General features: G+C 65.0%; 97 protein-coding genes, 1 tRNA gene and 2 pseudogenes (2 of these 100 running past the window's edge). 54 read left to right on the top strand and 46 right to left on the bottom strand.

What is annotated here, in order from left to right; genetic code table 11:
- The 3 genes in view from ACQ5BL_RS10940 to ACQ5BL_RS10930 are tightly spaced (at most 13 nt apart) and all read left to right on the top strand, a layout consistent with a single transcriptional unit that may run on beyond the window.
- Positions 1-155, top strand: partial view of an FUSC family protein gene (locus ACQ5BL_RS10940; protein ID WP_243806339.1) — the 3' end only. The gene continues 2,038 nt to the left of window position 1, outside the view; 155 of the gene's 2,193 nt are visible here — the last part of the coding sequence; the start codon falls outside the window, past its left edge; it ends in the stop codon at positions 153-155.
- Position 156: 1 nt separating this feature from the next.
- A complete protein-coding gene (locus ACQ5BL_RS10935) occupies positions 157-357 on the top strand; it encodes a DUF1656 domain-containing protein (RefSeq protein WP_207886088.1) in 201 nt (66 codons plus the stop codon).
- A gap of 13 nt (positions 358-370) precedes the next feature.
- Entirely contained in the window at positions 371-1,276 is a 906-nt protein-coding gene (locus ACQ5BL_RS10930; protein ID WP_243806338.1) for an efflux RND transporter periplasmic adaptor subunit, read from the top strand.
- A gap of 370 nt (positions 1,277-1,646) precedes the next feature.
- Here ACQ5BL_RS10930 and ACQ5BL_RS10925 read toward each other — a convergent pair whose 3' ends face one another.
- From ACQ5BL_RS10925 to yaaA, 19 genes are all read right to left on the bottom strand, one after another.
- Positions 1,647-1,859: a hypothetical protein gene (locus ACQ5BL_RS10925; RefSeq protein ID WP_243806707.1), complete on the bottom strand. Its 213-nt coding sequence runs from the start codon at positions 1,857-1,859 to the stop codon at positions 1,647-1,649.
- Positions 1,860-1,927: 68 nt separating this feature from the next.
- Positions 1,928-2,815 (bottom strand): TIGR01459 family HAD-type hydrolase, encoded by an 888-nt coding sequence (locus ACQ5BL_RS10920; protein ID WP_243806336.1) that lies wholly within the window; start codon positions 2,813-2,815, stop codon positions 1,928-1,930.
- 104 nt (positions 2,816-2,919) lie between these two features.
- On the bottom strand, positions 2,920-3,543 hold the full coding sequence (locus tag ACQ5BL_RS10915; protein WP_243806334.1) for a tyrosine-protein phosphatase: 624 nt from the start codon (positions 3,541-3,543) through the stop codon (positions 2,920-2,922).
- Between the two features lie 86 nt (positions 3,544-3,629).
- Positions 3,630-4,016, bottom strand: a complete 387-nt coding sequence (locus ACQ5BL_RS10910; protein WP_243806332.1) for a hypothetical protein — start codon at positions 4,014-4,016, stop codon at positions 3,630-3,632.
- On the bottom strand, positions 4,016-4,846 hold the full coding sequence (locus ACQ5BL_RS10905; RefSeq protein WP_243806330.1) for an SDR family oxidoreductase: 831 nt from the start codon (positions 4,844-4,846) through the stop codon (positions 4,016-4,018). Before ACQ5BL_RS10905 ends, ACQ5BL_RS10910 begins: the two co-directional genes overlap by 1 nt.
- 59 nt (positions 4,847-4,905) lie before the next feature.
- Complete coding sequence (locus tag ACQ5BL_RS10900; protein WP_207885893.1) at positions 4,906-5,370, bottom strand: multidrug transporter; 465 nt, start codon at positions 5,368-5,370, stop codon at positions 4,906-4,908.
- 1,332 nt (positions 5,371-6,702) lie between these two features.
- Positions 6,703-8,148, bottom strand: coding sequence for a mannose-1-phosphate guanylyltransferase/mannose-6-phosphate isomerase (locus ACQ5BL_RS10895; protein WP_207887667.1), 1,446 nt, complete (start codon positions 8,146-8,148; stop codon positions 6,703-6,705).
- 287 nt (positions 8,149-8,435) lie between these two features.
- Complete coding sequence (algF, locus tag ACQ5BL_RS10890; protein ID WP_243806328.1) at positions 8,436-9,086, bottom strand: alginate O-acetyltransferase AlgF; 651 nt, start codon at positions 9,084-9,086, stop codon at positions 8,436-8,438.
- 58 nt (positions 9,087-9,144) lie between these two features.
- Positions 9,145-10,344 carry an alginate O-acetyltransferase gene (locus ACQ5BL_RS10885; RefSeq protein WP_243806325.1) on the bottom strand — a complete coding sequence of 400 codons (1,200 nt, stop codon included), beginning with the start codon at positions 10,342-10,344 and terminating at the stop codon, positions 9,145-9,147.
- A 13-nt stretch (positions 10,345-10,357) separates the two neighbouring features.
- Complete coding sequence (locus tag ACQ5BL_RS10880; protein WP_243806323.1) at positions 10,358-11,920, bottom strand: MBOAT family O-acyltransferase; 1,563 nt, start codon at positions 11,918-11,920, stop codon at positions 10,358-10,360.
- A 456-nt stretch (positions 11,921-12,376) separates the two neighbouring features.
- Complete coding sequence (locus ACQ5BL_RS10875) at positions 12,377-13,489, bottom strand: mannuronate-specific alginate lyase (protein ID WP_207887772.1); 1,113 nt, start codon at positions 13,487-13,489, stop codon at positions 12,377-12,379.
- Positions 13,490-13,525: 36 nt separating this feature from the next.
- On the bottom strand, positions 13,526-14,944 hold the full coding sequence (locus tag ACQ5BL_RS10870; protein WP_207887675.1) for an alginate O-acetyltransferase: 1,419 nt from the start codon (positions 14,942-14,944) through the stop codon (positions 13,526-13,528).
- Between the two features lie 13 nt (positions 14,945-14,957).
- Complete coding sequence (gene algG, locus ACQ5BL_RS10865; RefSeq protein ID WP_243806322.1) at positions 14,958-16,637, bottom strand: mannuronan 5-epimerase AlgG; 1,680 nt, start codon at positions 16,635-16,637, stop codon at positions 14,958-14,960.
- Between the two features lie 161 nt (positions 16,638-16,798).
- Positions 16,799-18,229: an alginate export family protein gene (locus ACQ5BL_RS10860; RefSeq protein ID WP_243806704.1), complete on the bottom strand. Its 1,431-nt coding sequence runs from the start codon at positions 18,227-18,229 to the stop codon at positions 16,799-16,801.
- Positions 18,230-18,330: 101 nt separating this feature from the next.
- Positions 18,331-19,740 carry an alginate biosynthesis TPR repeat lipoprotein AlgK gene (algK, locus tag ACQ5BL_RS10855; protein ID WP_243806319.1) on the bottom strand — a complete coding sequence of 470 codons (1,410 nt, stop codon included), beginning with the start codon at positions 19,738-19,740 and terminating at the stop codon, positions 18,331-18,333.
- Between the two features lie 13 nt (positions 19,741-19,753).
- The gene (locus ACQ5BL_RS10850; RefSeq protein ID WP_243806317.1) at positions 19,754-20,923 is read right to left on the bottom strand and encodes a PilZ domain-containing protein; all 1,170 of its coding nucleotides are present in this window, start codon (positions 20,921-20,923) and stop codon (positions 19,754-19,756) included.
- A 33-nt stretch (positions 20,924-20,956) separates the two neighbouring features.
- Positions 20,957-22,441 (bottom strand): mannuronan synthase, encoded by a 1,485-nt coding sequence (gene alg8 / locus ACQ5BL_RS10845; RefSeq protein ID WP_243806702.1) that lies wholly within the window; start codon positions 22,439-22,441, stop codon positions 20,957-20,959.
- A 132-nt stretch (positions 22,442-22,573) separates the two neighbouring features.
- A complete protein-coding gene (algD, locus tag ACQ5BL_RS10840) occupies positions 22,574-23,884 on the bottom strand; it encodes a GDP-mannose 6-dehydrogenase (RefSeq protein ID WP_207887685.1) in 1,311 nt (436 codons plus the stop codon).
- Between the two features lie 990 nt (positions 23,885-24,874).
- Positions 24,875-25,654, bottom strand: a complete 780-nt coding sequence (gene yaaA, locus ACQ5BL_RS10835; RefSeq protein WP_243806315.1) for a peroxide stress protein YaaA — start codon at positions 25,652-25,654, stop codon at positions 24,875-24,877.
- A gap of 441 nt (positions 25,655-26,095) precedes the next feature.
- On the opposite strand from yaaA, the gene ACQ5BL_RS10830 reads away from it, so the two are divergent.
- The 6 genes from ACQ5BL_RS10830 to ACQ5BL_RS10805 all read left to right on the top strand — a co-directional run bounded on the left by ACQ5BL_RS10830 (position 26,096) and on the right by ACQ5BL_RS10805 (position 31,009).
- On the top strand, positions 26,096-27,487 hold the full coding sequence (locus tag ACQ5BL_RS10830; RefSeq protein WP_207887689.1) for a PhoH family protein: 1,392 nt from the start codon (positions 26,096-26,098) through the stop codon (positions 27,485-27,487).
- 206 nt (positions 27,488-27,693) lie between these two features.
- Complete coding sequence (gene moaC, locus ACQ5BL_RS10825; RefSeq protein WP_243806313.1) at positions 27,694-28,185, top strand: cyclic pyranopterin monophosphate synthase MoaC; 492 nt, start codon at positions 27,694-27,696, stop codon at positions 28,183-28,185.
- Positions 28,182-28,430: a MoaD/ThiS family protein gene (locus ACQ5BL_RS10820; protein ID WP_243806311.1), complete on the top strand. Its 249-nt coding sequence runs from the start codon at positions 28,182-28,184 to the stop codon at positions 28,428-28,430. Before moaC ends, ACQ5BL_RS10820 begins: the two co-directional genes overlap by 4 nt.
- 4 nt (positions 28,431-28,434) lie before the next feature.
- Positions 28,435-28,887, top strand: coding sequence for a molybdopterin synthase catalytic subunit MoaE (gene moaE, locus ACQ5BL_RS10815; RefSeq protein WP_243806309.1), 453 nt, complete (start codon positions 28,435-28,437; stop codon positions 28,885-28,887).
- A gap of 335 nt (positions 28,888-29,222) precedes the next feature.
- The gene (gene moaB, locus ACQ5BL_RS10810; RefSeq protein ID WP_243806308.1) at positions 29,223-29,777 is read left to right on the top strand and encodes a molybdenum cofactor biosynthesis protein B; all 555 of its coding nucleotides are present in this window, start codon (positions 29,223-29,225) and stop codon (positions 29,775-29,777) included.
- Positions 29,774-31,009: a molybdopterin molybdotransferase MoeA gene (locus ACQ5BL_RS10805; protein ID WP_243806306.1), complete on the top strand. Its 1,236-nt coding sequence runs from the start codon at positions 29,774-29,776 to the stop codon at positions 31,007-31,009. The genes moaB and ACQ5BL_RS10805 overlap by 4 nt, the downstream gene beginning before the upstream one ends.
- A gap of 122 nt (positions 31,010-31,131) precedes the next feature.
- Here ACQ5BL_RS10805 and narL read toward each other — a convergent pair whose 3' ends face one another.
- A complete protein-coding gene (gene narL, locus ACQ5BL_RS10800; protein ID WP_243806304.1) occupies positions 31,132-31,785 on the bottom strand; it encodes a two-component system response regulator NarL in 654 nt (217 codons plus the stop codon).
- A complete protein-coding gene (locus ACQ5BL_RS10795; RefSeq protein ID WP_430293121.1) occupies positions 31,782-33,644 on the bottom strand; it encodes a histidine kinase in 1,863 nt (620 codons plus the stop codon). Before ACQ5BL_RS10795 ends, narL begins: the two co-directional genes overlap by 4 nt.
- A gap of 173 nt (positions 33,645-33,817) precedes the next feature.
- Between ACQ5BL_RS10795 and ACQ5BL_RS10790 the strand changes: the two are divergent.
- The 9 genes and pseudogenes from ACQ5BL_RS10790 (at position 33,818) to ACQ5BL_RS10750 (ending at position 46,958) form a co-directional block, all read left to right on the top strand.
- Positions 33,818-35,141 (top strand): annotated as a pseudogene (locus tag ACQ5BL_RS10790) (nitrate/nitrite transporter).
- Entirely contained in the window at positions 35,132-36,535 is a 1,404-nt protein-coding gene (locus ACQ5BL_RS10785) for a NarK family nitrate/nitrite MFS transporter (protein ID WP_243806297.1), read from the top strand. The pseudogene ACQ5BL_RS10790 and the gene ACQ5BL_RS10785 overlap by 10 nt, the downstream one beginning before the upstream one ends.
- 68 nt (positions 36,536-36,603) lie before the next feature.
- Entirely contained in the window at positions 36,604-40,383 is a 3,780-nt protein-coding gene (locus ACQ5BL_RS10780) for a nitrate reductase subunit alpha (RefSeq protein WP_243806295.1), read from the top strand.
- 11 nt (positions 40,384-40,394) lie between these two features.
- Complete coding sequence (narH, locus tag ACQ5BL_RS10775) at positions 40,395-41,930, top strand: nitrate reductase subunit beta (protein ID WP_243806293.1); 1,536 nt, start codon at positions 40,395-40,397, stop codon at positions 41,928-41,930.
- A 5-nt stretch (positions 41,931-41,935) separates the two neighbouring features.
- The gene (narJ, locus tag ACQ5BL_RS10770) at positions 41,936-42,676 is read left to right on the top strand and encodes a nitrate reductase molybdenum cofactor assembly chaperone (protein WP_243806291.1); all 741 of its coding nucleotides are present in this window, start codon (positions 41,936-41,938) and stop codon (positions 42,674-42,676) included.
- Positions 42,677-42,678: 2 nt separating this feature from the next.
- Positions 42,679-43,365 carry a respiratory nitrate reductase subunit gamma gene (gene narI, locus ACQ5BL_RS10765; RefSeq protein ID WP_045210685.1) on the top strand — a complete coding sequence of 229 codons (687 nt, stop codon included), beginning with the start codon at positions 42,679-42,681 and terminating at the stop codon, positions 43,363-43,365.
- 96 nt (positions 43,366-43,461) lie between these two features.
- Entirely contained in the window at positions 43,462-44,280 is an 819-nt protein-coding gene (locus ACQ5BL_RS10760; protein ID WP_243806289.1) for a peptidylprolyl isomerase, read from the top strand.
- Positions 44,281-44,396: 116 nt separating this feature from the next.
- On the top strand, positions 44,397-45,383 hold the full coding sequence (gene moaA, locus ACQ5BL_RS10755; RefSeq protein WP_243806288.1) for a GTP 3',8-cyclase MoaA: 987 nt from the start codon (positions 44,397-44,399) through the stop codon (positions 45,381-45,383).
- A gap of 798 nt (positions 45,384-46,181) precedes the next feature.
- Entirely contained in the window at positions 46,182-46,958 is a 777-nt protein-coding gene (locus tag ACQ5BL_RS10750; RefSeq protein WP_243806286.1) for an ABC transporter substrate-binding protein, read from the top strand.
- A 590-nt stretch (positions 46,959-47,548) separates the two neighbouring features.
- Here the strand turns inward: ACQ5BL_RS10750 and ACQ5BL_RS10745 are convergent.
- The 8 genes and pseudogenes from ACQ5BL_RS10745 to ACQ5BL_RS10710 all read right to left on the bottom strand — a co-directional run bounded on the left by ACQ5BL_RS10745 (position 47,549) and on the right by ACQ5BL_RS10710 (position 57,737).
- Complete coding sequence (locus ACQ5BL_RS10745) at positions 47,549-48,172, bottom strand: helix-turn-helix transcriptional regulator (RefSeq protein WP_243806284.1); 624 nt, start codon at positions 48,170-48,172, stop codon at positions 47,549-47,551.
- Between the two features lie 70 nt (positions 48,173-48,242).
- On the bottom strand, positions 48,243-49,373 hold the full coding sequence (locus tag ACQ5BL_RS10740) for an NAD(P)/FAD-dependent oxidoreductase (RefSeq protein ID WP_243806282.1): 1,131 nt from the start codon (positions 49,371-49,373) through the stop codon (positions 48,243-48,245).
- Positions 49,374-49,386: 13 nt separating this feature from the next.
- Positions 49,387-50,334 (bottom strand): ornithine cyclodeaminase family protein, encoded by a 948-nt coding sequence (locus ACQ5BL_RS10735; protein ID WP_243806280.1) that lies wholly within the window; start codon positions 50,332-50,334, stop codon positions 49,387-49,389.
- 420 nt (positions 50,335-50,754) lie between these two features.
- Entirely contained in the window at positions 50,755-52,713 is a 1,959-nt protein-coding gene (locus ACQ5BL_RS10730; RefSeq protein WP_430293120.1) for a methyl-accepting chemotaxis protein, read from the bottom strand.
- Positions 52,714-53,027: 314 nt separating this feature from the next.
- Positions 53,028-54,554: an ATP-dependent RNA helicase RhlB gene (gene rhlB, locus ACQ5BL_RS10725; protein ID WP_243806276.1), complete on the bottom strand. Its 1,527-nt coding sequence runs from the start codon at positions 54,552-54,554 to the stop codon at positions 53,028-53,030.
- Positions 54,555-54,685: 131 nt separating this feature from the next.
- Complete coding sequence (locus ACQ5BL_RS10720) at positions 54,686-55,843, bottom strand: dipeptidase (RefSeq protein WP_430293119.1); 1,158 nt, start codon at positions 55,841-55,843, stop codon at positions 54,686-54,688.
- A gap of 79 nt (positions 55,844-55,922) precedes the next feature.
- Positions 55,923-56,861, bottom strand: coding sequence for a GGDEF domain-containing protein (locus tag ACQ5BL_RS10715; RefSeq protein WP_243806272.1), 939 nt, complete (start codon positions 56,859-56,861; stop codon positions 55,923-55,925).
- A 224-nt stretch (positions 56,862-57,085) separates the two neighbouring features.
- Positions 57,086-57,737 (bottom strand): annotated as a pseudogene (locus ACQ5BL_RS10710) (alpha/beta hydrolase).
- A gap of 516 nt (positions 57,738-58,253) precedes the next feature.
- Between ACQ5BL_RS10710 and ACQ5BL_RS10705 the strand changes: the two are divergent.
- From ACQ5BL_RS10705 to pcsA, 5 genes are all read left to right on the top strand, one after another.
- Positions 58,254-59,282 carry an amino acid ABC transporter substrate-binding protein gene (locus tag ACQ5BL_RS10705; RefSeq protein ID WP_243806267.1) on the top strand — a complete coding sequence of 343 codons (1,029 nt, stop codon included), beginning with the start codon at positions 58,254-58,256 and terminating at the stop codon, positions 59,280-59,282.
- A gap of 124 nt (positions 59,283-59,406) precedes the next feature.
- Positions 59,407-60,591 carry an amino acid ABC transporter permease gene (locus ACQ5BL_RS10700; protein WP_430293118.1) on the top strand — a complete coding sequence of 395 codons (1,185 nt, stop codon included), beginning with the start codon at positions 59,407-59,409 and terminating at the stop codon, positions 60,589-60,591.
- 10 nt (positions 60,592-60,601) lie between these two features.
- Positions 60,602-61,699 (top strand): amino acid ABC transporter permease, encoded by a 1,098-nt coding sequence (locus ACQ5BL_RS10695; RefSeq protein WP_243806265.1) that lies wholly within the window; start codon positions 60,602-60,604, stop codon positions 61,697-61,699.
- Positions 61,700-61,708: 9 nt separating this feature from the next.
- Entirely contained in the window at positions 61,709-62,485 is a 777-nt protein-coding gene (locus ACQ5BL_RS10690) for an amino acid ABC transporter ATP-binding protein (RefSeq protein ID WP_243806263.1), read from the top strand.
- A 278-nt stretch (positions 62,486-62,763) separates the two neighbouring features.
- On the top strand, positions 62,764-63,507 hold the full coding sequence (gene pcsA, locus ACQ5BL_RS10685) for a phosphatidylcholine synthase (protein WP_430293138.1): 744 nt from the start codon (positions 62,764-62,766) through the stop codon (positions 63,505-63,507).
- Between the two features lie 95 nt (positions 63,508-63,602).
- On the opposite strand, the gene ACQ5BL_RS10680 is transcribed toward pcsA, so the two are convergent.
- Positions 63,603-64,559 carry a GlxA family transcriptional regulator gene (locus ACQ5BL_RS10680; protein WP_430293117.1) on the bottom strand — a complete coding sequence of 319 codons (957 nt, stop codon included), beginning with the start codon at positions 64,557-64,559 and terminating at the stop codon, positions 63,603-63,605.
- A 112-nt stretch (positions 64,560-64,671) separates the two neighbouring features.
- On the opposite strand from ACQ5BL_RS10680, the gene ACQ5BL_RS10675 reads away from it, so the two are divergent.
- The 4 genes from ACQ5BL_RS10675 to ACQ5BL_RS10660 all read left to right on the top strand — a co-directional run bounded on the left by ACQ5BL_RS10675 (position 64,672) and on the right by ACQ5BL_RS10660 (position 67,227).
- The gene (locus tag ACQ5BL_RS10675) at positions 64,672-65,154 is read left to right on the top strand and encodes a nuclear transport factor 2 family protein (RefSeq protein WP_243806257.1); all 483 of its coding nucleotides are present in this window, start codon (positions 64,672-64,674) and stop codon (positions 65,152-65,154) included.
- A 72-nt stretch (positions 65,155-65,226) separates the two neighbouring features.
- On the top strand, positions 65,227-65,928 hold the full coding sequence (locus tag ACQ5BL_RS10670) for a glutathione S-transferase C-terminal domain-containing protein (RefSeq protein ID WP_243806255.1): 702 nt from the start codon (positions 65,227-65,229) through the stop codon (positions 65,926-65,928).
- Entirely contained in the window at positions 65,925-66,227 is a 303-nt protein-coding gene (locus ACQ5BL_RS10665) for a GIY-YIG nuclease family protein (protein ID WP_243806253.1), read from the top strand. Before ACQ5BL_RS10670 ends, ACQ5BL_RS10665 begins: the two co-directional genes overlap by 4 nt.
- 64 nt (positions 66,228-66,291) lie before the next feature.
- The gene (locus tag ACQ5BL_RS10660) at positions 66,292-67,227 is read left to right on the top strand and encodes a glutathione S-transferase family protein (RefSeq protein WP_243806251.1); all 936 of its coding nucleotides are present in this window, start codon (positions 66,292-66,294) and stop codon (positions 67,225-67,227) included.
- Here the strand turns inward: ACQ5BL_RS10660 and ACQ5BL_RS10655 are convergent.
- Complete coding sequence (locus ACQ5BL_RS10655) at positions 67,208-68,038, bottom strand: DUF4344 domain-containing metallopeptidase (RefSeq protein ID WP_243806250.1); 831 nt, start codon at positions 68,036-68,038, stop codon at positions 67,208-67,210. The two genes, ACQ5BL_RS10660 and ACQ5BL_RS10655, sit on opposite strands and share 20 nt — an antisense overlap.
- A gap of 474 nt (positions 68,039-68,512) precedes the next feature.
- Here ACQ5BL_RS10655 and ACQ5BL_RS10650 point away from each other — a divergent pair, with 474 nt between their 5' ends.
- Positions 68,513-70,384 (top strand): sulfatase-like hydrolase/transferase, encoded by a 1,872-nt coding sequence (locus ACQ5BL_RS10650; RefSeq protein WP_243806249.1) that lies wholly within the window; start codon positions 68,513-68,515, stop codon positions 70,382-70,384.
- Positions 70,385-70,531: 147 nt separating this feature from the next.
- On the opposite strand, the gene yejK is transcribed toward ACQ5BL_RS10650, so the two are convergent.
- Positions 70,532-71,539 carry a nucleoid-associated protein YejK gene (yejK, locus tag ACQ5BL_RS10645; protein WP_243806248.1) on the bottom strand — a complete coding sequence of 336 codons (1,008 nt, stop codon included), beginning with the start codon at positions 71,537-71,539 and terminating at the stop codon, positions 70,532-70,534.
- A 115-nt stretch (positions 71,540-71,654) separates the two neighbouring features.
- Positions 71,655-73,016 (bottom strand): TAXI family TRAP transporter solute-binding subunit, encoded by a 1,362-nt coding sequence (locus tag ACQ5BL_RS10640; protein ID WP_243806246.1) that lies wholly within the window; start codon positions 73,014-73,016, stop codon positions 71,655-71,657.
- Between the two features lie 133 nt (positions 73,017-73,149).
- Between ACQ5BL_RS10640 and sbcD the strand changes: the two genes are divergently transcribed.
- The 3 genes from sbcD (at position 73,150) to ACQ5BL_RS10625 (ending at position 78,633) form a co-directional block, all read left to right on the top strand.
- A complete protein-coding gene (sbcD, locus tag ACQ5BL_RS10635) occupies positions 73,150-74,370 on the top strand; it encodes an exonuclease subunit SbcD (protein WP_243806244.1) in 1,221 nt (406 codons plus the stop codon).
- Entirely contained in the window at positions 74,367-77,816 is a 3,450-nt protein-coding gene (locus tag ACQ5BL_RS10630) for an AAA family ATPase (RefSeq protein ID WP_243806242.1), read from the top strand. Before sbcD ends, ACQ5BL_RS10630 begins: the two co-directional genes overlap by 4 nt.
- Before the next feature lie 166 nt (positions 77,817-77,982).
- Positions 77,983-78,633: a Dps family protein gene (locus ACQ5BL_RS10625; protein WP_243806240.1), complete on the top strand. Its 651-nt coding sequence runs from the start codon at positions 77,983-77,985 to the stop codon at positions 78,631-78,633.
- Between the two features lie 65 nt (positions 78,634-78,698).
- Here ACQ5BL_RS10625 and ACQ5BL_RS10620 read toward each other — a convergent pair whose 3' ends face one another.
- Positions 78,699-78,968: a YheV family putative zinc ribbon protein gene (locus ACQ5BL_RS10620; RefSeq protein WP_207887765.1), complete on the bottom strand. Its 270-nt coding sequence runs from the start codon at positions 78,966-78,968 to the stop codon at positions 78,699-78,701.
- Entirely contained in the window at positions 78,968-81,013 is a 2,046-nt protein-coding gene (prlC, locus tag ACQ5BL_RS10615; protein ID WP_243806238.1) for an oligopeptidase A, read from the bottom strand. The genes ACQ5BL_RS10620 and prlC overlap by 1 nt, the downstream gene beginning before the upstream one ends.
- Before the next feature lie 76 nt (positions 81,014-81,089).
- On the opposite strand from prlC, the gene ACQ5BL_RS10610 reads away from it, so the two are divergent.
- On the top strand, positions 81,090-81,632 hold the full coding sequence (locus tag ACQ5BL_RS10610; protein WP_207887768.1) for a gamma carbonic anhydrase family protein: 543 nt from the start codon (positions 81,090-81,092) through the stop codon (positions 81,630-81,632).
- A gap of 31 nt (positions 81,633-81,663) precedes the next feature.
- Positions 81,664-82,206: a hydrolase gene (locus tag ACQ5BL_RS10605; protein ID WP_243806236.1), complete on the top strand. Its 543-nt coding sequence runs from the start codon at positions 81,664-81,666 to the stop codon at positions 82,204-82,206.
- A gap of 260 nt (positions 82,207-82,466) precedes the next feature.
- Here the strand turns inward: ACQ5BL_RS10605 and rlmF are convergent, their stop codons facing one another.
- From rlmF to ACQ5BL_RS10565, 8 genes are all read right to left on the bottom strand, one after another.
- Positions 82,467-83,477, bottom strand: coding sequence for a 23S rRNA (adenine(1618)-N(6))-methyltransferase RlmF (gene rlmF / locus ACQ5BL_RS10600; protein ID WP_430293116.1), 1,011 nt, complete (start codon positions 83,475-83,477; stop codon positions 82,467-82,469).
- Between the two features lie 63 nt (positions 83,478-83,540).
- Positions 83,541-83,837, bottom strand: coding sequence for a winged helix-turn-helix domain-containing protein (locus ACQ5BL_RS10595; RefSeq protein ID WP_207887515.1), 297 nt, complete (start codon positions 83,835-83,837; stop codon positions 83,541-83,543).
- 32 nt (positions 83,838-83,869) lie between these two features.
- Entirely contained in the window at positions 83,870-85,699 is a 1,830-nt protein-coding gene (locus ACQ5BL_RS10590) for an SLC13 family permease (RefSeq protein WP_243806232.1), read from the bottom strand.
- Between the two features lie 104 nt (positions 85,700-85,803).
- Complete coding sequence (locus ACQ5BL_RS10585; RefSeq protein ID WP_243806230.1) at positions 85,804-87,459, bottom strand: thiamine pyrophosphate-binding protein; 1,656 nt, start codon at positions 87,457-87,459, stop codon at positions 85,804-85,806.
- 331 nt (positions 87,460-87,790) lie between these two features.
- Positions 87,791-90,640, bottom strand: a complete 2,850-nt coding sequence (locus tag ACQ5BL_RS10580) for a valine--tRNA ligase (protein WP_243806228.1) — start codon at positions 90,638-90,640, stop codon at positions 87,791-87,793.
- Between the two features lie 278 nt (positions 90,641-90,918).
- Positions 90,919-91,317, bottom strand: a complete 399-nt coding sequence (locus tag ACQ5BL_RS10575; RefSeq protein ID WP_243806226.1) for a DNA polymerase III subunit chi — start codon at positions 91,315-91,317, stop codon at positions 90,919-90,921.
- A 19-nt stretch (positions 91,318-91,336) separates the two neighbouring features.
- Entirely contained in the window at positions 91,337-91,765 is a 429-nt protein-coding gene (locus ACQ5BL_RS10570) for a DNA polymerase III subunit chi (RefSeq protein ID WP_207887510.1), read from the bottom strand.
- Positions 91,766-91,925: 160 nt separating this feature from the next.
- Entirely contained in the window at positions 91,926-93,416 is a 1,491-nt protein-coding gene (locus ACQ5BL_RS10565) for a leucyl aminopeptidase (protein ID WP_243806224.1), read from the bottom strand.
- Positions 93,417-93,617: 201 nt separating this feature from the next.
- Between ACQ5BL_RS10565 and lptF the strand changes: the two genes are divergently transcribed.
- Together lptF and lptG are read left to right on the top strand one after the other, a co-directional pair.
- The gene (gene lptF / locus ACQ5BL_RS10560) at positions 93,618-94,742 is read left to right on the top strand and encodes an LPS export ABC transporter permease LptF (protein WP_207887508.1); all 1,125 of its coding nucleotides are present in this window, start codon (positions 93,618-93,620) and stop codon (positions 94,740-94,742) included.
- A complete protein-coding gene (gene lptG, locus ACQ5BL_RS10555; protein ID WP_243806222.1) occupies positions 94,735-95,802 on the top strand; it encodes an LPS export ABC transporter permease LptG in 1,068 nt (355 codons plus the stop codon). Before lptF ends, lptG begins: the two co-directional genes overlap by 8 nt.
- An 80-nt stretch (positions 95,803-95,882) precedes the next feature.
- Here lptG and ACQ5BL_RS10550 read toward each other — a convergent pair whose 3' ends face one another.
- Entirely contained in the window at positions 95,883-96,395 is a 513-nt protein-coding gene (locus tag ACQ5BL_RS10550) for an RDD family protein (RefSeq protein ID WP_243806220.1), read from the bottom strand.
- Positions 96,396-96,564: 169 nt separating this feature from the next.
- Here ACQ5BL_RS10550 and ACQ5BL_RS10545 point away from each other — a divergent pair, with 169 nt between their 5' ends.
- Positions 96,565-98,115, top strand: coding sequence for an EAL domain-containing protein (locus tag ACQ5BL_RS10545; protein WP_243806218.1), 1,551 nt, complete (start codon positions 96,565-96,567; stop codon positions 98,113-98,115).
- A gap of 153 nt (positions 98,116-98,268) precedes the next feature.
- Here ACQ5BL_RS10545 and ACQ5BL_RS10540 read toward each other — a convergent pair.
- Positions 98,269-98,355: transfer RNA gene (locus ACQ5BL_RS10540), tRNA-Leu, on the bottom strand.
- A gap of 106 nt (positions 98,356-98,461) precedes the next feature.
- On the opposite strand from ACQ5BL_RS10540, the gene queA reads away from it, so the two are divergent.
- From queA to ACQ5BL_RS10510, 6 genes are all read left to right on the top strand, one after another.
- Positions 98,462-99,505: a tRNA preQ1(34) S-adenosylmethionine ribosyltransferase-isomerase QueA gene (gene queA / locus ACQ5BL_RS10535; protein ID WP_243806216.1), complete on the top strand. Its 1,044-nt coding sequence runs from the start codon at positions 98,462-98,464 to the stop codon at positions 99,503-99,505.
- A 12-nt stretch (positions 99,506-99,517) separates the two neighbouring features.
- Positions 99,518-100,636 (top strand): tRNA guanosine(34) transglycosylase Tgt, encoded by a 1,119-nt coding sequence (gene tgt / locus ACQ5BL_RS10530; protein WP_430293137.1) that lies wholly within the window; start codon positions 99,518-99,520, stop codon positions 100,634-100,636.
- A 36-nt stretch (positions 100,637-100,672) separates the two neighbouring features.
- Positions 100,673-101,014 carry a preprotein translocase subunit YajC gene (gene yajC / locus ACQ5BL_RS10525; RefSeq protein ID WP_152225372.1) on the top strand — a complete coding sequence of 114 codons (342 nt, stop codon included), beginning with the start codon at positions 100,673-100,675 and terminating at the stop codon, positions 101,012-101,014.
- Positions 101,015-101,078: 64 nt separating this feature from the next.
- On the top strand, positions 101,079-102,941 hold the full coding sequence (gene secD / locus ACQ5BL_RS10520) for a protein translocase subunit SecD (RefSeq protein ID WP_207887498.1): 1,863 nt from the start codon (positions 101,079-101,081) through the stop codon (positions 102,939-102,941).
- Positions 102,942-102,951: 10 nt separating this feature from the next.
- The gene (gene secF / locus ACQ5BL_RS10515; protein ID WP_243806215.1) at positions 102,952-103,869 is read left to right on the top strand and encodes a protein translocase subunit SecF; all 918 of its coding nucleotides are present in this window, start codon (positions 102,952-102,954) and stop codon (positions 103,867-103,869) included.
- A 159-nt stretch (positions 103,870-104,028) separates the two neighbouring features.
- Complete coding sequence (locus tag ACQ5BL_RS10510) at positions 104,029-104,565, top strand: glycine zipper 2TM domain-containing protein (RefSeq protein WP_207887496.1); 537 nt, start codon at positions 104,029-104,031, stop codon at positions 104,563-104,565.
- A gap of 209 nt (positions 104,566-104,774) precedes the next feature.
- On the opposite strand, the gene suhB is transcribed toward ACQ5BL_RS10510, so the two are convergent.
- Positions 104,775-105,590 (bottom strand): type III secretion system regulator SuhB, encoded by an 816-nt coding sequence (gene suhB, locus ACQ5BL_RS10505; protein WP_207887495.1) that lies wholly within the window; start codon positions 105,588-105,590, stop codon positions 104,775-104,777.
- 148 nt (positions 105,591-105,738) lie between these two features.
- Here suhB and trmJ point away from each other — a divergent pair, with 148 nt between their 5' ends.
- The 12 genes from trmJ to rlmN all read left to right on the top strand — a co-directional run.
- Entirely contained in the window at positions 105,739-106,518 is a 780-nt protein-coding gene (gene trmJ, locus ACQ5BL_RS10500; protein ID WP_243806213.1) for a tRNA (cytosine(32)/uridine(32)-2'-O)-methyltransferase TrmJ, read from the top strand.
- Complete coding sequence (gene cysE, locus ACQ5BL_RS10495) at positions 106,511-107,290, top strand: serine O-acetyltransferase (protein ID WP_207887493.1); 780 nt, start codon at positions 106,511-106,513, stop codon at positions 107,288-107,290. Before trmJ ends, cysE begins: the two co-directional genes overlap by 8 nt.
- Positions 107,291-107,430: 140 nt before the next feature.
- Positions 107,431-107,925, top strand: a complete 495-nt coding sequence (gene iscR / locus ACQ5BL_RS10490) for a Fe-S cluster assembly transcriptional regulator IscR (RefSeq protein WP_152225360.1) — start codon at positions 107,431-107,433, stop codon at positions 107,923-107,925.
- Between the two features lie 28 nt (positions 107,926-107,953).
- The gene (locus ACQ5BL_RS10485) at positions 107,954-109,168 is read left to right on the top strand and encodes an IscS subfamily cysteine desulfurase (RefSeq protein ID WP_243806211.1); all 1,215 of its coding nucleotides are present in this window, start codon (positions 107,954-107,956) and stop codon (positions 109,166-109,168) included.
- 27 nt (positions 109,169-109,195) lie between these two features.
- Complete coding sequence (gene iscU / locus ACQ5BL_RS10480; RefSeq protein WP_015478505.1) at positions 109,196-109,582, top strand: Fe-S cluster assembly scaffold IscU; 387 nt, start codon at positions 109,196-109,198, stop codon at positions 109,580-109,582.
- Between the two features lie 27 nt (positions 109,583-109,609).
- Complete coding sequence (gene iscA / locus ACQ5BL_RS10475; RefSeq protein ID WP_207887490.1) at positions 109,610-109,933, top strand: iron-sulfur cluster assembly protein IscA; 324 nt, start codon at positions 109,610-109,612, stop codon at positions 109,931-109,933.
- A gap of 8 nt (positions 109,934-109,941) precedes the next feature.
- On the top strand, positions 109,942-110,463 hold the full coding sequence (hscB, locus tag ACQ5BL_RS10470) for a co-chaperone HscB (RefSeq protein WP_207887489.1): 522 nt from the start codon (positions 109,942-109,944) through the stop codon (positions 110,461-110,463).
- 45 nt (positions 110,464-110,508) lie between these two features.
- A complete protein-coding gene (gene hscA / locus ACQ5BL_RS10465; RefSeq protein WP_243806209.1) occupies positions 110,509-112,368 on the top strand; it encodes a Fe-S protein assembly chaperone HscA in 1,860 nt (619 codons plus the stop codon).
- Between the two features lie 6 nt (positions 112,369-112,374).
- Positions 112,375-112,713, top strand: coding sequence for an ISC system 2Fe-2S type ferredoxin (gene fdx / locus ACQ5BL_RS10460; RefSeq protein WP_015478501.1), 339 nt, complete (start codon positions 112,375-112,377; stop codon positions 112,711-112,713).
- Between the two features lie 14 nt (positions 112,714-112,727).
- On the top strand, positions 112,728-112,928 hold the full coding sequence (iscX, locus tag ACQ5BL_RS10455) for a Fe-S cluster assembly protein IscX (protein WP_207887487.1): 201 nt from the start codon (positions 112,728-112,730) through the stop codon (positions 112,926-112,928).
- Positions 112,929-113,178: 250 nt separating this feature from the next.
- On the top strand, positions 113,179-113,610 hold the full coding sequence (gene ndk / locus ACQ5BL_RS10450) for a nucleoside-diphosphate kinase (RefSeq protein WP_243806208.1): 432 nt from the start codon (positions 113,179-113,181) through the stop codon (positions 113,608-113,610).
- A gap of 27 nt (positions 113,611-113,637) precedes the next feature.
- Positions 113,638-113,673, top strand: the beginning of a protein-coding gene (gene rlmN, locus ACQ5BL_RS10445; protein ID WP_207887486.1) for a 23S rRNA (adenine(2503)-C(2))-methyltransferase RlmN. Its footprint extends 1,116 nt past the window's final position; 36 of the gene's 1,152 nt are visible here — the first part of the coding sequence; it begins with the start codon at positions 113,638-113,640; the stop codon falls past the right edge of the window.

Here is a 113,673-nt window from a genome sequence, read left to right as displayed (position 1 = left end):
AGAACACCGACGAGCCGCGCGCCCCGGACTTCGAGAGTTCGCCCCTGCGCCGCGTGCTCAGCTACCTGCACTTCATCCGCAGCAGCCTGCTCGATCCGCAGTCGCCGCTGCGCGACAGCAAAACCTCTTCGGGAAAGACCTTACATGCTGCCTGACCTGCCCCGCGAGATCGCGTTCCACGGGGTCTACATGCCGACCCTGACCCTGATGTTCATCGTCGCCGCGGTGATCTGCTGGGGCATCGACCGCGTCTTCGCCTCCATCGGCCTGTACCGCTTTACCTGGCACCCGGCGCTGTTCCGCGTGTGCCTGTTCGCCTGCCTGTTCGGCGGGCTGTCCTTGACCATCTACAAATAACGAGCGTGCATCCATGACCCTCAAATCCATCATCAGCCTGCTGGCGACCCTGATCATCCTGGCGGTCGCCGCGTTGATCGGCCGCGCCCTCTGGGTGAACTACATGGATACCCCCTGGACCCGCGACGGCCGGGTGCGCGCCGACATCATCAACGTCGCCGCCGACGTCTCCGGCGTGGTGGTCGACGTGCCGGTGCGCGATAACCAGCAGGTGAAGAAAGGCGACCTGCTGATGCAGATCGACCCGGACCACTACCGCATCGCGGTGAAGCAGGCCGAAGCGGCAGTCGCCTCGCGCAAGGCCACCCTGCAGATGCGCCAGAGCAACGCCAAGCGCCGCCGCGCCATGGACGAGGAAGTGGTATCGCGCGAGAGCCTGGACGACGCCAGCAACACCGCCGCCGCCGCCGAGGCCGACTACCAGCAGGCGCTGGCCGCGCTGGATGCCGCCAGGCTGAACCTGGAGCGCACCCAGGTGCGCGCCTCGGTGGACGGCTACGTGACCAACCTCAACGTGCACCGGGGCGACTACGCCCGCGTGGGCGAGGCGAAGATGGCCGTGGTGGACGAGAACTCCTACTGGATCTACGGCTACTTCGAAGAAACCAAGCTGCCGCATATCCGCCTGGGTGACCCGGCCGAACTGCAACTGATGAGCGGCGAGCGCCTGAAGGGCCACGTCGAAAGCATCGCCCGCGCCATCTACGACCGCGACAACCCGGAAAGCCGCGAGCTGGTGGCCGACGTCAACCCGACCTTCAACTGGGTGCGCCTGGCCCAGCGCGTGCCGGTGCGCATCCACATCGACGAAGTGCCGAACGGCGTGCTGCTGGCAGCGGGGATTACCGCCACCGTGATCGTCAATCCGCAGACGCGCGATGCGCAGCGCTCGGATGGGGCGGCGGCTGCGGTGCAGTGATTCGAGCTGGTCAATGAAAACGGGAGCTTTGGCTCCCGTTTTCATTTTGGGGTAGTCGCGCTCCGTGCCGGGATGCTCCCGTAGGAGCGGAGCTTCTCCGCGATCACCGCGATAGCGGTGTAATCCCGGAGCCACCGGCCTGTGGACCGGATTCGCGGACAAGGTCCGCTACTACGTATAGTCCAGCGCGAGGGCCTGCCCTCACCCTAGCCCTCTCCCAGGGGGAGAGGGGACCGTTCGGCACAGGATGAAACTTTGGTGTCAGACGGCACGATCAGCTCCCTCTCCCTGAGGGAGAGGGCTGGGGTGAGGGGGATGGCCCAGGCACGGATTTATCCGGAACAAGACAGTTGCTCCTACAGCAAGCCGGTCAGCCCTCGGCTTCGCGCTGCCGATTCTTGTAACTGCCGCGAACGTTCATCGCCGCCAGGCACAGCTGCAGCAGCACCAGCGCATAGGCCCCGGCCGGAAGCCCCCAGGCGATCCACAGCGCATTGCTGGCGAGGAATACCCAGAAGCCCACCTTGCGCCGCCGGCGGTCGCGGGAGCCCACCAGCCAGGCGGCGAGGACGGTGACCAGCATGGCTGGCCATTGCAGCAGGTCGATCAGTTCATTCACGGGTCAGTCGATTTCAGGCGATTGTCCTGATTTCAGACCAGCCCCGGCGCGGCAAAGTGCGGACGAACTGGATAGCCATCGAGCAGGGCGTTGGTCATCTCCGCGTCCAGCGCACCGTTGAACGGCACGCCCAGCGCCTGGCGGTGGATGCCGGTGGCGGCCAGCCAGAGGGTGTCGATGCGCGCCGCCAGCGCACCGGGCACGTCGGTCACCAGCGAATCGCCGACGAACAGGATGTGCTTCGCCCCGCGTGCTTCCAGCTGGCGCTGGGCGATGCGGAAGGCCGATGGATCGGGCTTGCCGTACCAGTGCACCTGGCCGCCTTCCTCAGCGAAGGCTTCGGCCAGGCGGCCGGCGCCGAACACGGTCTTGCCGCCGGAGACCACCACGCGGTCCGGGTTGGCGCAGAGGAAGGGTTTGTCGGTGGCGCTGCGCAGCGGGGCGAAGCGTGCCTCCAGTTCGTCCTGGGGAAAGCTGCCGACGCCGAGGATCAGCGCGGCGGCGTTCAGGTCGTCGCAGAAGCGCTCGCGGATTTCGCCGGGCCAGGTGACCAGCGAATCCACCACGCCGACGGTGTGGATGCCGCCGCGCTGGAGTTCGGGTTCGTGGGTGAGGGCGTCGATGGCCAACTGGCCGGAGGTGGTGATGCCGCAGTACAGGTCGCGGGGGACGCCAAGGCGCTCCAGGGTATCGGCCATCTCGTTGACGCTGCGCGAGGCGTTGCTCAGGAACCACACTGGCTTGCCTTCGGTCGCGCGTCGGCGGAGCCAGGCGAGGGCGCCGGGGAAGACATCGAGGCCGTCGATCAGCACGCCCCAGAGGTCGAGCAGGTAGCCGTCGTAGTCGGCGCAGAAGGCGTCCAGGCCGGCGTGGTCGATGTAGCGGGTGTGAGTGACGGCGCTGAAGCGGGAGGAAGTCATGGCGGGCCTGGCGAGCGGGTAGGAGTCTTTCCTAACCTACCGCACTCGCGGGCCTTTGGCGTGTGCCGAAGCGAATCAGTGGCAGGAGGGCTTGCTGAAGACGCTCACAGTAACTCCTTGAGGTGGCAGGTGGAGAAGGCGCTGGTGCTGCAGGCGCCGCTGGCCAAGGCCTGGCGCAGTTTGTCCACGTCGGCCTTCTGCACATAGGCGATGGCATCCTTCATGTCGTCTTCGGTGCCGAAGCCGCCATCGGTCATTTCCTTGAGCGCGTCTTCCTTGCTCCAGCCCTCGACCACGGTGCGGTACATGGCCGCGAACAAGCCGGTGCGGTCACGCCCGTGCTTGCAGTGCATCAGCACCGGGCCTTGCTGCTGGGCCTGCTGGAGGATGCGCAGGACCTTCAGCACGTCGGCGTCGTCGACGCGGTCGGCATGGGTGGGGAAGCTCACGACGTCGATCGGCTGGTTGCCGACCCAGGTCTTGTCGTCGTCCTTGATGAAGCTGACCACGGTCTTCACCTTCAGCTGCTGCAGTTCCGGCAGGTTCTGGCTGCCGGGCAGGGCGCTGCGGTAGAGGGTCGGCGACATCTGGTAGAGGTTGAACGACTTGTCCACCGGCTTAGCCCAGTCGGCCTGCGTTTCGCCGGCGGCGAGGGCGGGAAGGGTGGTCAGGCTGGCGATCAGGGCAACGACGCCAGCGGCGCCGCGCAGAATGTGGGGAAAGGACATGGGGACTCCTCGGAAGGTCCGCGCCACCTTAGGCCGGTGCGCGTTGTGCCCCCATGAAAGGTGCGTGAAAAATGCGTGAAGCGGCTTCAGCGTGAGCCGTTTTGCAGGAATCGGGCCATGACCTCCGGGCGGAAGAACCACCAGACGCACAGCGGATAGCACAGGTAGCTGAGGGCGAAGATCAGCAGTGCCGCCGGGCTGGGCGTGTTCTTCCAGGCGGCCATGGCCACCAGGATCAGGTAGAGCACCGCCAGGCCGCCGCCGTAGAGCGCGGTCAGTCGCCAGCGTTCGCCGGTCTCGGCCAGGCGCTTGTGCCGGCGGGCGAACCAGAAGGCCATGCCAGCTGCGATCAACGCCGCCACCAGCAGGGTCGCCGGCACGCCGCCGACCCGCAGCAGGCCACGGGCGACCACGTTGAGGAAGAAGGCGGCGAGGATGCCGGCCAGGGCGAGGTAGCGGACCGGGTAGGTCATCAGAGTTGCCCGTCGAGACCGAAGCGTTTCTTCAGCACCTTGTCCAGCAGCCCGGTGGGCAGGCAGCGGGCGATCAGCGGCAGGGCGCGGCTGCCGTGGCCGATGCGCACCAGGCGCGGGCGTGGCGAGCGCTGCACGGCGGCCAGCAGTTCGCGGGCGAAGTCGCTGGCCGGAGTGGGCTTGTCCTGGGATGCGGCGGCGCGCGCCTGGATGAAGGCGCGCAGCGGCCACCAGGCCGAATCCTCGCTGACCACCGTCGCCATCTCGCGGCTGGCATTGGCGCCGAAGTTGGAGGCAATGGCGCCGGGCTGCACTTCCAGCACCTCGATGCCGAAGGGCGCGAGTTCCAGGCGCAGCGCTTCGTTCAGCGCATGCACCGCCGCCTTAGACGCGCAGTACGCGCCGGCGAAGGGCGTGACCAGCACGCCGGACACGCTGCCGACGTTCACCACCAGCCCGCGCCGTGCGCGCAGGGCCGGGAACAGCGCGCGGGTGAGGCCGACCACGGCGAACACGTTGGTCTCGAACTGCTTGCGGAGCGCCTCGCTGCCGCCATCCAGCAGTGGTCCCATGGCGCCGTAGCCGGCGTTGTTGACCAGCACGTCGAGGCCGCCAGCTTCGCGCTGCAGCTGCTCGGCGAGCCGCGCCACGGCGGGTTCGTCGTTGACGTCCAGCCGTACCCCACGAAAACCCGCCTGGTCGAGGGCGGCGACGTCTTCGTCACGGCGCGCGGTGGCCCAGACCTGGTAGCCGGCGTTCTGGAAGGCGTCGGCGAGGGCGCGGCCGATGCCGCTGGAGCAACCGGTGATGAGGGCGACGGGGTGGGGCATGGCGGGCGGTCCTTGGCTGTGGGCGGGACTACCGTACCGGATTGTGCGGGGCAGGTGAATCAGTTGCCGAAGCGGCCGTTCACATGTTCCGCGCGAAACTCCAGGGTGCTGGCGCGGTAGCCGGGGCGCAGCGGCGGCAGCGGCAGGCAGTCGCTCCAGGCATCGCCGGCAAGCAGCGCGCCGGGGCCGCGGTAGCGTGGGGCTTCGTAGAGGTTTTCGGCGAGGTCCGTGGTGTCGCCGGGGCGGTAGGCGGCGACCTTCCAGCGCAGCTCCAGCAGCGGCCGCGAGGCGCCGTTCTTGAGGCTGACCGCCAGCGGGCGGCCGGGTGGGCACTGGTCGGGCTGGTAGGCGATGCGCAGTTCCAGGTGCTGCAGCTGGCGGGTGTCGTTGCTGTCCTGCCAGATGGCGAGGGCGATCACCGCCGCCAGGCCGACCAGGCCGGCGCCGGAAATGGGCAGGGCGCGGGAGGGATAGCGGATCAGCAGGATGATCCAGGTGACGATCAGTAGGATGCCGTACAGCATGGAGCGCTCCGCGGGGATTTGCTGGATACCTTAGCAGGGGGCGGGGTGTGGCGGGTTGATCGCGGCACGGCTCTCGTAGGAGCGGACCTTGTCCGCGAAGTCCATCGCGGCCGACTCGGTGCTCTATGTGAATGTCGGAGTCATGCGCGCGAGTAGGAGCGGACTCTGTCCGCGATGCTTTTTGTTAGGGTGTTCAGCGCCGCTTCGGCGTGCTCGGATGTCCTCTGTTTCGCCCCCTCGGGCGAGTCACTTCTTCCAAACGCCGAAGAAGTAACCAAGAAGGCTTGCCCCTGCATCCGGCCCCGGCTTCGCCGGGGTTCCCTCGTTCCATCGGAATTTCAGGGGCCCGCGTCGACGGGCCATCCCTGGCCCGACGACGCTCTCGCGGCATCCATGCCGCTTAACCCCTGAAACTCCGATTCCACTCGGCCTCCTGAAGGGGCGCTCGGAGTGTGCGGAGGTTTCTCTGGAAGTCATCAAGAGCCAAAGCCAAAGCCAAAGCTGAAGTGGCGGACTTTCGTAGGAGCGGACCTTGTCCGCGAAATCCCTCGCGGCGGAATTTGCGCTGATAGGCAAACACCGGTGTTTGCCGCCGACCTGTAGGACCGAGGGGGACTCCCAGTCCTTGCTCGCGAACCGCTCAACAGCGGTGCAGCAGGGAAACTCTGTTCGCGAGCAAGCTCGCTCCTATGAAAAGCGGCCCGTCACGCGGGACGTACCCGTAGGGCGAATAACGCGCAGCGTTATCCGCCGTGATGGGTATCGCTTCGCTCCACGCCATCCTACGACTGCAATTCTTCTCTGCTCTCTGCTCTCTGCTCTCTGCTCTCTGCTCTCTGCTCTCTGCTCTCTGCTCTCTGCTTTCACCGAAGTCCCAGGCGCGCGCAGAGTCCCGTCAGGAGGCCGAGTGGAGGTATTGCGCAGAGGGGCGAGCGACATGGATGTCGCGAGAGGCGTAAAGGGCCAGGGACGGCCCTTGTACGCCGACCCTCGGAGCGATACCGGAAGGAGGGAAGTCTTCGCGAAGCGAAGACCCGGATGTCGGGACGAGACCTTTGGTTACTTTGCGTCGTTTGGCAAAGTAACTCGCCCGAGGGGGCGAAACAGAAGACATCCGAACACGCCGAAGCGGCGCAGAAACACCGGGCAAAACGGCGGATAACGTCTTAGGCGTTATGCGCCCTACCAAAAGCAAGAGCATCGCGGACGGAGTCCGCTCCTACGAAGGGCCCCGGCCGTCAATTCCGTCGTCGTAATTGACGGTTCGCACATAAAAAAGCCCCCGCACCAGTCGGTACGGGGGCATTGGCGCCGATGAGGGAAGCGCCAGACTCAGCGGGCTACTGCGCGCAGCGGCTCGACGTTCTCGGTGGTGCGCCCATAGACGTCTTCCAGACGCTCGATGTCGTCTTCGCCCAGGTAGCTGCCCGACTGCACCTCGATGATCTCCAGCGGGATCTTGCCCGGGTTGGCCAGGCGGTGGACCGAGGCGATCGGGATGTAGGTGGACTGGTTCTCGGTGAGCAGGAAGGTGTTGTCGTCACAGGTCACCTGGGCCGTGCCGGATACCACGATCCAGTGCTCGGCGCGGTGGTGGTGCATCTGCAGCGATAGGCGTGCGCCCGGCTTCACGGTGATGTGCTTGACCTGGAAGCGGCCGCCCATGTCCACCGAGTCGTAGGAGCCCCACGGGCGGTAGACCTGGCAGTGGTTCTGGGTTTCGCTGCGGCCGGCGGCGTCGAGCTGGTTGACCACCTTCTTGACGTCCTGCACGCGGTCCTTGTGGGCGATCATCATGGCGTCCTTGGTCTCGACGACCACGATGTCCTCGAGGCCAACCACCGAGACCAGCTTGCCGTTGCCGTGCACCAGGCAGTTGTGGCTGTCGTGGACCACCACGTCGCCCATGGTGACGTTGCCGTCGGCGTCCTTCTCGTGGACTTCCCAGATCGACGACCAGCTGCCGACGTCGTTCCAGCCGGCGGCCAGCGGCACTACGCAGGCGCGGCGGGTCTTTTCCATCACGGCGTAGTCGATGGAGTTGTCCGGGCAGCATTCGAAGGTGGCGGCGTCGATGCTCACCACGTTGCCGTCGTGCTGGCTGCGCTCCAGGGCGAGCAGGCAGGTGTCGTAGATGTCGGTGTCGTGCTTCTTCAGTTCTTCCAGGAAGCGGCTGGCGCGGAACAGGAACATGCCGCTGTTCCAGTAGTAGCCGCCTTCCTCGACGAACTGTTTGGCGCGGGCTTCATCGGGCTTCTCGATGAAGCGCTCGACCCGGATCACGCCGTCCGGGAGGCCGCGCTCGTCGCCGGACTTGATGTATCCGTAGCCGGTTTCCGGGCGATTGGCGGGAACGCCGAAGAGCACCATTTCGCCTTTCTCGGCGGCGTTGGTGGCCAGGGCAAGGGCTCGCTGGAAGGCGCGCTGGTCCTCGATCACGTGGTCGGCCGGGAGGATCAGCAGCAGCTCGTCACGGCCTTCGGCGATCAGCTTCATGGCGGCAATCGCCACGGCCGGCGCGGTATTGCGGCCGAAGGGTTCGAGCAGGATGGCCTGGGTGTTCAGTTGCAGCGCGTCGAGCTGCTCCTGGACGATGAAACGGTGCTCCTGGTTGCTGACCACCACCGGCGCTTCCATGCCGTCGAAGATCAGGCGCTCCAGCGTCTGCTGGAAAAGGGTGTGCTCGCCGGTGAGGGCGAGGAACTGCTTGGGGTACTGCTTGCGGGAAAGAGGCCAGAGTCGCGAGCCGCTGCCACCGGAAAGGATTACTGGAATCATGGGGTTTCTCCTAAAGCGTTCGTGCGTACTGTTTGCCGCGCCACACCATGTGACCCGACGTGCCTTGTGGGTGACCTCTCCTGTGCATGCCGTCGTTGCGGCGCACTGATTCTTCTGCCGGTGCGATGCCGGTCTTGTTGTTCTGGAAGGGCAGGGGCGCCATGGGAGCGCCCTCACCCCGAGGCTCGCCCCGGAGGGCGAGCAGGCAGTTCGTGCCGGCGGGAGACGCGCAGTCTCGTCCGCACTCCGGGTGGGAGCGGTTGGGGAACGGCCGCCGGCTCATGGGATCAGTCCACTTTCACGGGGCGCTTGACCCATACCGGGTTGAGCTTGCCGCCCTCGCCGGTGACGTAGAGGCAGACCACTTCGCCGCGCTCGAGGGTGACCGGCTTGAGGTCGCTGACCTTGGTCGCACCGTCGAACAGCGCCAGGTTCACTTTCACCGGGTTGATCTCGCGGTCACCGTGGCTTTGCGGGGCGACGTTGGCGACCACGTCGGTCTTGCCATCGGCGGTCTTCAGGGTCAGGGCCTTGCCGCTGAGGTTCTGCACGCGGACCAGGGCCTTCTGCTTGTTCTTGAACGGCGGCTCGGGCACCAGGCGCGGTTGGCCGCCGGGTTGGCTGACGAGGGTGTAGTAGGCGTCCGGATCGAGTTTCACCGGCAGGCTCTGGGTACCGACCTTGGCGGTGTAATTGCCCGCCGGGAGGAACTTGAAGTCGCTGGAGCCCAGGGGCGAGACGTCATTGAGGGTGGCGTTGCCGACCGCGACGTTCAGTTCGGAGCTGCCGGCGTTGTAGGCCCGCACGAAGGCGGAACCCTTGGGCGCCTGCGGCCCGTAGAGCGCGCCTTCACCGCCGGCGAAGGCGCCGAAGGACGCTGCGCCCAGGCAGAGGGCCAGCGCGGACGACTTCAGGGTGCGAATGGTCAGTCGGTTCATGGGGTGTACCTCCGTCTTCTCACTTTTGTGGGGCATGGGTGATGCCCTGTCTCGGCGCTCAGTGCGCCGTGGGGTTGGTGGCCTGGTTGGCGGCCAGGCGTTCGTCACGGTTGCCCGCCGCGCGCAGCTGGGCGACCCATTCCGGGTTGAACTGGCTGAGGTCGCTGTGCATCGGCAGGTAGCGTTCGGGGAATTCCCAGACCAGCAGTTGCGCAGGCTTCTGCTTGAAGCCTTCGTCCTGCAGGAGTTCGAGCATCGGCTCCAGGGGGCCTTTGCCTTCCTTGGCGTAGTTGATGACATCCGCCGACAGCGCCTGCTTCAGGGCGCCGGCGAAGTTCCAGCGCGGGTTGGCGCTGTAGCTGGTGCCGACCAGGGCGACCTGCGGCTGGGCGCTGTCGCCGAACAGGTCGCCGCCGCCGTCGGTGGAGGCCGCCGCGGCGTCCTCGGCCGGGTGGGTCTGGCGCTGTTCGAGCTGGTCCTCGGGGGGCAGCAGGTTGGCGAACAGCGGGTCCAGCGGCAGGAAGGTGAGCAGGTCGCCCTTGTGCGGGCCGCTCTTGCCGGCTTCGGTGATGAAGGTCTGGGTCGGCAGGTCGGCGCCCTGGCCGGCACGGATGCTCTCGCCCAGGCGCTGGGCCACGGCTTCGGCGCCCAGCGGCGTCCAGTGGGTGTCGGTGCGCAGGAAGACCTGGCCGTTGTCCTTGGCTTTTTCCAGGGTTTCCAGCAGCGCCGGCGCGGCCATGCCGGCCTGGCGGGCGCGTTGCAGGAAGTCCTGGTAGAGCGAGGCGTGCAGTGCCGCCGGTTGTTCCTTGCCCAGGTACTCGGGGTAGAGGCGGGTCTTGGCCGGGATGATCGCCAGCACCAGCTTCACGCCACGGCGTTCCAGCTCCTGCTGTACGCCGCGAATGAGCGCCCAGTTGTCGTCCAGCTGCTGCTGGGTCGGGGCGGGCTTGAACTCCTCGTCGGTGAACAGCCAGCCGTCCTTGCCGAGCACGACGCCCGGACGGCCTTCCTCGAAGACGGTGTAGTCCAGCGCGGCCCAGAGGTTGGTGCCCAGGCGCTTGATCGGGAATTGTTCGTCATAGTGGCCTTCGAAGGCATGAGCCAGCTTGCCGTTGAGCACGGTGGTGCCTTCGGCGGCGGAGAAGCTGGGGAAGGCCTTCAGCGACAGGCCGGCCAGGCCCAGCAGCATTCCGCCGAACACGGCGATGTAGGTGTACTGCAGGGGCTTGCTGATGTGCGGGTGTGTAGTCGGTTGCATGATCCGGCCTCGCTCAGAACTGGAAGTAGAGGAACGGCGAGTAGCTCTGCGCCGAGAGCTTGAGCACCGAGGCGGCGAACAGCAGGAGCAGGGCGATGCGGGTCGCCAGCACCGGCAGCTGGGTCATCCAGTGCGGCTGGTAGACCGCCGCGCCGCTGGGCGAATAGGCGATGGCCGCCGGGTCGTCCTGGGCTGCCGCCGGGGTGCGCGGCTGGGCGCTGGCCGGGCCGTCGGCGCGGGCCTCGTCGGACTTGGCCGCCGCCTTGGGTGCCTTGCTCTGCAGCGGCTGGTTGTAGAACTGGCGGATGCCGAAGAAGGCCAGGACGATGTAGGCGACCACCAGGGTGCCGACCTGCAGGCCGGTGAGGCTGGCGCGATTGAGCTCGGAGAGCTTCCAGTCGCCGAAGCTGAACATGGCTTCGTACATGCGCCAGGCCACGTGCAGGTTCTCGGCGCGGAAGATCACCCAGCCGACGATCACCAGCAGGAAGGTGAACAGCCACTTCACCGGGTTGAGCACGTGGGGCGCGGCGTTCACGCCCAGGGCGCGCTCGATGGCCAGCCATACGCCGTGCCAGGCGCCCCAGATGATGTAGGTGACGTTGGCGCCGTGCCACAGGCCGCCCAGCAGCATGGTCAGGATCAGGTTGCGGTAGGTCTGGAAGGTGGTGCCGCGGTTGCCGCCCAGGCTGATGTACAGGTAGTCGCGCAGCCAGGTGGACAGGCTGATGTGCCAGCGCCGCCAGAACTCGGTGATGGACTGGCTGATATAGGGCTGGTTGAAGTTCTCCATGAAGCGGAAGCCCATCATCAGGCCCAGGCCGATGGCCATGTCGCTGTAGCCGGAGAAGTCGAAGTACAGCTGCGCGGTGTAGGCCATGGCACCGAGCCAGGCGTCGCCGGTGGTTGGGTCCTGCAGGGCGAAGCAGTGGTCGGCCACGGCCGCCAGGGTGTCGGCGATGAACACCTTCTTGACGAAGCCCTGCATGAAGCGGGTGCAGCCTTCGGCGAACTTGTCGACGGTGTGGGTGCGGTGGTTGAACTGGTCGACCAGGTCCTTGAAGCGCAGCACGGGGCCGGCGATCAGGTGCGGGAAGATCGCCACGAAGGCCGCGAAGTCGATCAGGTTGTGCGTGGCCGGCGTGTCGCCGCGGTACACGTCGATGATGTAGCTGATCGATTCGAAGGTGTAGAAGCTGATGCCGATGGGCAGCAGGATGTGGGTCAGCACGAAGGGCTGCATGCCCATCGAGGTGATGATCTGGTTGAGGCTGTCGACGCCGAAGTTGGCGTACTTGAAGTAGCCGAGCACGCAGAGGTCGACCACCACGCCGAGGATCAGCCAGCGCTGCGCGGCCTTGGTGCGCACGCCGGCCGCACCGATGCGCAGGCCGATCCAGTAGTTGAACAGCGTCACGCCGGCGAACAGGGCCAGGAAGTCGACACGCCACCATGCGTAGAAGACGTAGCTGGCTACCAGCAACAGAAGGTTGCGGTAGCGGTTCCCGCTCAGGTAGTACAGGCCGAGGAACATCGGCAGGAACAGGAACAGGAACACGTTGGAAGAAAAGACCATTCCGCGTCTCTCTCTGGAGCTTCAAACCTAAGGTCGCTCCAGCCTTTCCGGCATCTTTCGATGCCCAGAGGAAAGGCCGGGACAACCCGCCATTCCTCCCCTGGTATTGCTAAATCTGTTGCGCCCGCCCGCGTCTTTGTCGCGTGGGTCGGGTGGTGTTCGTGCCCCGCGTGTGCGGGATGGGTAGCTCTTCGTAGGAGCGAGCTTGCTCGCGAACCGCCCGACGCCGGAGCTCCCGGAGATACTCTTCGCGAGCAAGCTCGCTCCTACAGGTCCCGGCCGGATGACGCGAAGCGTTATCCGCCGCAGGTTGGTGCCAGATCCTTCGGCGGATAACCGCAAGCGGTTATGCGCCCTACGGGTAGTGGGGAAGGGGACTTTCGAGCCCTCCTCGCCAGCCCTCAGTGCCAGGTCAAACCTCTCGTCGTCACGGAGAGGCCGGGGTGGGGCGCTGCTTCAGCTCCCCGCCCCCTGTCGGTTGAAAACCTTGGTCACCTCGCCACCCAGACGGAAGCTGTTGAAGGGTTCCATCTTCTTCTTCCAGTCCTGGGTCTTGGGCGCGCAGCTGTAGAGCGCGCAGTAGGGTTCCAGCCAGGCGAACTTGCTGTTCTCCTTGAGATCGTCCATGTCCTGGTCCTTGCCGGTCTTCTCGTCGAAGTCGTTCTGGTCGTCCACGCCCTGCATCACGCGGTTGGCCAGACGCTGCAGGGCGCCGTTGTTTTCCTGGCGCAGGTCGACGCCGTTCACCTGGGCGAAGGCGGCGATCATGGTCAGCGGCGGCAGCGAGTAGTTGTGGTAGGACAGCGCGCGCTGGTTGCGCTTGAGTTCGTTGGGCAGGTAGCCGTCGTTGTCCACCTGGTTGGCGGCGACCTTGAACTCCTGCACCGACCAGTCGAACAGGTCGCGGCGGTTGGTCACCACGGCGGTGGACATCACCGACCAGGCGGCCCAGTAGGAGTGGTTGTTGATCTTCTTCAGCGGCAGGTCGCTCCAGTCGCGTACCACCTGGCTGCCCAGGGTGCTGAACCAGCTCTCGATGGTCTTCGACTGCTCGGCATAGGCCGACAGCGGACGGCTGCTGGAGAACTTCAGGCGCATGTAGGACGACGACAGGCTGCCGAGGGCCCATTTGCGCATGGACTTGCCGGTGTGGTTGAAGTCGGTGCTTTCCAGCGCGCCGGCCTGGGCCCAGGCTTCCAGCCAGTTCATCGCGCAGTCCAGGTCACCCTTGTTGCCGCTACGCATGTACTGGGTGATCAGCTTGGCGGTGCCGCGCTCCATCTCGGTGATGTCCTTGATCTGGCTGCGGAACTCTTTTTCCGCGTCGGCATTGAGCGTCGAGCGCGACGAGTCCGAGCCCTTGTACTTGCTGGTGAACTGTAGGCTGCCGGTGTAGGGCGTGGGGATCGCCGGACAGCTGTCCGAGTCCTTCTTGCTGCCTTTTTCACCGACGGCGGAGAAGTAACCCGGTGGCGGCACCAGGTCGGCGGCGCGAGTGGCCTGGCCGCCGAACAGCGCGCCGACCACGGCGATGGTCAGGCCGATTCGGGCAACCACGGGGGTCTTGATCTTGCGTAGGCTGGGCATGGCTTTCGTCCCCGCTCTCTAGTTGGCGGCCATATCGGCCGACTTGGCTTTGGGGGTCTGACAGAGCTTGGCCTCGACCTCCAGGCCCGCCGGCATGTCTTCCGGCGCCTCGATTTCCAGGGAGAGGAACTGCTGGTTCGACCAGTCTTCGTCGTTGCGCAGTTCGAACACGTAGCGGCCGCCGGTATCCACGGCCTTGGACTGTTCGATCTTGAGCTGTTCGCGACGACCGTTCATGTACCAGATGGTGTTCTTGAGTTCGTGCACGCCGGGGTCGGAGTAGGTGACGTCGGCGGTGTAGCTGCCCGAGCGGATCGGCGCTGCGCCACTGTTGACCAGTACCTCGTTGCTGCCCGGATGCAGCTTGACCTTGCGGGTCAGCGCCGGCTTGCCGTCGGCGCAGCCGTTGTCCACCAGCGGCATGGCCTGGCGGTAGAAACTCTTCTGCGCCATGTCGTAGTGGGTGGCGAATTCCCAGATGAGGATCTTCGGCGGCTTGTCGTGGAATTCCTTGCTGGTCATGTAGGCCAGCAGCGAGCTGTCGAAGCCGCCACCGGAGACCGCGTTGTTGAGGATGTCGACCTTGGCGTACTCCTCCAGGAAGCCGGCGAAGTTGTAGGCCGGGCCGCTGTTGGAGGTGCCGACCAGCGCGACCTGGGCGTTGCCGCCTTCGCCGAACAGGTCGCCGCCGCCCGAATCGCCCACCGGCTCGGTCTCGAAGCGGTCGACGTACTGCGGTGCATAGCCGCTGCCGCACAGCTGGGCGGCGGCCTTGTGGAAGGTGCCGAGCTTGGACAGCAGGCCCACGCGCTTGCTTTCGAAGTCCTTCTTCGGCACGTCCTTGTACGACGGGATTTCCTTCAGGGTCTCGGCCACGATCTTCGCGCTGCGCATCGCGCCATACGGGGTCCAGTGGTGGTCGCCCTTGAAGTAGTAGGGGTGCTCTTCCTTCTCGTCGAACAGCGGGGAGAAGTCCGGGGTGTAGATTCCGGCCTTGCGGAACTGCTCGATGGTCGCCAGGTAGTTCCGCTTGGCCAGTTCATAGTTGAAGCTGGCCTTCTCCTGCGGGTTGAGCTTCTCGCGGTTCACCAGGCCACGGGTGGGCTGGTAGACGACGACCAGGTCGATGCCCTTGCGCTTGAGTTCGTCGCGCAGTTGCTTGAGCTCGCGCCAGCCCTCGGCGCTGGTGCCGAAGTCGGTGCGCAGGTCGTAGGTGGTACGGAACAGCCAGTCTTCCTGGGCCGGCACCAGGTGGGTGAAGAAGCCCAGGTACTTGGTGTTGTAGGCCGCGTCGTTGGCCGCGTTCGGGCACAGGGCCGGGGTCGGCTGGGCGGTATAGGTCGGCGCCGAGGCGTCGGCGGCCAGGGCCTGCTGGGCGAGCAGCAGGCTGGCGGTGAGGCCCGACAGGCGCAGCAGGTTGGAAGTCATACGTTTCATGGTCGGTCGGTCCTCAGTTCTGCAGTTCGGCCTGGCTTTCCACGGGGTCGAGCAGCACGGCGCGTTGCTGGCGTACCAGCAGGTCGAAGATCTGTTCCTGTTTCTCGCCCAGCACGCCGTTGAAGGAGATGCCGGACGACTTGGTCGGGCCGAGCATGTTCACCTTGTAGAGCTCCAGCGACAGCGGCGAGTCCACCGACAAGGGGCCCGAGCCGTTGCCGGCCAGCTTGCCGCCGACCACGATCAGCGAGACCTTGGTGTCGAAGGGGTCGAGGTCGATGTTGCGGTCGGTGTCGGACAGGTCCTTGATGTGGCCGTACACGCCCATCAGCTGGTTAGCGGCGGCGAGGTTCTCGTACAGGCGGATGTTCACGCTGTTACGGATACGGATGCCGTGGCGCAGGTTGGCCAGCACCTGATTGCCATAGATGAGGTTGTCGCCCGACTCGTAGAGGGTGATGCCGTCGGAGTGGTTGCGGTACACCTCGTTGTAGGCGACCAGGTTGCGCTCGGAGTTACGGTCCAGGACGATCCCGGAGAGGTGGTTGTCGTAGGTCTTGTTCTTGAAGATCCAGCTGTCGTTCACCTCACGGGAGACGATGATGCCGTGCTTCTTCTTGGTCCCGTGGACCTCGTTCTCGGCGATGATCAGGCGGTGCGAGCGGTCGTGCGGGTCGATGCCGTAGATGATGTTGTCGCGGTAGGTATTGCCGCGTACCACGAGGTCGTCGGCCTCGTAGCAGTAGAAGCCGTACCAGGCGTCGACGAAGGTCGAGCCGATCACCCAGCCCTTGGGACGCGGGCGCTTCATGGTCTTGTCCATGCCCGGGCTGTACTGGGAGATGGAGATGCCGTAGGCCTTGGAGGCGTTGTAGCCGAAGCTGGTGAAGGTACTGTTCACCAGATAGGCCTCGGCGCCGCCCCAGGAGATCAGGAAGGGACGGAATTCATTCGGGGACTTGAACCAGGCCGGTTCCTTCCTGGCCTCGTTCCAGGCGGTGACCTTGGTGTCGCGGACGAACAGCTTGCCGTCGTTGACCAGGAACGCGCCGCGGTCCTGGGATAGGCGCAGCTCCTTGACCTTGCCGTCGATCTCCAGGGTTGCGCCCTGGCTCACCACGATGGGCAGGCGGGCGACGTAGATACCGGGTTCGACCTCTTCCAGCGCGGTTTTCGGCAGCTTGCCGACAAGATCGGCCAGGTTGACGTAGCCGCCTTCGACGAAGACCGCCTGGGGCATCTGGCGCTGGCGCTTCACCCATTCGGCGAGGCGGTTCTTGCCGCCAGTGAATTCCTTCAGCGGCTGCTGCTGGACCATGCGCTGCACCAGGGCCTTGCCATGTTTGCTGCGGTCGATCTTCTTCTGCACGGCCTCGGCGGTATAGCCGGTGAGGTCGGGCAGCTTGGGCGGGGCCAGCTTCAGCGGCTCGCTGGGCGCGGCGGTCACGGTGTAGTTGCCGGACTGCTTGAGTGTCTTGGTATGGCCCGGCTCGTTGTCCGCCGGTTCCTCGGGAGCCTTTTCGCTGCCGGTGCTTTTCGCACTGTCCTTCTTGCCATTGGCGGCGGTGGCCGCCTTGGCGCTAGCTGCGGCTTTTTCCGCGGACGGTGCGGCCCACACCGGCGCGGCGGCGCTCAGCAGGCCGCCGAGCAGCAGCGCGGTGAGCGGCAGGGGGTGTAACGGATGGCGGTTCATGGCCGTTGTCTCCTTGCGAGCGCTGGCAGGGTTTGCCGGGTTCCCGGGCTTGGGCGCGCGACGGGGCAGCGGGGCGGCCCGCAGGCCGCTGTCCGCGTGTGCATTTCCGTCATGTCCGCCAAGGCGGGGAACCCACGACAAACCAGCCATCGCTGCAGTCCTCAGAAGCGCCAGATGACGTCGATGAAGGCGTGGTGCATGGTCGAGTCCACGTGGCTGCCGTAGGCGTCGCCCGGCTTGAACACGCCGCCACGCAGGCGCACCAGTGCCGACGGCTCGTCGATGCTCTGGCTCATCGACGCCGGCAGCAGACCCTGCTTGAAGTACTTGGTGACGACCAGGTCGGCCTCCTGGCCGAGGTCGGTGGAGTCGTTGACCAGCGGGGCGTTGATGCCGCTGTTGCCGATGTCCGAGTCACCGTCGACGCGGCGGAACTTGTGGTACACGACGCTGGCGTCGTAGTCCTCGCGCATCTGCCAGGAACCGAACAGGGTGGCGGCCTCGACGTTCGAGAGTTCACCGCGGAAGGCTTCACCGAAGCGCGCCACGCGGGCGCGGGTGCCGGTGAAGTTGGAGCGGTTGCTTTCCAGGCCGGTCTGCTCGAACTGGTCCTCGCCGTTCTTGCCGCCGCCGCTGCCGCGGGCATAGGCGCCACCGACGCGCCACTGCTCGTCGATGTTCCAGCGCAGGCCGAGGTCGACGCCGTAGGCGTCCACGTCGCCGCTCTGCTTGCCGGTGGCGATGCTTTCGCCGTTCACCGGGACGGTGGTCAGGCGGTCGCGGTTACCGGTCAGCCAGGTGGCGCCGGCCCAGTAGTTGATGGGCATCTGCGAGCGCCAGTTGTAGCCGTCGCCGTTGGCTTCCAGGCCTACCCAGGTGAGCTCGCCGGTGGACTTCTTGTCCAGCGAGTCGACGGTTTCGCCCGGGTCCGGCAGGCTGCCGCTGTCGTCGGCGTGGTGCAGGCGCAGGCCGACCCAGTGGTTGGGCATCCACTGCGTGGAGATGTCGCCGAAGACGTGGGTGCGGTCCTTGTCTGCCGGTGCCAGGTCGGTGATGTCGGTGCGGTAGTCGGAGAAGCGCTGGGCGACGCCGGCGTGGGCACGCAGCAGGGTGGTGTCGAAGGTCCAGTTCAGGGCCTCGATGTTGGTGTCCTGCCAGGTGCCGCTTTCCTCACGCAGGCGCTGGCGGCCGAAGCGCAGGTGCTCGCCGGGGTACTGGGTGAGGCCGGCGTAGTCGACCCAGAACTCGCGCAGGGCCAGATAGGCGTCGTCCGGCTCGCGCTGGTTGTCGTTGCCGCTGCGGTCGTTGGTGACGTCGTCGGACTGCAGGGTGTCGGTCTGGATGGTGTCGGTCGCAGCCACGGCCTGACCCATCACGTAGGCGCTCCAGTCGCCCCACTGGCCGAAGGCCCAGGGACGCAGGTCGATACCGATGCCGTTGAGGTCGCCGCCCGGGGCGGTGCCCAGGTCGCGGTCGTCCTCGGATTCGGCGGTGATCTTGACGTCCAGGCCGTAATTCTTTGGCGGCTCCTCGGCCGCGTAGGCGAGACTGCCGAACAGGGTGCCGGCGAGGCTGATGCCGGCGCCGAGCATGGCTGGGAACAGGCGTGCGCGGCGAACAGCAGAAGCCAGAGCTCGCGGCTTAATCCCTTCGATAAGAGCAAACGGCGGGGTGGTCATCGGGTCAATGCGCTTCATAGGTTTTCTTGTTCCTGGTTGTTCTGCAGAAGGCTGACGGTGGCTTGCCAGTTGGCGCCGCGCGTTTGTTCCTCGCGCTTGAGCAACTGCTGGGCCGCAGTGCGGTCGGCCGGTTGTATCAGCGGCTCGATCTGCGCCATCAGGTCGGTTGCGGTGGGGACCTGCTGGCGTTTTGCGAGCTCGCCGAAGACGTAAGCGTTGACCAAATTCGGCCGAACGCCACGTCCCTGCGAATACAGCTGTGCCAGAGCCATGTCCGCGCTGGCCTGTCCGGCGCGGGCGGCGATGAGCAGGTGGTCTACCGCTTTCTGCGGGTAGACCTTGCCCAGGTAGCCGCGGCGGTAGATCTGGCCCAGGTAGTAGTGCGCCTGGGGCTCGGTGGCGGCGGCCTTGAGCAGGTACTGTTCGGCCTTCTGCGGCTCCTGCGGGGCCCACTTGCCGTCGTAGTAGAGGCGGCCCAGCAGCAGTTCGGCGCGCGGTTGGGCGGCGTCCTGGGCCTTCTTCAGGTAGTCGAGCATCTGGTTCAGGTCGCCCAGGTCGGGGTTGTCGTACTGCAGCTTGGCCAGGCTCACCCAGCCCGCCGGGTAGGTCGGGGCGATTTCGGTGAGCAGCGCCTGTGCGGCCTGCGGGTCGGGGGTGCCGATGTTCGGGTCGGCCAGCACGCCGGCTACCGAGTCGACGCGCTCGGAGGGCACGCGGCCGGCTTTCCAGGCGGCCTTGAGCGCTTCGATGTGGGCCTTCTGCTTATCGGCGTTGCCCTGGATCTGGTACACGGTGGCCAGTTCCATCCAGCACACGTCCATGCGGTTCAGCCAGCGCTGGCAGACCTGCTCGACCTCGCCCAGGTGCTGGTTGTAGGTGCCCTGGGTGCGGTAGAGGATGATCTGCGCCAGGTCCGCCTGCGGCAGCCCCTGCTCGCGCCAGTCGTTGATGCGCTGCTGCGGGTTCACGTTCGGCCAGGCCTGCGGGTATTGCAGGTAGAGGACGATCAGCGGCACCAGCGCGCTGTCCTCGCCTTCGTTGAAGGCGCGGGTCAGCAGTTGCTCGGCTTCGCGGTGCTCGGCGTCGGTGCCGCCGGGCTTGGCTGCCAGCCATTTGCCCAGGCGGGCACGGGCGCGCGGCGAGGTCTCGGCCGCTTCGCGGTAGAGCTTCTCGGCGCGGGCCTGTTCGGCCGGGTCGCCGGTGGCGGTCTGCATGTCGGCCAGACCGACCTGTGCGTCGGCGTACCCCATGGTCGCCAGGGCCTGGAAGTTGGCCTGGGCGGTGGCGATGTCGCCACGCTCCAGGGCCTCCTGGGCCAGGCGCTCGTCAGGCAGGCCGGCGCAGCCAGCGGCCACGGCGATGGCCAGTGCCAGGGCCAGCTTCGGGGCCATCTTCAGGGCAAGGGCTTCGACGGGACGGTTCATGGCGTGTTCCCTCTTAGCGTGCGGTGGCCAGGGCCATCGCCTTGTTCAGCAGGGTGCGGCCCGGCAGGCCGCCGATGCTGACTTCGGTCGGGCGACCGGCGAGCAGGGTGTCCAGCGGCTGGTCGGGCTGGATCTGCACGCGGATTTCCGAGGCCAGGTCGCCGTCTACCGGAGCGGTGCGGACGATGCGGCCGCCACGGACTTCGCTGTCACCGGCGATCTGGAAGTGCACGGCGGTGCCCGGCGAGAGTTCGGCGGCGTTGCGGTAGGGGAAGCGCGCCTCGACGGTGGCGGTGCTGTCGCGCGGGGTCAGGGTGAAGATGATGTCGCCCTTGTTGGCGAACTGGCCGTTGGCCACGCGCTGCTCCACTACGCGGCAGTCGCACGGGCTGGTCAGGGTGCCTTTCATCTGGTGGCCGAACAGCTTCTCGATGTTGCTCGGGCTGAGCTGTTCTTCGCTCAGGTTGCCCTTGAGCAGGTCCAGCAGGTTGGCGGAGAAGGTGGCGATCGGTGCGCCCTTGGCCACGTCCGCGCCGGCTTCCACCAGGCTCTCCACGGTGCCTTCGCGGGGCATGGTGATCTGCTGGTTGGCGACGTTGACCACGCCCGAGTCGGCGTGGGTGACGAAGTACAGGTTGTAGACCTGGTTGAGGATGACCGCGAAGGCGCCCACGCCGACCACAAAGATGGCGGTGCTCAGGGTCACGGCGCGCATGCGGCTGAAGAAGCCCATGCTGCCGGAGCCTGCGCCGTGCTTGCGGGCCTTGGTGAAGTTCTCGCGCTGCAGGGTGTTGAGCATGTCGCCGACGCTGATCACTTCGCCGGCCAGGAAGGAGGTGATCAGGTAGCGCAGGGCGGCGACTTCGCGCGGCTTCAGGTGCTGGAATTCGCAACCGACGCGGCGGCTGTCCGGGTCGTAGGAGCGCACCTGGAAGTCCACTTCCAGGGAAAAGCTGATGCTGTCGATCTGGAACAGCAGCTTGCCCTTGTGCAGGTCGCCGGCCTGGATCGGCGCGCCGCTGGCGGTGAAGGCGAAGCCGCCGGCGGAGATGTCCAGCAGGCGGGCATCGACGCCTTCACGGTTGGCACCGATATAGCGGATGCGCGCGGGCAGTTTGACCCGGGCGTGCTGGCGCTGGGCTTCGGATTCGTGCACGACATTGACGTTGACGGCGGTATTCATGTGGGCGAGTCCTGTTGTAGCTAATAGGGGCGGTCAGACGATGGTCAGCAGTACGGCAACGAAGACGCTGGCCGCGGAGAAGGTCATGGCGCGTGAGGACCAGGTGTTGAACCATTGCTGGAAGCTGGCCAGGCCACGGTCGAGCTTGGTGTTCTGGCGGGTCCAGGACTGCTGGTCGAGGCGGAAGAACACGTAGATCTTCACCATGGCGCCGACGATCTGGTTGTAATAAAGAATCAGCGGGTAGGCCGGTCCGATGTGGTGCCCCGACAACGACAGCAGCAGGGTCAGCACGAAGCGGGTGATACCGATCCACAGCAGGTAGACCAGCAGGAAGACGATGCTGTACTTGATGCTGGCGATGATCGCGGCGACCAGGCCGAGCAGGCAGGTCCACATCGACAGGCGCTGGTCGAACAGCACCACGCTGGTGAACCAGCCCAGGCGCTGGGGACCCAGGGCCAGGGCCCGGGAGTTCTGCCGCAGGTTGTTGCCGTACCAGCGGAACATCAGCTTGCGGCTGGCCTTGACGAAGCTCTTCTCCGGCGGGTGCTCGACGGTGTTGATCGCTGCGTCCGGAACGTAGAAGGTGTCGTAGCCCAGGCGCATCAGGCTGTACCAGCTGGACTTGTCGTCGCCGGTGAGGAACTGGAAGCGACCCAGACGCCAGTGGTCGAGGTGGTCGCTTTCCACGTCGGCGATGAAGTCCGGGTCGGTGACGACCTGGGCGCGGAACACCGACATGCGCCCGGTCATGGTCAACACGCGCTTGGACAGGGCCATCGAGCACATGTTGATGTGGCGCTGGGCGAAGCGCAGCTTGTGCCACTCGCTCATGATGTAGCCGCCCTGCACCTCGCAGAATTCGTTGGTGGTCAGGCCGCCGACATTGGAGAAGAGCTTGAACCAGGGCACGGTCTTGCGCACCACGCCGGGCTCCAGCACGGTGTCGCCGTCGATCACCGCGACCACGGCGTGTTCGTCCGGCAGGTCACGGGAGATGGCGCGGAAGCCGTGGGCCAGGCCGTCGCGCTTGCCGGTGCCGGGGATGCGCACGAAGTCGAGCGAAACGTGTTCCGGCGGATTGAGTTTCTGCCACTGCTGCTTGATCAGCACCTCGTCGGACATCTCGACGATGGAGCACACCACGGTGGTGGGATAGCCGCAGGCGATGGCCTCCTGGATCACCGAGCGATAGACCATGGAGGTGGTCAGCGCGTCGATGCGGAAGCTGGTGACCATCAGGAAGACATGGGATGGATCGGCCGCATCGCCCATCTTGCGCAGCTTGCGGCGGTAGTAGGGGTAGACCCCGTAGAGGAACAGCATGCCGCGCAGGAAGTGCAGGCCGCCCATCGAATAGCGCCAGATGCCGACCGCACCGATCAGCAGCAGGAAGTCCTTGGAGTCGGCGTCGAACACGGTCTTGGGCACTGCCAGCGCCAATACCATCAGCAGGCTGAGGAAGGCCAGCCAGCCCAGGGCTTCACCGATTACTCGTTTGTAGGTTTCCATGATGAGATCCGTCAGTCGCGTCGTGGGAGCGGAAAAGCCCTTGTAGGAGCGAGCTTGCTCGCGAACCCGCCTGGCACTGTGGCGTGGCGGAGAGCGTTCGCGAGCAAGCTCGCTCCTACGAAGAGCACATGGCGCTTACCAGCAGATGCCTTCGGCGCGCTCATTGGTGCCGTGCGACATGAAGCCGATCAGATCGACCACCTTCTTGCCCTGCGGCGCCTGGTTCACCACGTCGACGAACAGCTCGTCACCGTTGCCCAGCACCAACACGTCGGAGGTCTTCACCACCTGGTCCAGGTCGGAAACCAGCAGCGAGGAGACGTGGGGGATCTTCGACTCGATGTACTCCTTGTTCGCGCCATGGACGCGGGCGTACTCGACGTTGCGGTCGAAGATCTGCAGCTCGTAGCCCTTGCCGATGAGCATCTCGGCCAGTTCCACCAGCGGGCTTTCGCGCAGGTCGTCGGTGCCGGACTTGAACGACAGGCCGAGCAGGCCGACCTTGCGGGTGCCGTGCGCGGTGATGAGGTCGAAGGCTTTCTGCACCTGGTGCTGGTTGCTGCGCATGATCGAGCCGAGCATCGGGTGCTCGACGTCCAGCTGGCTGGCGCGGTAGGTGAGGGCACGCACGTCCTTGGGCAGGCAGGAGCCGCCGAAGGCGAAGCCGGGCTTCATGTAGTAGCGCGACAGGTTGAGCTTGTTGTCCTGGCAGATGACGTCCATCACCTCGCGACCGTCGACGCCCACCGCCTTGGCGATGTTGCCGATCTCGTTGGCGAAGGTGACCTTGGCAGCGTGCCAGACGTTGCAGGTGTACTTGATCATCTCGGCGACTTCGATCGACTTGCGGATGATCGGCGCGTCGAGTTCGCGGTAGATCTCTTCCAGCAGGTCGCCGGTCTTGGCGTCCAGTTCACCGATGACGGTCATGGGCGGGAAGTCGTAGTCCTTGATCGCGGTGGATTCGCGCAGGAACTCCGGGTTGGTGCCCACGCCGAAGTCGGTGCCGGCCTTCTTGCCCGAGCAGTCCTCGATGATCGGGATCACCACGTTGTTCACGGTGCCCGGCAGGACGGTGCTGCGCACCACCACGGTGTGGCGCTCTTTCTTTTCGCGGATCGCGTAACCGATCTCGCGGCAGACCGACTCGATGTAGCCCAGGTCGAGGTCGCCATTCTTCTTGCTCGGCGTGCCGACGCAGATGAACGACACATCGGTATCCAGGACGGCCTTCTTGAAGTCGGTGGTGCCCGACAGGCGAGCGGAACGGATGCCCTGTTCCAGCAGCGATTCCAGACCGGGTTCGACGATGGGCGACTTCCCTTTGTTGATCAGATCGATCTTGGTGGTGGAAACATCCACCCCGACGACTTCGTGGCCTCGTGCGGACAGGCAGCCGGCACATACTGCGCCAACATACCCAAGACCAAAGATGCTGATTCGCATCGCATTCACCTCGTTCAATTGTCGAGCTTTCAAAGTTGCCCGGAAGGGCGGTTTATATATCCGGCCCCGAAGGGCCTTTATTCAGGGTGAAAGAACCCGCGGAAGGCACGCTCAGGTGTCCTCCGTACTTCCTCCGGTAAGGCAGGGAAAGTAGTGCTAAACTTCAGAGCACTGTCTTTGGGCAAGTTTCAAATACTTGCCCTGTTTTGTTGCAGGCGGATTTCACCCTGGGTTGTTTATCCGCGCCGCTGTGCTCCGAGTTGTGTAGATGACTGTCTTCGTCACCTAAAAATTCATTTTTTTCATGAGCTTGTGATCGTTCTGGTGTCGATTGGTAATGCCTTCAGGTAATTACCGTTAGAACAAAAGCGCTCATCCCATCAATGCAGTTTCGTGATCTGCATCAATGATCGTTGCGGAAATAGGATTTTTCCAAAGTGGGGTTAGTTCCTTCCACTCATCCCGCTTCTGAAATCTTTTGAAATATCCAAATGACATCATTTGATGCCGCGATAATGGCAAATCGGGAGTTGTTCGTGGGGCTATCGTTACAGTGCAATATGCAAGGTCGGGAAAAGTTCAATTGAATTTTTGATTAAAAACGACCGCGCATCGCCTTCAATACTTTCGTTCAGCTGCCGTTCAGCTTTCTCCATTGCAAGTTGCAATCGTGAAATGCACGTCATGGCAATGGGCTGCTAGTGGCCAGTGGGCAGCGGGAAGATGTCGATTTCGGAAGGTTTTCTTGCCAGTAGCGGCTGATCGGGGGCCGAAAAAAAATCTCACGATTTCCCCCGAAGCAGACGAACGGTTATCTAGACCCTTCATGCAGTAAGGTCAATCGGGCATTTTTTGCGCAAGAAATAGACAACCCATGCCCTTTTGACTGACTCATTCAGTGGTCAATGGCTTACAGGCGATTTGGTATCAGGCGGGGAGGAAGGGCAGGAAAGGCGGGACGGGAGCCCGGCGGGGCTCCCGCAGGGCGGGTCAGTCTTCGGGATGATCGCGCAGGAACACCAGCTGGTCCGCCTTGGAGTGCTCGGCGCTATAGACGTAGCCGGCGTAGTTGAAGTCCTTCAGGCCTTCGGGGTTCTGCAGGCGCTCCTTGATCACGTAGCGCGCCATCATTCCGCGGGCCTTCTTGGCGTAGAAGCTGATGATCTTGTACTGGCCGTTCTTCAGGTCCTTGAACTCGGTGTCGATCACCCGCGCGTTCAGGGCCTTGCGCTTGACGGCGCCGAAGTACTCGTTGGAAGCGAGGTTCAGCAGCACCTCGTCGCCCTGCTCGGCCAGGGCCTGGTTCAGCCAGCCGCTGATGCGCTCGCCCCAGAAGGCATAGAGGTCCTTGCCACGGGCGTTGGCCAGCCGGGTGCCCATTTCCAGGCGGTACGGCTGCATCAGGTCCAGCGGGCGCAGCACGCCATACAGGCCGGAGAGCATGCGCAGGTGGCGCTGGGCGAAGTCGAAGTCGTCCTCGCCGAAGTCCTCGGCCTGCATGCCGGTATAGACGTCACCCTTGAAGGCCAGCAGCGCCTGCTTGGCGTTGGCCGGGGTGAAGTCCGGGTGCCAGCTGCCGAAGCGCGCGGCGTTCAGGCCGGCGAGCTTGTCCGACAGGTGCATCAGCTCGGCGATCTGCGCCGGCGACAGTTCCCGCAGGATGCCGATCAGTTCCTGGGCATCGTCCAGGTGCTCGGGCAGGGTGAAACGCTGCGTCACCGGAGCGGTGTCGTAGTCCAGGGTCTTGGCGGGGGAAATCACCATCAGCATCGTGCGGTCTCCTACAAGCGAGGCGCGATTGTAGGGATTCCCGCGTAACGGCTCCAGCTATGGGGGCGATTAGCATTGGCAGGGCTCATGGCTCTGATGGCGCGAGCGTTGCCGGACGGCCCCGGAGGGATCGGAGAGGGGGGAGGGAGGTTTTGCCAGGGGTAGGACTTTTAAAACTAGCGCTCCGCGAAGGCCTCGCCAAGCTATTTCGACGCAGGAAGAAAAAAAGCTGCTTGAGAAGGAAAAAGACTTTTTATCGTCATGTTTTTTCCTGTATTTCTGGAGACGTAGACCGCCGAACCCTGCAGACAGGTGGCGGCCCCGGCCCGTCCCCTCATATGCAGTGCTCTCGTGCCCGGTAGCGAGAGCTGGCGGCTCACCGCGCGGCGGAGCGCTGTAATGGCATTCCGTCGTAACGCCCCACTAAGAGGTGAACCGCGTATGGATGACCATGGACGCTCCAGCCCGACCCAGCCCACCCTGTACGTCCTCGATACCAACGTTCTGATCCACGATCCAAACGCCTTGCTGAATTTCCAGGAGCACCACGTCGCGATTCCGATGACGGTGCTGGAGGAACTGGACAAGCTCAAGACCGGCAAGCACACCGTTGCTGCGGAATGCCGCCAGGCGATCCGCCTCATCGATTCGGTGCTGGGAGAAGCGACCCCCGAGCAGGTGGAAGATGGGGTTCCCATCCAGCGCGGCAAGAGCGGCCCCTGTGGCAGCCTGTCGATCCTCATGAGCAAGCGGGCCGAGCCGATCACCTGGCTGCCCGAGCACCTGAACGACAACAAGATCATCAACCAGCTGGTGGAGCTGAAGAGTCGCCACAGCAGCAAGCGCGTGGTGCTGGTCACCAAAGACATCAACATGCGCCTGAAGGCGCGTGCCTGCGGGGTGTTCGCCGAGGACTACCACACTGACCAGCTGGTGGATGACGTCAACCTGCTGTCGCGTGGCTATCACTCGCTGTCCGGCTCGTTCTGGGACCGCGTGAGCAAGGTCGAGACCCGTCAGGACCACGGGCGTACCTGGCATCGCGTGCAGCTCACCGACAACCTGCCGGCCGTGCACATCAATGAGTTTATCGTCGACGAGCAGGGCTTCGTCGGCTGGATCAAGGGCATCCAGCAGGATGAGCTGCTGATCCTCGACCTGCACCAGGAACCGCTGCTGCACCAGGAGGCCTGGGGCCTCAGGCCGCGCGACATCTACCAGGCGCTGGCGCTCTATGCGCTGCTCGACCCGGACATCCACCTGGTCAACCTGTCCGGCGCCGCGGGCTCGGGCAAGACCATCCTGGCCCTGGCCGCCGCCATCGAGCAGACCATGGTCAGCAAGCGCTACCGTCGGATCATCGCCACCCGCAGCGTGCAGGGGCTGGACGAGGACATCGGCTTCCTGCCGGGCACCGAGGCGGAGAAGATGGAGCCCTGGCTCGGCGCCATCACCGACAACCTGGAGGCGCTGCATTCGGATGACGAGTGCACCCACGGCAGCGTCGACTACATCCTCAGCAAGGTACCGCTGCAGTTCAAATCGCTGAACTACATCCGCGGCCGCAGCTTCCAGCAGAGCCTGATCCTCATCGACGAGTGCCAGAACCTCACCCCGCACCAGATGAAGACCATCATCACCCGTGCCGGCAACGGCTCGAAGGTGGTCTGTCTGGGCAACCTGGCGCAGATCGACACACCCTACCTGTCGGCGACCAGCTCGGGTCTGACCTACCTGACCGAGCGCTTCAAGGACTTCCCCCACGGCGTACACGTGACCCTGCAAGGGGTGCCGCGCTCGGTGCTGGCGGAGTTTGCCGAAGCACACCTGTAACCACCCCGGCCCGCCAATCGGCGGGCCTTTTCTTCCGGCGCAGCGGTTCGTCGCGAGCCGCTGTCGCTGCATCGCCCGACCACGCGCGCATACCTCTTTTTGTATACAATCCTCTCCCCATCGCGCCGCTCGCCGTACTGCCAGCCGAGCGCCCCGGGGTTACACTGTCCCCTTGATCGTCCGCATTCTCCGGAGAGTTCCTGCCCGTGCTGACCCATCTCGATTCCCAAGGCCGCGCCAACATGGTCGACGTCACCGAAAAAGCCGTGACGTCCCGCGAGGCGGTGGCCGAAGCCCGGGTGCGCATGCTCCCGGATACCCTCAGGCTGATCCAGGATGGCGGCCACCCCAAGGGCGACGTGTTCGCCGTGGCGCGCATCGCCGGCATCCAGGCGGCGAAGAAGACCCATGAGCTGATCCCGCTGTGCCACCCGCTGCTGCTCACCAGCGTCAAGGTCGAGCTGGCCGCCGAAGGTGAAGACACCGTGCACATCGTCGCCCGCTGCAAGCTGGCCGGGCAGACCGGTGTGGAGATGGAAGCGCTGACCGCCGCCAGCGTCGCTGCGCTGACCATCTACGACATGTGCAAGGCCGTGGACCGTGGCATGACCATCGACAGCGTGCGCCTGCTGGAGAAGCTCGGCGGCAAGAGCGGTCATTACGTTGCTGCAGAAGGCGTAGCAGGAGACACTCCATGATCCGCGTGCAGTACTTCGCCCGCTACCGCGAAGCCCTCGGCCTGGACGGCGAGCAACTGAACTGGAGCGATTCCCTGGCCAGCCTGGACGACCTGCGCGGCCTGTTGCTGGAGCGCGGCGGCGCCTGGGCGGTGCTGGGCGAGCAGAACCTGATGTGCGCGCGCAACCAGGAGCTGTGCTCCCTGGACGAGCCCCTCGCCGACGGCGACGAGGTGGCCTTCTTCCCCACCGTGACCGGAGGCTGAAGCCATGACGATCCGCGTCCAGTCGGCGGCCTTCGATCCGGGCGCCGAACTCAATGCGCTTCACGATGCCAACGTCGGGGTCGGCGCGGTGGTCGGCTTCGTCGGCTATGTACGCGACTTCAATGAGGGCCGCGAGGTGGGCGGCATGTTCCTCGAACACTACCCCGGCATGACCGAGAAGGCCCTGGAGAAGATCGCCTTCGAGGCCCGCGAGCGCTGGCCGCTGCTGCGCCTGGACATCCTGCATCGCATCGGCCGCCTGGAGCCGGGCGAGCCCATCGTCTTCGTCGGTACCGCCAGCGCCCATCGCCAGGCGGCGTTCGATGCTTGCAACTTCGTCATGGACTACCTCAAGACCCGCGCGCCGTTCTGGAAGAAGGAAGACACCACAGACGGTCCGCGCTGGGTCGAAGGCCGCTGCAGCGACAAGGAAGCCGCGGAGCGTTGGAAGAGCTGAGCCATCTGACTGCGGTTTTTGACGCGCTGCGGGCCAATCGCGGACGGAGTCCGCTCCTACACCCATGCTCAGCCCCGAAGCGCCATGGTAGGAGCGGGCCATGCCCGTGATCGCGCGCATGGCGCGCTCCTGCAGGTTGGCTCCCTGCGTCTCCATTCGCGTAGGAGCGGACTTTGTCCGCGATGGCTTCTGGTGCGTTGCAGGTTAATCGCAAGGGTATCTGCTCCTACTGCCCCGCACGCGCCGGGGTAGTACCTCCTAGGAGGAATGGGCGGTAGAGGGGAAGGAGCGCAGGCTGGCGCCAGCCCTTTTTGCTCCGCATCGGAGAGCCCCTCATGAGCCATCTCAGCACCCCGGATTTCCAGCCGCTGGAGATCGCTGTCCTCACCGTCAGCGATACCCGCAGCCTGCACAACGATACCTCCGGCCAGGCCCTGGTGACCTCGCTGCAACGCGCCGGTCACGCCCTCGCGCAGCGCCGGCTGGTGATCGACGACGTCTACCAGATCCGCGCCGTAGCCTCGGCCTGGATCGCCGATCCCAAGGTCCAGGTCGGTCTGATCACCGGCGGCACCGGCTTCACCGCCCGCGACAACACTCCGCAGGCCGTCGCGCCCTTGCTGGAGCGCACCGTGGACGGCTTCGGCGAACTGTTCCGGCAGATTTCCCGCGAGGAAATCGGCACCTCCACTATCCAGTCCCGCGCCATCGCCGGCATCAGCAACGGCACGCTGATCTGCTGCCTGCCCGGTTCCACCGGCGCCTGCCTCACCGCCTGGGAAAAGATCCTCCTGCAGCAGCTCGACAACCGCACCAGGCCCTGCAATTTCGTACCCCATCTCAAGCGTCTGCCCGAGCGCCCGGTGCTGGCCTGCGGTACCCGCGCATGAGCGCCTGCGGCTGTTCCGGCGCCGGCCTGCGTCCGGTGGACGAGGCCATTGCCGCGCTGATGGACTTCGTTCCCCTGGCGCCGCCAACCGTGCGCGTCGATCTGGAGCACGCCCTGGGCCGCGTGCTGGCGGAGGACATGCGCTCCCCCATCGACCTGCCCCTGTGGGACAACAGTGCGATGGACGGCTATGCCCTGCGCAGCAGCGACATCGGCCTTACTGGTACGCGGTTGAAGATCGCCGGCTGCATCGCCGCCGGTGATGCCGCCCAGGTCGAGCTGCAATCCGGCCAGGCCGTGCGCATCTTCACCGGCGCGCCGTTGCCGCCGGGGGCGGACAGCGTGATCGCCCAGGAAGACTGCGAGGTCGATGGCGACTGGCTGCAGGTGCCCGTGGTCGAGCAGGGCAGCCATGTGCGCCGTCGCGGTGAGGAACTGTGCGAAGGCGATGCCTTGCTCAGTACCGGAAAGAAACTGCGCGCGCAGGATCTCGGCCTGCTCGCCAGCGTCGGACTGGACCGCGTCAACGTCTACCGCCCGCTGCGCGTCTGCCTGCTGAGCAGCGGCGACGAACTTCGCGAGCCCGGTGAGCCACTGGCGCCGGGGCAGATCTACAACGCCAACCGCTTTAGCATCGGCGCGTTGCTGCGCGGCTGGGGCATGGAAGTCCACGACTACGGCGTGCTCGCCGACACCCTGGCGGCCAGCCGCGATGCGCTGAGTCTGGCCGCGTCGGAATGGGACGTCCTGATCACCAGCGGCGGCGTGTCGGTGGGTGACCGCGACTACCTCAAGCAGGCGATCCAGGAGCTGGGTGAGTTGCACTTGTGGAAGCTGAAGATGCAGCCGGGCAAGCCGCTGGCCTTCGGCAGCATCGCCGGCAAGCCGTGGATCGGCCTGCCGGGCAACCCGGCCGCCGCGCTGGTCACCGCGCTGGTGGTGGCGCGGCCGTTCCTATGGCGTGCCCAGGGGCGCAGCGAGGTAGAGACGTTGCCGGTTGCGCTGCCGGCGGGTTTCGACTGGCCCGTACCCAACTCGCGTCGCCAGTACCTGCGCGCGCGTCTGGAGCTGGACAGCGGCGGCGTAGCCCGCATCTGCCTGCATCCGCAGCAGGGCTCGGCCATGCTGCGGGCGGCGAGCTGGGCCGACGGCCTGGCGGTGGTGGAGGCCGGGTGCACGCTGCGCGCGGGCGAGTTGCTGCCCTTCCTGTCGTTCAGCGAACTCGGCGCCTGACACCCTTCCGGCTGCCCTGTGTGCTCTTGTAGGAGCGAGCTTGCTCGCGAACGGGCCTGGCAGCTGCGCTTGTTCGCGAGCAAGCTCGCTCCTACAGGTAAGGTCACGGTCGGTGTGGGCGGTCAGACCAGGTGGTTCTCCACCGCCCACACCGCCGCCTCGACGCGCGAACGCATGCCCAGCTTGTGCAGCACGCGCTTCACGTGGACCTTCACGGTGCCTTCGGTGATGTCGAGTTTGCGCGCGATCATCTTGTTGCTGTAGCCGTGGGAGAGCTGGCGCAGGATCTGCCGCTCGCGGTCGGTGAGTTCCTCGATGCCCTTGGGGCGGTCGTCGCCGCGCAAGGCCTGGGCCAGTACCTGGGTCAACTGCGGGCTGATGGTGAGCTGGCCGGTGGCAGCCTGGCGGATGTGTTCCAGCAGGCGCTCGGGCTCCATGTCCTTGAGCAGGTAGCCGTCGGCGCCGGCGCGCAGCACGTTGATCACGTCGTTGCGGTCATCGGAGACGGTGAACACCACGATGCGAGCATCCTCGCCGCTCTCGCGCATGGCGCGCAGGGTGTCGAGGCCGGTCATGCCCTTCATGTTGAGGTCGAGCAGGATCATGTCCGGTTCCAGCTCCGCGGCCAGGCGCAGCGCTTCCTCGCCGCTGCCGGCTTCGCCCACCACTTCCAGGTCGTCCTCGAACTCCAGCAACTGGACCACGCCCTTGCGCATCATCGGGTGGTCATCGACGAGCAGGATGCGTGCGCGGTCGTCGGTGGGGGTGGCCGTCATGGGTGAGTCTCCGGGTACTGCGACAGGGGTTTGTGGGTGAAGCGCACGCTGACGCGGGTGCCCTGCGGTTCACGCGGGGCGATGCTGAAGGCGGCGTCCAGGGTCTGGCTGCGCTCCCGCATGATGCTAAGCCCATAGTGCCCGTTGCGGCTCTGCGCTGGGTCAAAGCCGACGCCGTCATCGTCGACGGTGATGTACACCTGGTCCTGCGCATCCTCGAAAAGGGCCACCGTTGCGTGGCTGGCCCGGGCATGGCGCACCACGTTGGAGAGGGCCTCGCGGACGATCTGCAGGATGTGGATTTCCTCGTTGGGGTTGAGCGGGATATGCGCCAGGCGGTTGTCCAGCTCGATGGTCAGGTCGCCGCGCTCGCCGAACTCTTCCACGGTTTTCACCAGTGCGACTTCGAGGCTCGACTGCTCCAGGCTCAGGCGGAAGGTGGTGAGCAGTTCGCGCAGCTGGCGGTAGGCGCTGTTGAGGCCCTCGCGCAACTCGTCGAGGGTCTCATCGATCTTCTCGGCCGGCACGTCGCGCTTGAGCAGGGTGGCCAGGCGGCTGACCTGGATCTTCAGGTAGGACAGCGATTGCGCCAGCGAGTCGTGCAGCTCGCGGGCGATGGTGCTGCGCTCGGCGAACAGCGCCAGGCGGTTCTCCTGCTCCTGCTGCAGGGACAGGGCGAAGGTGCGCGCGATGTTGTCGCAGAAACCCTCGATGAACTGCTGCTGCCAGTCTTCCAGATGGCCGTCGGGAGTCTCGATGAACAGCTCGCCGAAGCGGTGCTCGCCGATGGACAGCGGCTGCATCAGCAGCGGGTTGATGCCGCGGATCGGATTGTTGCAGTGGTCGGCCTGGGCGCGGCATTCGCCGCAATTGCCCTGCCGGCAGAAGCTGCCGGTGATGCCGTCGGTGGTCAGCGAGGTGTAGGCGCGCTCGACGCCGTCCTTGTTCAGGCAGAGGGTCACCTTGCCGGCATGCAGCACGCGTTCCAGCTGGTCCAGCAGGGGCTGCAGGGTACGCTCGTCGTACGGGTCCTGGCCCAGGCGGCGGGCGCTGTCGTAGAGCAGTTCCAGGCGCTGGTGGCTGTTGGACAGGTCGCGGGTCTTGTCTTCCACCCGCGCTTCCAGTTCGCGGTAGCTGGCCTGCAGTTCCGCGGCCATCTGGTTGAAGCGCTCCCCGAGCTGGCTCAGTTCGTCCTCGCCACTGCTGCTGACCCTGACGTCGAGGTCGCCTTCACCCAGGCGGCGGGCGGTGGTGGTCAGTTCGCGCAGCGGGCCGACCACGTGGTAGCTCAGGTCGTAGAGGCTGATGAAGACCACCAGCAGGCTGAGAAACAGACACAGGCCCTGCACCGTGCTGAGCATCTGCGAGCGGTATTCGGCGTTGCGCTGCAGGGTGCCAACGAAGCCGTCGATGTGCCCGACGAAGGTGTCCAGCGTGGCCAGGGCCGGCGCCTGGGAGAGGTCGAGGTTCTGTAGCTCCTTGCGCAACTGGTCGTGCTGCTGACGGATCGGTGCGTCAGCGTCCGTGCGGCGCAGCAGGCGGGTGATCTCGTCGTTGTCCAGGCGCGCGGCGAGGGTCGATTGCAGGGCCTGACGGTTGATCGGCGACGGGTCCAGCGCCAGGCGGTAGGTAAGCATCCGCAGGGAGCCGGCCTGGTTGATTACCGCCGCGTCCTGATGCGAATAGTCGGCGAACAGCAGGGCGCTGAACATCCCGGCCAGGGCCAGCGACACCAGCAGGGTGAGGTAGCAGCCGAAGCGCACGACGATGGATTTGCGCAGGGAAGGGCGTCCGGCAGGGGGACTACCCACAAAGAGTCGGTCGGTGCCGGCGGCGTCGGCAGGGCGTGCCGTAGTCATGGTAAATGCCTTTTAAAACAATGAGTTAAGCATTCATTTCAGTGATACCCACAAGGAGGTAGCGGCGCGCATCTGCTCATGAATCGCTGTTTCGCTCATTGATGGCGATCAAGAGAAGGCGACACCTCCTTACCTAACGTGCGGGCAAAGGCTGTCAGGAAGTGAGCTTAGCCATGTTGTCCCACCGTCAGAAACAGTACTCCGTGCTCGGCATGAGCACCCTGGCGTTCGCCGTGAACTTCGCGGTCTGGACGATGTTTTCGATCATCGGTATCCGCATCAAGGAGGAGCTGGGCCTGTCCGAGGCGCAATTCGGCCTGATGGTGGCGTTGCCGATCCTCACCGGCTCGCTGGTGCGTCTGCCGCTGGGGTTGATCAGCGACCGCTTCGGCGGGCGCATCGTGTTCTTTGTCCACATGCTGCTGGTGGCCATCCCGATCTACGGCCTGGCCTTCGCCACCCTCTATTGGCACTACCTGGTGCTGGGCCTGTTCGTCGGGCTGGCCGGCGGCTCCTTCGCCGTGGGCATCGCCTACACCTCCTCGTGGTTCGAGAAGGAACGCCAGGGCACCGCCATGGGCATCTTCGGTGCCGGTAACGCGGGGGCGGCGATCACCAACCTGGTGGCGCCGATGATCGTGGTCGCCTTCGGCTGGCGCATGGTTCCGCAGATCTACTCGGTGGCCATGCTGGTGACCGCGCTGCTGTTCTGGTTCTGCACCTGGACCGACCCCGCCCACGCCAAGGGCGGCGAGGCGGACCCGAGCCGCGCGCGCCCGACCCTGGCCAAGCAGCTGGCGCCGCTGGGCGAGCTGCGCGTGTGGCGCTTCGGCCTGTACTACTTCTTCGTCTTCGGCGGCTTCGTCGCCCTGGCTCTGTGGCTGCCCAAGTATTACATCGCCGAGTACGGGCTGGACCTGCGCACCGCCTCCTTCATCACCATGCTGTTCACCCTGCCGTCAGGCCTGATCCGCGCCCTGGGCGGCTGGTTCAGCGACCACTACGGCGCCCGCGCGGTGAACTGGGGCGTGTTCTGGATCTGCCTGGTTTGCCTGTTCTTCCTCTCCTATCCGCCGACCACCATGACCATCCACGGCATCAAGGGTGACGTGAGCCTGGGCATCGGCCTGAACGTCTGGCTGTTCACCTTCCTGGTGTTCGTCGTCGGTATCGCCCAGGGCTTCGGCAAGGCCAGCGTGTACCGGATCATCCACGACTACTACCCGCAGAACATGGGCACCGTCGGCGGCATGGTCGGGGTCATCGGCGGCCTCGGCGGCTTCTGCCTGCCCATCCTGTTCGGCTACGCCGCCGACCACATCGGCGTGCGCTCCTCCTGCTTCATGTTGCTGTTCGGCCTGACCGTGGTCTGCATGGTCTGGATGCACTACGCGATCAAGCAGCAGCAACGCCTCGACGGCCAGGCCCGCGTGGCCGACGTCGACGCTACCCCCATTCCTTCCCGCCAATCCTGAGGTAGTGTCGTCATGGGCATGATCAATTCCCAACTCAAAGCCGCCAGCGGTCCGCTGCTGATCGACTGGCGCCCCGAGGACCCCGAGTTCTGGGCCCGCAGCGGCAAGCGTATCGCCGCGCGCAACCTGTGGATCTCGATCCCCGCGCTGCTGCTGGCCTTTGCCGTGTGGATGATCTGGAGTACCGTCACCGTGCGCCTGAACGCCGCCGGCTTCAGCTTCAGCAACGACCAACTGTTCCTGCTCGCCGCGCTGCCGTCGATCTCCGGCGCCACCCTGCGGGTGTTCTACTCCTTCATGGTGCCGGTATTCGGCGGGCGCCGCTGGACCGCGCTGTCCACTGCCTCGCTGCTGATCCCGTGCCTGTGGCTGGGCTTCGCCGTGCAAGACCCGAGCACGCCGTACTGGGTGTTCGCGACCATCGCGCTGCTGTGCGGCTTCGGCGGCGGCAACTTCGCCTCCAGCATGTCCAACATCAGCTTCTTTTACCCCAAGAACCAGCAGGGCACCGCCCTGGGCCTGAACGCGGGCCTGGGCAACCTGGGCGTTTCGGTGATGCAGTTCGCCGTACCCCTGGCCGTGGCCGGTGGCCTGTTCGGCGCCTTCGGCGGCGAGCCGCAGCAGCTCTCGGACGGCGGTCGCCTGTTCCTGCAGAACGCCGGCTGGATCTGGGTGCCCTTCATCGCCGTGGTGGCCATCGCCGCCTGGTTCGGCATGAACGACATCGCCGATGCCAAGGCCTCGTTCCGCGAGCAGTCGGTGATCTTCAAGCGCAAGCACAACTGGCTGATGTGCTGGCTGTACGTGGCCACCTTCGGCTCGTTCATCGGTTTCTCCGCCGGCTTCGCCATGCTCAGCAAGACCCAGTTCCCGGACATCAACCCGCTGCAGTACGCCTTCCTAGGCCCGCTGGTGGGCGCCCTGAGCCGTCCGCTGGGCGGCTGGCTGGCGGACAAGTTCGGCGGCGCGCGCATCACCCTGTGGAACTACGCGGCGATGATCGCCGGCGTGTTCGCGGTGATCAGCTTCCTGCCGGGCGCGAACGGCGCCGGCAGCTTCTTCGGCTTCCTCGGCTCCTTCATCGGCCTGTTCTTCTTCGCCGGCATCGGCAATGGCAGCACCTTCCGGATGATCCCGGTGATCTTCCGCAACGAGTGGGCTGCGCGCCTGAAGCAAGGCGGCTTCACCGAAGCCCAGGCGACCCGGAACGCCAGCATGGAGTCGGCCGCGGTGATCGGCTTCTCCGCCGCCATCGGCGCCTACGGCGGCTTCTTCATTCCCAAGGCGTTCGGCACCTCGCTGGCCATGACCGGCAGCGCCGAGGGCGCCCTCTACGTCTTCGTCGCGTACTACCTGAGCTGCATCGTCGCCACCTGGTGGTGGTACGCCCGCAAGGGAGCGGAAAGCCCCTGCTGAGCCCTACGTGATTCGCACGTCCTGATTTGAGATTGAGCGCCCGGCGCAGACCGGGTGAGGAGATACCGATGAGTTACCTGCTCGACCGCCTGCAATTCTTCAAGAAGAAGCAGGGTGAATTCGCCGAGGGTCATGGCGAGGTCACCAACGAAAGCCGTGCCTGGGAAAACAGTTACCGGCAGCGCTGGCAGCACGACAAGATCGTGCGCTCCACCCACGGGGTGAACTGCACCGGCTCGTGCTCCTGGAAGATCTACGTGAAGAACGGCCTGATCACCTGGGAAACCCAGCAGACCGACTACCCGCGCACCCGCCCGGACCTGCCCAACCACGAACCGCGCGGCTGCCCCCGTGGCGCCAGCTACTCCTGGTACATGTACAGCGCCAACCGGCTGAAGTACCCCAAGGTGCGCAAGCCGTTGCTCAAGCTCTGGCGTGAAGCCCGCGCCACCCACAACGACCCGGTGGACGCCTGGGCCAGCATCGTCGAGGACAAGGCCAAGGCGAAGAGCTACAAGAGCGAGCGCGGCCTGGGTGGTTTCGTCCGCTCCAGCTGGAACGAAGTCACCGAGATCATCGCCGCCGCCAACGTCTACACCGCCAAGGCCTATGGTCCGGACCGCATCATCGGCTTCTCGCCGATCCCGGCCATGTCCATGGTCAGCTACGCCGCCGGCGCCCGTTACCTGTCGCTGATCGGCGGCGTGTGCCTGTCCTTCTACGACTGGTACTGCGACCTGCCACCGGCCAGCCCGCAAATCTGGGGCGAGCAGACCGACGTGCCGGAATCGGCCGACTGGTACAACTCCAGCTACATCATCGCCTGGGGCTCCAACGTCCCGCAGACCCGTACCCCCGACGCGCACTTCTTCACCGAAGTCCGCTACAAGGGCACCAAGACCGTGGCCGTCACCCCGGACTACTCCGAAGTGGCCAAGCTCACCGACCTCTGGCTCAACCCCAAGCAGGGCACCGACGCCGCGCTGGGCATGGCCTTTGGTCACGTCATCCTCAAGGAATTCCACCTCGAGAAGCCCAGCGCCTACTTCGTCGACTACTGCCGCCAGTACACCGACATGCCGATGCTGGTGCTGCTCGAACCGCACGAAGGCGGCGTACTCAAGCCGACCCGCTACCTGCGCGCGGCTGACCTGGCCGGCAACCTCGGCCAGGACAACAACCCCGAGTGGAAGACCATCGGCCTGGACGAAATCTCCGGCGAACTGGTTTCGCCCACCGGCGCCATCGGCTATCGCTGGGGCGAGTCGGGCAAGTGGAACATCGAGGAGAAGGAAGGCGGCGAGAAGCGTGACACCCGCCTGGCCCTGACCCTGATCGACGGTCCGGAAAAAGCCTGCGACGTGGCCTTCCCGTACTTCGCAGGGCAAGAGCATCCGCACTTCAAGGGCGTGGAAAACGACGAGGTGCTGGTGCGCCGCGTACCCTTCCGCGAAGTCACCGGCGCCGACGGCCAGACCCTGCGCGTCGCCACCGTGTACGACCTGCAGATGGCCAACTACAGCGTCGACCGTGGCCTGGGGGGGCGCAACGTTGCCGCGTCCTATAACGACGCCGACGTGCCCTACACCCCGGCCTGGCAGGCGCGCATCACCGGCGTACCGGCCGCCCGCGCGATCCAGGTGGCCCGTGAGTTCGCCGACAGCGCCGACAAGACCCACGGCAAGGCCATGGTCATCATCGGCGCGGCGATGAACCACTGGTACCACATGGACATGAACTACCGCGCGGTCATCAACATGCTGATGATGTGCGGCTGCATCGGCCAGAGCGGCGGCGGCTGGGCGCACTACGTCGGCCAGGAAAAACTCCGCCCGCAGACCGGCTGGGTGCCGCTGGCCTTCGGCACCGACTGGAGCCGTCCGCCGCGGCAGATGAACGGCACCAGCTTCTTCTACCTGCACAGCTCGCAGTGGCGGCACGAGAAGATCTCGATGCACGAAGTCCTCTCGCCGCTGGCCGACACCAGGCAGTTCCCCGAGCATGCGCTGGACTACAACATCCGCGCCGAACGCATGGGCTGGCTGCCGTCCGCCCCGCAGCTCAACCGCAACCCGCTGCACCTCTTCGCCGATGCCGAGAAGGCCGGCATCCCGGTGCAGGACTACGTGGTGCGCGAGCTCAAGGCCGGCAACCTGCGCGTGGCCAGCGAACAGCCGGATGATCCGCAGAACTTCCCGCGCAACATGTTCATCTGGCGTTCCAACCTGCTCGGCTCCTCGGGCAAGGGCCACGAGTACATGCTCAAGTACCTGCTGGGCGCGAAGAACGGCGTGATGAACGACGACCTCGGCAAGGCCGGCGGCCCTTGCCCGGGCGAAGTGGACTGGGTCGACGAAGGCGCCGAAGGCAAGCTGGACCTGGTCACTACCCTGGACTTCCGCATGTCCTCCACCTGCATGTACTCGGACATCGTCCTGCCGACCGCGACCTGGTACGAGAAGGACGACCTCAACACCTCCGACATGCACCCCTTCATCCACCCGCTGTCGGCTGCCACCGACCCGGCCTGGGAAGCCAAGAGCGACTGGGAGATCTACAAGGCGATTGCCAGGAAGTTCTCCGAGGTCTCCGTCGGCCACCTGGGCGTGGAAAAGGACCTGGTCACCGTGCCGCTGCTGCACGACACCGCCAACGAACTCGCGCAGCCCTTCGGCGGCAGCGACTGGAAGAAGGGCGAGTGCGAACCGGTCCCCGGCCGCAGCATGCCGACCCTGCACGTGGTCGAGCGTGACTACCCCAACACCTACAAGAAGTTCACCTCCCTCGGCCCGCTGCTGGACAAGCTCGGCAACGGCGGCAAGGGCATCGGCTGGAACACCGACAAGGAGATCAAGCTGCTCGGCGAGCTGAACCACAAGGTCACCGAACCGGGTGTCAGCCAGGGCCGTCCACGCATCGAGAGCGCCATCGACGCTGCCGAGGTGATCCTCGCCCTGGCGCCGGAAACCAACGGCCAGGTCGCCGTGAAGGCCTGGGAAGCGCTGTCGAAGTTCACCGGCCGCGACCACACCCACCTGGCGCTGCCCAAGGAAGAAGAGAAGATCCGCTTCCGTGATGTCCAGGCGCAGCCGCGCAAGATCATCTCCAGCCCCACCTGGTCGGGCCTGGAAGATGAGCACGTGAGCTACAACGCCGGCTACACCAACGTCCACGAGATGATCCCGTGGCGCACCCTCACCGGTCGCCAGCAGTTCTACCAGGATCACCCCTGGATGCAGGCCTTCGGCGAGGGCTTCGTCAGCTACCGGCCGCCGGTCAACACCCGCAGCACCGACAAGCTGTTCAACAAGAAGCCCAACGGCCACGCCGAGATCACCCTGAACTGGATCACCCCGCACCAGAAGTGGGGCATCCACTCCACCTACAGCGACAACCTGCTGATGCTCACCCTGTCGCGCGGCGGCCCGATCATCTGGATGAGCGAGCACGACGCGAAAAGCGTCGGCATCGAGGACAACGACTGGGTCGAGGTCTTCAACGCCAACGGCGCAGCGACCTGCCGCGCCGTGGTCAGCCAGCGCGTGAAGGACGGCATGGTGATGATGTACCACGCCCAGGAGCGCATCGTGAACCTGCCGGGCAGCGAAACCACCGGCACCCGCGGCGGCCACCACAACTCGGTGACCCGCGTGGTCTTGAAACCCACCCACATGATCGGCGGCTACGCCCAGCAGGCGTGGGGCTTCAACTACTACGGCACCGTCGGCTGCAACCGCGACGAGTTCGTCGTGGTGCGCAAGATGAACAAGGTCGACTGGCTCGACGAGCCGGAGCAGGGCGGCCTGGGCGGTGACGCCCTGCCGCAACCGCTGCCCCAGGACATTTGAGGATTACTGCCATGAAAATTCGTTCGCAAGTCGGCATGGTGCTGAACCTCGACAAATGCATCGGTTGCCACACCTGCTCCATCACCTGCAAGAACGTCTGGACCAGCCGCGAAGGCGTCGAGTACGCCTGGTTCAACAACGTCGAAACCAAGCCCGGCATCGGTTACCCGAAAGAGTGGGAGAACCAGGAAAAGTGGAAGGGCGGCTGGAAGCGTAACGCCGACGGCTCCATCGTCCCGCGCATCGGCGGCAAGTTCCGCGTGCTGGCGAACATCTTCGCCAACCCCGACCTGCCGGAAATCGATGACTACTACGAGCCTTTCGACTTCGACTACCAGCACTTGCACACCGCGCCCAGGGCCCAGCACCAGCCGGTCGCCCGGCCGCGCTCGCTGGTCTCCGGCCAGCGCATGGAGAAGATCGAGTGGGGCCCCAACTGGGAAGAAATCCTCGGCACCGAGTTCGCCAAGCGGCGCAAGGACAAGAACTTCGACCAGGTCCAGGCGGATATCTACGGTGAGTACGAAAACACCTTCATGATGTACCTGCCGCGCCTGTGCGAGCACTGCCTGAACCCGGCGTGCGTGGCCTCGTGCCCGAGCGGCGCGATCTACAAGCGCGAGGAAGACGGTATCGTCCTGATCGACCAGGACAAGTGCCGCGGCTGGCGCATGTGCATCAGCGGCTGCCCATACAAGAAGATCTACTTCAACTGGAAGAGCGGCAAATCCGAGAAGTGCATCTTCTGCTACCCGCGCATCGAGGCCGGCCAGCCGACCGTCTGCTCGGAAACCTGCGTGGGTCGCATCCGCTACCTCGGCGTGCTGCTGTATGACGCCGACCGCATCCACGAAGTGGCCACCTGCGAGAACGAGCGCGAGCTGTACCAGAAGCAGCTGGAGATCTTCCTCGACCCGTTCGACCCGAAGGTGATCGAGCAGGCGCGCAAGGACGGCGTACCGGACAGCGTCATCGAGTCCGCGCAGAAATCGCCGGTGTACAAGCTGGCCATGGACTGGAAGCTGGCCCTGCCGCTGCACCCGGAATACCGCACGCTGCCGATGGTCTGGTACGTGCCGCCACTGTCACCGATCCAGAACGCCGCTTCCGAAGGGCACATCGGCAATGACGGGGTGATCCCGGACGTCGAGTCCCTGCGCATTCCCGTGCAGTACCTGGCCAACCTGCTGACCGCCGGCGACACCGCCCCGGTGCTGCTGGCCCTCAAGCGCCTGTTGGCCATGCGCGCCTACAAGCGCTCCGAGCACGTGGAAGGCAAGCAGGACCTGGAAGTGCTGAAGAAGGTCGGCCTGACCGTGAACCAGGTGGAAGAGATGTACCGCTACCTGGCCATCGCCAACTACGAAGACCGCTTCGTCATTCCCACCGCGCACCGCGAGGAAGCGCTGTCGGATGCCTTCGCCGAGCGTTCGGGTTGTGGCTTCAGCTTCGGCAACGGTTGCTCCGGCAACTCCGGCGTGAACCTGTTCGGCGGCAAGGCCGTGGACCAGCGCAACGTCATCCAGACCGTGCAGATACAGGAGTGATGGCCATGGATACGCATAGCCAATTACTGAAACTCAGCGCGCTGCTGCTGGACTACCCGCGCCTCGAACTGCGCGAGGAAAGCCTAGCGCTGCATGCCCTGATCCGCACCTGCGACCTGCCGGAGCAGCAGCGCGACGGCCTCGCTGCGCTGCTCAACGAGCTGTGCCAGGGCGACATCCTCGACGTACAGGCCCGTTACGACGGGTTGTTCGAGCGCGGTCGCTCGGTCTCCCTGCTGCTGTTCGAGCACGTGCACGGCGAAAGCCGTGACCGTGGCCAGGCGATGGTCGACCTGATGGACCGCTACACCCAGGCGGGCCTGGTCATCGACGTCAACGAGCTGCCGGACTACCTGCCGCTGTACCTGGAGTTCCTCGCCCTGCAGGACGCCGGGTCGGCCCGCGCCGGTCTCGCCGAAGTCGCCCATATCCTCGCGCTGATCGCCCTGCGCCTGGAAGAGCGCGGCAGCAGTTACGCGGCGGTGTTCAACAGCCTGCTGGAGCTGTCCGGCGAGCGGCCCGACCTCGGCGCACTCAAGCGCGACCGCGAGCAGGAAGTGCGCGACGACAGCCTGGAAGCCATCGACAAGGCCTGGGAGGAAGCCCCGGTGAGCTTTACTGAGCCCGCCGCCGGTTGCCCATCCACCAGCGCCCGGCGGATTTCCTCCGCCGCCGAACAACCCATGCAGTGGGTCGCCCAGCCGGTGCCGCAGATGCAGTACCGGGCGGCCAGAGAAGGAGTCTGAACATGTCCCTCGATCTTCTAGCGTTCGGGATCTACCCCTACGTCGCGCTCGCCATCTGCCTGATCGGCAGCTGGGCGCGCTTCGACCTCTCGCAATACACTTGGAAAGCCGGCTCCAGCCAGATGCTGAGCAAGAAGGGCATGCGCGTATACAGCAACCTGTTCCACGTCGGGGTGCTGTTCATCCTCGCCGGCCACTTCGTCGGTCTGCTGACCCCGCATGCGGTCTATGAGCACCTGATCAGCACCGAGCAGAAGCAACTGCTGGCGATGGTTTCCGGCGGCTTCTTCGGCATCCTCTGCTTCATCGGCCTGACCGGCCTGATCCTGCGCCGCCTGACCAATGAGCGCGTGCGCGCCACCGGCAACGCATCGGACCTGATGATCCTGCTGGTGCTCTACGTTCAGCTGATCCTCGGCCTGTCCACCATTGTCGCCTCCACCCATCACCTGGATGGTTCGGTGATGGTGATGCTCGCCAACTGGGCGCAGTCCATCGTCACCTTCCAGCCGCTGGCCGCCGCCGAAGCGATCGCGCCGGTCTCGCTGGTCTACAAGCTGCACGTGACCCTCGGCCTGACCCTGTTCGTGCTGTTCCCCTTCACCCGTCTGGTGCACATCGTCAGCGCTCCGGTGTGGTACTTCGGCCGCCGCTACCAGGTGGTCCGCACCAAGCGTCGCGCAGCGTGATGAAGTGGCGGATGACGCCGGCGCGTCATTCGCCCCCCTCGAACCCGTAGGGCAGATAACGCCACAGGCGTTATCCGCCATCCGGAGGTGATTGAAATGAGTTGCTCCCACTACGAAGCCAAGGTCGAACACGTCGACCTGCCTGCCATCTCCGTCAATGGCGTCGCCATCGCCGAGGATGAGCTGGCCCGCGAGCTGCAATACCATCCCGCTTCCAGCCATGCCGAGGCGCTGTACTCCGCCTGCCGCGCGCTGGTGGTACGCCAGCTGCTGGTGCAGCGCGCCGACGCGCTGGGTCTGGCGGCCGACGCGGAAGAGGGCGAGGCCCCGGAAGAAGCGCGCATTCGTGCGCTGATCGACCGTGAAGTCGGCGTGCCCGAAGCCGACGAAGCCAGCTGCCGCCAATGGTTTGATGCCAACCCCACCCGCCTGACCGCGCCCTGGCGCATGCGCCTGCGCCACGTGCTGCTGGGCTGCGCGCCGGACGACCTGGAAGGCCGCGCCAAGGCCCGCGAACAGGCCGAGGCACTGCTGGCCGAACTGCGCGAGCACCCCGAACGTTTCGCTGAGAAGGCCATGCGCTTCTCCGACTGCCCGTCCAAGGATGACGGTGGTGATCTGGGCTGGATCGAGCCGGGGCAGACCGTCCCCGAGTTCGAGAAACGCCTGCTGCAACAGCACCCCGGCCTGCTCGGCCATCCGCTGGAAAGTCGCTACGGCCTGCACGTGGTCGAGCTGATCGAGCGTGATGGCGGTGAGCCGCTGGACTTCGCCGAGGCGCGCCCGCGCATCGCCGCCTACCTGCGCGCCCAGGTGCTGCAGCGTGCGGTCAGCCAGTACATCAGCGTGCTGGCCGGCGAAGCGCAGATCGACGGCTTTGTCTTCGACGGTGCGGAGTCGCCGTTGGTGCAGTGAACCGGTTCCGGGCCCCTCTCTCCCGACCTTCCCTCCCTAAGGAGGGAGGGGTTTCGGAAACGGATACGAATCTCGGCCCTCGTGCCCTGGGCAGGGGCCGGCTGGAGTGAATCACCATGTCCGAATGGATCGACGGCCAGGGCCGCAAGGTCGACTACCTGCGCCTGTCCGTAACCGACCGCTGCGACTTCCGCTGCGTCTACTGCATGGCCGAAAACATGCGCTTCCTGCCGCGCCAGCAGGTACTCACCCTGGAAGAGATCGAGCGGGTGGCGCGGATCTTCGTCGAGCGCGGCGTGAAGAAGCTGCGCCTCACCGGCGGCGAACCGCTGGTGCGACCCGGCATCGTCCATCTCTGCGAACGCCTCGCGGCGCTGCCCGGCCTGCGCGAACTGTGCATGACCAGCAACGGCTCGCAGCTCACCTGGCTGGCCGGCGATCTGCATGCGGCTGGCCTGTCCCGCCTGAACATCAGTCTCGATACACTCGATGCGCAACGCTTCGCCGCCATCACCCGCACCGGCCGCCTGGAGCAGGTGCTGCGCGGCATCGATGCTGCCCAGCAGGCCGGGTTCGAGCATATCAAGCTCAATTGCGTGGTGATGAAGGGGCGCAATGCCGACGAAGTGCCGGCACTGGTGGATTACGCCATCGCCCACGGGCTGGACATCAGCTTCATCGAGGAGATGCCGCTGGGCCAGGTCGGCCGCGAGCGCGAGGAGAGCTTCTGCTCCAGCGACGAGGTCCGCGCGCTGATCGCCGAGCACCACGAGCTGCTGGACAGCGCCGAATACAGTGGCGGCCCGGCGCGCTATGTGCGCCTGGCGCAGCATCCGGGCACGCGCATCGGTTTCATCTCGCCGCACTCGCACAACTTCTGCGCCACCTGCAATCGCCTGCGCCTGACTGCCGAAGGCCGGCTGCTGCTGTGCCTGGGCCACGAGAACTCCCTGGACCTGCGCGGGCTACTGCGCCGCCATCCGCTGCACGACGAGCCCATCCTCGAAGCCCTGCGCGGTGCGCTGCAACGCAAGCCGGCGCGCCACGAGTTCAGCGTTGGCGACGTGCAGGTGCTGCGCTTCATGAACCTCAGCGGCGGCTGAAACAGCCCTCCCTTGGCGGGCAATATGCCCGCCACGTGCCTTGCGTTCCTGAATAGAAAACGCCCCAGGGAGCTCCGTGCTGCCCGAGTTCTGTAGGAGCGAGCTTGCTCGCGAACGCTTTCTGCCGGTGATTTCGGTGCCGTGCGATTCGCGAGCAAGCTCGCTCCTACCCAAAACCCCTTCTTTGCAGCAGACATAAAAAAGCCCCGGCGATATGAGCGTATCGCGGGGGCTTCGGGCATCTGCCAAATGTATAACCGTGGAAGCTACGGAAAATCATGCGAATGAGCGGTGCGGGCCCTCCTCGGATTGGCTGGAACACGTCCAGACTAAGGCCAGTGCCGCGCTGCCGACATTCCTCCGAAGGAGTAGCGGCGGGGCAGCAAAGGAGAGTGCGCCGGGCTGTCGCAGGACGGTGCCGCGCCGAGCCAATACGTAGGGCGTATAACGTTCGACGTTATACGCCGTTTAACCCTGGCCAAAGCCGAGTTCGAACACGGAGTCGCCGATGCGCTTGATGTATCGGCGTACAACCGCGAACGGTTGTACGCCCTGCGGTCGGAGCCCACATCAGGGGTGATTGACGTTCTGTACTTTTTAGTCCAGATTGGATTTTAAGTTTACGTGCCTCCGCGCGTGGACGGAACAGAACAAGAAGTCGTTCGCCTGGGTGAGGGCAAGGCAATGCCGCTGCGACCTTCCGTGTCGCGCCCCTGGACGAATCAAGAAATGCCGTACTCACTGCCAAGACGTAACGGCCGGCGCTCCTCCCCGGCGACCACACAACGGAGTTCATCGATGAATCGCAAAGCCCTGCTGGGCGGCCTGATGCTGGCCGCTTTCGCCACCCTCTCCCACGCCGACGACAAGCCGCTGCGCATTGGTATCGAGGCGGCGTACCCGCCCTTCGCCTACAAGACTCCCGAGGGCGGCATCGCCGGCTTCGACTACGACATCGGCAACGCCCTGTGCGAGCAGATGAAGCGCAAGTGCCAGTGGGTCGAACAGGAATACGATGGCCTGATCCCCTCGCTGAAGGTGCGCAAGATCGACGCCGCGCTGTCCTCCATCACCATCACCGACGAGCGCAAGCGCTCGGTGGACTTCACCCACAAGTACTACTTCACCCCGGGCCGTCTGGTGATGAAGGAAGGCTCGCAGCTGGACGACAAGTTCAGCCAGCTCAAGGGCAAGAATATCGGCGTGCAGCGCGGCTCCACCGCCGACCGCTTCGCCACCGAGGTACTGGGCAAGGCCGGCGCCAACGTGGTGCGCTACACCAGCCAGGACGAGATTTACCTGGACCTGGTCGCCGGCCGTCTGGACGGCACCTTCGCCGACTCCATCCCGCTGGAAATCGGCTTCCTGGAAACCGAGCGCGGCAAGGGCTTTGCCTTTATCGGCCCGGAGTTCAAGGACCCGAAATACTTCGGCGAGGGCGCCGGTATCGCGGTGCGCAAGGGCAATACCGAGCTGGTCGGCCAGCTCAACGCCGCTATCGACGCGCTGCGGGCCAATGGCAAGTACAAGGCCATTGAAGGCAAGTACTTCAAGAGCGATATCTACGGGGATTGATCTTTCCGTCGGGGTATCGCAAAGGCCGCCTTCGGGCGGCCTTTTGCTTTTCGTAGCGAGCTTGCTCGCGAACTGCCTAACGCCGATGCAGCCGGGAGATTTGTTCGCGAGCAAGCTCGCTCCTACGGTGGCGGCAAACACCTGTGCTTCCCTGTCCTCTCAAATTTCTCCGCAATGGATTTCGCGGAGAAGCTCCGCTCCTACGGAAGCAAAAGCAGCGCGGAGCAAAATGCTCTGCGTTTGCTCTTGAGGATTTCCAGAGAAATCTCCGAGCACTCCGAGCGCCCCTTCAGGAGGCCGAGTGGAATCGGAGTTTCAGGGGTTGAGCGGCATGGATGCCGCGAGAGCGTCGTTGGGCCATGGATGGCCCGTCGACGCGTGCCCCTGAAACTTCGATGGAGCGAGGGGAGTCTCGCGAAGCGAGACCCGGATGATGGGGCAAGACCTTTTGGTTCCTTTTGTGTCGTTTGACAAAAGGGACTCGCCCGAGGGGGCGAAACAAAATCTCTCAGCACACGCCGAAGCGGCGCAGAAACGCCCAAACAAGACGCGTATTGCGATCAAGTCCGAACGGAGCGAAAGAGGGACCATCAGACCTCCTCCTTCAACTCCTTCAGATGCTTGTAAACCGTCGCCCGCCCCATGTTCAGCACGTTGGCCACATAGTTCGCCGCGCTCTTGCCCTTGAATGCGCCCTCGGCATGCAGCGCCAGGACCAGTTCGCGCTTGTGGTCACGGCTCAAGGTATTGAGGCTCAGCTGGCGCTGGCGCAGCCAGGCGTGAAGGAAGGTGTTGATCCGCTCCTGCCAGTCGTCGCGGAACAGCGCGTCCGGCTGGGGAATCAGCTTGTTCGAGGAGAGGAACAGGTCCAGCGCCGCCTTGGCGGTCTCGAACAGGGTGATGTTGAGGTTGATGCACAGCACCGCCAGCGGCTCACCCTTGCCGTCGCGCAGCACGGTGCTGACCGAACGAATCTTCTGCCCGTCCCAGTTGAGCTTCTCGTAGGGGCCGATGTTGCGCTCGTCGCCGCTGCCTTCGAGCATGTCCTCCAGCGCCGAGTCGTCGCCGATCTCGCGCTTGGAGATGTTGTTGGCCAGATAGGCCACGCGCTGGTTGCGCAGGTCGTGGATGACCACCTCGGCATGGGGGAAGAACAGGGTGGCGATGGCGTCGGCGATGGCCTTGTAGTTGTCCAGTGGGTCGGCGGCGGTCATGGGCAAGGCTCTCGAAGGCGATGGGGCGGGCGCTGGCGAGTGTGCCGCAAGCGCCCGCAGGCTGTCACGGTCAGTTCGGCAGCAGGCGCGCCGGCGACAGCATCCCGGCCGTCAGGCCGTGGCGGGCCAGATGCTCGGGCAGCGCCTCGCCGCGGATCAACGTGGCGCTGGCCTCGCCCATCGCCGCCGAGGTCTGGATGCCGTAGCCGCCCTGGCCGGCCACCCAGTAGAAGCCCGGCGTGGCCGGGTCGTAGCCGGACACCAGGTCGCCGTCGGCGAAGAACGAGCGCAGGCCAGCCCAGGTGTGGCTCGGGCGGCGGATGCTCAGCGTGGTGTGCTCCTCGATCTGGTAGATGCCCAGGGCGATGTCCAGCTCTTCGGGCTGCACATCGTGGGGCTCCACCGGGTCGGCGTTGGCCGGCGAGCCGAGCAGCATGCCGGCGTCGGGCTTGAAGTAGAAGGATTCGTCCAGGCTCACCAGCACCGGCCAGGCATGGCTGTCGACACCCTCCGGCGGGCTGAACAGGAAGGCCGCGCGGCGCTTGGGCGTGAGGCCCAGCGGGGTGACGCTGGCGAGTTCGGCGACCTTGTCGCACCAGCCGCCGGCCGCGTTGACCAGCACCGGCGCGCGGTAGCTCTGCTGTGCGCAGCGCACTTCCCAGCTGCCGTCGATACGGCGGATTTCCAGGACTTCGCTGTCCAGCTGCACGCTGCCGCCGTTGCGACGGATGCCGCGCAGGTAGCCTTGCAGCAGACCGTCGGTGTCGATGTCGGCGGCGCTGGGGTCGATCATCGCGCCGTGGACCTTCTCGCGACGCAGGACCGGGACTATGGCGCAGGCCTCGTCGGCAGACAGCAGGCGCATTTCCGGCACGCTGGCGCGGGCGCTTTCGTACTGGCGCTGGAGCTCTTCCGGATTGCCTTCGAAGTCCACGGTCATCTCGCCGCGCGGGGTGAGGATTGGGTGTTCGACGAAGCCTTCGGGCGGGTTGTCGAAGAAGGCGCGGCTGGCGGCGGTCAGGGCGCGTACCTGCGGCGTGCCGTAGGCGACGGTGTAGAGCGCTGCCGAGCGGCCGGTGGAGTGGTAGCCGGCGTGGGACTCGCGCTCCAGCACGGCGACCTTGCCGTGGCGGGATAGGAAGTAGCCGGTGGAGGCGCCGGCAATACCGCCGCCGATGATGAGGAAGTCGACTTCGATCATGTTCGTCTCCGGCTCAGGCGTTCTTGGTCTGGAGATGGTAGAGCGCATTGGACAGGGCGACGTCTTCCAGGCCCAGGCCGATGGAGCGGAAGAAGGCGTGGCGCTGGTACTCCGGCTTGGCCGCCTGGCCGCTGACCAGTTCCGGCAGGTCGCCAACGATTTTGCCGTCCCAGCCATGTTCGTCGCGGGCCAGGCGCATCTCGCCGGCAGAGGCCGGGGTGGTGGCGCGGTAATCGCAGTACACGTCCATCTGTGCCAGCGACTGCGGCGGTACTTCGTGGGCGCGGGCGACGTTGGTGCTGATGGAGGTGATCAGCGCCGGTTTGCTGAGAATGGCCGGGTCGAGCACCGGGGTGCCGGAGGAGGTGCACAGCAGCACCACGTCGGCATCGGCCACGGCAGCTTCGATGCTGGCGGCCGGTTCGGCGCGGGTGTCAATGGCGCCGAACTGGGCCAGCACGCCGGCGCTCAGGTTCGGCGAGTAGATGCGGATGCTCTGCCAGTCGCGCAGGCCGGCGACGTAACGCAGGTGCGCGCGGGCGACCGGGCCGCTGCCGACGATGACCAGGCGCCTGGCGTCCGGGCGGGCCAGCTCCTGCACCGCCAGGGCGGTGGTGGCGGCGGTGCGCGCGGTGGTCAGGCTGCCGGCGTCGCACAGCAGCAGCGGCTGGCCGGTCTCCATGGACATCAACAGGCTCCACGCGGTGACCAGCGACTTGGGCTGGCGCACGATGTAGGGCGAAGTCTTCACGCCGTAGACCTTCTGCGAGGCCAGCACGCCCAGGTAGTTGATGAAGTCGCCGCCGCCGTTGGGGAATTCCACCAGTTGCTGCGCCGGTTGTACGGCGTTGCCTCCGGCCAGCTCGGCGAACATGTCGCGCATGGCCTGGAGCACGTCGACCTGTTCGAGCAGGCGTTCGGCGTCGGCCTGGTTGAGGGTGAGAGGCGTGGCAGCGGACATGGCAGAACTCCAGATGTGGATTAATTTTTCCATTCTGGACTCTATTGTCTTGATCAGCAAGAGCAGGTGGACAGATGGGCAACTGCTTGCGTAGGAGCAACTGTCTTTTGGGGTATTCGCTTCGCTCACCCTTCGGGCCGCACTGAAGTGCGTTCAGCGCAAGCGCTGTCCCGCGTTCGCGGGAGTGACGGGGGTGATTCGCGTACCCCTGCGTCATCCCTGCGAATGCGGGGGCCTAGAAAACAACGTAGGAGCGGACCTTGTCCGCGATCACCGCGGTGCATGGACAGGGATGCCGGCCTGCCGGCCGGATCGCGGAGAAGCTCCGCTCCTACGGAAGCCGAAGCGCGGAGCTGGCCTGTAGGAGCGCCCCATGGGCGTGATCGCGGGCATGGCCCGCTCCTACAGGAAGCACGCGAGTTACAGCTTGAACTGCGCCACCAGCTCTTCCTGGCTTCCGGCCACGCGACGCAGGTGCTCGCCGCAATCGCGGGTGTGCGCGGCAGTCTTGCGGTTTTCCACGGTCATGTCGCTCAGGCGGTGCATGTGCTGGTTCACTTCCTGGGTCGTGGCGGCCTGCTGCTCGGCGGCGGCGGCGATCTGGAAGGCCATGGCGTGTACGCCCTGCAGGGACTCGTCGAGTGCACCGAGGGTCTGCAGCACCGCCTGGGTGTCCTGCTCCAGGGTATGGGCCTGCTCGCTGGCGCCGCTCATGCTCGCCTGGGCCTGGACCGAGGAGTCGCCGAGGCTGCCGACGATGGCGACGATCTCGTCGGTGGCGCTGCGGGTGCGCTGGGCGAGGTTGCGCACTTCGTCGGCCACCACGGCGAAGCCACGGCCCGCTTCGCCGGCGCGGGCGGCTTCGATGGCGGCGTTGAGGGCGAGCAGGTTGGTCTGCTCGGCGATGGAGCGGATGACGTCCAGCACCGAACCGATCTGCTGGCTCTCGCCGGCCAGGGTCTGCACTACGCCGTCGGCCTGGCGCAGCCCGGTGAGCAGCTGGTCCTGGCGGCCGATCATGTGCTGTAGCGTATCCTGCATCGCCGTGAAGGCCTCTCGCGCGGCGGCGCTGCCATCGGCGCTGCGGCTGGCGCTGCCGGCGATTTCCTGCACGGTGGCGGCCATCTGGTCGACGGCGCTGACCACCATCTCCAGGGCTTCCTGCTGCTGGTCGAGGTGGCTGCTGGTGCGCCCGGCGGCGTCCAGGATGTCGCCGCTGGCATCGCCCACGGCCTCGCTGGCCTGGCGCAGACGCTCGACCACCTGGCGCCAGGCCGCGGTCATTTCGCGCAGGGCCTGCATCAGTCCGCTGCTGGCGTCGGCATCGTCGCCCAGGCGCAGTTCGCCGCCGGCCAGTCGCTGGGCCAGCGCCGCCATGTTCGCCGGCTCGCCGCCCAGCGGGCGCATCACGCTTCGGCTGACCAGCCAGGTCCCGGCGGCCACACCCAGCAAGGTCAGCAGGCCGAGCACGAGGATCTGCCACATCAGCTTGCGCACCGGAGCGAAGGCCTGGTCCTGGTCCATTTCCGCCACCAGTGCCCAGTGCTGGCCGTCCAGGTTCAGCGGGACGAAGGATTTCAGCGCCGGCTGGTTGTTCAGGCCGGCTTCGGCGAGGCGGCCCTGTTTGCCGGCCAGGGCTTTCTCGATGGCCTGACCGGGCAGGGCGGAGGGGCTTTCCTTGGCGCGGCGCACGTGACGATCGGTGAAGCGCACCGAGTCCGAGCGCAGGCCGCCGTCATTGCCCACCAGATAGGTCTCCCCGGCGTCGCCCAGGCCCTGGCGGTTCTGCATCACTTCGTTGATCGCCGAGAGCGGCAGCTCCAGCACCAGCAGCAATTTCAGCTGGTCGTTGTCCTTGATCGGAGCGGCCAGCCATTGCACCGGTTGCTGGTTGTCCAGCGCCGGCTCCAGATCACTGATGCTGGCCTTGCCGCTGTCCAGCGCCGAGCGGATGAAGCGCCCGAACGGGGTATCGCGCCAGGTCGGCGTGCCGATGTTCTGCTGGTAGTCGGCGCCGCGCCCGAGGCTGAAGACCACGGTGCCGTCGCCGGTCACCAGGCGCAGCTCGCGGTAGCCGAAGGTCTTGACGAAATTCTCGAACACCGGCCGGTCGTAGTTGGCGGTGGTCACCAGGGCCTCGCTGTCCAGGCCCGCATAGTTGCTGCCGAGGTTGTTGGCGAGGCTGCTGAGCTGGTCGTGCCGCGCTTTCCAGGCATCCATCAGTTGCCGCTGCTTGATGCTGGCGACCGCTTCCAGGGCGTTCAGGCTCTGTTCTTCGAGGGCTCGGCTGGCCTGCAGATAGACCACGACGGCCATCACCAGTACGGGAATCAGGCCGATCGACAGGAAACTCAGGGCAAGTTTGGCGCGCAGGGGCATGGGAGGATTCCGGCGAGGGTTCTTGGAATGGTTCCCGCCTGCCGTGCAAGAAGCGTGCGAATTATTTTACGACTGTAAATAAAATTGATCGAAGAAGTCGCGTGACGGGCGCTCAGGCAGGCAGATGGCGTGTTGCCATTGTTTGCATGGGAACGGCGTCGGGTCTTCCCGGCGGGTCCGGCAGGAAAATCAGGCGGCTCCCTGGTGGGGGAGGGAGGGGAGGTCGTCACCGGACGTAACGCCTGTGGAAACAAAAAAGGCGAAGCCGGATGGCTTCGCCTTGTTTTGGAGCAGAAAGCTGGTGCAGCAGCGGATCAGTACTTGCGCGGTACCGGCTTGAGCAGCTCGGTCGGCGGCATCTCGCAGTTGATCTTGCGGCCCAGCAGCTCCTCGATCGGCGGCAGGGCGAAGGCATCGTCCTCGCCGGCGAAGCTGATGGAAGTGCCGGTGGTGCCGGCGCGGCCGGTACGACCGATGCGGTGCACGTAGTCGTCCGGATCTTCCGGCAGGGTGAAGTTGATCACGTGGCTGATGCCGTCGACGTGGATGCCGCGACCGGCGACATCGGTGGCGACCAGCACGCGGATCTTGCCTTCACGGAAGCCTTCGAGAACCTTGATGCGCTTGTGCTGCGGCACGTCGCCGGACATCTGGGCGGCGCTGATGCCGTCCTTGGTCAGGCGTTCCTCGATGCGCCGCACTTCGTCCTTGCGGTTGGCGAAGACCATCACGCGGGTCCAGTCGTTCTGCGCGATCAGGTTGTACAGCAGCTTGTACTTGTCGCTGCCGGCAACGGCGTAGACGTGCTGCTCGACGGTGTCGCTGGCGACGTTTTCCGGTTCGATTTCGACGATGGCCGGGTCCACGGTCCACTGCTTGGCCAGGTTCATCACGTCGTCGGTGAAGGTGGCGGAGAACAGCAGGGTCTGGCGTTCGCCCTTGTACGGGGTCTGGCGGATGATCTGGCGGACCTGCGGGATGAAGCCCATGTCGAGCATGCGGTCGGCTTCGTCCAGCACCATCACCTCGACCATGTCCAGGTGCACTTCGCCGCGCTGGTTGAAGTCCAGCAGGCGGCCCGGGGTGGCGACCAGGATGTCGCAGAAGCGCGATTCCAGGGTGCGCAGCTGCTTGTCGAAGTCCATGCCGCCGACGAAGCTCATGACGTTCAGGCCGGTGTACTTGGCCAGGCCGATGGCGTCGTTGGCGATCTGCACCACCAGCTCGCGGGTCGGCGCGATGATCAGCGCGCGCGGCTCGCCCATGTAGCGCTCTTTCGGCGGCGGGGTCTGCAGCAGCTGGGTGATGATCGAGATGAGGAACGCGGCGGTCTTGCCGGTGCCGGTCTGGGCGCGGCCGATGGCGTCCTGGCCGCGCAGGGTGAAGCCCAGTACCTGCGCCTGGATCGGCGTGCAGTAGGGGAAGCCCAGGTCATGGATGGCATGCATCAGACGCGGGTCGAGGTTGAAGTCGTGGAAACGGGTCTTGCCTTCGGCCGGCTCGACCACGAAGTCTTCCAGCTTCCAGTTGTCCACCACCGGCGGACGCGGCTTGCGCTCGCGGCGCGGCTTGTCGGCCCTGGGCTCGCGCGGCTTGTCGGCGCGCTCGGTCTTCTCGCCGCGTTCGGCTTTCTCGGAACGCTCGGCACGGGGCTTGTCGCCCTTGGGAGCACGGGCCTGCTTCTCGGCGGCCTCGCCTTCGGGGCGCGGATTGCGCGGTTTGCGCGGACGCTTCTCACCGCTCTGGGCGGGCTCGGAGGCAGCGGGGGCGGGGGCTGCCGGCGTGGCGACGGGCTGCTCGCCCTCGCCTTTGCTGAAGATTTTCTTGAGTGCTTTGAGCACGGTGGTCTCGTACTGGTTAAGGAATGAACGGCCGCCAGTGTAATGCAAGATGCCCGCAGGGCGAAGTGCCACAGGATTTCCCGGGCTTGACGGGACGGGTGAATGCCGTGTTGCGGTGACGGCGATAGGCCTTACGGCAGCGTTTCCAGCAGCAGGCGGCGCACGTTGCCGCCCATGATGGCGGCGATGTCCGGCTGGCTGAAGCCGGCTTCGGCAAGGCCCTGGGTCAGCTGCGCCAGGCCGCTGGTGTCGAAGGGCGTGTGCACGGCGCCGTCGAAGTCCGAGCCCAGGGCGATGTGCTGCACACCGACCTTGTCGGCGGCGTAGCGGATGGCCTTGACGATGGCCTTGACCGAGGTATCGCACACCGCGCCGTCCCAGTAGCCGATGCCGATCACCCCGCCGGTGGCGGCGATGCGTTGCAGATGGGCGTCGGTCAGGTTGCGGATGCCCGGACAGGTGCCCTCGACGCCGGTGTGCGACACCAGCACCGGGTGGGTGGCGATGGCCAGCACGTCGTCGATCAGCGCGCGGGAGGCGTGCGCCAGGTCCACCAGCATCTTCTTCTCTTCCAGGCGGGCGATCACCTCGCGGCCGAAGGGCGTCAGGCCGCCTTTCTTCAGGCCGTGGGCGGAGCCGCCGATTTCGTTGTCGAAGAAGTGGGTCAGACCCATGATGCGGAAACCCGCGTCGTACATGCGGTCGATGTTCTCGAGCCGGCCCTCCAGCGGGTGCAGGCCTTCGGTGGCGAGCACGGCGGCGACCTGGTTCGGCTGCTTGTCCCAGGCGTCGAGGTAGCGGGCGAAGTCGGCTCGGCTGCGCACCAGCGTCAGCTTGCCCTGGCTGGCGGCGGCAGCTTCTTCGAGCATCCGGCCCTGGTAGAGGGCGCGTTCGAGCAGGCTGGTCCAGGTCGCGCGCGGCCAGCGCTGGGCGATGATCAGCGGGGTGATGTTGTCGCTGTCGGCGCCATTGCGCTCGTAGTTCAGGCCACGCGGGGTCTTGGTGACGGTGGAGAACACCTGCAGGCCGACGTGGCCTTGCAGCAGACGCGGCAGGTCGCTGTGGCCGTAGTCGTGGCGCTCCAGCAGGTTGCGGTCCCAGAGCAGGGCGTCATCGTGCAGGTCGGCGACGAACAGGGTCTTGTGCAGGGCGGTTGCAGCATCGGAGGCGGGGTAGGGCGGCGGGGCGGCCACCGTGTTCATCTTGCGGTCGAAATACCCCGGCAGGTTGAAGAAGATTCCCAGGCCAACGGCCACCAGTACGAGCAAAGCGATCAGGGTCTTGCGCATTTCAGCATCCCGGCTGTCTTGTTCTTGTGCGCGGACTGTATCAAAGGGGCAACGGCAGGTGCGGGAATTCGGTGGCGGCTCATCCCACCAGGCGATTGCGGCCTTCCTGCTTGGCCTGGTAGAGCGCGCTGTCGGCCCGCAGGATCAGGTTCGGCAGGTTTTCCTGGTAGTCCATCTGGGCCAGGCCCAGGGATACGGTGACGCCGGGCAGCACGCCCATCGGCGAATAGAAGGTCTTCACCTGTTCCAGGCTCTGGCGCAGCCGGTTGCCGATGCGCCGGGCTTCATCCACGCCGATCTCCGGGAGCAGGATGACGAACTCCTCGCCGCCGTAGCGCGCCATGCTGTCCTTTGGGCGCAACTGGCTGCGCAGGGTGTGGGCGACCAGGCAGAGGGCGTAGTCGCCGGCCAGGTGGCCGTGTTCGTCGTTGTAGTCCTTGAAGTGGTCGACATCCAGCATGAGCAGGCACAGCGGGTGCTCGTTGAAGGCGCAGCGGGTGCTTTCGCGCTCATAGATGTGTTCCAGCCAGCGCCGGTTGAACAGTCCGGTGAGGGTGTCGATGTTGGCGTTCTGCTCGGTGTCGAGAATGATCCGGTTGCCCTGGCGCACCTTTTCGCAGAGCACGCCGAGCAGGTTCTGCATGACCTGCGGGGAATGCTGGAAGAGGCTGATCAGCGCCTCGCGATGCAGGCGCAGGACGGTGGTCGGTTCGGCGGCCACTACGTAGGCGGAAGGGTGGTCGTTGTCGATGAAGCTGATTTCGCCGGCGCAGTCGCCAGGGTTGAGGGTGGTAACCGGCTGGTTGTCGAGCGAGCCCAGGTACACCTTCAACTGGCCGCGCAGGACCATATAGAGGAAGTGGTTGCGGTTGAACGGCGAGAGAAGGATTTCACCGGCCTCCAACTCGCAGGCGCGAAAGTCCTTCAGCAGCTGTTGCAGGCAGTTTGCAGCGACGTTCTGGAACAGGCGGAGGTGCTGCAGTTGCTGGATATCCTCGTTCCATTGCGCGGGCTTCATGGCGCTGTGGAGGCGGGGAAGGGACTGAGGATGTGCACGACCGACTCTCCCTAGTAGTCCAATTCGCACATTGAGCCATCAGTATTAATCAGATTTGGATACTGGCAATCTGGCGCCATGCCGGGCCGACCGGCGGTCAGCCGGCGATTCATCGGCTCTTCAGCACGACCGGGCCGTTCCCCAGAATGAGCCGGCGGTCTTCGCCGGCCCATTTCCCGCCATGATCAGAGGCGTTCCCGCAGCCATGCGGCGATGTCGCCGAGCTCCTCGTTGCTGACTTCGTGGCTCATCGGGTAGGTGCGCCACTGCGCCGGGACGCCGCTTGTCAGCAGGAAGTCGTAGGCAGCGCGGCCCATGGCGGGCGTGACCACGTCATCGAGCGTGCCGTGCAGACAGAGCGCCGGCAGTTGTCGTTGGGTGGCCGGCACGTCGATGCCGTCGCCGAAGGTCGGGCCGTAGGTGGACAGGGCCATGACCCCGCCCAGTTCGCCGCTCCAGCGCAGGTAGCCGGTGTGCAGCACCACGGCGCCGCCCTGGGAGAAACCGGCGAGGATGATACGGCGGGCTTCGATGCCCTGTTCGATCTGCCCCTGGATCAGTGCGATCACGTCGTCGGCCGAGGCATTCAGCTGTGCTTCGTCGATGGCGCGGGCCGGCGCCATGGCGAGGATGTCGTACCAGCTCGGCGCGGGCATGCCGTTGAACACCGTGACCGGGCGGGTCGGCGCCTGCGGGAGGATGAAGCGGGTGCTGGTGAAGTGGCGGCAGCAACTGTGCTACCGGCTCGAAGTCGTAACGGTCGGCCCCCAGGCCGTGCAACCAAATGACGCAGGCGTCGGCCGGACGGGAGGGTTCGAGGATCAGGGGCTGGGTCATGGAGGCTCCAGGATGGGGCGGGCGCTCTAGGAAGGCGCACCGCGCGCGAATACGGTTGAAAGCAGCCTGCAAGAAGATGTCGCATTGCCATAACTTGCAGGACTTGACGCTGCCGGATTGTAGGAACTTTCGCAGAGCTGGTACGGCCCTTGCTGTCTCAGGCTCCAGGCTGTGCCACCCCGCTTGCGGTAACACTTTACCGACCCCATCCGGAAAGCTGTACCGCAAGCGGGGTGGCAAAGGCCTTGGGCCGCTCCAGGGCCCGTCGTCGTCCGCCGCGGTCAACGGTTGGCGCGACGGGCCTTCGCCTTCATGCGCATGATCTGCATATACCCGTTCCAGTCCGCATTACCTGCGGGCTCGGGGGACGTCTGCAACGCCTCGGTGCGGTTTCCGAGAGCCGACTAGACTCACCCTTAGGTTTCCATCCCGACAGTGGTCTTGCTTGTGCCTCACGAGGGTACGGCGGTGGAAAACCGGGACTCCAGAACACTAAAAAAGCAACGGAGAAGATCGATGAAGATGGTGAAATCCACCCTGGCTGTGCTGACTACCGCTGTCGTGTTCGGTATCAGCGGCCTCGCTCACGCGGGTGCCACCCTGGATGCTGTGAAGAAGAAAGGCTACGTGCAGTGCGGTATCAGTGACGGTCTTCCGGGCTTCTCCTACGCCGACGCCAAAGGGCAGTACAAGGGCATCGACGTCGATGTCTGCCGTGCCGTGGCCGCCGCCGTGTTCGGCGATGCCAGCAAGGTCAAGTTCAGCCCGTTGACCGCCAAGGAGCGCTTCACCGCGCTGCAGTCCGGCGAGATCGACATCCTCTCGCGCAACTCCACCTGGACCAGTTCGCGCGACAGCGCCATGGGCCTGAGCTTCGTCGGCGTGACCTACTACGATGGCCAGGGCTTCCTGGTGAACAAGAAGCTCGGCGTCTCCAGCGCCAAGGAGCTCGACGGCGCCACCGTGTGCATCCAGGCGGGCACCACCACCGAGCTGAACCTGTCCGACTACTTCCGTTCCAACAACCTCAAGTACACCCCCATCACCTACGACACCTCCGACGAGAGCGCCAAGTCGCTGGAGTCCGGCCGTTGCGACGTGCTGACCTCCGACCAGTCGCAGCTCTACGCCCAGCGCATCAAGCTGGCCAAGCCCGACGACTACGTGGTGCTGCCGGAAGTCATCTCCAAGGAGCCGCTGGCCCCGGCGGTTCGCCAGGGTGACGAGGAGTGGTTCCACATCGCGCGCTGGACGCTCTTCGCACTGCTCAACGCCGAGGAACTGGGCGTGAACTCGAAGAACGTCGAGGAGATGGCGAAGAACACCAAGAACCCGGACGTCGCCCGCCTGCTCGGCGCTGAAGGCGACTACGGCAAGGATCTGAAACTGTCCAAGGACTGGGTGGTGCAGATCGTCAAGCAAGTGGGTAACTACGGCGAGATCTTCGACCGCAACGTCGGCGACGGCAGCGAGCTGAAGATCAAGCGTGGCCTCAACGCCCAGTGGAACAAGGGTGGTCTGCAGTACGCACCGCCGGTGCGCTGACCCTTCCCGCGTGTGCCGGTGCCCTGATGGCGGGCGCCGGCCCTGTTTCTGATGACGTGAAGCTTCCGCTGGCGACGCGGGCGTAGCCCCGTGTCCGCCTGCGGAGGATTCCGAGAGGGCTTACATGCAGAATTCCGTCAAGGCCCAGCGCCCGCGGGGGGTATCGCTCAACGATCCCGTCGTGCGCGGCTGGGCATTCCAGATCATCGCGGTGATCGCCGTCGTGGCGGTCGGCTGGTTCCTCTTCGATAACACCCAGACCAACCTGGCGCATCGGGGCATCCAGTCCGGCTTCGGGTTCCTGCAGAACAGCGCCGGATTCGGTATCTCCCAGCACCTGATCGACTACAGCGAAAGCGATACCTATGGCCGGGTGTTCCTGGTCGGCCTGCTGAACACGCTGCTGGTCACGGTGGTCGGCATCTTCTTCGCCACCGTCATCGGCTTCATCCTCGGCGTGGCGCGGCTGTCGCACAACTGGCTGATCCGCAAGCTGGCGACCCTGTACATCGAGACCTTCCGCAACATCCCGCCGCTGCTGCAGATCTTCTTCTGGTACTTCGCCGTCCTCGGGCCGCTGCCCGGCCCGCGGCAGAGCATCAGCTTCGGCGGCCTGTTCTTCGTCAACAACCGCGGCCTGCAGATGCCCCAGCCGCTGCCCGCCGACGGTCTGGGGCCGTTCATCGTGGCGTTCATCCTGGCCCTGGTCGGCTGGGCGGTGATCTGGAAGTGGGCCAAGGCCCGCCGCCATGCTACCGGCAAGACCTTCCCGGTGTTCCTCAGCGGCCTGGCGCTGCTGATCCTGCTGCCGGGCGTGGTGTCGCTGGTGGCCGGTGCGCCGTTCCATTGGGATGTGCCGGTGCTGCAGGGCTTCAACTTCCGCGGCGGCTGGGTGGTGATCCCGGAGCTGGTGTCGATTGTCCTCGCCCTGTCGGTGTACACCGCTGCCTTCATCGGCGAGACGGTGCGCGCCGGCATCCAGGCGGTCAGCCATGGCCAGACCGAGGCCGCCGGGTCCCTGGGCCTGCGCCCGGGGCAGACCCTGCGCCTGGTGATCATTCCACAGGCGCTGCGGGTGATCATTCCGCCGCTGACCAGCCAGTACCTGAACCTGGCGAAGAACTCCTCGCTGGCCGCCGCCATCGGCTACCCGGACATGGTCTCGCTGTTCGCCGGCACGGTGCTCAACCAGACCGGCCAGGCCATCGAGACCATGACCATCACCATGAGCGTGTACCTGGCCATCAGCATCAGCATTTCGCTGCTGATGAACTGGTACAACAAGCGCATCGCGCTGATCGAGCGGTAGGGAGAGGACGATGGCCATTCATACCTTCAAACCCGACCAGCCGCCGCCAGCGATGAGCGTGGGCGTCGTCGGCTGGCTGCGCGGCAACCTGTTCTCCGGCTGGTTCAACACCCTGCTGACGCTGCTGGGCCTGTACCTGGTGTACCTGATCCTGCCGCCGGTGCTGGAGTGGGCGTTCATCAAGGCCAACTGGGTCGGCAGCACGCGCGCCGACTGCTCCCGCGAGGGTGCCTGCTGGGTGTTCGTCGCCTCGCGCTTCGGCCAGTTCATGTACGGCTTCTATCCCGAAGAACTGCGCTGGCGCGTGGACCTGACGGTGCTCTTCGTGATCTTCGGGGCGGCGCCGCTGTTCCTCAAACGCTTCCAGTACAAGCTCAAGTACGGTGCGTGCTTCCTCGTGGCCTTGCCGCTGGTGGCCTTCTGGCTGCTGCACGGCGGCTTCCTCGGCCTGGAAAACGTGCCCACCAGCTCCTGGGGCGGGCTGATGCTCACCGTGGTGATCGCCGCGGTCGGCATCTGCGGGGCGATGCCGCTGGGCACCCTGCTGGCGCTGGGGCGGCGCTCGAAGATGCCGGCGATCAAGGTCATCTGCGTCACCACCATCGAGTTCTGGCGCGGCGTGCCGCTGATCACCGTGCTGTTTATGTCCTCGGTGATGCTGCCGCTGTTCCTGCCCGAGGGCATGAACCTTGACAAGCTGCTGCGGGCGATGGTGATGGTGGTGCTGTTCGAGGCCGCCTACATCGCCGAAGTGGTGCGCGGCGGCATGCAGGCGATCCCCAAGGGGCAGTACGAGGCCGCGGCCGCCATGGGCCTGGGCTACTGGCGGAGCATGGGCCTGGTGATCCTGCCGCAGGCGCTGAAACTGGTGATCCCCGGCATCGTCAACACCTTCATCGCGCTGTTCAAGGACACCAGCCTAGTGATCATCATCGGCCTGTTCGACTTCCTCAACAGCATCAAGCGCGCCACCGCGGACCCGGCCTGGCTGGGCATGGCCATCGAAGGCTATGTGTTCGCCGCGGCGGTCTACTGGATTTTCTGTTTCAGCATGTCCCGCTACTCCATGCACCTGGAGCGCAAGCTGGACACTGGCCACAAGCGTTAGGAGTTCATCATGTCGGAAGCCACCCAAAAGACCGCACAGCCGGCCATCGGCGATCACACGATGATCACCATGAAGGGCGTGAACAAGTGGTACGGCCAGTTCCACGTGCTCAAGGACATCAACCTGGAGGTCAAGCAGGGCGAGCGCATCGTGCTCTGCGGCCCGTCCGGGTCGGGCAAGTCCACCACCATCCGCTGCATCAACCGCCTGGAGGAGCACCAGCAGGGCAGCATCGTGGTCGACGGCACCGAGCTGACCAACGACCTCAAGCAGATCGAGGCGATCCGCAGCGAAGTCGGCATGGTGTTCCAGCACTTCAACCTGTTCCCGCACCTCACCGTGCTGCAGAACTGCATCCTGGCGCCCATGTGGGTGCGCAAGATGCCCAAGCGCCAGGCCGAGGAAATCGCCATGCATTACCTGGAGCGCGTGCGCATCCCGGAGCAGGCCAACAAGTATCCGGGGCAGCTCTCCGGCGGCCAGCAGCAGCGCGTGGCGATTGCCCGCGCGCTGTGCATGAAGCCGAAGATCATGCTGTTCGACGAACCGACCTCGGCGCTGGACCCGGAGATGGTGAAGGAAGTGCTCGATACCATGATCGGCCTGGCGCAGAGCGGCATGACCATGCTCTGCGTGACCCACGAGATGGGCTTTGCCCGCACCGTGGCGAACCGGGTGATCTTCATGGACAAGGGCGAGATCGTCGAGCAGGCCGCGCCGGACCAGTTCTTCGACAACCCGCAGTCGGACCGCACCAAGCTGTTCCTCAGTCAGATCCTGCACTGAGATGGCCCTTTAGGAGCGAGCGTGCTCGCGAACCGCTTGGCACCCGCGTAGCCGGATAAATCGGTTCGCGAGCAAGCTCGCTCCTACAGGAAGGGCTTATTTCCCGTCACGCTCGTCTCCCCCGATGGCACCCCGCCGCCGCGTCAGCGTATGCTGGAACTTTCCACTGCCACCCGGGTGGAATCGATGCGCAAAGGGCTGAACTCGGCCGGTGGATCGGTGTTCCCATGTGCAGTGGTCCGACAGGGATGGGCTAAGGTTTCAACTAGCTCGCCTGCATCGCCGTCCGAAGGAAGAGAGCCGACGTGAACCTGATCCTATCGCCAGTGAACCTGAGCAAAGCCAAAGCCTGGAGCGCCCATGCGGTGACCTCCAGTGGTGTCATCCTTGCGCTGCTGGCGCTGCTGGCGCTGGTCGACAACAGGCCCCAGGCGTGCCTGCTGTGGCTGGGCGTTGCGCTGCTGGTGGATGGCCTGGACGGCACGCTGGCGCGCAAGTTCGACGTCAAGGCGGTGCTGCCGCACTTCGACGGCTCGACCCTGGACCTGGTGATCGACTACCTCACCTACGTGTTCATCCCGGCGATCTTCATCTACCGCTACGTGCCGCTGCCGGTGCACACCGAGCTGCTGGCGGTGGGGGTAATCTTGGTGTCCTCGCTGTTCTGCTTCTGCAACGTCAACATGAAGAGCAAGGACAACTACTTCGTCGGCTTCCCGGCCGCTTGGAACGTGGTCGCGGTGTATTTCTACGTGCTCGCGCTGCACCCCTGGGTGAGCTTCGTCACCGTGCTGGTGCTGGCCGCGCTGACCCTGACCAAGATGAAGTTCCTGCACCCGTTCCGCGTCCGCCAGTTCATGCCGTTGAACATCGCCGTGACCTTCGTCTGGATGCTCAGCAGCGCGCTGCTGATCCTCCAGCAGCCGCACGATCAACCCTGGCTGCTGGGGTTGTGGTTCGTCGCCTCGGCCTACTTCATCGGCGTGTGCGTATGGCGCACGGCGATGGAGTGGTTCCACTGAGGCTCTTTCTGTAGGAGCGAGCTTGCTCGCGAATCACTTCCCGACAGCTCCGGCATTGGGCGGTTCGCGAGCAAGCTCGCTCCTACAAATGAACCTTACGCCGACCGCCCCAGCAGCCGCTGGCGGAAAGCCCCCGGCGTCTCCCCGCACAACTGCTTGAACAGTCGCGCGAAACTCGCCCGGTCGGCGTAGCCGATATCGCTGGCGATGCGCTCCAGCGAACGCGCCGGGTCACCCAGCGCCTCCTGCGCCGAGACGATGCGCAGGCGCTGCACGTAGTCGTTGGGGGTCATCCCCAATTGCTCACGGAAGCGCCGCAGCAAGGTTCGGGTCGAGCAGTGCACCCGCTGCGCCAGCGCGCCCAGGTCGAACGGTTCGGCGTAGTTGTCCTCCAGCCACTCCAGCAACGGTGCCAATGCCGAGCCTTCGGGCAGCGGCTCCGGCAGCAGCGGGGTGAAGCGTCGTTGCCGGCCCCGACCATGCTCGAATACCAGCGTGGCCGCCGCGCGCCGGGCCAGTGCCGCGCCGGCGTGGCGCTCGATCAGGTACAGGCACAGGTCCAGCCCGGCCTGCGCGCCGCCGGAACAGAGACGCCCGCCGTCATCGGTGCACAGCGCGTCGATGTCCAGGTTCACCTGTGGATAACGCTCCCGGAAGGCCGCCTCCAGTGCCCAGTGAGTGGTGGCGCGGCGGCCGTCCAGCACGCCCGCCTCGGCGAGCAGGAAGGCGCTGCTGCACAGGCTGCCCAGTTGCACGCCGGGCGGGCTGCGGCGCAGCCAATCGAGCAGCGGCAGGTTGGCCCGGCAGGTGGCAGCCACGTCCGGTCCGGTGGCGGGAATCAGCAGCAGGTCACAGCCGCTGGCGAGGTCGAGACCACCTTCCACTTCGATGCGCCCGAAGGGGAGGGCGACTGGCGCTCCGTCGGCGCTCACCCGCAGCACCTCGAAGCGGCGTTGGCCGGCGAGCCGGTTGGCCAGGTGGAAGGCGTCCATGGCCAGGCCAAGGCTGGAACATAGCGTTTGCGGGCAGACGAACAGGGCTATCCTGAACATGGCGTCTCACTGCTGCATTGGCGTTATCGATCATAATTTTGTCGATATTGCCAATCGTGTCCAGTCGAAGCCTCATCGATACTGCGCTCAACCCCACCCTGCGAGCGCCACCATGGCCCATCCCAACGCCCAGTTGATCGAACGTTTCTACCAGGCATTCCAGCGCCGCGATGGTGACGCCATGGCGGCCTGCTACAGCGCCGACGTGCACTTCAGCGACCCGGTGTTTACCGACCTGCGTGCTGCCGAGGCCGGCGACATGTGGCGCATGCTCACCGCCCGCGCCCAGGATTTCTCGCTCAGCTACGAGGGCGTAGAGGCCGACGATGCGCAGGGTTCGGCGCGTTGGGTGGCTTCCTACACTTTTACCCAGACCGGTCGGAAAGTGATCAATCACATCCAGGCACATTTCCACTTCCGTGACGGACTGATCTGTCAGCACGTGGATTCGTTCGACCTGTGGAAATGGTCGCGCCAGGCCCTCGGCGCCAAGGGAGCCCTGCTGGGCTGGGCGCCTCCGGTGCAGGCGGCGATCCGTGCCCAGGCCGCCAGGGGGCTTGCGGCCTATCGCGCACAACGGGCCGCGAAGACCTGATGTCAAGGTGCCGGGCTCGCCCGCGCGTAGCGGATAGGCTTAAATGACAGGCGACTCCGACAGGATGCCGCCATGATCACTCTTTTTCAGTTCCCGCCCGCCTTCAATGTGCCCAACATCAGCCCCTTCTGCCTGAAGCTGGAAACCTTCCTGCGCATGGCCGGGCTGGAATACCAGATCAAGCACGTGACCGACCCGCGCAAGGGCCCCAAGGGAAAGCTGCCGTTCATCACCCTGGACGGCAAGCCCATCGCGGACACCGCGATCATCATGCGCACCCTGCAGCAGTACTACGAATTCGACCTCGACGCCGGACTCGATGCCCGCGGCCGGGGCTGGGCGGTATCCATCACCCGGATGTGCGACGAGCACCTGGTGCCGCTGCTGGTGTACTTCCGCTGGCTCGACGAGCAGGGCTTCCGCCAGGTGAGGGACGTGATGTTCCGCAGCATCCCGGCGCCGCTGCGGCCGCTGGTGGGGCAACTGATCCAGCGCAAGATTCGTGGCGACCTCGCCGGCCGCGGCCTGATCCGGCACAGCCGCGAAGAGCTGCTGAGCTTCGCCCGTGAGGACCTCGAGGCCCTCGACGGCATGCTCGGCGACCTGCCGTACTTCGGCGGCGCCCAGCCGTGCAGCGCGGATGCCGCCACCTACGGCGTGCTGGCCAACCTGATTCTCAGCACCCTGGAAACCCCGCTCAACGACATGGCGCGCAGCTACGAACGGCTGGTGGCCTACTGCGAGCGCATGCAGGCGCGGGTCTGGGCTTCATGACCGCCGTGCAGGCCAAACCCTGGTTCGTCTACCTGGTGCGCGCCGAGAACGGTGCGCTCTACTGTGGCATCAGCGATGACCCGCAGCGCCGTTTCGAGACTCACCGCAGCGGACGTGGCGCGCGCTTCTTCCACTCCAGCCCGGCGCAGGCGCTGGTCTATGTCGAAGCCTGCCCCGGCAAGGGCGATGCCCTGCGCCGCGAGCGGGCGATCAAGGGACTGACCAAGCTGGCCAAGGAGCGCCTGGTTCAGGCCAGTCCGGCCATCACTGCCGTGGATGTTGCCCTATCCGAGGCATGAGGTAGGCCGCCGCCGCCCTGCGGGTTAAGCTGCCTGTCTACCCCTCAGGCTGTTGGAGCCCGTGATGTCCGAGCTGATCCTGCACCACTATCCGACTTCGCCCTTCGCCGAAAAGGCGCGTCTGCTGCTGGGCTTCAAGCAGTTGTCCTGGCACTCGGTGACCATCCCGCCGCTGATGCCCAAGCCGGACCTCATGGCCCTGACCGGCGGCTACCGCCGGACCCCGGTGCTGCAGGTCGGCGCCGACATCTACTGCGATACCGCGCTGATCGCCCGCCGCCTGGAGCAGGAAAAGGCCGTGCCGTCGCTGTTCCCCGAAGGCCAGGAGTTCACCGCCGCCAGCTTCGCCCAGTGGGCCGACTCGGTGATCTTCCAGCATGCCGTCAGCCTGGTGTTCCAGCCCGAGTCCATTGCTGCGCGCTTCGGCAAGTTGCCGCCGGAGTTTCTCAAGGCCTTCATCGCCGACCGCAGCCAGCTGTTCAGCGGCGGCAGCGCGAGTCGCCTGCCGGCCGAGCAGGCCCGGCACCAGTGGCCGACGTTCATGGCGCGCATCGAGCAGCAGCTGGCGCGGGAGGAGGGCGACTTCCTGTTTGGCGAGCCGTCGATTGCCGACTTCGCCCTGGCCCACTGCCTGTGGTTCCTCAAGGGCACGCCGGTGACCGCGCCGCTGGTTGATGACTACCCGGCGGCCAGCGCCTGGCTCGGCCGCGTGCTCGGCTTCGGCCATGGCGCCCATAGCGAGATGAGCGCGGAACAGGCCATCGCCATTGCCCGCGACAGTCAGCCCGCCGCGCTGCCGGAGGATGGTTTCGTCGACCCCAATGGTTTCACCGCCGGCCAGCGGGTGGTGATCGCCGCCACGGACTACGGTGTCGATCCAGTGGAAGGTGAGCTGCTCCATGCTGGTCGCGAAAGTTTGATCCTGCGTCGCGAGGACCCGCGCGCGGGCACCGTCCACGTGCATTTCCCACGCCTGGGCTTCAGCATCCGCCCGGCCTGAGTCCGGCAGGTCCTGGGCACTGCCGCGTCACCGGTGTACGCAGGCGCGGCAGGTTCTCGGCCATGTCGCGGAAGTGCTGCAGGCGCTCGTAACAGAGCGCCATTTCCCCGCCGTTGATGTTGTACCAGGCGTCCGGCGCCCCGCAGTTGAGCAGGCGCACGGTCAGCGGACGAGGTGGCCGGAACTGCTGGAAGACTTCATTCACCAGTTCCTGGAGCCGATTCTCGTCACGCAGCAGGGCGATCAGTGGCTCGGCCTGCTCCTGATCGAGGGCCGGCGGTTCGAAATCCAGGTGAGCGCCAGGGGGATGCCGTATCGCCAGGGTGCGCCGGGCATGGCGTACCCAGTTCACCGCCTTGCTGGCCTGCTGGAACTCCTGGTCGCAATAGACGGCGCGTTCGTAGGGCAGTCCCGTGAATGCGGGCAGCCAGTCGAGCCGCTGCATGTCGCTGCCGTACAACAGGCAGACGAGGTTGTAGTAACGCTGCTCGTCCAGTGGATGGCTGTCCCAGGCGAGAACCTGTTCCGCCTCCGGCTTGGGCGTTTGCCACTCCAGGCGCCAGTAGTCGGCGATATCCAGCAGGCGCGCGTCGATTTCGTCCTGGGGCAGTCGGGTGTAGAAGCGGAACAGCAGGATGAAGCCGATCTGGTCGGCGGCGTCCTCTTCACGCCCCAGTACCGGCAGGTTGTACTCGGCGATCAGCATGTGCCCCATCTCGTGCATCACGCTGAATTCGGCGTTGGCCAGCACGAAGCGCGCGACGTTGGGCGAGAGCGGTGGCGCGGGGGCGGCAGCCAGAGTAGTTTGCAACGAGAAAAGCAGGAATAGCAGAGATAGACATGAGCAGTACGACCAGGAGCACCTGGAGTGCAGGGGAACGGCAGCGGATGTGAGTGGGCCGAGCATGGCGGTCACCTTGGAGTGAGGCGCCTTTGTTGACTCTAGCAGTCGGCCCGACTATCCGTTGGAATCATTTGCCGGGACTGGTGCGCTTGTTTGGGAGTTCGTCCAGGCTCCATCGTCCAGTCAAACTGCGAGTAACCCGATACCGGTGACGGAGAGAAACTGTACAGCGATGCTTTGGTTTCTCACGGGACTACGCTCCGGGTGTGAAATTTGATTGATAGCCTGAGTAGTAAAAATTTACTTTTTCTCGATAAGTACTGAGAATTGCGAGTGTCGAGCGTGACCTGCGTTTCAGAGCATGCAATAGGGCGATCCTGATGGTGTTGACTGCTGCTTTGATAGAGCTATTGGGTTTACCAAGTTTGGTGAATATCAGAAATGTCCGTTAAATCTATTGAGAGTGTGCTTGCAGTGGTGCGGCGGCTTAGTATGTCGATTGCGCTTCTTCTGATCCTGCCCCTATCGTTTCTCCTTGTTTACATCGAATGGCTGCATGCGCCAGAAGATGTTTTTGCCATTCATCTGCGTGTGGTCGCTGGGGTTGCAGTTGCCTTGGCGGGCACCCGGCTTCTGATCAGCTTTTTGCCGATTGGCGTGGTGCTGAAGAGAGTCCTGGCGTCCGTGACGATTGGCTGTGTTTTTTTTGGATTCATCGTCCTGTATGTTGGAGCTTTTATCGGGATGAAGTTCTGGGGGCGAGTGGCCTCTGTGCAGTTGATGTCCACTTATGCATCACAGGCTCCAGCAACGTTGAGGGCGTTGGATGTCAATCCTTACTGGGTTGGATGTGCCGTTGGTGTCTTCCTTTTTATTGTTGTAAATGCGACATATACTTATCTCAAAAGATATGATTGGGTTCCAGTATTTCGAGAAATAATGTCTTCGGCTTCTTCTGTCATTGTAGCTATCGGTTTGTTGGGGGTTTTTGCCGCATATGGCATTTCCTTCGAGGCTCGGGGGTGGGGACGGCAGGGGGAGCCGTTGAGTCTTGCCTTATTTCCTATTCAGGGGGACGTGAGTGGGCAAAGTCACCATATGAGCAGTTTGCGAATGGCCGAGTTGCAGAAAAGACAGGATACTTCTCGGGCTTCGTATCTTCCCAGTCCCGGCGCGCATAAGAGTAATGTTGTTCTTGTCGTCGTCGACGCATTGCGTGCCGACCATCTCTCGGTATTGGGCTATAAAATCAGGACTACACCCAATCTGGAACGCTTCAGGTCCCAGGGAATGTTGAACGTGGCGACGTCGGCTGTAGCGGTGTGCAATGAGTCATTCTGTGGTTTGCGGGGATTGGCGAGTTCGCAATCTGTTGCCAATCAAGCGGAGCGCCCATTTTCACTGCATGAGGTCTTGAAGAAATACGGATATAAAATTAACCTGATATTGTCAGGTGATCACACGAATTTCTATGGGTTGTCCAGTATTTATGGTCAGGTAGACAGCTATTTTGATGGTGCCTCTCAGGGGAAGCGCTATGTGAATGATGATAGACTTCTGCTTGATCGCCTGGATGCTCAGCCTAAGTGGGATGGAACTCCAACGATGTTTCAGTTTCACCTCATGTCGTCCCATCCTCTTGGGCTACGCTTCGACGAAACGCCAGAGTTTGGTCCTGGACGATCCTACGGATTGGCGAGTGGTACATCTACTGAAACAGTTCGATCTGCGAATAATTACTATGATAGAGGTGTGCTCCAGGCAGATACAGTTGTTTCAAAGATTTTGAGTAAATTGCAAGAGCTTGGGTATCTCGAAGATACACTGGTTGTCATTACTGGGGATCATGGTGAATCCTTGGGAGAGCATGGGCTGTATAGCCATACTCACAGTGTCTGGGAAGAATCTTTGCGAGTTCCATTTATACTGCTCTCTTTCGGGAAGGCCAGCCCCGTTTCTCTGGCCCCTTCAAAGGCAATTTCGCAGGTCGATATCGCACCAACGCTGCTTTATGCTCTTGAGATGAAGGTTCCGGATGTCTGGCAAGGTGTTGCGCTCCAGACACCATACGATCGTCGTTATATTGATTTTCAGCAGATTCAATTGCTGGGGCTGATGGATACCCATTCAGATAGTCTCTATAAGTTCTGGGTTGATACTCGTTCCGGAAAGAAATTCACGTTCAATTTATCGTCTGAGGAGAAAGAGAAAACTGACGTTACGGAACAGATTCCAGCTGCGCTTCAACAGGAGTGGCGTGAACATTTGATGCAACAGTCGGCAACATTGCCGATGGATGCAACGAGGTTGTGAGCCCTGTTGGTCTGTATCGGACTGAAGCCGCCGATGCCTTGAACGGCTGCGCAATGCCTGTTGACCGGGTCCCTCATGCCGATCTCCAGCAATATCGCCAATGAAAAAGCCCGTCACTCGACGGGCTTTTTCATTGGCTGATGGCGATCAGTCCTTGCGACGCTTGAGCTGGTCCTGCAATTGGGTGGGCAGGCCGCGGATGATCAACATGTCGCGCTCCTCGTCGTACTCCACCTTGCTGCCCAGCAGGTGCGCCTCGAAGCTGATCGACAGCCCCTCGGCGCGGCCGGTAAAGCGGCGGAACTGGTTGAGGGTGCGCTTGTCCGCCGGGATCTCCGGCGATAGGCCGTAGTCCTTGTTGCGGATGTAGTCGTAGAAGGCGCGCGGCGCCTGGTCGTCCATCAGTTCGGAGAGCGCGTCAAGGGCCATCGGTTCGCCGATCTTGGCCTGGCTGGTGGCGTAGTCCACCAGCACGTCGGTCTTCTCGCGGGCCTGCTCTTCGGGCAGGTCTTCGCTTTCCACGAAGTCGCTGAAGGCCTTGAGCAGGGTACGGGTCTCGCTCGGCCCGTCGACGCCTTCGGTGCAGCCGATGAAGTCGCGGAAGTAGTCGGAAACCTTCTTGCCGCCCTTGCCCTTGATGAACGAGATGTACTGCTTGGACGTCTTGTTGTTCTGCCACTCGGAGATGTTGATCCGCGCCGCCATGTGCAGCTGGCCGAGGTCCAGGTGGCGCGACGGGGTCACTTCCAGCGCGTCGGTCACCGCCACGCCCTCGCTGTGATGCAGCAGGGCGATGGACAGGTAGTCGGTCATGCCCTGCTGGTAATGGCAGAACAGCACGTGGCCGCCGGTGGAGAGGTTGGACTCCTCCATCAGGGTCTTCAGGTGCTCCACCGCCTGTTTGGTGAAGGCGACGAAGTCCTTGCCGTTGTCCAGGTATTCGGTCAGCCAGCCGCTGAACGGGTAGGCGCCAGATTCCCCCTGGAACAGGCCCCAGGCCTTGTTCGGCTTGGCGTTGTAGCTCTCGTTGAGGTCGGCCATCAGGTTCTCGATGGCCTGGGAGTCGCCCAGCTCGGCGTCGCGCGCGTGCAGCGTCGCGGGGTTGCCGTCGGGCTTCTTGTCGATCAGGTGGACGATGGCGTGACGAATCGGCATGGCGGACCTGGATGTTCAGTGCCGGCCTCGCCGTATGCAGGGCGGCGGCGGGGCGGGCAGATGATTGGAAAACGCCAGAGTTTACCCGACCCGGCGGCGCCGTGCTCGGTGCCGGTCAGTCCGAGGCGGCAGCCTGTTCGTCCCGCTCCCGCCGATTCCGCCGCAGTTGGCGCAGTCGACGGATCACGTAGTTCAGGTGCAGGTGCAGTTCGTACAGCTCGTTGTAGTAGGACAATGGCACCTCGACCTTGGCCAGCTCGGCCTCCAGTTGCTCCAGGCGCTCGATCTCGGTGCTCAGTTCGGCGCTGCCGGCGCGCTCGTCCAGGCGCCGGTCGATCTCGCGCAGGTAGCGGTACCAGCGGTAGATGCGCGCACGGATACGCCAGCGGTACAGCGGGCCGATGGATTTGAGCAGCGGAATGAGGATGGCGATGAAGGGGATCAGCAGGATGATGTAGCGGTCCGCCAGCGAGGCGATGCGGAACGGCAGGAAGCGCTGCAGCAGTGGCGGGCCGTTCTTGTAGTAGCGCTCGGCGTCGCTCTGCAGGGCCAGGGTGCGCGGTTCGGCGCTGGGGAAGGCGCCGGCCGGGTCGAGCAGGGTGCCTTTGCGCATCACCCGGCGCGCGGCTTCCAGGATCAGCGGGGTGAGCGCCGGGTGGAAGTTGTCGTTGATCACCAGGGTGGCCACCGGCGAGAGCGTGGCCATGTCCTGTTCCGGGACGTTTTGCGCCAGGTTCAGCAGGCCCTCGCTGACCTCCACCCGCTTGAGGAAGGGAATCCGCGCCTCGTAGGCATGGGCGCGGCGGAAGCCGGCCAGCTTCAGCTCCGGGCTGGCCGCCAGGCGCTGGATCAGCGGGTTCTCCGCCGGGCCGACGAAAAAGGCGGCGTCCAGTGTGCCGGCCAGCAACTCATTGGCCACGGTGTTGCCGCCACGGGCCTGCCAGTTCGGCGGCAGGTGTTCGGTGGGGATGTCGTTGGCCTTGAGGATGGCTTCGGTCACCGCCTCGGTGCCGCTGCCCGGCGTGCCGAGGGCCAGCCGCAGCGGCAGCAGGTCGGCGATGCGGTCTATCTTCACGTCGCGGCGCTGGAACAGCCACAGGGGCTCCTGGAACATCGCTCCGAGCGTCTGCAAGCCCTTGCGCTGGCCCGGCTCCAGTTGCTGCTCCTGGCCGCTCTGCACCAGGCCGATATTCACGCCGCTGCCTTCATCCAGCAGTTTCTCCAGGTTCTGTCGCGAGCCCGCGGTCTGCACCAGCGTCAGCTCGAAGCCCTGCTTGGCCAGTTCCTCCTTCAGGCGTTCGCCGAAAATCGCATAGCCGCCGCCCGGCGCGCCGGTGGCGAGAGTGGCGCTCATCGGCGGCGGCGGGGCGACGAAGTAGAACAGCGCGGCCACCAGCGCGGCCAGTACCGGCACCAGCCAGAGGTTGGCGCGCACCAGGATGGCGAGGTCCTTGAGCATGTTGACGAGGCGTTGCATGGAGAGTCCTTATCGCGTCGTACCTTCCTGAAAAGATAGCCAGCCTGTGCGGCGGCGGACGGCGAATCCGCCATCGCGGTGGCGCAACCCGCTATCATCCCAGGCTTTGGATCACGGCTGCGGACGTTACGCCATGCGCATTCTCCACACCTCCGACTGGCACCTGGGCCAGCACTTCATGGGCAAGAGCCGCGAGGCTGAGCACCAGGCCTTTTGCGCCTGGCTGGTCGGGCAGGTGCGCGAGCAGGGCGTGGATGCGGTGATCATCGCCGGCGACGTGTTCGACACCGGCGCGCCGCCCAGTTACGCCCGCGAGCTGTACAACCGCTTCATCGTCGAGCTGCGCGATACCGGTGCGCGGCTGGTGGTGCTGGGCGGCAACCATGATTCGGTGGCCATGCTGGAGGAGTCCCGCGAGCTGCTGGCGTGCCTGGACACCCAGGTGATCGCCGCCGTCGGCACCGACCTGGATGCCCAGGTGCTGGTGCTGCCGCAGCGCGACGGCGAGCCCGGCGCGATCCTCTGTGCGATCCCCTTCATCCGTCCGCGCGACGTGCTCACCAGCCAGGCCGGGCAGAGCGCGCAGGACAAGCAACAGGCGCTGCAACAGGCGATCCAGGCGCATTACCGGCAGTTGTTCGAACGCGCCGAGGCGCAGCGCGAAGCCCTGGGTCGCCACCTGCCGATCATTGCCACCGGCCACCTCACCACGGTAGGCGCCAGTGCCAGCGAGTCGGTGCGGGAAATCTACGTCGGCACCCTGGAAGCCTTCCCCACCAGCGCCTTCCCGGCGGTTGACTACATCGCTCTCGGCCATATCCACCGACCGCAGAAGGTCGGTGGGCTGGAGCACATCCGCTACTGCGGCTCGCCCATTGCCCTGAGTTTCGACGAGGCGACGCAGAGCAAGCAGGTGTTGCTGGTTGACCTGGACGACAGCGGCCTGCGCAGCGTCAGTGCCTTGCCGGTGCCGTGTTTCCAGCCGCTGAAATCGGTCTCCGGCAGCCTCGCCAGTCTGCCCGCCGAACTGGCCCGCGTGGCCGGGGAGGGCAGCGCGGAGCAGCCGGTGTGGCTGGAGGTATTGGTGCACACCGATGACTACCTCACCGATATCCAGGTGCGCGTCGAGAAGCTCTGCGAAGAGCTGCCGGTGGTGGTCCTACGCACCCGCCGCGAGCGCGGCAATGCCCAGGCGACGCTGTTCAGCGAGGCGAAGGAAACCCTCGACGAACTCAGCCCCGAGGACGTGTTCCGCCAGCGGCTGGACAGCGAGGAGCTGGAAGCGCCCCTGCGCGAGCGCCTGACCGGACTCTATCGTCAGGTGGTCAGTGACCTTCAGGAGGAGCAGCCATGAGAATCCTCAGCCTGCGCCTGAAGAACCTCAACTCGCTCAAGGGCGAATGGAAGATCGACTTCACTGCCGAGCCCTTCGCCGGTAACGGCCTGTTCGCCATTACCGGGCCCACCGGTGCCGGCAAGACCACGCTGCTCGATGCCATCTGCCTCGCCCTCTACCACCGCACGCCGCGCATGAGCGTGTTGTCGCAGAGCGGCAACGAGCTGATGACCCGGCACACCGCCGACTGCCTCGCCGAGGTGGAATTCGAGGTGAAGGGCCAGCCCTACCGCGCCTTCTGGAGCCAGCGCCGCGCACGCGACAAGGCCGAGGGCGCGTTGCAGGCGCCGAAGGTGGAACTGGTGCGCATCGACCGCGCCAGCGGCGAAGGGGAAATCCTCACCGACAAGATCAACGACAAGCTCAAGCAGACCGAAATCCTCACGGGCCTCGACTTCGAGCGCTTCACCAAATCCATGCTGCTGGCCCAGGGCGGATTCGCCGCCTTCCTCGAAGCCAATGCCAACCAGCGCGCCGAATTGCTGGAAGAGCTGACCGGCACGGAGATCTACGGGCTGATCTCGCAGCGCGTCTTCGAACGCACCCGCGACGTGCGCGGTGCACTCGATCAATTGCGCGCCCGTGCCGAGGGCGTCGAGTTGCTCAGTGCCGAGCAGCGCGAGGCCCTCGAACAGCAGAACCACCAGGCGCTGCTGCAGGAGGCGTCGCTGCAGGGTCGCCAGGTTGCGCTGCAGGCCCAGCACCGCTGGCGCGAGGCACTCAGCCGCGCCGAACAGCAGATGCAGCAGGCTGGTGAGCGGGAAGCCGCCGCCCGCCAGTCCCTCGATGCGGCGCAGCCGGACCTGCAACGCCTGGCCGCCAGCGAGCCCGCCGCTCGCCTGCAGCCGTTGCACCAGGCCTGGCGCGCCAGCCAGGACAGCCTGGCGCAGGACCGCGCCGCGCTGGAGAACAATCGCACCGAACAGGCCGCCAGCCGCGAGCGGATCGCCGAGGCGCTGTGGAGCGCCACCCAGTTCGCCCGGCAACTGAGCGAGGCCCGTGGCGCGGAACAGGAAGCGCTGGCCCGGCAGCGCCAGGCGCTGGAGGTTCGCCTGGCGCAGCAGCCGCAGCGCGCCCGCCTGGGCGAGCTGCTGGGAGGCTGGCGCGCGCAGTTCGCTCAACGTGCTCGTCTGGTCGCTGCCAGCGTAGACAGTCAATGTCAGTTCGATCTCGCGGAGCAGGCATTCAACGAGGCCGGCGCCCGCCGTGAAGTGCTGCAAGGTGCTGTCGCCCAAGCCGAGCGGACGCTGGGCGAGGCTCGCCAGAATGAGGTTGCCGCCCGGCAGCGATTGGAGACCTTGCTCGCCGGCGCGACCGAAGCACAACTGCGCGAACGTGCGCAGCAGCTGCAGGCGCTCGGCCGTGGCTTCGACCGCCTGGAGCAGATCGCCCAGGCGCGGGCGCAGGCCGCCGCGCAGATTGCGCGCTGGCAACCAGAGCTGCTCGCCCTGCGCCAGCGCAAGGGCGAGCGCGATGGCGCCATTGTCGCCCTGCGCGAGCGCTACAAGACGCTGCAGCAACAGGTCGCCGACCGGGAAAAACTGCTCCAGCAGGAACAGCGCATCCACCAGCTCGAACACTGGCGCGCGCAGTTGCAGCCGGGCGAAGCCTGCCCGCTGTGCGGCTCCCAGCAGCACCCGGCGATAGACGCGTATCAGGCGCTGGATGTATCGGCCACCCAGACGGCGCTCGACGAAAGCAAGCGGGCGCTGGCGGAGCTGGAGAGCCAGGGTATCGCCCTGCGTGGTGAGCTGGCGGAACTGGAGGCGCAGATTCAGCAGGGGCAACGTCAGCTCGATGAAGCCGAAGCAGCACTCAGGCTGCAGCAGGATGCCTGGCAGCAGCACTGCGCGGAACAGGGGCTGCAACTGGCGGATGAGCGCGAGCTGGCCGCCGAGCGGCAGCGTCAAGAAACCGCGCTGGCCGATCTGCAACAGCAGTTGAAGGCGTTGGAGGAACTCAAGGTCCGTCTGCAGGCGAGTGCGCAGACGCTTATCGATACCGAGCGCGTCCACAGCGAGGCAGCGCAGCAACTGGCGCTTTTCGAGGGCGAGCAACAGTTCGCCCGGCAGCGCCAGGAGGAGCGCACGCAACAGCTCGCCAGCCTGCGTGCCGAGCTGCAACAGCAGGAAGATGCCTTGGCAGCCGCGCTGGCGGAGCTGGGCTATCAGCTGCCGGACGACGGCGAGCAGTGGCTGGCCGAGCGCACCGAGGAGTGGCAACACTGGCAACGGGACCAGCAACTCGGCCAGCAACTGGCCGCCGCCGAGCGTGATGCGTCGCAGGCGGCAGGTGCGGCGCGGGACAGCGCAGAGCAGTGGCAGCAGCGTTGGCAGGATGCTGCATTCGAGGCTCGTCCAGCGCTGTCGAAGGTGGATGATCCGCAGCAGGCACTGGCCGAGTCCGAGGCCCGCCTGAGCGCCAGTCAGCGCCAGGCCGATGCGCTGCAAGGTCGAGAACAGTCGCTGCTGGAGCGCCTGGAGCAGGATCAGGCTCGCCTGACGCAGAGCGAGGCGGCCTGGCAACACGCACTGGAGCAAAGTCCGTTCGCCGACGAGTCCGTCTATCTAGCCGCGCTGCTGGACGATGCCCAGCGCGCCGAACTCACCACCCTCAAGCAGACACTGGAAACCGCCATCACCGAGGCCGTGGCCCTGCGCGCGGCGGCGTTGCAGGACGTCGAGCGTCTTCAGGCCGAGCCGCACGGCGACCTGCCGCTGGACGAGCTGGACCGGCAGCTGCTGGCCATCAATGCTGAATTGCGCGAGCTGGGCCAGCGCCAGGGGGAAATCCGCGCGCAGTTGCAGGGCGACGATGCCCGGCGCGCCAGCCAGCAGAGCCTGTTCGAGGAGATTCGCCGGCAGGAGGAAGAGCACGACATCTGGCAGCGCCTGAACAGTCTGATCGGCTCCGCCGATGGTGCGCGCTACCGGCGCTTCGCCCAGGGCCTGACCCTCGACCATCTGGTGCACCTCGCCAACCGCCAGTTGCAGCGCCTGCACGGCCGCTACCAGTTGGCGCGGCGCAGCGACGGCGAACTGGAGCTGGAAGTGGTCGACACCTGGCAGGGCGACACCGCGCGCGACTGCAAGACGTTGTCCGGCGGCGAGAGCTTCCTGGTCAGCCTGGCGCTGGCGCTGGCGCTGTCCGACCTGGTCAGCCACAAGACCAGCATCGACTCGCTGTTCCTCGACGAAGGCTTCGGCACCCTCGACGGCGAGACCCTGGAGGTGGCGCTCGACGCCCTCGACAGCCTCAACGCAACGGGCAAGACCATCGGTGTGATCAGCCACGTCGAGGCGCTCAAGGAGCGCATTCCGGTGCAGCTCAAGGTGCACAAGGGTGTCGGCATGGGCTACAGCCAGCTCGATGCGTGCTTCCGTTTCAGCCCGGAGAAGGATTAGGGACGTCACCGCAGGACGGATTCGCAGTCAGGGGGAACGCAACGGCGCCCACGGGTGTCGACTTGCAATCAACGGTGAGCGAGATAGGCTCAAGACCGCTGAGTCAGCCACATCCCGAACGGGAAGGCATCCACAGGTACTGTGATCTTTCTAGAGGTGATTTGTGATGAAGAAATCCGCATCGGCTCCGAAGAAACCTGCGGCGGCAAAACCCGCCGCTGCGAAGCCGGCAGCGAAAGCGGCCGCCAAACCTGCAGCCAAGCCAGCGGCCAAAACCGCCACCAGAGCCGCCGCCGCGAAACCCGCCGCGCGCCGCGCACCGGCGCTGGCCACGCCGTCGGACCTGAGCAAGAACGCCACCCGCGATCTTTCCGCCGCGCTCAACCGGCTGCTCGCCGACGTCTTCGCCCTTTACCTGAAGACCAAGAACTTCCACTGGCATGTCAGCGGGCCGCACTTCCGCGACTACCACCTACTGCTGGACGAGCACGCCACCGAGATCTTCGCGATGACCGACGCCATCGCCGAGCGCACCCGCAAGATCGGCGGCAACACCATCCGCTCCATCGGCCACATCGCCCGTGACAAGCGCATCCTCGACAACGATGCCGAGTTCGTGCAGCCGCTGGACATGCTGGCGGAGCTGCAGGGCGACAACAAGGCGCTGACCGCCTACATGCGCGAAGTGCACGACCTGTGCGACGAGTACCACGACATCGCCACCGCCAGCCTGATCGAGAACTGGATCGACGAAACCGAGCAGCGCACCTGGTTCCTCTTCGAGACCAGCCGCCGCGGTGACGGCACCGGCCACTGATTTCCGGCGCATGAAAAAGGCCGTTTCTCCACAGGAGAAACGGCCTTTTTATTGGCAGCCAGGACTTACTCGCCCGGCTTCTTCAGCTTCGGGTTGGGGAAGAACTGCACGCTCTGCACCTTGGGATCGGCGGGCTTCTTCAGGCCGCTGACGTTGACCCGGGTGGTCAGCTCCTTCGGCACCGACTGGCCCTGCGCGTTGAGGGTGTCGGCATAGCCGCAGGCCACGCACTCGCGGTGCGGGACGCCGTCCTCTTCCCACATGACGATCTTGTCCTGCTCGCTGCACGCCGGGCAGACTGCCCCGGCGATGAAGCGCTTCTTCACCTCGCTCATCACGCCGCCTCCTCGGAGAGGCCCGAGTGGCGCAGCAGGGCGTCGATGGACGGCTCGCGGCCACGGAAGGCCACGAACAGCGCCATCGGCTCCTGGGAGCCGCCCTTGGCCAGGATCGCCTCGCGGAAGGCTGCGCCGGTCGCCGGGTTGAGCACGCCGTCTTCCTCGAAGCGGGAGAAGGCATCGGCGGACAGCACTTCAGCCCACTTGTAGCTGTAATAACCGGCCGCGTAACCGCCGGCGAAGATGTGCGCGAAGCTGTTGGCGAAGCGGTTGTACGCCGGCGGGCGCATCACCGCGACTTCATTGCGCACGGTTTCCAGCACGTCGAGCACGCTGCGGCCGTCGCCGTGGGTGGCGTGCAGCTCGAAGTCGAACAGCGAGAACTCCAGTTGGCGGACCATCATCAGGCCGGACTGGAAGTTCTTCGCGGCGAGCATCTTCTCCAGCAGGTCCTGGGGCAGCGGTGCGCCGGTCTCGTAGTGGCCGGAGATCAGCGCCAGGCCTTCGGGCTCCCAGCACCAGTTCTCCATGAACTGGCTCGGCAGCTCGACTGCGTCCCAGGCCACGCCGTTGATGCCCGAGGCACCGGCGTGTTCGACGCGGGTCAGCAGGTGGTGCAGGCCGTGGCCGAATTCGTGGAACAGGGTGGTGACTTCATCGTGGGTCAGCAGCGCCGGCTTGCCATTCACCGCCGGGGTGAAGTTGCACACCAGGTACGCCACCGGCGATTGCAGCTCGCCACCGGCGGTGCGGCGCCGGTCGCGGGCGCCGTCCATCCATGCGCCGCCGCGCTTGTTGGCGCGGGCGTAGAGGTCGAAGTAGAAGCGGCCGACGTGCTGGCCGTTTTCCTCGATCTCGAACAGGCGCACGTCCGGGTGCCAGCGTTCGAAGTCGGACAGCTCGCGAATCTGGATGCCGTAGAGCTTCTGCACGATGGCGAACAGGCCGGAGAGGACTTTATCCACCGGGAAGTAGGCGCGCAGCGCTTCCTGGGACACGCTGTAGCGCGCTTCGCGCAGCTTCTCGCCGAAGTAGCTGGCGTCCCAGCTGGACAGGTTAGGGCAGCCCTGCTCGGCGGCGTAGGCCTTGAGCTGCTCCAGGTCCTGGGCGGCGAAGGGCTTGCTGCGCACGGCCAGGTCGCGGAGGAAGTGCAGGACCTGCTCGGGCGTCTCGGCCATCTTGGTGGCCAGGGACAGCTCGGCGAAGTTCCTGAAGCCCAGCAGGCGCGATAGCTCCTGGCGCAGGTCGAGGATTTCCTGCATCACCGGGCCGTTGTCGTTCTGCCCGGCGTTCGGGCCCTGGTCGGAGGCACGGGTGCAGTAGGCGGCGTAGACCTCTTCGCGCAGGGCGCGGTCTTCGGCGTAGGTCATCACGGCGTAGTAGCTGGGGAATTCCAGGCTGATCAGCCAGCCGTCCAGCTCCTTGGCCTGGGCGGCCTGCTGCATCTGCGCCTTGGCCGAATCGGTCAGGCCGGCCAGCGCGGCTTCGTCGGTGACGTGCTTGGTCCAGGCCTGGGTAGCGTCCAGCAGCTGGTTGGAGAAGCGGCTGCCCAGCTCGGACAGGCGTGTCTGGATCTCGGCGTAGCGCTGCTGCTGTTCGGCCGGCAGGTCGATACCCGACAGGCGGAAGTCGCGCAGGGCGTGTTCGAGGATGGTCTTCTGGGCGACGTCGAAGTCTTTCGACTCCGGGCTCTCGGCCAGGGCCTCGTAAGCCTTGAACAGCTCGCGGTTCTGGCCCAGTTCGGTCCAGTAGGCGGACAGCAGCGGCAGGCAGCCTTCGTAGGCTTCGCGCAGCTCGGCGCTGTTGCACACCGCGTTGAGATGGCTGACCGGGCTCCAGGCCTTGCCCAGGCGGTCATTCAGTTCGTCCATGGCCAGCACCAGGCCGGCCCAGGTCGGGGTGCCGTTCTGCTCGGCGAGAATGCGCGCGATGGCCGCGCGGTTGTCGGCGAGGATCTGCTCGATGGCCGGCTTCACGTGTTCCGGACGGATGGACGAGAAGGGCGGCAGGTCGTAGCTCTGCAGAAGGGGATTCGCGCTCACGGTGGCACCTTGGTTGAAGAAACACTCGGCCATCTTAAATACAATCGGACCCATCCGCAGCTTAAGGAAGCTTATCGTGACGATTAGAACCTTTCAGGGCAAAACGCCATCGCTGGGCGAGCGCGTGTTCGTCGACGCCAGCGCCGTGGTCATCGGCGACGTGGAGATCGGCGCGGACAGCTCGGTGTGGCCGCTGGTCACCATCCGCGGCGACATGCACCGCATCCGCATCGGCGCGCGCACCAGCGTGCAGGACGGCAGCGTGCTGCACATCACTCACGCCGGCCCCTTCAACCCGGACGGCTTCCCGCTGACCCTCGGCGACGATGTGACCGTCGGCCACAAGGTGCTGCTGCACGGTTGCACCGTCGGTAGCCGCATCCTGGTGGGCATGGGCTCCATCGTGATGGACGGCGCGGTGATCGAGGACGAGGTGATCCTCGGCGCCGGCAGCCTGGTGCCGCCGGGCAAGGTGCTGGAAAGCGGTTATCTCTATGTTGGCAGCCCGGTGAAGAAGGCCCGGCCGTTGACCGACAAGGAACGCGCCTTCTTCACCTACAGCGCCGCCAACTACGTGAAGCTCAAGGACCAGCATATCGCCGAGGGTTATGCCGGCTGACGACCACCCACCGACCCGAGGAGAGCACGCCATGTTGCTACGCGCCCAGACGTCCACCTTGCTGATCATCGATATCCAGGAACGTCTGTTCCCGGCCATTCACGAAGCCGAGTCGGTGCTCGAACACACCGCCTGGCTGCTGGCGGTCGCGCAGCGCCTGGGCGTGCCGGCGCTGGCCACCGAGCAGTACCCGAAGGGCCTGGGCCCGACCTTGCCCGCGCTGCGCGATGCGCTGCCGGCCGAGGCGCTGCTGGAGAAGATCGCTTTTTCCGCCGTGACCGATCCCGGCCTGCTGCAGATGCCCGGCGGCGAGCGCCGGCAGTTCGTGGTCTGCGGTACCGAGGCCCATGTCTGCGTGCTGCAGACGGTGCTGGGCCTGCTGGCCGAGGATCGCGAGGTGTTCGTGGTGGACGAGGCCGTCGGCTCACGCCGTCCGCGGGACAAGGCGCTGGCGCTGGAGCGCATGCGTCAGGCCGGAGCGATGATCGTCTCGCGGGAGATGGTCGCCTTCGAGTGGATGGAGCGCGCCGGCACGGAAGTGTTCCGGGAGATCAGCAAGCAGTTCATCCGCTGAGAACCTGTTAACGATCTGCTGCGCGTCGGCATAACTGCGTTAAAAACAGGCTCGGAAGCCGCTTGCGGCTAACGCACTTCAGTGCGGCCCCGCAGGGGCGAGCGAAGCGAGTACTGCTCATTTACAGCTCGTAAATTCCGCGTCCTCGCCTGTTTGATTCGCTGGCGCTCACCCTTCGGGCCAGCCTGCGGCTGTTACTCCCGTTGGTCGTTGCGCCTTGTTCTGCTCTAGCTCGCGAGATCGTGAACAGGTTCTGAATGTCATTTCCACCCGGCGCGCCACTTCGCGCGCTGCTCGGGCTCCTGGAAGGTCCAGGCGACGAAGCGGCTCTGCTTCTGGCCCTGGGCCATGTCCACACTGCGCACGGTGACGGCGCCGGCCTTTTTCAGCGCGCGGCGGAATTCGTCGAGGTTGCCGGCCTTGGACACCAGCGAGCTGAACCACAGCGCCTGCTTGCCGACTGCCGCGCTTTCCGCCGCCAGCTTGCGCAGGAAGGCGATCTCGCCGCCTTCGCACCACAGCTCATTGCTCTGTCCGCCGAAGTTCAGCTTCGGTAGCTGGCGCGACGGGTCGAGCTTGCCGAGGTTCTTCCATTTGCGCCGGCTGCCACTGCTGGCTTCCTCGGGCGATGCGTGGAAGGGCGGGTTGCACAGGGTGGCGTCGAAGCGTTCGTCGCTGCTCAGCAGGCCGTGGAAGATGTGCTGCAGATCGTGCTGCTGGCGCAGTTCGATGGCTTCATTGAGTCCCGGATTGCCGTTGAGGATCGCATGGGCGGACTTCAGGGCAGCGGGTTCGATGTCTGAACCGAGGAAGTGCCAGCCGTAGTCGCGGTGGCCGATCAGCGGGTAGATGCAGTTGGCGCCGACGCCGATGTCCAGCAGGCGAACGCCGGGGCCGCGTGGAATTCGTCCGTCGTTCTCCTCGCCGAGCAGGTCGGCCAGGTAGTGCACGTAGTCGGCGCGGCCCGGAATCGGCGGGCAGAGGAAGCCGGCGGGGATGTCCCACTGGCCGATGCCGTACTGCGCCTTGAGCAGCGCGCGGTTGAACACGCGCACGGCTTCTGGATTAGCGAAGTCGATGCTGGGTTTGCCGTAGGGGTTGGTGATGAGGAAACGGCCCAGCTCCGGGCAGCCCTCGATCAGCGCCGGGAAGTCGTAATGGCCCTGGTGCCGGTTGCGCGGGTGCAACAGGTTCGGCCGCTTGGCGGCGGGGTCGCGCAGGGGCGTGGCGGGCTTCGAGGGGGCGGCGGGGCGTTTCGGCGGTTTCGGCATAGGGGCGCGGGGCAGGAAGGCGGTGGGCGATTTTCCCACAGATGCGTTCGTCGCGCTTGCGCCTCAGGGGTATTGCAGGACGTCCTTGATCTGCGCCAGGTGCTGGGCGATCCAGCGCGGATCGATGGCGCCCCAGTCGCGGATGCGATAGTGGCCGGCATTGTTGCGTTCGCCGTCGTGCTGCTCGAAGGCGCAGTCGATGTCGAGGTCGGCCAGCGCGGCCAGGGTGTCCTGGGCGGTGCGCCGGGGCATGCCGGTGGCTTCCATCAGCGCCGGGACGCTGGTGGCGGTGCCGCTGTCGATCAGCCAGGCGACGTAGAGGCGGCGGTAGAAACTGCTTTTGGTCTTGCTCACTTCCATCGAGACATTTCCTTGTTGGCCTTGTGGGGCTGCTACAGCGGCAGCAGCCAGGGTACCAGCACAACGCTGACGATCATCACCAGAATCGTGAAGGGTACGCCAACCTTGACGAAATCTCCGAATCGATAGCGCCCGGGGCCGAGCACCAGGGTGTTCACCGGTGAGGAGATCGGCGTCATGAACGCGGCCGAGGCGGCCAGTGCGACGATCATCGCGAAGGCCTCGGGCGAAGCGCCGAGGGCCTTGGCGGTGGCGATGGCGACTGGCGCCATGAGCACGGCGGTGGCGGTGTTGGAGATGAACAGGCCGATCAGCGCGGTGAGCACGAACAGGCTGGCGAGAATCGCATAGGGTCCGGCTTCGCCGAGCACTCCGACCAGGGCATTGACCGCGAGGTCGATGCCGCCGGTCTTCTGCAGGGCGAGGGCGAAGGGCAGCATGCCGACGATCAGCAACAGGCTCTGCCAGTGGATGGCGCGGTAGGCGCTGTCCATGTCGATGCAGCGGAAGGCGCCCATCAGCAGGCAACCGATCAGCGCGGCCATGACGTTGGGCACCAGGCCGCTGACCATCAGGATCACCATCACCGCCAGGCTGAACAGCGCGTGGGGCGCCTGGCTGGCGGCGGGAGCGGCTTCGTCCACCTCGGCCGGCAGGCTGAGCACCAGGAAGTCGCGCCCGCGCGCCTGGAGCTGGCGGATATCCTTCCAGGCGCCGATCACCAGCAGGGTGTCGCCGACCTTCAGCTTGGCTTCCAGCAGGCCTTCCACCAGCGCTTCGCGGTTGCGCCGCAGGCCGACCACGTTGAGGCCGAACTGGCTGCGGAATTCCAGTTCCAGCACGCTTTTGCCCAGCAGTGTGGATTCCGGCGGCAGCGTCACTTCGGCCATGCCCACTTCGTGGGCGCGCTCGGTGAAGTAGTCGCCCTGCAGGCTCAGCGGTTCCAGGCCGTATTCGTGGTACAGGCCCAGCAGGTCGCCGCGCTCGCCGTAGATGTCCACCAGCAGCACGTCGCCGGCATGCAGGGTGATGTTGGCGGTGGGGCCGAAGATCTTCAGGCGGAAGTGCAGCATGCGTTCGATGGCGACCACATTGGTGCCGGCGCGGGCGCGCAGTTCCACGTCGCCCAGGCTCATGCCCACCAGCGGCGAGTCGGCGCGGATGCGCAGGCGGCGTTCGCGGCCGGCCAGCTGGTAGTCGCGGATCAGGTCGCCCAGGGTGCGGCGCTTGGCGCGCTGGCCGGCATCGCCGTCGTCGTCGCCCAGCCAGCGGCGGGCGACCAGCATGTAGCCGACGCCTAGGGCGAGGATGACCAGGCCGAAGGGGGTGAAGCTGAAGAAGCCGAAGCCTTTCGAACCTTCGCGTACCAGTTCGCTGTGCACCACCACGTTGGGTGCGGTGGCGACCAGGGTGAGCATGCCGCTGATCAGTCCGGCGAAGCTCAGCGGCATCATCAGCCGGCGCGGCGAAACGTGCAGGCGCGCGGTGATGCTCAGAACCACGGGAATGAAGATGGCGACTACGCCGGTGGAACTCATCACCGAGCCGAGCCCGGCCACGGCCAGCATCAGCAGTACCAGCAGGCGCGTTTCGCTGGCGCCGGCGCGGCGGGTCAGCCATTCGCCGATGCGATAGGCCACCCCGGTGCGCACCAGCCCTTCGCCGATGACGAACAGCGCGGCGATCAGGATGACGTTGGGATCGGCGAAGCCCGCCAGGGACTCCTGCACGCTGAGGATGCCGGACAGCGGCAGGGCGACCATCACCAGCAGGGCGACCACGTCCATGCGCGGCCGGTTGATGACGAACAGCGCCACGGCGGTGGCGAGCAGGAACAGGACCCAGATCAGTGGCAGACTCATGCGCTTCCCTAGCGGTATGTCGGCAGGCATTGTGCCCGCAGGGGCGGGCGCAATGCCTTGATCCGGTGCAGCTTAGCGAAGCCTGGCGTGCAGTCGCACGGATTCTACGGCAGGCGTGCCACCGGGGTGATCTGCCGTGGGTCGGTGCGCAGCTCGATCAGCGCCGGCTTGCCGCTGGCCTGGGCACGCTCGAAAGCGGCGGCGAAGTCCTCGGTGCGCTCGACGAGTTCGCCGTGGGCGCCGAAGGCGCGAGCCAGGGCGACGAAGTCGGGGTTGCGCAGCTCGGTCGCACTGATGCGCCCCGGATACTCGCGTTCCTGGTGCATGCGGATGGTGCCGAGCATGCCGTTGTTGACCACGATGACGATCAGCGCGGCGCCATATTGCACCGCGGTGGCCAGTTCCTGCGGGTACATCATGAAGCAGCCGTCGCCGGCGAAGCACACCACGCTGCGTTGCGGATCGCGCAGCTTGGCGGCGATCGCCGCCGGGAAGCCATAGCCCATCGCGCCGTTGGTGGGCGCCAGCTGGCAGTGCGCGGCGCGATAGCGGTAGAAGCGGTGCACCCAGACCGCGTAGTTGCCGGCGCCATTGCTGATCACCGCATCCTCGGGCAGGACTTCGCTGAGGTGGCTGACCACGGCGGCCAGGTCGACGCCGTTCAGTTCAGCCGGGCTGGCCGGAGGCAGGGAGTAGGCGAGGTAGTCCGCGCGGGCGGCGGCGGTCCATTCGGCCCAGGGGCGTTCGGCGAGTGGTGGCAGAGCGTCGAGGGCCGCGGCGATGGCCGGCATGCAGGCCTGCAACGGCAGGTCGGCCTGGTAGACCCGGCCCAGTTCGCTGGCGTCCGGATGGATGTGGATCAGTGTCTGCGTGGGGCGCGGGCTTTGAATCAGGGTGTAGCCGGCGCTGGGCGTCTCGCTCAGGCGCGAGCCGAGCACCAGCAGCAGGTCGGCCTCCTGCACCCGTGCGGTGAGCTTGGGCGAGGCACCGAAGCCGAGCTGGCCGGCGTACTGGGCGTCGCGGTTGTCGTAGAGATCCTGGCGGCGGAACGAGGCCACCACTGGCAGGTCAGTGGCCTTGGCGAAGCGTTGCAGCGCACCGCGCGCGGCTTCATCCCAACCGGTGCCGCCGACGATCAGCAGCGGTTTGCGGGCGCGGGCCAGCAGGCTGCGCAGTTCCTCCATCGCCTGCTGCGATGGGGCAGTCTGCGGAATTCGCGGCGCAGGGACGTCCGCGACGGCGGCCGAACCGAACAGGACTTCCTCCGGCAGCCCGACCACCACCGGGCCCGGGCGGCCGGACTGGGCCACGGCGAAGGCCTGGGCGACCACTTCGGGGATGCGGCGGATGTCGTCGATCTCCGTGGCCCACTTGGCCAGGCCGCCGAACATCTGCCGGTAGTCCACCTCCTGGAAGGCCTCGCGGCCCATGAACGCGCTTTCCACCTGGCCGACGAAGAGGATCATCGGGGTCGAATCCTGTTTGGCCGTATGCACGCCGTTGGCCGCATGGGTAGCGCCCGGGCCTCGGGTGACGAAGCAGATGCCCGGCCGCCCGGTGAGCTTGCCGTAGGCATCGGCCATGTTCGAGGCGGCGCCTTCGTGACGGGTGACGATGGTGCTGATCGAGGGGGCGTCGTGCAGGGCATCGAGCACCGGCAGGTAGCTTTCGCCGGGGATGCAGTAGACGGTATCGACCGCGTTGCGCAGCAGGGCTTCGACGAGGATCTGGCCGCCATTGCGGACGGGGAGGTCGGACATGGACTTCGGGCTCCTTGGGCTGATACCGGGGCCGCTCCCGGAAGAGCGCCGACGAACCCCTGGAGCGGCCCGGCGTTGCGATCTTCGGCGCAAAGCGCGGCGGGCGCCAAGTGACCATTCTTCGCGAGGTCATTCCGTGGGGGAATGACACCTGAACGCACTGGTCGAGGACAACTATTTGCAAGACCGCTCAGTGACAACCCTGTAGGAGCGGGCCATGCCCGCGATCGCGCGCATGGCGCGCTCCTACATTCCACAGCAGGGGCGCAGAGGATAGGAGTTTGCCCCCGGAAAAGCACAAGGCCCGCATTGGCGGGCCTTGTGATGGGGATTACAGACTGGCGATCTTCTCGCGCTGCTGGATCAGGTTGGTCACCGCCTGCTCGGCTTCAGCCAGCTTAGCGCGTTCCTTCTCGATCACTTCCGGCGGGGCCTTGGCGACGAAGCCTTCGTTGGCGAGCTTGCCGCCCACGCGTTTGACTTCGCCTTCCAGGCGCTGGATTTCCTTGTCCAGACGCGCCATTTCGGCGGCCTTGTCGATCAGGCCGGCCATCGGCACCAGTACCTGCAGGTCGCCGACCAGCGCGGTGGCGGACATCGGCGGCTCTTCGCCAGCGTCCAGCACGCGGATGGTCTCGAGCTTGGCCAGCTTCATCAGCAGCGGCTCGTTGTCGGCCAGGCGGCGGTGGTCTTCGGGCGATGCGTTGTTCAGCACCAGGTCGATGCGCTTGGCCATGGAGATGTTCATCTCGCCGCGAATCTGGCGGATGCCCAGCATCAGGGCCTTGACCCACTCGATGTCGCCTTCGGCGGCGGCGTCGATCTTCGCCTCGTCGGCGATCGGCCAGGGTTGCAGCATCAGGGTGTCACCGCTCTTGCCGGCGGACGCCTTGATGCGCTGCCAGATTTCCTCGGTGATGAACGGCATGAACGGGTGCGCCAGGCGCAGTGCGGTTTCCAGCACGCGGGCCAGGGTGCGACGGGTGCCGCGCTGGCGTTCGATGGGCGCGTTCTCGTCCCACAGCACCGGCTTGACCAGTTCCAGGTACCAGGCGCAGTACTCGTCCCAGATGAACTCGTAGAGGGCCTGGGTGGCCAGGTCGAAGCGGAAGGCATCCAGCTGGCGCGCGACTTCGATCTCGGTGCGCTGCAGGGCGGAGATGATCCAGCGGTCCACCGAGGACAGCTCGACCGGCTCGCCATTCACGCCGGTGTCCTTGCCATCGGTGTTCTCGATGACGAAGTTGGCGGCGTTCCACAGCTTGTTGCAGAAGTTGCGGTAACCCTCGACGCGGCCCATGTCGAACTTGATGTCGCGGCCGGTGGAAGCCAGCGAGCAGAAGGTGAAGCGCAGGGCGTCGGTGCCGTAGCTGGCGATGCCTTCGGGGAACTCGGCTTTCGTCTGCTTGGCGATCTTCTCGGCGAGCTTGGGCTGCATCATGCCGCTGGTGCGTTTCTCCAGCAGCTCGTCGAGGGTGATGCCGTCGACGATGTCCAGCGGGTCGAGCACGTTACCCTTGGACTTGGACATCTTCTGGCCCTGGCCGTCACGCACCAGTCCATGGACATAGACGGTCTTGAACGGGATCTGCGCGCTGCCATCGCCATTCTTGATCAGGTGCATGGTCAGCATGATCATGCGCGCAACCCAGAAGAAGATGATGTCGAAGCCGGTCACCAGCACGTCGGTGGGGTGGAAGGTCTTCAGGTATTCGGTCTGTTCCGGCCAGCCGAGGGTGGAGAAGGTCCACAGGCCCGAGCTGAACCAGGTGTCCAGGACGTCTTCGTCCTGGCGCAGGTTGGCGTCGCCCAGGTTGTGCTTGGCGCGCACTTCGGCCTCGTTGCGGCCGACGTAGACGTTGCCGGCGTCGTCGTACCAGGCCGGGATGCGGTGGCCCCACCACAGCTGACGGCTGATGCACCAGTCCTGGATGTCGCGCATCCAGCTGAAGTACATGTTCTCGTACTGCTTGGGCACGAACTGGATGCGGCCATCTTCCACGGCGGCGATGGCGGGTTCGGCCAGCGGCTTGGTGGAGACGTACCACTGGTCGGTCAGCCAGGGCTCGATGACGGTGCCGGAGCGGTCGCCCTTGGGCACTTTCAGAGCGTGGTCGTCGATCTTCTCCAGCAGGCCGGCGGCCTCGAAGTCGGCGACGATCTGCTTGCGCGCGACGAAACGGTCGAGACCGGCGTAGGCGGCCGGCAGGCTGGCGTCGAGGTCGGGATTCACGCTGCCGTCAAGCTTGAACACCTGGGCGACGGCGAGGACGGCGGCGTCCTTGTCGAAGATGTTGATCAGCGGCAGGTCGTGGCGCTTGCCGACTTCATAGTCGTTGAAGTCGTGGGCCGGGGTGATCTTCACGCAGCCGGTGCCGAATTCGCGGTCGACGTAGTCGTCGGCGATGATCGGGATGCGGCGGCCCACCAGCGGCAGGTCGATGAAGGTGCCGATCAGGGCGGCATAGCGCTCGTCTTCCGGGTGCACGGCGACGGCGCTGTCACCCAGCACGGTTTCCGGGCGGGTGGTGGCGACGACCAGGTGGTCCTTGCCGTCGGCTGTCTTGTGACCGTCGGCCAGCGGGTAGCGCAGGTGCCAGAGGTGGCCCTTCTCGTCGTGGTTCTCCACTTCCAGGTCGGAAATGGCGGTGTGGAACTTGGTGTCCCAGTTGACCAGGCGCTTGCCACGGTAGATCAGGCCGTCCTCGTGCAGGCGCACGAAGGCTTCCTTCACGGCGTTGGACAGGCCTTCGTCCATGGTGAAGCGCTCGCGCGACCAGTCCACGGAGGAGCCCAGGCGGCGAATCTGGCGGGTGATGGTGCCGCCGGACTGGTCCTTCCACTCCCAGACCTTCTCCAGGAACTTCTCGCGGCCCAGGTCATGACGGGCGATGCCCTGTGCGGCCAGCTGGCGTTCCACCACCATCTGGGTGGCGATGCCGGCGTGGTCGGTGCCCGGCTGCCACAGGGTGTTGCGGCCCTGCATGCGGCGGTAGCGGATCAGCGCGTCCATGATGGCGTTGTTGAAGCCGTGACCCATGTGCAGGCTGCCGGTGACGTTCGGCGGCGGGATCATGATGGTGTACGGCTCGCCGGAACCTTGCGGGGCGAAGTAGTTCTCTTTCTCCCACAGGGGGTACCAGTGGGATTCGATGGCGTGGGGCTGGTAGGTCTTGTCCATGAGCGCGGCGGGACCCTGATAAGGCTAGACGGAAAACCGGTGAGTATAACGGGGCGCGGGGCTCTCAGGCCACCGGGGGCTTAATCGTTGGGGCTCAGGGGACAGGAGCGAGCCGCCCAGCGCCGACGTTCCCTGTAGGAGCGGGCCATGCCCGCGATCGCGCGCATGGCCCGCTCCTACAGGTTAGTTACGGCGCACCCCTTGGCGTAGGAGCGGACTTTGTCCGCGATTGGCCCGCTGCCGCGCGGAGGGTATGGCGAACCGTTGGGAGCGGGACGTCAGCTCTTGCGCTGGGCCAGCAGGCGCTGCATCCGCGCTTCCAGGCGACGCTGCAGTTCGGCTTCGATCTGCGGTGCGAAGTCGTCGATCACGTCCTGCAGGATCAGTTGGGCCGCAGCGCGCAACTCCAGGTCCAGGCGATGGAGTTCGCTGGCCTGGGGCGAGACTGTCGGCTCGGCGGGCTCGGCGGGCTCGGTGGACTCAGCGGACTTGGCGGTCGACGGTTCCGGCGCACGCGGTGCCGGCGTGACGACATCGGACAGCAGCGGGATGTTGTCCGGCTCGAAGGATTCGGTGAGCAGCGGCGGCTCGGCGCCTGATTCGTCCAGCAGTTCCTGGATCGATTTCAGGTCTTCCAGCAGGTGATCGGGGTCGTGCGGGGGCTTGCGGTTGTCCATGGTCTTGGCTGAGACGTTCTCAAGGGCGCGGCAGGCGATGGTCCTGCAAAGGATAGCCCTGCTCGCGGTAGCGGCGGAAATTCTCCCGCGCGGCCTGACGAATTGCCGGTTCTTCGATCACCAGTTCGGCGACCCGGTTGAAGTGGTCGACGAAAGCGGGAATGGCCAGGGTCAGGTTGATCAGCAGGTCCCGGTGGCTCTGGGGCGGCTCGCCCAGGGCGAGTACCACCGGCGAGTCGGCGTCTTCTTCCACCGCATTGTGTGGGATGAAGGTTTCGCCCCGGAAGTTCCACAACCGCGCATCCAGCGCTTCGCGCTGGGCCTCGTCGGCACACAGCACGAAGATGCGCATGCCCTGCCGCCAGGCCTTTTCGGCCAGGCGGCAGGCGATGGTCAGGCGTGCGTCGGGATCGGCGCTGGGGATGACGTAGAAATCCACGCGCGTCATTTTTTGGCCCCAAAGCTGCTGCGTTTGCTCATGCTGCGTTGAAAACCTGCGCAAATTGCTCATTTACAAAACGTAAACTGCGCTTTTGCGCAGGCTTTCGCCTTACCTGAGCGGCACTCGCGACGCTTTGGGTTCCAAAAAACATTGCTATCTTGCTCCGTTACTTCACGCGGTCCAGCAGGTACTGGGTCAGCAGCGGAACCGGGCGGCCCGTGGCGCCCTTGTCCTTGCCGCCGCTGATCCAGGCGGTGCCGGCGATATCCAGGTGCGCCCAGTGGAACTTCTTGGCGAAGCGCGACAGGAAGCAGCCGGCGGTGATGGTGCCGGCCTTCGGCCCGCCGATGTTGGCGATGTCGGCGAAGGGGCTGTCCAGCTGCTCCTGGTATTCGTCGAACAGCGGCAGTTGCCAGGCGCGGTCGTCGGCGACTTCGCCGGCCTTGAGCAGTTGCTTGATCAGCGCGTCGTTGTTGCCCATCAGGCCCGAGGTGTTGGAGCCCAGGGCAACGATGCAGGCACCGGTCAGGGTGGCGATGTCCACGACCGACTGCGGCTTGAAGCGTTCGACATAGGTCAGCGCGTCGCACAGCACCAGGCGGCCTTCGGCATCGGTATTGAGGATTTCGACGGTCTGGCCGCTCATGGTAGTGACGATGTCGCCCGGACGGGTCGCACCGCCGCTGGGCATGTTCTCGGCGCAGGCCATGACGCCCACCAGGTTGATCGGCAGCTGCAATTCCAGCACGGCGCGGAAGGTGCCGAATACCGAGGCGGCGCCGCACATGTCGAACTTCATCTCGTCCATGCCCAGGCCGGGCTTCAGGCTGATGCCGCCGGTGTCGAAGGTGATGCCCTTGCCGACCAGCACGTGGGGGGCTTCGTCTTTCGTCTTCGCGCCGTTGTACTGCAGCACAATCAGGCGCGGCGGCTGGTCGCTGCCCTGGGCGACGGCAAGGAAGGAACCCATGCCCAGCTCACGCAGCTTCTTCTCGTCGAGGACTTCGACCTTCAGACCCTTGTATTCCTTGCCCAGCGCCTTGGCCTGCTCGCCGAGGAAGGTCGGGTGGCAGAGGTTCGGCGGCAGGTTGCCCAGGTCGCGGGTCAGGGCCATGCCGTTGGCGATGGCCTGGGCTTCCCTGGCACCCTGTTCGACGGCGGAGGCATCGGCCTTGTCGACCAGCAGGGTGATCTTTTTCAGCTTCGGCGCTTCGGCCTTCTGGCTCTTGAAACGGTCGAAGACGTAGGTGCCGTCGGCCAGGGTTTCCACTTGCAGACGGGCCTTGCCGTGGGCATTGCGGCCTTTCACGGCGAGATCGCCCAGGGCCAGGACGGCGTCGGTGCCGCCCAGATTCTTCAAATTGCCCAGGACGGCGGAAACCAGTTTGCGGTAGGCGCGGTCGGAGAGGTCGCGTTCCTTGCCGGCGCCGACCAGCAACACGCGGTCGGCCTTAAGGTTCGGCAAATCTTGCAGGAGTAGCGTCTGACCAACCTTGCCCGCCAGATCGCCACGCTTGAGCAGGGTGCTGATGGCGCCTCCGGTGACCTCGTCAACGGCCTTGGCCGTGGCGCCAAGCTTGCGGCCTTCGCCCACGGCGATGACCAGGGTGGCGGTTTTCAGGGTTTCCGGGCGTACGCTTTTTACAAGGAATTCCATGGCTTGGTGTCCCCAGGACAAAAGGCTCACGATGGCAAGGTGGTCCGCGAGGCTCAGGCTGACTGTGCAGTGACAGGCCTGGCGAATCGCAGGATAATGCCGGCTATTTTCGCTGGTTCGCGCTCGCGCGGGCCGGCAAACGCTTCACGACGGCTAGTTTGAGCGCAGCCGCCTGAGCGTGACAACCCTGGAGTGTCCGGTTTGATTGTCTTCCGTTATCTGTCCCGTGAAGTGCTGATTACCATGAGCGCGGTCAGCGCCGTGCTGCTGGTCATCATCATGAGCGGCCGTTTCATCAAATACCTGGCGCAGGCCGCCCAAGGCATGCTCGATCCGGGCTCGCTGTTCATGATCATGGGCACGCGACTGCCGGGCTTCCTCCAGCTGATCCTGCCGCTGGGGCTGTTCCTGGGTGTCCTGCTGGCCTACGGACGGCTGTACCTGGACAGCGAGATGACGGTGCTGACCGCTACCGGCATGAGCCAGCAGCGCCTGACGGCCTACACCCTGGCTCCCGCCTTGCTGGTGGCGCTGGTCGTGGCCTGGCTGAGCCTGTGGGCGGCGCCCCAGGGCATCGCGCAGATGCAGCTGCTGCTGAACAAGCAGGACGCGATGACCGAGTTCGACACCCTGGCTCCGGGGCGTTTCCAGTCGATGCGCGATGGTTCGCGGGTGACCTACACCGAGACGCTGGCCAACGAGCGTACCCAGTTGGGCGGCGTGTTCATTGCCGACAAGAACCCGCCGCGCAATGGCAAGCCGGGCAGCGCTTCGGTGCTGGTGGCCGATAGCGGCGAGCAGCAGATTCATGCCGACGGCAGCCGCTACCTGATCCTCAAGGACGGCTATCGCTACGATGGCCTGCCGGGGCAGGCCGACTACCGGGCGATCAAGTACGACACCTATGGCGTGATGTTGCCCAAGCCGGAAGTCAGTAGCGAGATCGACGACCGCGACGCCGTTCCCACCAGCGAGCTGATCGGTAGCAAGGACGTGCGCATGCGCTCCGAGCTCCAATGGCGTCTTTCCATTCCGCTGCTGGTCTTCGTGGTCACTGTGCTGGCAGTGCCGCTCTCGCGCGTGAACCCACGCCAGGGCCGCTTCCTCAAGCTGCTGCCGGCGGTGCTTCTTTATATGGCGTACCTGGCGCTGCTGATCGCCGGTCGCGGCATGCTCGACAAGGGCAAGATTCCGCTCGCCCTGGGCCTGTGGTGGATCCATGCGCTGTTCCTGACGATTGGATTGTTGCTGCTGTATTGGGAGCCGCTGAGGCTCAAGCTGGCCGCCGCACGGGCGAATTCTGGGCGGGAGCCGAAACATGCGTAAGCTGGACCGTTACATCGGCACCACCGTCTTCATCTCTATCCTCGGCGTGCTCGGGGTGATTCTCGGCCTGGCCGAACTGTTTGCCTTCGTCGACCAGTTGAGCCAGATCACCGATACCTACACCCTTGGCGACGCGCTCAAGTTCGTGCTCCTCACCGCGCCCGGTCGCACCTACGACATGTTGCCGATGGCGGCGCTGATCGGCTGCCTGGTGGGCCTTGGCAGCCTGGCCAGCAGCAGCGAACTGACCATCATGCGTGCCGCGGGCGTGTCGCTGCAGCGCATCGTCTGGGCAGTAATGAAGCCGATGCTGGTGCTGATGTGCGCCGGCATCCTGCTTGGCGAATACGTAGTGCCCTACACCGAGACGCTGGCCCAGAACGATCGTGCCATGGCACAGAGCGCCGGCGGGGTGGTGAGTTCGCGGAATGGCCTGTGGCATCGCCAGGGCCATGAGTTCATCCAGATCAACGTGGTCCGCTCCGATGGGGTATTGCTGGGCGTGACCCGCTACAACTTCGATGACGCGCGCCGCCTGCAGACTGCCAGTTTCGCCAAGAGTGCGCGTTTCCGTGACAACCAGTGGGTGCTGGAGAACGTGACCACCACGGTGCTGCACATGGATGAAAAGCGCAGCGAAGTGCGCCAGGCGAAGTCCGAACCGTGGAATATCCAGCTCACGCCGCGCTTGCTGAACACCGTTGTGACGGAGCCGGAAGCCCTGTCGATCAGCGGACTGTGGAGCTACATCCATTACCTGGAAGAGCAGGGTCTGAGCGCCAACCGCTATTGGCTGGCGTTCTGGACCAAGATCATGCAGCCGGCGGTCACGGCGGCGCTGGTGCTGATGGCGATTTCCTTCATCTTCGGTCCGCTGCGCAGCGTGACGCTCGGTCAGCGTGTGTTCACCGGCGTGCTGGTGGGCTTCAGCTTCCGCATTGCCCAGGACCTGCTTGGCCCGTCGAGCCAGGTGTTCAACTTCCCGCCGTTGCTCGCAGTGCTGGTCCCGGCAGCCGTCTGTGCTTTCCTCGGCATGCTGCTGCTGCGCAGGGCAGGGTGATCCCGCCCCTATAGGAACGAGTCGTTCCGACTAAAAAGCCCGCCGATTGGCGGGCTTTTTTGTTCGGGCTCCGTGCGGGATCAGCGCTGTCCCTGCGTCGCCTTGCGTACGTCCTTCGGAATCTGGATCACCACGCTCTCCGAGTAGCGGTCCTGCCAGGTGCGCTTGTCCTTGTCCCAGAGCATCCACAGGAAGCCCAGCCCCAGGCACGCCCAGGAACCGATGGAAATGACGAAGCGCAGCAGTGCCTGGAGCAGGCTGATGCGCGAGCCGTCGGCGTTCTGCACGCGAATGCCCCAGACCTGCATGCCGAGGGTCTGGCCGTTGTGGGTCCAGAACTTCGCGAAGAAGGCGAACAGGCTGATGAACAGCAGGCTGGACAGCAGCGGATCGCCGATCAGGCCGCCCTGGTCGGCCAGCTGCTTGAGCTTTTCGCCACCATAGATGAGCCGCAGGATGCCCTGCTGATAGATCAGAGTCACGACCATCATCAGGGCCACGCAGAGCAGGAAGTCATAGAACATGGCGGCGAAACGGCGGATGAGCGTGGCGGGCGGGAAATTCCCCGCGGGCTGGAGCTGCGGTTTGGACATGGCGCCTTCTGGATCGAGTCGTGGATCGGCAGGGCTCTGCCCTGGATGAATGGGGCGGATTATACGGTTTCCGGCCGGGTTCGGCCCTTGTCGAGCCGCCCCTGTTCTAAGCTGCATCCAGAGTGCTTCCCAGGAGGCGAAGCGAAAGGTCGTACAGCAAGGAACAAGGATGCCGTTACGCAACTTTGCCCGACGCCGGCTGGTGCCGCGATTGGTGTTTGCCCTGTCGATGGTAGTGCTTCCCCTGGCACTGGGCAGTTCCATCATCTATTGGCAGACCCTGCGCAGCCTGTCCGCCGAGGCACGCCTGGCCTCCGAGGAGGCGCTGCGCCTGTTCGATCTGATGTTGGGCAATGCCGAGGGCGCGGCGAGGGTAGCGCTGTCGCAGCGAGGAAAGCCCTGCAATGACTCGGCACTGGTACTGCGCGAGCAGGTGGCCGTGGTGCCCTTCGTGCGCTCGGTCAATCTCACGCGGGGCGACAGCATCTACTGCACTTCCCTGTTCGGTGATTTCACGGCGCCGCTGGAAGGCGCCTCCTACGTGGAGGGACGCCTGCGCCTGATGGCGGGCAATCCGGTGACACCTAATGTCGCTGTGTTGATCCTGCGTCAGGTCGATGGTGAGTACGGCGCGGTGGCCACCGTCGATGGACGTTACCTGAGCAACACGCTGCAACTGGTCGATCAACGCAGCGATCTGCAGTTGCAGGTCGGCGAGACGTGGATGGATGAAGAGGGCAAAGTCCACTCCGGGCAGCCTGATCCGTTGCCGATCGGCCACATCCGCCTGGTTTCCGAACGCTACCCGTACGCGGTGATAGGGGGATTTTCCGATGGATCCCAGTGGCTCCATATTCGTCAGGAGGCACTGCCGCTTGCCATCTTGTTATTGATGCTGGGGGTTGTCTCCGGGGTGGCCTGCTATTGGTTGTGGGGGCGCTCCGCGACGCCGAGCCTGGAGCTGGAGCGGGCGCTGCTGGCCGGAGAGTTCGTCCCCTACCTGCAGCCGCTGGTGGATGCGCGCGATGGACGCTGGGTCGGCGCGGAAGTGCTGATGCGCTGGCAGCACCCGAGCGAGGGAATGGTCGGGCCGGACCTGTTCATCCCGATGGCCGAGCGCTCGGGCCTGATCGTGCCGATGACGCGTGACCTGATGCGCCAGGTGGGGGAGGGGCTGGCGCCCTATGGCGAGTTGCTGGGAGAGGGCTTCCACCTGGGCATCAATATCAGCGCCGTGCATTGCGGCGAGACAGGGTTGCTCGATGATTGCCTGAGCCTGCAGGCGAAGTTCCTGCCATACCGGCCGAGCCTGATGTTGGAGTTGACCGAGCGGGAGCTGATCGCCGCCAGTGAGGTCACCGAGCAGCTGTTCGGTCGCCTGGATGCCCAGGGTATCCAGTTGGCCCTCGATGATTTTGGCACCGGCAACTCAAGCCTCGCCTACCTGCACCGTTTCAAGGTGGATGCGCTGAAGATCGACAAGAGCTTCGTCGCGATGATCGGCGTGGACGCGCTTTCGGTACGCATCCTCGACAGCATCGTCGAGCTGTGCGGCAAGCTGGACCTGATGATCATCGCCGAAGGGGTGGAAACCGAAGAGCAGCGGAGCTATCTGGTTGAGCGCGGGGTGGATGTGTTGCAGGGGTATTTGTTTGGGAGGCCGATGCCGTTGGACGCTTTTGTGCGGGCGATGCGGGAAGAGAGCGAAAAAGTCCGCTGATGGGCGGGTAGGGGATCGTCCTCACTGGTACTGACGTGATCCAGGCTGCCTGCAGGCGCGAGGCTGAATCAAGGCCGTGCATGAATCGCAGGCAACAAAAAACCGGCTCCAAGGCCGGTTTTTTTGTGTTCTGACACGTTCTGAAAGTGTCAGTGGTGCCCCGGGAGAGACTCGAACTCTCACTCTGTCGCCAGAAACGGATTTTGAATCCGCCGCGTCTACCGATTCCGCCACCGAGGCAATGGCCGCGGAGTATAGGGAGGCGCTCTGCATCGGTCAATCCGCTCGATTGGTCAGAATTTGGCAATTCCAGTAAGATATCCGGCCCTTCGAGATAGCTCCTCCCATGCGTGTCGCTGACTTTCATTTCGATCTGCCCGAGTCGCTGATTGCCCGCCATCCGCTCGCCGAGCGCCGTGCCAGCCGTTTGCTGGTGCTGGATGGCCCGAGCGGCGAGCTCAGCCATCGGCAATTCGCCGACATTCTCGGCTTCCTCCGGCCGGGTGACCTGATGGTGTTCAACAACACCCGGGTGATTCCTGCCCGCCTGTTTGGCCAGAAGGCCTCCGGCGGCAAACTGGAAATCCTCGTGGAGCGCGTGCTGGACAGCCATCGTGTGCTGGCCCATGTGCGTTCCAGCAAATCGCCCAAGCCGGGCTCGAAGATTCTCATCGACGGTGGTGGCGAGGCCGAGATGCTGCAGCGCCATGATGCGCTGTTCGAACTGGGTTTCAGCGAAGAGGTGCTGCCGCTGCTGGAGCGCGTCGGCCACATGCCGCTGCCGCCCTATATCGATCGCCCGGACGAAGACTCGGATCGCGAGCGCTACCAGACCGTCTACGCCGAGCGCGCCGGTGCCGTGGCTGCGCCTACGGCCGGCCTGCACTTCGACGAGGCGCTGCTGGAGTCGATCCGCGCCAAGGGCGTGGAGACCGCCTTCGTCACCCTGCACGTGGGCGCCGGCACCTTCCAGCCGGTGCGGGTCGAGCGTATCGAAGACCATCACATGCATCACGAATGGCTGGAAGTCAGCCAGGACGTGGTCGACGCCGTGGCCGCCTGCAAGGCGCGCGGTGGTCGTGTAGTCGCCGTGGGTACCACCAGCGTGCGTTCGCTGGAGAGCGCTGCCCGCGATGGCGTGCTCAAGCCGTTCAGCGGCGACACCGACATCTTCATCTTCCCGGGCCGGCCCTTCCATGTGGTCGACGCCCTGGTCACCAATTTCCACCTGCCCGAATCCACGCTGCTGATGCTGGTTTCGGCCTTCGCCGGCTACCCGGAGACCATGGCAGCCTACGCGGCAGCGGTGGAGCAGGGCTATCGCTTCTTCAGCTACGGCGACGCGATGTTCATCACCCGCAATCCGGCACCGCGCGGCCCCGAGGACTGATCCATGAGTTTCATGAAATTCGAACTGCTGGCCTCCGAGGGCAAGGCCCGTCGCGGCCGTCTGACTTTCCCTCGTGGCGTCGTGGAAACCCCGGCGTTCATGCCGGTGGGCACCTACGGCACCGTGAAGGGCATGCTCCCCCACGATATCGAAGGCATCGGCGCGCAGATCATTCTCGGCAACACCTTCCATCTGTGGCTGCGCCCGGGCACCGAGGTGATCCAGAAGCACGGCGACCTGCATGACTTCATGCAGTGGAAGGGGCCGATCCTCACCGACTCGGGCGGCTTCCAGGTGTTCAGCCTGGGCGCGCTACGCAAGATCAAGGAGGAGGGCGTCTACTTCGCCTCGCCGGTGGACGGCGCCAAGGTCTTCATGGGCCCGGAAGAATCCATGGCCGTGCAGCGCGCGCTGGGCTCGGACATCGTGATGATCTTCGACGAGTGCACCCCGTACCCGGCGGAGTTCGACGTTGCCAAGCGTTCCATGGAGCTGTCGCTGCGCTGGGCCAAGCGGTCGAAGATCGCCCACGGCGACAGCCCGTCGGCGCTGTTCGGCATCGTCCAGGGCGGCATGCACGAAGAGCTGCGCATGCGCTCGTTGGAAGGCCTGCAGGAAATCGGCTTCGACGGCCTGGCCATCGGCGGTCTGTCGGTGGGCGAGCCCAAGGAAGAGATGATCCGCGTACTGGACTTCCTGCCGCCGCACATGCCGGCTGACAAACCTCGTTACCTGATGGGTGTGGGCAAACCCGAGGACCTCGTGGAAGGTGTGCGCCGGGGCATCGACATGTTCGACTGCGTCATGCCCACCCGCAACGCGCGCAATGGCCACCTTTTCGTTGACACCGGGGTGATCAAGATCCGCAACGCGGTGCACAAGCACGACGAATCGCCGCTGGACCCGACCTGCGATTGCTACACCTGCAAGCACTTCTCCCGCGCCTATCTCTACCACCTGGACAAGTGCGGCGAAATGCTCGGCAGCATGCTCAATACCATCCATAACTTGCGGCATTATCAGCGGCTTATGGCTGGTTTGCGCGAGGCAATCCAACAGGGTACATTGGCGAACTTTGTCGACGCCTTCTACGCCAAGCGCGGCCTTCCCACGCCGCCGCTGGCGGACTGACCTTTCATCGAAAAAGCTTTGTGACAGGAGTTTCCAATGAGCTTTCTAATTCCCGCTGCCTTCGCTGACGCTGCAGCCCCCGCCGCTGCTGCCGGCCCGGCTGGCACCGGCTTCGAGTGGGTGTTCCTGGTCGGTTTCCTGGTCATCTTCTACCTGATGATCTGGCGTCCCCAGGCCAAGCGTTCCAAGGAGCACAAGAACCTGATCGCCGGCCTGCAGAAGGGCGACGAAGTCGTCACTTCCGCTGGCATCGCCGGCAAGGTGACCAAGGTCGCTGACGATTTCGTCGTGGTCGAAGTCTCCGACAGCGTCGAGCTGAAGTTCCAGAAGGGCGCGATTGCCGCGACCCTGCCGAAAGGCACGCTGAAGGCCATCTGAGCCAACCAACAGAAACCCAATCGACGGGGCGCATGATGCGCCCCGCGTCATAACGGGCGGTGTCATGCTCAACAAGTATCCCCTGTGGAAGTATCTGCTGATCCTGGCGGTCCTGGCCGTCGGTTTCATCTATTCCGCACCCAACCTCTACCCGGATGACCCGGCCGTGCAGATCAGCGGCGCGAGCACCGCGCTGCAGGTGTCGCAGGCCGATCTGGACAAGGCCAGCAAGGCGCTGACCGACGCGGGCATCGCCGTCAAGGCGGGCTCCCTCGGCAAGAACAGCGGCCTGATCCGCCTGGTCAAGCAGGAAGATCAACTTCCGGCCAAGGACATCGTCCGCCGCGCGCTGGGTGACGACTACGTGGTGGCTCTGAACCTGGCGCAGACCACGCCGAACTGGCTGCGCTCGATCGCCGCCCACCCGATGAAGCTGGGTCTCGACCTGTCCGGTGGTGTGCACTTCCTGCTGGAAGTGGACATGGACAAGGCCGTCGATGCCCGCATGAAGGTCTACGAAAGCGAGATCAAGAGCGCCCTGCGCAAGGAGCGCGTGCGCTACCGCAGCCTGCCGGCGCAGGATGGCGGCATCCAGCTGGGCTTCACCGAAGAAGCCGACCTGGACAAGGCCAAGTCCATCATCGCCAAGGACTACCGCGATTTCGAAGTCACCCAGAGCGAGCGCACCGGCATGCAGGTGCTGCGCCTGGGCATGACCCCGGCCAAGCTGGCGGAAATCCGTGAGTACTCGATCAAGCAGAACCTCACCACCGTCCGCAACCGCGTGAACGAGCTGGGCGTCTCCGAACCGCTGGTGCAGCGCCAGGGCGCCAACCGCATCGTGGTCGAGCTGCCGGGCGTGCAGGATACTGCCGAAGCCAAGCGTATCCTCGGCAAGACCGCGAACCTGGAGTTCCGTCTGGCCGCCGAGCCGGATGCGATCAAGTCCGCCACCGAGACCTTCGAGTTCCGTGAGCCGCGCCGTCCGCCGGCGACCCTGGAGCGTGGCGTGATCATCACCGGTGACCAGGTCACCGACGCCAGCGCCAGCTTCGACGAAAACGGCCGCCCGCAGGTGAACATCCGTCTGGATGGCCACGGCGGCGAGCTGATGAACCGCGCAACCCGCAATAACGTTGGCCGCAGCATGGCGGTGGTGTTCATCGAGCAGAAGCCGATCACCCGCTACACCAAGCAGGTGGTTGACGGCGTCGAGCAGGATGTTGCTGTCCCGGCGTTCAAGGAAGAGAAGAAGATCATCAGCCTGGCGACCATCCAGTCGCCGCTGGGCAACCAGTTCCGCATCACCGGCCTGGACGCTCCGGGCGAGTCCTCGGAACTGGCCCTGCTGCTGCGTGCCGGTGGCCTGGCTGCGCCGATGTACTTCGCCGAAGAACGTACCATCGGCCCGAGCCTGGGTGCGGACAACATCGCCAAGGGTATCGATGCGTCCCTCTGGGGCATGGTCTTCGTGTCCCTGTTCATCATCGTCATTTACCGCTTCTTCGGCGTGATCGCCACCGTCGCTCTGGCCTTCAACATGGTCATGCTGGTGGCGCTGATGTCGATCCTCGGCGCGACCCTGACCCTGCCGGGCATCGCGGGTATCGTACTGACCATGGGTATGGCGGTGGACGCCAACGTGCTGATCTTCTCGCGGATACGCGAGGAACTGGCGGCGGGCATGTCCGTGCAGCGGGCGATCCATGAAGGCTTCAATCGCGCCTTCACCGCGATCCTCGACGCCAACCTGACCTCGCTGCTGGTCGGCGGCATCCTCTACGCCATGGGCACCGGCCCGGTGAAGGGCTTCGCCGTGACCATGTCCCTCGGCATTATTACCTCGATGTTCACGGCCATCCTGGTCACCCGCGCGATGGTCAACCTGATCTTCGGCGGCCGCGACTTCAAGAAGCTGTGGATCTAAGGGGCCTGAGATGAACATCAAGATCGGTACTATCAACTTCATGGGCGTTCGCAACATTGCGTTCGCCGGCACCCTGATCCTGACCCTGATCGCCCTCGGCAGCTGGTTCGTCAAGGGCATCAACTTCGGCCTCGACTTCACCGGCGGTACGTCGATCAAGCTGGCCTACGAGCAGTCTGCCGACCTTGCCAAGGTGCGTGAGCAACTGGTCGCGGCCGGTTTCGGCGAAGCCGTGGTGCAGAGCTTCGGCGATACCCGCGATGTGCTGGTACGTATGCCCAGCGAGGACCCGGAACTGGGCAAGAAGGTCGCCGCTGCGCTGCAGAAGGCCGATGCTTCCAACCCGGCGAAAGTGAATGGCGTCGAGTACGTCGGCCCGCAGGTGGGTGAAGAGCTGCGCGACCAGGGCGGCCTCGGCATGCTCCTGGCGCTGGGCGGCATCCTTTTGTACGTGGGCTTCCGCTTCCAGTGGAAGTTCGCCCTGGGTGCGATTCTCTCGCTGATCCACGACGCCATCATCGTGATGGGCGTGCTGTCGTTCTTCCAGATCACCTTCGACCTGACCGTGCTGGCCGCGGTGCTGGCGGTGGTGGGCTACTCGCTGAACGACACCATCGTGATCTTCGACCGCGTGCGCGAGAACTTCCGCGTGCTGCGCAAGGCCAGTCTGATCGAGAACATCAACATCTCGACCAGCCAGACCCTGCTGCGGACCATCGCCACCTCGGTGTCGACCCTGCTGGCCATCGCCGCCCTGCTGTTCTTCGGCGGCGACAACCTGTTCGGCTTCTCCATCGCCCTGTTCGTCGGTGTGATGGCGGGTACCTACTCGTCGATCTACATCGCCAACGTGGTACTGATCTGGCTGAATCTGTCCAGCGAGGACCTGATCCCGCCGCCGAGTAAGGAAGCCGACGAACGCCCGTAATAGAGCGTTTCCAGGCATCCAGAGAAAACTCCCGCTACGGCGGGAGTTTTCGTTTGTCGGCTAGGTTCCGCGCATCTTCCGGAACTTTCTTACAATTGGACTGCTCCAAGGCAAGGTAAAGGGCAGAGCCCGAACGAGACGAAAGACCAGGAGGTTTATGTGAACAAGTCGTTGCTCATCGGTACCGTGCTGGGCGCTATAGGCGTGACTGCCGGTGGCGCCGTGGCCACCTACAAGCTGGTGGATCATGGCCCTCAATATGCCGAAGTGCTCGCTGTCCAGCCGGTCAAGGAAACCATCAAGACGCCTCGCCAGGTCTGCAAGGACGTCGCTGTCACTCACCAGCGTCCTGTGAAGGACACCCACCAGATTGCCGGTACGGCGATCGGCGCCATCGCCGGCGGCCTGCTGGGCAACCAGATCGGCAGCGGTAATGGTCGCAAGATCGCCACCGTGGCGGGCGCCATCGGCGGTGGTTATGCCGGTAACAAGGTGCAGGAGGGCATGCAGGAGCGTGACACCTACACCACCACTGAAACCCGCTGCAATACCGTCAACGACACCAGCGACAAGGTCGTCGGCTATGACGTGAAGTACCTGCTGGACGGCAAGCCCGGCCAGGTCCGCATGGATCGCGATCCGGGTTCGCAGATTCCGGTCGACAAGAGCGGTCGCCTGATCCTGGGTCAGCAGTAAGCAGTCGCCAGGAGTGAACGAAAAAGGCGCCCATGGGGCGCCTTTTTCTTTGCCTTGCTTTTCGTAGGGGCGAGCTTGCTCGCGAATCGCCCTGAGCCGTAGCGTCAAAATGAAAAAGCTTCGCGAGCAAGCTCGCTCCTGCAAGGAAACCGTTCTCGCAGGCACAAAAAAGCCCGGCATTGCCGGGCTTTTTCATTCGCAGCTCAAACTCAGCGCTTGAGCGACGCCGGCAGGTGCGGCTGGATGCTGGTCAGCAGCGCCTTGAAGCACTTGGTGTTGCCGGCGACGATCTGGCCCTTCTCGAGGAACTCGTGGCCACCGGTGAAATCGCTCACCAGGCCGCCCGCTTCCTGGATCAGCAGGGCGCCGGCTGCCATGTCCCACTCGGACAGGCCGAACTCCCAGAAGGCGTCGTAACGGCCGGCGGCGACGTAGGCCAGGTCCAGGCTGGCGGCACCGGCGCGGCGGATGCCGGCGGTCTGGCCGACCAGGCTGCGGAACATCCCCAGGTAGGCGTCCAGGTTGTCCATCTGGCTATCGCGGAACGGGAAGCCGGTGCCGAGCAGGGCGCCTTCCAGGCTCTTGCGGTTGCTGACGCGCAGGCGGCGGCCGTTCAGTGCGGCGCCACGGCCACGGCTGGCGGTGAATTCTTCTTGACGGATCGGGTCGAGGACCACGGCGTGCTCAAGGCGACCGCGGTATTTGCAGGCGATGCTGATGGCGAAGTGCGGAACGCCGTGGATGAAGTTGGTGGTGCCGTCCAGCGGGTCGATGATCCACAGGTAGTCGGCGCCTTCGCCGCTGCCTTCGAGCATGCCGCCTTCTTCGCCCATGATCCCATGGTTCGGGTAGGCCTTGCGCAGGGCGGTGACGATGGAGAGCTCGGCAGCGCGGTCGACTTCGGTGACGTAGTCCTTGGCTTCTTTTTCGTTGACCGAGAGGGTGTCCAGGCGTTCGATGGAGCGGAAGATCAGTTCACCGGCGCTGCGAGCGGCGCGCAGGGCGATATTCAGCATGGGCTGCATGGAGAGGTCACCTGGGTCGTTAAAGAAAGCCGAGTATTCTAACAGAAAACCATGGCGCTCATAGAGCGACCTGTCGCCTGCGTGGCGCAAGACCCACTGCTGCGGTAGGATTCCCTCCCTTTTTCGCTTTTGTGTGGAGTCGCTGGCGTTGCTCGACAGAATTCGCGTGGTGCTGGTCAATACCAGTCACCCCGGCAATATCGGCGGTACGGCCCGTGCAATGAAGAACATGGGCCTGTCGCGCCTGGTGCTGGTCGATCCGATGGATTTCCCCAGTGGCGAGGCGCGTGCCCGTGCTTCGGGTGCCGATGACATCCTCGATGCGGCCGTGGTCGTGCCGACCCTGGAAGATGCCCTGGCCGGCTGCAGCCTGGTGCTCGGCACCAGTGCGCGCGACCGTCGCATTCCCTGGCCGCTGCTCGATCCCCGCGAGTGCGCTACCACCAGCCTGCAGCACGTGCAGCAGGGCGGCGAGGTGGCGCTGGTGTTCGGTCGCGAATACGCGGGTCTGACCAACGAGGAATTGCAGCGATGTCAATTCCATGTGCATATCCCGGCCAATCCCGAGTTCAGCTCGCTGAACCTGGCGACGGCAGTGCAGGTGCTGGTCTATGAAGTGCGCATGGCCTGGTTGGCGGCGCAAGGCCAGCCGACCAAGCAGGAGAAGGTCGAATCCACCGCCATGCTCAACAGCATTCCGGTGACCTCGGATGAGCTGGAGCGCTTCTACGCGCACCTGGAATCGACCCTGGTGGATATCCAGTTCCTCGATCCGCAGAAGCCGCGCCATTTGATGTCGCGCCTGCGTCGGCTGTATGGCCGCGCCGGTGTCAGCAAGCTGGAGATGAATATCCTGCGGGGTATTCTGACCGAAACACAGAAAGCTGCCCGTGGGGAGCTTTCCAAGCGGAGTGATGAAGATGTTTGAGCGTGTGCGCGAAGATATCCAGAGCGTATTCCATCGTGACCCGGCGGCGCGCAATGCCTTCGAGGTGCTCACCTGCTACCCGGGGCTGCACGCGGTGTGGCTGCATCGTCTGGCCCATGCCTTGTGGACGTCCGGCTGGAAGTGGCTGGCGCGCATGGTGTCCAACTTCGGGCGCTGGATGACCGGTATCGAGATCCACCCCGGCGCCAAGATCGGTCGTCGTTTCTTCATCGACCATGGCCTGGGTATCGTTATTGGCGAGACCGCCGAGATCGGTGACGACGTGACCATCTACCAGGGCGTGACCCTGGGTGGCACCAGCTGGAACAAGGGCAAGCGTCACCCCACCCTGGCCGACGGCGTGGTGGTGGGGGCGGGCGCCAAGGTGCTCGGTCCGTTCACTGTCGGTGCCGGCGCCAAGGTGGGCTCCAACGCGGTGGTGACGAAAGAGGTGCCGCCAGGGGCTACCGTCGTAGGTATTCCTGGCCGGATCATCATGAAGGACGATGCCGACCAGGCCGCCAAGCGCCAGGCCATGGCCGAGAAGCTTGGCTTCGATGCCTACGGCGTCAGTCAGGACATGCCCGACCCGGTGGCGCGCGCCATTGGTCAGTTGCTCGACCACCTGCAGGCCGTCGATGGTCGCCTGGAGGGGATGTGCAAGGCGCTGACGGCGCTGGGTAGCGACTACTGTGCGAAAGATCTTCCCGTTCTGCGTGAAGAGGACTTCGCCGGCGTGAAAGACACCGAGGACAGCAAGTCGGCGCAGTGATGCGCCGACGCTGGCTCTCTGCTAACATACCGCGCCGCCTCGCTGGCTAATTCCGACTAAAGTAATAGGGCTTATAGTTGACCTAAATAGTCGGAAAAGAGCATACTTCCCCTACACCAGCGATTCTTCCGGATTTCCCCATGCGATTGACCACCAAAGGCCGCTACGCCGTCACCGCCATGCTCGATCTGGCGTTGCACGCCCAGCGTGGCCCGGTTTCTCTCGCCGATATTTCCGAACGCCAGGGCATTTCCCTGTCCTACCTGGAACAGCTGTTCGCCAAGTTGCGCCGTGGCAACCTGGTGGTCAGCGTGCGCGGTCCGGGCGGCGGCTACCAGCTGTCCCGCGACATGACCGGCATCCATGTCGCCCAGGTGATCGATGCAGTCAACGAATCGGTGGACGCTACCCGTTGCCAGGGGCAGGGCGACTGCCACTCCGGCGACACCTGCCTGACCCACCACCTGTGGTGCGACCTCAGCCAGCAGATTCACGAGTTCCTCAGCGGCATCAGCCTGGCCGACCTGGTCGAGCGCCGCGAAGTTCAAGAGGTGGCCCAGCGCCAGGACGAGCGCCGCTGCTCGGGCAGCAAGACGCCGCGCCTCGACAAGATTGAAGCGTCCGCCATCGATTGAGCGAACGCCCGCCTGTAGGAGTTACCTGATGAAATTGCCGATTTACCTCGACTACTCCGCCACAACCCCGGTGGACCCGCGTGTCGCTCAGAAAATGGCTGACTGCCTCCTGGTAGATGGCAATTTCGGCAACCCGGCTTCGCGCTCCCACGTCTTCGGCTGGAAGGCCGAGGAAGCGGCCGAGAACGCCCGTCGCCAGGTCGCCGAACTGGTCAATGCCGACCCCCGTGAGATCGTCTGGACCTCCGGTGCCACCGAGTCCGACAACCTGGCCATCAAGGGCGTCGCGCACTTCTATGCGACCAAGGGCAAGCACATCGTCACCTCGAAGATCGAGCACAAGGCGGTCCTGGATACCTGCCGCCAGCTGGAGCGCGAAGGTTTCGAGATCACCTACCTGGAGCCGACCCCCGAGGGCATCATCACCCCGGCGATGGTCGAGTCCGCCCTGCGTGAGGACACCATCCTGGTGTCGGTCATGCACGTGAACAACGAAGTCGGCAGTGTCAACGACATCGCCGCCATCGGCGAGCTGACCCGTGCCCGCGGCATCCTGCTGCACGTCGACGCCGCCCAGTCCGCCGGCAAGATCGACATCGACCTGGAAAAGCTCAAGGTCGACCTGATGTCCTTCTCCGCCCACAAGGTCTATGGCCCCAAAGGCATGGGCGCGCTGTACGTGCGTCGCAAGCCGCGCGTGCGCCTGGAAGCCCAGATGCACGGTGGCGGCCACGAGCGCGGCATGCGTTCGGGCACCCTGGCGACCCACCAGATCGTCGGCATGGGCGAAGCCTTCCGCATCGCCAAGGAAGAAATGCACCAGGAAATGGCTCGCATCGAAGGCCTGCGCAAGCGCTTCTTCGATCAGGTCCAGGGCCTGGAAGAGCTGTACGTCAACGGCAGCGCCACTTCCTACGCACCGAACATCCTCAACGTCAGCTTCAACTACGTTGAGGGCGAGTCGCTGATGATGTCGCTCAAGGACCTGGCCGTATCGTCCGGTTCCGCCTGCACCTCGGCCTCGCTGGAGCCGTCCTACGTGCTCCGCGCCCTGGGTCGCAACGACGAACTGGCGCACAGCTCCATCCGTTTCAGCTTCGGCCGCTTCACTACTGAAGAAGAGGTCGACTATGCCGCCAATAAGGTGGTGGAAGCCGTTTCCAAGCTGCGTGAACTCTCGCCGCTGTGGGATATGTACAAAGAGGGCGTCGACCTGTCCAAGGTCGAATGGCAGGCCCACTGACCCGCCCCATAGAAGTGAGGATTAGCCATGGCTTACAGTGACAAGGTCATCGACCACTACGAAAACCCGCGCAACGTCGGCAAGCTCAATGCCGAAGACCCGGACGTCGGCACCGGCATGGTCGGCGCGCCGGCCTGCGGCGACGTGATGCGCCTGCAGATCAAGGTCAACGAGCAGGGTGTCATCGAAGACGCCAAGTTCAAGACCTACGGCTGCGGCTCGGCCATCGCCTCCAGCTCCCTCGCCACCGAGTGGATGAAGGGCAAGACCCTGGACGAAGCCGAATCCATCAAGAACACCACGATCGCCGAAGAACTGGCCCTGCCGCCGGTGAAGATCCACTGCTCGGTACTCGCCGAGGACGCCATCAAGGCGGCCGTGCGCGACTACAAGCAGAAGAAAGGTCTTCTCTGATCCGCGATCGTTGAGTAAGGAGTTCCCATGGCCATCAGCATGACCGAAGCCGCCGCCAACCACGTTCGCCGCTCCCTCGAAGGGCGCGGCAAGGGCGAGGGCATTCGTCTTGGCGTGCGTACCACCGGGTGTTCCGGGCTGGCCTACGTGCTGGAGTTCGTCGACGAACTGGCAGCCGAGGACCAGGTGTTCGAGAGCCACGGCGTGAAGGTCATTATCGACCCGAAAAGCCTGGTATACCTCGACGGCACCGAGTTGGACTTCACCAAGGAAGGCCTCAACGAGGGCTTCAAGTTCAACAACCCGAACGTGCGCGGTGAGTGTGGCTGCGGCGAAAGCTTCAACGTCTGAGGCCGGGTGTGGGTAGTCCCTGTCACTTCGCGCTGTTCGACCTGCAGCCGGACTTCCGGATCGATCTGGAAGCCCTGGGCAATCGCTACCGCGAGCTGGTGCGTAACGTTCATCCGGATCGCTTTGCCGATGCCTCCGAGCGCGAGCAGCGGCTGGCGATGGAAAAGGCCACCGAGCTCAACGACGCCTACCAGACGCTGAAGAGCGCGCCGCGCCGTGCCCTGTACCTGCTGGCCCTGCGCGGCAATGCGTTGCCGCTCGAAGCCACGGTGCAGGACCCGGAGTTCCTCCTGCAGCAGATGCGTCTGCGAGAGGAGCTGGAAGACCTGCAGGACAGCGCCGATCTCGATGGCGTGGCGTATTTCAAGCGTCAGCTGAAAGCGGCCCAGCACCAGCTGGATGCCGAGTTCGCCGACTGCTGGGATGACGCCGCCCGCCGCGACCTGGCTGAACGCCTGGTGCGGCGCATGCAGTTCCTCGACAAGCTGGCGCAGGAAGTGCGTCAACTGGAAGAGCGACTCGACGATTAATCCGCGTGGCCCGCGCCGCGCCCGATAAGCCTGATTAGAAACCGCATGGCCCTACTGCAGATCGCCGAGCCCGGACAAAGTCCCCAGCCACACCAGCGTCGACTGGCCGTGGGGATCGACCTGGGCACTACCAATTCCCTGGTCGCTGCCGTACGCAGCGGTGTTGCCGCGCCTCTGCCCGATGAGCGCGGCGAGGTCATTCTGCCGTCGGCAGTGCGTTATCTCGCCGATCATGTCGAGGTGGGGGAGAGCGTGCGCCTTGGCGCAGCCCAGGACCCGCTGAACTCCATCATCTCGGTCAAGCGCCTGATGGGTCGTGGCCTGGAGGATGTGAAGCAACTCGGTGGCCAGCTGCCGTACCGCTTCACCCAGGGCGAGTCGCACATGCCGTTCATCGAGACCGTCCAGGGCGCCAAGAGCCCGGTGGAAGTCTCGGCGGAAATCCTCCGTACCCTGCGTCAGCGCGCCGAATCCACCCTGGGTGGCGAGCTGGTCGGTGCGGTTATCACTGTGCCTGCCTATTTCGACGACGCCCAGCGCCAGGCTACCAAGGACGCGGCGCGTCTGGCTGGCCTGCACGTGCTGCGCCTGCTCAACGAGCCGACTGCTGCCGCCGTGGCCTATGGCCTGGACAAGAACGCTGAGGGCGTGGTCGCCATCTACGACCTGGGCGGCGGCACCTTCGATATTTCCATCCTGCGCCTGACCCGCGGGGTCTTCGAGGTCCTGGCCACCGGTGGCGACAGCGCCCTGGGCGGCGATGACTTCGACCATGCCATCGCCGGCTGGATCATCGAGCAGTCGGGTATCTCGGCCGATCTCGATCCGGGCGCCCAGCGCCGCCTGCTGCAGACCGCCTGCGCCGCCAAGGAAGCCCTTACCGACAGTGCCAGTGTTGCGGTGGCCTACGAAGGCTGGAGTGGCGAGCTGAGTCGCTCGCACATGGAATCGCTGATCGATCCGCTGATCCAGCGCAGCCTCAAGGCTTGCCGCCGCGCCGTGCGTGACTCCGGCGTGGAGCTGGAAGAGGTCAGCGCCGTGGTCATGGTTGGCGGCTCCACTCGCGTGCCGCGCGTGCGCGAGCTGGTGGGCGAGCTGTTCGGCCGCGAGCCGCTGACCGATATCGACCCGGACCAGGTGGTCGCCATCGGCGCCGCCATCCAGGCCGATGCCCTGGCTGGCAACAAGCGCGGCGAAGAGCTGCTGCTGCTGGACGTAATCCCTCTGTCGCTTGGCCTGGAAACCATGGGTGGGCTGATGGAGAAGGTGATCCCGCGCAACACCACCATTCCGGTGGCCCGCGCCCAGGAGTTCACCACCTACAAGGATGGCCAGACGGCCATGATGATCCACGTGCTGCAAGGCGAGCGTGAGCTGGTCAAGGACTGCCGGTCCCTGGCGCGCTTCGAGCTGCGCGGCATTCCGCCGATGGTGGCCGGTGCGGCGAAGATTCGCGTCAGCTTCCAGGTCGACGCCGACGGCCTGCTGGGCGTCTCCGCCCGCGAGTTGTCCTCGGGCGTCGAGGCGAGCATCCAGGTCAAGCCGTCCTACGGCCTGACCGATGGCGAGATCGCCCGCATGCTGCAGGATTCCTTCCAGTATGCCGGTGACGACATGGCTGCCCGCGCCCTGCGCGAACAGCAGGTCGAGGCCCAGCGTCTGCTGGAAGCCGTGCAGTCCGCGCTGGACGTTGACGGCGAGCGCCTGCTCGACGCCGAGGAACGCCTGGCCATCGACGCCAGCATGGAATCGCTGCGCGAGCTGGCCGCCGGCAGCGACACCGCCGCCATCGAACAACAGATCAAGCGCCTGTCCCAGGTGACCGACGCCTTTGCCGCGCGCCGTATGGACGCCACCGTCAAGGCTGCACTGGCCGGTCGCCGGCTCAACGAAATCGAGGAATAAGCCAAGATGCCGCAGATCGTATTTCTGCCGAACGCCGAACATTGCCCGGAAGGTGCGGTGATCGAGGCCCAGCCGGGCGAAACCATCATGAAGGCGGCGCTGCGCAACGGCATCGAGATCGAGCACGCCTGCGAGATGTCCTGCGCCTGCACCACCTGCCACGTCATCGTGCGCGAAGGCTTCAATTCCATGGAGGCTTCCGACGAGCTGGAGGACGACATGCTGGACAAGGCCTGGGGTCTTGAGCCGGATTCGCGCCTGTCCTGCCAGGCCGTGGTGGGTGAAGAGGATCTGGTGGTCGAGATTCCGAAGTACACCATCAACCAGGTTTCCGAAGGTCACTGAGCGGAGCGCCAACGATGAGTCTGAAATGGGTTGATGTGCTCGAAATCGCCATCCAACTGGCCGAATCCAAGCCGGATGTCGATCCCCGCTACGTGAATTTCGTCGATCTGCACCGCTGGGTGCTGGCATTGCCGGAATTCAGCGACGATCCCTCCCGGGGCGGCGAAAAGGTCCTGGAGGCCATCCAGGCCGCCTGGATCGAAGAGCTCGACTGAGGGCGCGCGGCACGCTTGCCGCGTACCCATTTGTCATGAACCCGCGTATAATTCGCGGGTTTTATCTTTAGGTGTGCTGTCGAAAAATTCCCGAGGGAATTTCTTCAGCTGCCGTCCCCGCGCAGTCGGAGGCGGTCCCGCGCCGCCGCCCGCCGGGCGTCGCCCGCGGCAAACCCTTGAATCACAGGAGCTCCTGGCCAACGCCAGGGGCTTCTTGGCTTTACCAACCTTGCTTTCCGGAGTTATTTCCATGGCCCTGCAACGTACCTTCTCCATCATCAAGCCCGACGCTGTTGCCAAGAACGTCATCGGCGAAATCCTGACCCGCTTCGAAAAAGCCGGCCTGCGCGTTGTCGCTTCGAAGATGATTCAGCTGTCCGAGCGCGAAGCTGGCGGTTTCTACGCCGAGCACAAAGAGCGTCCCTTCTTCAAGGACCTGGTTGCCTTCATGACCTCCGGTCCGGTCGTTGTTCAGGTTCTGGAAGGCGAAGACGCCATCCTGCGCAACCGTGAGCTGATGGGCGCCACCGATCCGAAGAAAGCCGACGCCGGCACCATCCGCGCCGACTTCGCCGTTTCCATCGACGAGAACGCCGTACACGGTTCCGACTCGGAAGCTTCCGCTGCTCGCGAAATCGCTTACTTCTTCTCCAGCACCGAGGTGTGCGAGCGCATTCGCTGATTTCGGCGAATGAGCGAGGGTGAATCCATGACTGCTGATACCGCTGTAAAGGCCAACCTGCTG

Source organism: Pseudomonas sp. B1-22 (genome assembly GCF_050474425.1).
Lineage (GTDB): Bacteria > Pseudomonadota > Gammaproteobacteria > Pseudomonadales > Pseudomonadaceae > Pseudomonas.
This window is presented reverse-complemented; position numbering and strand designations above follow the sequence as displayed.

Bases quoted from the DNA above. Each gene is read 5' to 3' on its own strand.
- ACQ5BL_RS10745 (WP_243806284.1), bottom strand. From the start codon at position 48,172: ATGACCGCCGCCGACCCACTGGACAACTACAAGGCCATCGCCGACGCC.
- ACQ5BL_RS10550 (WP_243806220.1), bottom strand. From the start codon at position 96,395: ATGTCCAAACCGCAGCTCCAGCCCGCGGGGAATTTCCCGCCCGCCACG.
- yejK (WP_243806248.1), bottom strand. From the start codon at position 71,539: ATGCCGATTCGTCACGCCATCGTCCACCTGATCGACAAGAAGCCCGAC.
- narL (WP_243806304.1), bottom strand. From the start codon at position 31,785: ATGACGGCCACCCCCACCGACGACCGCGCACGCATCCTGCTCGTCGAT.
- algG (WP_243806322.1), bottom strand. From the start codon at position 16,637: ATGAACCGCCATCCGTTACACCCCCTGCCGCTCACCGCGCTGCTGCTC.
- rlmF (WP_430293116.1), bottom strand. From the start codon at position 83,477: ATGCCGAAACCGCCGAAACGCCCCGCCGCCCCCTCGAAGCCCGCCACG.
- iscA (WP_207887490.1), top strand. From the start codon at position 109,610: ATGGCCATCAGCATGACCGAAGCCGCCGCCAACCACGTTCGCCGCTCC.
- fdx (WP_015478501.1), top strand. From the start codon at position 112,375: ATGCCGCAGATCGTATTTCTGCCGAACGCCGAACATTGCCCGGAAGGT.
- ACQ5BL_RS10565 (WP_243806224.1), bottom strand. From the start codon at position 93,416: ATGGAATTCCTTGTAAAAAGCGTACGCCCGGAAACCCTGAAAACCGCC.
- ACQ5BL_RS10650 (WP_243806249.1), top strand. From the start codon at position 68,513: ATGTCCGTTAAATCTATTGAGAGTGTGCTTGCAGTGGTGCGGCGGCTT.
- ACQ5BL_RS10580 (WP_243806228.1), bottom strand. From the start codon at position 90,640: ATGGACAAGACCTACCAGCCCCACGCCATCGAATCCCACTGGTACCCC.
- ACQ5BL_RS10860 (WP_243806704.1), bottom strand. From the start codon at position 18,229: ATGCTCGGCGCCGGCATCAGCCTCGCCGGCACCCTGTTCGGCAGTCTC.
- ACQ5BL_RS10915 (WP_243806334.1), bottom strand. From the start codon at position 3,543: ATGTCCTTTCCCCACATTCTGCGCGGCGCCGCTGGCGTCGTTGCCCTG.
- ACQ5BL_RS10780 (WP_243806295.1), top strand. From the start codon at position 36,604: ATGAGTTACCTGCTCGACCGCCTGCAATTCTTCAAGAAGAAGCAGGGT.
- ACQ5BL_RS10665 (WP_243806253.1), top strand. From the start codon at position 65,925: ATGACCGCCGTGCAGGCCAAACCCTGGTTCGTCTACCTGGTGCGCGCC.
- lptG (WP_243806222.1), top strand. From the start codon at position 94,735: ATGCGTAAGCTGGACCGTTACATCGGCACCACCGTCTTCATCTCTATC.
- ACQ5BL_RS10740 (WP_243806282.1), bottom strand. From the start codon at position 49,373: ATGATCGAAGTCGACTTCCTCATCATCGGCGGCGGTATTGCCGGCGCC.
- ACQ5BL_RS10570 (WP_207887510.1), bottom strand. From the start codon at position 91,765: ATGACGCGCGTGGATTTCTACGTCATCCCCAGCGCCGATCCCGACGCA.
- iscR (WP_152225360.1), top strand. From the start codon at position 107,431: ATGCGATTGACCACCAAAGGCCGCTACGCCGTCACCGCCATGCTCGAT.
- ACQ5BL_RS10730 (WP_430293120.1), bottom strand. From the start codon at position 52,713: ATGCCCCTGCGCGCCAAACTTGCCCTGAGTTTCCTGTCGATCGGCCTG.
- hscA (WP_243806209.1), top strand. From the start codon at position 110,509: ATGGCCCTACTGCAGATCGCCGAGCCCGGACAAAGTCCCCAGCCACAC.
- secD (WP_207887498.1), top strand. From the start codon at position 101,079: ATGCTCAACAAGTATCCCCTGTGGAAGTATCTGCTGATCCTGGCGGTC.
- secF (WP_243806215.1), top strand. From the start codon at position 102,952: ATGAACATCAAGATCGGTACTATCAACTTCATGGGCGTTCGCAACATT.
- ACQ5BL_RS10585 (WP_243806230.1), bottom strand. From the start codon at position 87,459: ATGTCCGACCTCCCCGTCCGCAATGGCGGCCAGATCCTCGTCGAAGCC.
- ACQ5BL_RS10930 (WP_243806338.1), top strand. From the start codon at position 371: ATGACCCTCAAATCCATCATCAGCCTGCTGGCGACCCTGATCATCCTG.
- ACQ5BL_RS10660 (WP_243806251.1), top strand. From the start codon at position 66,292: ATGTCCGAGCTGATCCTGCACCACTATCCGACTTCGCCCTTCGCCGAA.
- yaaA (WP_243806315.1), bottom strand. From the start codon at position 25,654: ATGCTGATGGTGATTTCCCCCGCCAAGACCCTGGACTACGACACCGCT.
- ACQ5BL_RS10690 (WP_243806263.1), top strand. From the start codon at position 61,709: ATGTCGGAAGCCACCCAAAAGACCGCACAGCCGGCCATCGGCGATCAC.
- ACQ5BL_RS10795 (WP_430293121.1), bottom strand. From the start codon at position 33,644: ATGACTACGGCACGCCCTGCCGACGCCGCCGGCACCGACCGACTCTTT.
- yajC (WP_152225372.1), top strand. From the start codon at position 100,673: ATGAGCTTTCTAATTCCCGCTGCCTTCGCTGACGCTGCAGCCCCCGCC.
- ACQ5BL_RS10895 (WP_207887667.1), bottom strand. From the start codon at position 8,148: ATGATTCCAGTAATCCTTTCCGGTGGCAGCGGCTCGCGACTCTGGCCT.
- ACQ5BL_RS10670 (WP_243806255.1), top strand. From the start codon at position 65,227: ATGATCACTCTTTTTCAGTTCCCGCCCGCCTTCAATGTGCCCAACATC.
- ACQ5BL_RS10735 (WP_243806280.1), bottom strand. From the start codon at position 50,334: ATGTCCGCTGCCACGCCTCTCACCCTCAACCAGGCCGACGCCGAACGC.
- iscU (WP_015478505.1), top strand. From the start codon at position 109,196: ATGGCTTACAGTGACAAGGTCATCGACCACTACGAAAACCCGCGCAAC.
- ACQ5BL_RS10925 (WP_243806707.1), bottom strand. From the start codon at position 1,859: ATGCTGGTCACCGTCCTCGCCGCCTGGCTGGTGGGCTCCCGCGACCGC.
- ACQ5BL_RS10830 (WP_207887689.1), top strand. From the start codon at position 26,096: ATGGATGACCATGGACGCTCCAGCCCGACCCAGCCCACCCTGTACGTC.
- ACQ5BL_RS10700 (WP_430293118.1), top strand. From the start codon at position 59,407: ATGCAGAATTCCGTCAAGGCCCAGCGCCCGCGGGGGGTATCGCTCAAC.
- ACQ5BL_RS10885 (WP_243806325.1), bottom strand. From the start codon at position 10,344: ATGCAACCGACTACACACCCGCACATCAGCAAGCCCCTGCAGTACACC.
- ACQ5BL_RS10620 (WP_207887765.1), bottom strand. From the start codon at position 78,968: ATGAGCGAGGTGAAGAAGCGCTTCATCGCCGGGGCAGTCTGCCCGGCG.
- suhB (WP_207887495.1), bottom strand. From the start codon at position 105,590: ATGCAGCCCATGCTGAATATCGCCCTGCGCGCCGCTCGCAGCGCCGGT.
- ACQ5BL_RS10605 (WP_243806236.1), top strand. From the start codon at position 81,664: ATGTTGCTACGCGCCCAGACGTCCACCTTGCTGATCATCGATATCCAG.
- ACQ5BL_RS10720 (WP_430293119.1), bottom strand. From the start codon at position 55,843: ATGCGCAAGACCCTGATCGCTTTGCTCGTACTGGTGGCCGTTGGCCTG.
- algD (WP_207887685.1), bottom strand. From the start codon at position 23,884: ATGCGAATCAGCATCTTTGGTCTTGGGTATGTTGGCGCAGTATGTGCC.
- ACQ5BL_RS10760 (WP_243806289.1), top strand. From the start codon at position 43,462: ATGAGTTGCTCCCACTACGAAGCCAAGGTCGAACACGTCGACCTGCCT.
- algK (WP_243806319.1), bottom strand. From the start codon at position 19,740: ATGAACCGTCCCGTCGAAGCCCTTGCCCTGAAGATGGCCCCGAAGCTG.
- ACQ5BL_RS10905 (WP_243806330.1), bottom strand. From the start codon at position 4,846: ATGCCCCACCCCGTCGCCCTCATCACCGGTTGCTCCAGCGGCATCGGC.
- iscX (WP_207887487.1), top strand. From the start codon at position 112,728: ATGAGTCTGAAATGGGTTGATGTGCTCGAAATCGCCATCCAACTGGCC.
- sbcD (WP_243806244.1), top strand. From the start codon at position 73,150: ATGCGCATTCTCCACACCTCCGACTGGCACCTGGGCCAGCACTTCATG.
- ACQ5BL_RS10680 (WP_430293117.1), bottom strand. From the start codon at position 64,559: ATGTTCAGGATAGCCCTGTTCGTCTGCCCGCAAACGCTATGTTCCAGC.
- ACQ5BL_RS10850 (WP_243806317.1), bottom strand. From the start codon at position 20,923: ATGAATACCGCCGTCAACGTCAATGTCGTGCACGAATCCGAAGCCCAG.
- moaE (WP_243806309.1), top strand. From the start codon at position 28,435: ATGACGATCCGCGTCCAGTCGGCGGCCTTCGATCCGGGCGCCGAACTC.
- cysE (WP_207887493.1), top strand. From the start codon at position 106,511: ATGTTTGAGCGTGTGCGCGAAGATATCCAGAGCGTATTCCATCGTGAC.
- ACQ5BL_RS10675 (WP_243806257.1), top strand. From the start codon at position 64,672: ATGGCCCATCCCAACGCCCAGTTGATCGAACGTTTCTACCAGGCATTC.
- ACQ5BL_RS10485 (WP_243806211.1), top strand. From the start codon at position 107,954: ATGAAATTGCCGATTTACCTCGACTACTCCGCCACAACCCCGGTGGAC.
- ACQ5BL_RS10625 (WP_243806240.1), top strand. From the start codon at position 77,983: ATGAAGAAATCCGCATCGGCTCCGAAGAAACCTGCGGCGGCAAAACCC.
- ACQ5BL_RS10750 (WP_243806286.1), top strand. From the start codon at position 46,182: ATGAATCGCAAAGCCCTGCTGGGCGGCCTGATGCTGGCCGCTTTCGCC.
- narJ (WP_243806291.1), top strand. From the start codon at position 41,936: ATGGATACGCATAGCCAATTACTGAAACTCAGCGCGCTGCTGCTGGAC.
- ACQ5BL_RS10575 (WP_243806226.1), bottom strand. From the start codon at position 91,317: ATGGACAACCGCAAGCCCCCGCACGACCCCGATCACCTGCTGGAAGAC.
- ACQ5BL_RS10820 (WP_243806311.1), top strand. From the start codon at position 28,182: ATGATCCGCGTGCAGTACTTCGCCCGCTACCGCGAAGCCCTCGGCCTG.
- ACQ5BL_RS10880 (WP_243806323.1), bottom strand. From the start codon at position 11,920: ATGGTCTTTTCTTCCAACGTGTTCCTGTTCCTGTTCCTGCCGATGTTC.
- ACQ5BL_RS10590 (WP_243806232.1), bottom strand. From the start codon at position 85,699: ATGAGTCTGCCACTGATCTGGGTCCTGTTCCTGCTCGCCACCGCCGTG.
- narH (WP_243806293.1), top strand. From the start codon at position 40,395: ATGAAAATTCGTTCGCAAGTCGGCATGGTGCTGAACCTCGACAAATGC.
- ACQ5BL_RS10630 (WP_243806242.1), top strand. From the start codon at position 74,367: ATGAGAATCCTCAGCCTGCGCCTGAAGAACCTCAACTCGCTCAAGGGC.
- ACQ5BL_RS10640 (WP_243806246.1), bottom strand. From the start codon at position 73,016: ATGCAACGCCTCGTCAACATGCTCAAGGACCTCGCCATCCTGGTGCGC.
- ACQ5BL_RS10595 (WP_207887515.1), bottom strand. From the start codon at position 83,837: ATGGAAGTGAGCAAGACCAAAAGCAGTTTCTACCGCCGCCTCTACGTC.
- narI (WP_045210685.1), top strand. From the start codon at position 42,679: ATGTCCCTCGATCTTCTAGCGTTCGGGATCTACCCCTACGTCGCGCTC.
- ACQ5BL_RS10695 (WP_243806265.1), top strand. From the start codon at position 60,602: ATGGCCATTCATACCTTCAAACCCGACCAGCCGCCGCCAGCGATGAGC.
- ACQ5BL_RS10705 (WP_243806267.1), top strand. From the start codon at position 58,254: ATGAAGATGGTGAAATCCACCCTGGCTGTGCTGACTACCGCTGTCGTG.
- algF (WP_243806328.1), bottom strand. From the start codon at position 9,086: ATGAACCGACTGACCATTCGCACCCTGAAGTCGTCCGCGCTGGCCCTC.
- ACQ5BL_RS10805 (WP_243806306.1), top strand. From the start codon at position 29,774: ATGAGCGCCTGCGGCTGTTCCGGCGCCGGCCTGCGTCCGGTGGACGAG.
- ACQ5BL_RS10920 (WP_243806336.1), bottom strand. From the start codon at position 2,815: ATGACTTCCTCCCGCTTCAGCGCCGTCACTCACACCCGCTACATCGAC.
- ndk (WP_243806208.1), top strand. From the start codon at position 113,179: ATGGCCCTGCAACGTACCTTCTCCATCATCAAGCCCGACGCTGTTGCC.
- ACQ5BL_RS10870 (WP_207887675.1), bottom strand. From the start codon at position 14,944: ATGAAACGTATGACTTCCAACCTGCTGCGCCTGTCGGGCCTCACCGCC.
- queA (WP_243806216.1), top strand. From the start codon at position 98,462: ATGCGTGTCGCTGACTTTCATTTCGATCTGCCCGAGTCGCTGATTGCC.
- ACQ5BL_RS10910 (WP_243806332.1), bottom strand. From the start codon at position 4,016: ATGACCTACCCGGTCCGCTACCTCGCCCTGGCCGGCATCCTCGCCGCC.
- tgt (WP_430293137.1), top strand. From the start codon at position 99,518: ATGAAATTCGAACTGCTGGCCTCCGAGGGCAAGGCCCGTCGCGGCCGT.
- moaB (WP_243806308.1), top strand. From the start codon at position 29,223: ATGAGCCATCTCAGCACCCCGGATTTCCAGCCGCTGGAGATCGCTGTC.
- moaA (WP_243806288.1), top strand. From the start codon at position 44,397: ATGTCCGAATGGATCGACGGCCAGGGCCGCAAGGTCGACTACCTGCGC.
- ACQ5BL_RS10900 (WP_207885893.1), bottom strand. From the start codon at position 5,370: ATGCTGTACGGCATCCTACTGATCGTCACCTGGATCATCCTGCTGATC.
- ACQ5BL_RS10785 (WP_243806297.1), top strand. From the start codon at position 35,132: ATGGGCATGATCAATTCCCAACTCAAAGCCGCCAGCGGTCCGCTGCTG.
- ACQ5BL_RS10545 (WP_243806218.1), top strand. From the start codon at position 96,565: ATGCCGTTACGCAACTTTGCCCGACGCCGGCTGGTGCCGCGATTGGTG.
- ACQ5BL_RS10715 (WP_243806272.1), bottom strand. From the start codon at position 56,861: ATGAAGCCCGCGCAATGGAACGAGGATATCCAGCAACTGCAGCACCTC.